The 95,590-nt window shown below is 66.2% G+C and carries 79 protein-coding genes and 1 pseudogene; 38 read left to right on the top strand and 42 right to left on the bottom strand.

The features are described 5' to 3' along the window. The first annotated feature begins 175 nt into the window (after window positions 1-175). Entirely contained in the window at window positions 176-826 is a 651-nt protein-coding gene (locus AB4061_RS26205; RefSeq protein WP_441638987.1) for an FMN-binding negative transcriptional regulator, read from the top strand. Window positions 827-1,404: 578 nt separating this feature from the next. Next, the gene (locus AB4061_RS26200; RefSeq protein WP_441638985.1) at window positions 1,405-2,130 is read left to right on the top strand and encodes a response regulator transcription factor; all 726 of its coding nucleotides are present in this window, start codon (window positions 1,405-1,407) and stop codon (window positions 2,128-2,130) included. Here AB4061_RS26200 and AB4061_RS26195 read toward each other — a convergent pair. Then, window positions 2,117-2,866 (bottom strand): EAL domain-containing protein, encoded by a 750-nt coding sequence (locus AB4061_RS26195; protein ID WP_441638983.1) that lies wholly within the window; start codon window positions 2,864-2,866, stop codon window positions 2,117-2,119. The genes AB4061_RS26200 and AB4061_RS26195 overlap by 14 nt on opposite strands. A 288-nt stretch (window positions 2,867-3,154) precedes the next feature. Between AB4061_RS26195 and AB4061_RS26190 the strand changes: the two genes are divergently transcribed. The 4 genes from AB4061_RS26190 to AB4061_RS26175 all read left to right on the top strand — a co-directional run bounded on the left by AB4061_RS26190 (window position 3,155) and on the right by AB4061_RS26175 (window position 7,999). Beyond that, window positions 3,155-4,759, top strand: coding sequence for a methyl-accepting chemotaxis protein (locus AB4061_RS26190; RefSeq protein WP_441638980.1), 1,605 nt, complete (start codon window positions 3,155-3,157; stop codon window positions 4,757-4,759). Between the two features lie 133 nt (window positions 4,760-4,892). After that, window positions 4,893-6,458, top strand: a complete 1,566-nt coding sequence (locus AB4061_RS26185; protein ID WP_441638978.1) for a class I adenylate-forming enzyme family protein — start codon at window positions 4,893-4,895, stop codon at window positions 6,456-6,458. Window positions 6,459-6,505: 47 nt separating this feature from the next. Continuing rightward, window positions 6,506-7,342, top strand: coding sequence for an IclR family transcriptional regulator (locus AB4061_RS26180; protein ID WP_441638976.1), 837 nt, complete (start codon window positions 6,506-6,508; stop codon window positions 7,340-7,342). A 129-nt stretch (window positions 7,343-7,471) separates the two neighbouring features. After that, on the top strand, window positions 7,472-7,999 hold the full coding sequence (locus AB4061_RS26175; RefSeq protein WP_441638974.1) for a nucleoside deaminase: 528 nt from the start codon (window positions 7,472-7,474) through the stop codon (window positions 7,997-7,999). Window positions 8,000-8,024: 25 nt separating this feature from the next. Here AB4061_RS26175 and AB4061_RS26170 read toward each other — a convergent pair whose 3' ends face one another. Genes AB4061_RS26170 through AB4061_RS26155 form a run of 4 tightly spaced genes read right to left on the bottom strand, consistent with a single transcriptional unit; the run spans window position 8,025 to window position 13,365 of the window. Continuing rightward, the gene (locus tag AB4061_RS26170; RefSeq protein ID WP_441638972.1) at window positions 8,025-9,098 is read right to left on the bottom strand and encodes an Ldh family oxidoreductase; all 1,074 of its coding nucleotides are present in this window, start codon (window positions 9,096-9,098) and stop codon (window positions 8,025-8,027) included. Between the two features lie 42 nt (window positions 9,099-9,140). After that, a complete protein-coding gene (locus tag AB4061_RS26165; RefSeq protein ID WP_441638970.1) occupies window positions 9,141-10,133 on the bottom strand; it encodes a Bug family tripartite tricarboxylate transporter substrate binding protein in 993 nt (330 codons plus the stop codon). Window positions 10,134-10,181: 48 nt separating this feature from the next. Next, the gene (locus tag AB4061_RS26160; RefSeq protein ID WP_441638968.1) at window positions 10,182-11,606 is read right to left on the bottom strand and encodes an FAD-binding oxidoreductase; all 1,425 of its coding nucleotides are present in this window, start codon (window positions 11,604-11,606) and stop codon (window positions 10,182-10,184) included. 55 nt (window positions 11,607-11,661) lie between these two features. After that, entirely contained in the window at window positions 11,662-13,365 is a 1,704-nt protein-coding gene (locus AB4061_RS26155; RefSeq protein WP_441638966.1) for a thiamine pyrophosphate-binding protein, read from the bottom strand. A 280-nt stretch (window positions 13,366-13,645) separates the two neighbouring features. Between AB4061_RS26155 and AB4061_RS26150 the strand changes: the two genes are divergently transcribed. The 6 genes from AB4061_RS26150 to AB4061_RS26125 all read left to right on the top strand — a co-directional run bounded on the left by AB4061_RS26150 (window position 13,646) and on the right by AB4061_RS26125 (window position 18,888). Then, a complete protein-coding gene (locus tag AB4061_RS26150) occupies window positions 13,646-14,746 on the top strand; it encodes a Bug family tripartite tricarboxylate transporter substrate binding protein (protein ID WP_441638964.1) in 1,101 nt (366 codons plus the stop codon). A 123-nt stretch (window positions 14,747-14,869) separates the two neighbouring features. After that, entirely contained in the window at window positions 14,870-15,964 is a 1,095-nt protein-coding gene (locus tag AB4061_RS26145; protein WP_441638962.1) for a malate/lactate/ureidoglycolate dehydrogenase, read from the top strand. A 45-nt stretch (window positions 15,965-16,009) separates the two neighbouring features. Then, window positions 16,010-16,384 carry a 5-carboxymethyl-2-hydroxymuconate Delta-isomerase gene (locus tag AB4061_RS26140; RefSeq protein ID WP_441638960.1) on the top strand — a complete coding sequence of 125 codons (375 nt, stop codon included), beginning with the start codon at window positions 16,010-16,012 and terminating at the stop codon, window positions 16,382-16,384. 143 nt (window positions 16,385-16,527) lie between these two features. Continuing rightward, complete coding sequence (garL, locus tag AB4061_RS26135) at window positions 16,528-17,319, top strand: 2-dehydro-3-deoxyglucarate aldolase (protein ID WP_441638958.1); 792 nt, start codon at window positions 16,528-16,530, stop codon at window positions 17,317-17,319. 8 nt (window positions 17,320-17,327) lie between these two features. Next, entirely contained in the window at window positions 17,328-18,254 is a 927-nt protein-coding gene (locus AB4061_RS26130) for a LysR family transcriptional regulator (protein WP_174427160.1), read from the top strand. A gap of 112 nt (window positions 18,255-18,366) precedes the next feature. Next, a complete protein-coding gene (locus AB4061_RS26125) occupies window positions 18,367-18,888 on the top strand; it encodes an OsmC family protein (protein ID WP_441638955.1) in 522 nt (173 codons plus the stop codon). 15 nt (window positions 18,889-18,903) lie between these two features. On the opposite strand, the gene AB4061_RS26120 is transcribed toward AB4061_RS26125, so the two are convergent. From AB4061_RS26120 to AB4061_RS26110, 3 genes are all read right to left on the bottom strand, one after another. Further along, the gene (locus AB4061_RS26120; protein WP_441638953.1) at window positions 18,904-20,286 is read right to left on the bottom strand and encodes an FAD-binding oxidoreductase; all 1,383 of its coding nucleotides are present in this window, start codon (window positions 20,284-20,286) and stop codon (window positions 18,904-18,906) included. Between the two features lie 290 nt (window positions 20,287-20,576). After that, window positions 20,577-22,172, bottom strand: a complete 1,596-nt coding sequence (gene garD, locus AB4061_RS26115) for a galactarate dehydratase (protein WP_441638951.1) — start codon at window positions 22,170-22,172, stop codon at window positions 20,577-20,579. An 81-nt stretch (window positions 22,173-22,253) separates the two neighbouring features. Further along, window positions 22,254-23,609 (bottom strand): MFS transporter, encoded by a 1,356-nt coding sequence (locus AB4061_RS26110; RefSeq protein WP_441638949.1) that lies wholly within the window; start codon window positions 23,607-23,609, stop codon window positions 22,254-22,256. Window positions 23,610-24,130: 521 nt separating this feature from the next. Between AB4061_RS26110 and kdgD the strand changes: the two genes are divergently transcribed. Then, on the top strand, window positions 24,131-25,045 hold the full coding sequence (kdgD, locus tag AB4061_RS26105; protein ID WP_183034353.1) for a 5-dehydro-4-deoxyglucarate dehydratase: 915 nt from the start codon (window positions 24,131-24,133) through the stop codon (window positions 25,043-25,045). A 58-nt stretch (window positions 25,046-25,103) separates the two neighbouring features. Here kdgD and AB4061_RS26100 read toward each other — a convergent pair. Next, a pseudogene (locus AB4061_RS26100) lies at window positions 25,104-25,370 on the bottom strand (carbohydrate porin); the annotation flags it as partial. Between the two features lie 668 nt (window positions 25,371-26,038). Further along, window positions 26,039-26,968 carry a LysR family transcriptional regulator gene (locus AB4061_RS26095; RefSeq protein WP_441638946.1) on the bottom strand — a complete coding sequence of 310 codons (930 nt, stop codon included), beginning with the start codon at window positions 26,966-26,968 and terminating at the stop codon, window positions 26,039-26,041. A gap of 99 nt (window positions 26,969-27,067) precedes the next feature. On the opposite strand from AB4061_RS26095, the gene AB4061_RS26090 reads away from it, so the two are divergent. The 4 genes from AB4061_RS26090 to AB4061_RS26075 all read left to right on the top strand — a co-directional run bounded on the left by AB4061_RS26090 (window position 27,068) and on the right by AB4061_RS26075 (window position 31,442). Next, complete coding sequence (locus tag AB4061_RS26090; RefSeq protein WP_441638944.1) at window positions 27,068-28,348, top strand: CaiB/BaiF CoA transferase family protein; 1,281 nt, start codon at window positions 27,068-27,070, stop codon at window positions 28,346-28,348. Then, window positions 28,348-29,382: an NADPH:quinone oxidoreductase family protein gene (locus AB4061_RS26085; RefSeq protein ID WP_441638993.1), complete on the top strand. Its 1,035-nt coding sequence runs from the start codon at window positions 28,348-28,350 to the stop codon at window positions 29,380-29,382. The genes AB4061_RS26090 and AB4061_RS26085 overlap by 1 nt, the downstream gene beginning before the upstream one ends. Then, the gene (locus tag AB4061_RS26080; RefSeq protein WP_441638942.1) at window positions 29,358-30,404 is read left to right on the top strand and encodes a tripartite tricarboxylate transporter substrate binding protein; all 1,047 of its coding nucleotides are present in this window, start codon (window positions 29,358-29,360) and stop codon (window positions 30,402-30,404) included. The genes AB4061_RS26085 and AB4061_RS26080 overlap by 25 nt, the downstream gene beginning before the upstream one ends. Window positions 30,405-30,527: 123 nt before the next feature. Then, complete coding sequence (locus AB4061_RS26075) at window positions 30,528-31,442, top strand: helix-turn-helix domain-containing protein (protein ID WP_441638940.1); 915 nt, start codon at window positions 30,528-30,530, stop codon at window positions 31,440-31,442. 9 nt (window positions 31,443-31,451) lie between these two features. Here AB4061_RS26075 and AB4061_RS26070 read toward each other — a convergent pair whose 3' ends face one another. The 6 genes from AB4061_RS26070 to AB4061_RS26045 all read right to left on the bottom strand — a co-directional run bounded on the left by AB4061_RS26070 (window position 31,452) and on the right by AB4061_RS26045 (window position 38,285). Beyond that, a complete protein-coding gene (locus tag AB4061_RS26070) occupies window positions 31,452-33,041 on the bottom strand; it encodes an FMN-binding glutamate synthase family protein (RefSeq protein ID WP_441638938.1) in 1,590 nt (529 codons plus the stop codon). 65 nt (window positions 33,042-33,106) lie between these two features. Next, entirely contained in the window at window positions 33,107-34,069 is a 963-nt protein-coding gene (locus AB4061_RS26065) for an alpha/beta hydrolase (protein ID WP_441638936.1), read from the bottom strand. 196 nt (window positions 34,070-34,265) lie between these two features. Then, entirely contained in the window at window positions 34,266-34,730 is a 465-nt protein-coding gene (locus tag AB4061_RS26060) for an HU family DNA-binding protein (RefSeq protein WP_150984488.1), read from the bottom strand. Window positions 34,731-35,076: 346 nt separating this feature from the next. Beyond that, a complete protein-coding gene (locus AB4061_RS26055) occupies window positions 35,077-36,759 on the bottom strand; it encodes a class I adenylate-forming enzyme family protein (protein ID WP_441638934.1) in 1,683 nt (560 codons plus the stop codon). Between the two features lie 133 nt (window positions 36,760-36,892). Next, entirely contained in the window at window positions 36,893-37,855 is a 963-nt protein-coding gene (locus tag AB4061_RS26050) for a cyclase family protein (RefSeq protein WP_441638932.1), read from the bottom strand. Window positions 37,856-38,042: 187 nt separating this feature from the next. Further along, entirely contained in the window at window positions 38,043-38,285 is a 243-nt protein-coding gene (locus tag AB4061_RS26045; protein WP_441638930.1) for a hypothetical protein, read from the bottom strand. Window positions 38,286-38,426: 141 nt separating this feature from the next. Here AB4061_RS26045 and AB4061_RS26040 point away from each other — a divergent pair, with 141 nt between their 5' ends. From AB4061_RS26040 to AB4061_RS26030, 3 genes are read left to right on the top strand one after another with little or no spacing between them, the layout of a single operon-like run. After that, on the top strand, window positions 38,427-38,837 hold the full coding sequence (locus AB4061_RS26040) for a PepSY domain-containing protein (protein ID WP_441638928.1): 411 nt from the start codon (window positions 38,427-38,429) through the stop codon (window positions 38,835-38,837). Window positions 38,838-38,843: 6 nt separating this feature from the next. Continuing rightward, window positions 38,844-39,545, top strand: a complete 702-nt coding sequence (locus AB4061_RS26035; protein ID WP_441638926.1) for a response regulator — start codon at window positions 38,844-38,846, stop codon at window positions 39,543-39,545. A gap of 3 nt (window positions 39,546-39,548) precedes the next feature. After that, entirely contained in the window at window positions 39,549-40,877 is a 1,329-nt protein-coding gene (locus tag AB4061_RS26030) for a sensor histidine kinase (RefSeq protein WP_441638924.1), read from the top strand. A 53-nt stretch (window positions 40,878-40,930) separates the two neighbouring features. On the opposite strand, the gene AB4061_RS26025 is transcribed toward AB4061_RS26030, so the two are convergent. After that, complete coding sequence (locus AB4061_RS26025) at window positions 40,931-41,950, bottom strand: DUF1338 domain-containing protein (RefSeq protein WP_441638922.1); 1,020 nt, start codon at window positions 41,948-41,950, stop codon at window positions 40,931-40,933. Window positions 41,951-42,084: 134 nt separating this feature from the next. On the opposite strand from AB4061_RS26025, the gene AB4061_RS26020 reads away from it, so the two are divergent. After that, a complete protein-coding gene (locus AB4061_RS26020) occupies window positions 42,085-42,984 on the top strand; it encodes a LysR substrate-binding domain-containing protein (RefSeq protein WP_441638920.1) in 900 nt (299 codons plus the stop codon). A gap of 19 nt (window positions 42,985-43,003) precedes the next feature. Here AB4061_RS26020 and AB4061_RS26015 read toward each other — a convergent pair whose 3' ends face one another. Then, window positions 43,004-43,501: an Mpo1 family 2-hydroxy fatty acid dioxygenase gene (locus AB4061_RS26015; RefSeq protein WP_174427143.1), complete on the bottom strand. Its 498-nt coding sequence runs from the start codon at window positions 43,499-43,501 to the stop codon at window positions 43,004-43,006. A gap of 186 nt (window positions 43,502-43,687) precedes the next feature. Between AB4061_RS26015 and AB4061_RS26010 the strand changes: the two genes are divergently transcribed. Together AB4061_RS26010 and AB4061_RS26005 are read left to right on the top strand one after the other, a co-directional pair. Next, the gene (locus AB4061_RS26010; RefSeq protein ID WP_441638917.1) at window positions 43,688-44,398 is read left to right on the top strand and encodes a Crp/Fnr family transcriptional regulator; all 711 of its coding nucleotides are present in this window, start codon (window positions 43,688-43,690) and stop codon (window positions 44,396-44,398) included. A 62-nt stretch (window positions 44,399-44,460) separates the two neighbouring features. Then, complete coding sequence (locus AB4061_RS26005; protein WP_441638915.1) at window positions 44,461-45,318, top strand: arylamine N-acetyltransferase family protein; 858 nt, start codon at window positions 44,461-44,463, stop codon at window positions 45,316-45,318. A 9-nt stretch (window positions 45,319-45,327) separates the two neighbouring features. On the opposite strand, the gene AB4061_RS26000 is transcribed toward AB4061_RS26005, so the two are convergent. Beyond that, entirely contained in the window at window positions 45,328-46,101 is a 774-nt protein-coding gene (locus AB4061_RS26000) for a TraB/GumN family protein (RefSeq protein WP_441638913.1), read from the bottom strand. Between the two features lie 344 nt (window positions 46,102-46,445). On the opposite strand from AB4061_RS26000, the gene AB4061_RS25995 reads away from it, so the two are divergent. The 3 genes from AB4061_RS25995 (at window position 46,446) to AB4061_RS25985 (ending at window position 50,133) form a co-directional block, all read left to right on the top strand. After that, window positions 46,446-47,210 carry an SDR family oxidoreductase gene (locus AB4061_RS25995; protein WP_006160016.1) on the top strand — a complete coding sequence of 255 codons (765 nt, stop codon included), beginning with the start codon at window positions 46,446-46,448 and terminating at the stop codon, window positions 47,208-47,210. A gap of 199 nt (window positions 47,211-47,409) precedes the next feature. Then, entirely contained in the window at window positions 47,410-49,152 is a 1,743-nt protein-coding gene (locus AB4061_RS25990) for a class I adenylate-forming enzyme family protein (RefSeq protein WP_441638911.1), read from the top strand. Window positions 49,153-49,275: 123 nt separating this feature from the next. Then, window positions 49,276-50,133, top strand: a complete 858-nt coding sequence (locus AB4061_RS25985; protein WP_441638909.1) for an acid phosphatase — start codon at window positions 49,276-49,278, stop codon at window positions 50,131-50,133. A gap of 48 nt (window positions 50,134-50,181) precedes the next feature. Here AB4061_RS25985 and AB4061_RS25980 read toward each other — a convergent pair whose 3' ends face one another. The 4 genes from AB4061_RS25980 to AB4061_RS25965 all read right to left on the bottom strand — a co-directional run bounded on the left by AB4061_RS25980 (window position 50,182) and on the right by AB4061_RS25965 (window position 52,524). Continuing rightward, window positions 50,182-50,940, bottom strand: coding sequence for an SDR family oxidoreductase (locus AB4061_RS25980; protein ID WP_441638907.1), 759 nt, complete (start codon window positions 50,938-50,940; stop codon window positions 50,182-50,184). Between the two features lie 101 nt (window positions 50,941-51,041). Beyond that, window positions 51,042-51,548 carry a CreA family protein gene (locus tag AB4061_RS25975; protein ID WP_441638905.1) on the bottom strand — a complete coding sequence of 169 codons (507 nt, stop codon included), beginning with the start codon at window positions 51,546-51,548 and terminating at the stop codon, window positions 51,042-51,044. A 16-nt stretch (window positions 51,549-51,564) separates the two neighbouring features. Continuing rightward, the gene (locus tag AB4061_RS25970; RefSeq protein ID WP_174427135.1) at window positions 51,565-52,050 is read right to left on the bottom strand and encodes an acyl-CoA thioesterase; all 486 of its coding nucleotides are present in this window, start codon (window positions 52,048-52,050) and stop codon (window positions 51,565-51,567) included. A 192-nt stretch (window positions 52,051-52,242) separates the two neighbouring features. Continuing rightward, window positions 52,243-52,524: an HU family DNA-binding protein gene (locus AB4061_RS25965; protein WP_017226623.1), complete on the bottom strand. Its 282-nt coding sequence runs from the start codon at window positions 52,522-52,524 to the stop codon at window positions 52,243-52,245. 611 nt (window positions 52,525-53,135) lie between these two features. Between AB4061_RS25965 and AB4061_RS25960 the strand changes: the two genes are divergently transcribed. Both AB4061_RS25960 and AB4061_RS25955 read left to right on the top strand, forming a co-directional pair. Further along, window positions 53,136-54,338: an ammonium transporter gene (locus tag AB4061_RS25960; RefSeq protein WP_441638902.1), complete on the top strand. Its 1,203-nt coding sequence runs from the start codon at window positions 53,136-53,138 to the stop codon at window positions 54,336-54,338. A 246-nt stretch (window positions 54,339-54,584) separates the two neighbouring features. Further along, window positions 54,585-55,415 carry a mechanosensitive ion channel family protein gene (locus AB4061_RS25955; protein WP_441638900.1) on the top strand — a complete coding sequence of 277 codons (831 nt, stop codon included), beginning with the start codon at window positions 54,585-54,587 and terminating at the stop codon, window positions 55,413-55,415. A 73-nt stretch (window positions 55,416-55,488) separates the two neighbouring features. Here AB4061_RS25955 and AB4061_RS25950 read toward each other — a convergent pair whose 3' ends face one another. Further along, complete coding sequence (locus AB4061_RS25950; RefSeq protein ID WP_441638898.1) at window positions 55,489-56,709, bottom strand: Bcr/CflA family multidrug efflux MFS transporter; 1,221 nt, start codon at window positions 56,707-56,709, stop codon at window positions 55,489-55,491. 387 nt (window positions 56,710-57,096) lie between these two features. Between AB4061_RS25950 and AB4061_RS25945 the strand changes: the two genes are divergently transcribed. After that, window positions 57,097-57,678: a hypothetical protein gene (locus tag AB4061_RS25945; RefSeq protein ID WP_441638896.1), complete on the top strand. Its 582-nt coding sequence runs from the start codon at window positions 57,097-57,099 to the stop codon at window positions 57,676-57,678. Between the two features lie 82 nt (window positions 57,679-57,760). Here AB4061_RS25945 and mdoH read toward each other — a convergent pair whose 3' ends face one another. The 9 genes from mdoH to AB4061_RS25900 form a co-directional block, all read right to left on the bottom strand. Then, window positions 57,761-60,313 carry a glucans biosynthesis glucosyltransferase MdoH gene (mdoH, locus tag AB4061_RS25940; protein WP_441638894.1) on the bottom strand — a complete coding sequence of 851 codons (2,553 nt, stop codon included), beginning with the start codon at window positions 60,311-60,313 and terminating at the stop codon, window positions 57,761-57,763. Then, on the bottom strand, window positions 60,286-61,869 hold the full coding sequence (locus AB4061_RS25935) for a glucan biosynthesis protein G (RefSeq protein ID WP_441638892.1): 1,584 nt from the start codon (window positions 61,867-61,869) through the stop codon (window positions 60,286-60,288). Before AB4061_RS25935 ends, mdoH begins: the two co-directional genes overlap by 28 nt. A gap of 854 nt (window positions 61,870-62,723) precedes the next feature. Beyond that, window positions 62,724-62,921: a hypothetical protein gene (locus tag AB4061_RS25930; protein WP_441638890.1), complete on the bottom strand. Its 198-nt coding sequence runs from the start codon at window positions 62,919-62,921 to the stop codon at window positions 62,724-62,726. A 172-nt stretch (window positions 62,922-63,093) separates the two neighbouring features. After that, window positions 63,094-63,645: a surface-adhesin E family protein gene (locus AB4061_RS25925; protein WP_441638888.1), complete on the bottom strand. Its 552-nt coding sequence runs from the start codon at window positions 63,643-63,645 to the stop codon at window positions 63,094-63,096. A gap of 180 nt (window positions 63,646-63,825) precedes the next feature. Further along, complete coding sequence (locus AB4061_RS25920) at window positions 63,826-64,680, bottom strand: helix-turn-helix domain-containing protein (RefSeq protein WP_441638886.1); 855 nt, start codon at window positions 64,678-64,680, stop codon at window positions 63,826-63,828. A gap of 128 nt (window positions 64,681-64,808) precedes the next feature. After that, window positions 64,809-66,830, bottom strand: a complete 2,022-nt coding sequence (locus AB4061_RS25915) for a sigma-54-dependent Fis family transcriptional regulator (protein ID WP_441638884.1) — start codon at window positions 66,828-66,830, stop codon at window positions 64,809-64,811. Between the two features lie 371 nt (window positions 66,831-67,201). Then, window positions 67,202-67,708 carry an acetone carboxylase subunit gamma gene (locus tag AB4061_RS25910; RefSeq protein WP_441638882.1) on the bottom strand — a complete coding sequence of 169 codons (507 nt, stop codon included), beginning with the start codon at window positions 67,706-67,708 and terminating at the stop codon, window positions 67,202-67,204. Window positions 67,709-67,765: 57 nt separating this feature from the next. Next, a complete protein-coding gene (locus AB4061_RS25905; RefSeq protein WP_441638880.1) occupies window positions 67,766-70,090 on the bottom strand; it encodes a hydantoinase B/oxoprolinase family protein in 2,325 nt (774 codons plus the stop codon). 11 nt (window positions 70,091-70,101) lie between these two features. After that, the gene (locus AB4061_RS25900) at window positions 70,102-72,246 is read right to left on the bottom strand and encodes a hydantoinase/oxoprolinase family protein (RefSeq protein ID WP_441638878.1); all 2,145 of its coding nucleotides are present in this window, start codon (window positions 72,244-72,246) and stop codon (window positions 70,102-70,104) included. A 388-nt stretch (window positions 72,247-72,634) separates the two neighbouring features. Between AB4061_RS25900 and AB4061_RS25895 the strand changes: the two genes are divergently transcribed. From AB4061_RS25895 to AB4061_RS25885, 3 genes are all read left to right on the top strand, one after another. Next, a complete protein-coding gene (locus AB4061_RS25895) occupies window positions 72,635-73,948 on the top strand; it encodes a hemolysin family protein (protein ID WP_441638876.1) in 1,314 nt (437 codons plus the stop codon). 256 nt (window positions 73,949-74,204) lie between these two features. Further along, window positions 74,205-75,551 (top strand): GGDEF domain-containing phosphodiesterase, encoded by a 1,347-nt coding sequence (locus tag AB4061_RS25890; RefSeq protein ID WP_441638874.1) that lies wholly within the window; start codon window positions 74,205-74,207, stop codon window positions 75,549-75,551. 130 nt (window positions 75,552-75,681) lie between these two features. Beyond that, window positions 75,682-75,813, top strand: coding sequence for an entericidin A/B family lipoprotein (locus AB4061_RS25885; RefSeq protein WP_006163387.1), 132 nt, complete (start codon window positions 75,682-75,684; stop codon window positions 75,811-75,813). 45 nt (window positions 75,814-75,858) lie between these two features. On the opposite strand, the gene AB4061_RS25880 is transcribed toward AB4061_RS25885, so the two are convergent. From AB4061_RS25880 to AB4061_RS25865, 4 genes are all read right to left on the bottom strand, one after another. Continuing rightward, on the bottom strand, window positions 75,859-77,523 hold the full coding sequence (locus tag AB4061_RS25880; RefSeq protein ID WP_441638872.1) for a phospholipase D family protein: 1,665 nt from the start codon (window positions 77,521-77,523) through the stop codon (window positions 75,859-75,861). An 85-nt stretch (window positions 77,524-77,608) separates the two neighbouring features. Further along, window positions 77,609-78,253: a bifunctional 4-hydroxy-2-oxoglutarate aldolase/2-dehydro-3-deoxy-phosphogluconate aldolase gene (eda, locus tag AB4061_RS25875; RefSeq protein WP_441638870.1), complete on the bottom strand. Its 645-nt coding sequence runs from the start codon at window positions 78,251-78,253 to the stop codon at window positions 77,609-77,611. Between the two features lie 71 nt (window positions 78,254-78,324). Then, window positions 78,325-79,260 (bottom strand): sugar kinase, encoded by a 936-nt coding sequence (locus AB4061_RS25870; protein ID WP_441638868.1) that lies wholly within the window; start codon window positions 79,258-79,260, stop codon window positions 78,325-78,327. 85 nt (window positions 79,261-79,345) lie between these two features. Next, the gene (locus tag AB4061_RS25865; RefSeq protein ID WP_441638866.1) at window positions 79,346-80,614 is read right to left on the bottom strand and encodes an amino acid deaminase; all 1,269 of its coding nucleotides are present in this window, start codon (window positions 80,612-80,614) and stop codon (window positions 79,346-79,348) included. Between the two features lie 148 nt (window positions 80,615-80,762). On the opposite strand from AB4061_RS25865, the gene AB4061_RS25860 reads away from it, so the two are divergent. The 5 genes from AB4061_RS25860 to AB4061_RS25840 all read left to right on the top strand — a co-directional run bounded on the left by AB4061_RS25860 (window position 80,763) and on the right by AB4061_RS25840 (window position 85,673). After that, window positions 80,763-81,656 (top strand): MurR/RpiR family transcriptional regulator, encoded by an 894-nt coding sequence (locus AB4061_RS25860; RefSeq protein WP_441638864.1) that lies wholly within the window; start codon window positions 80,763-80,765, stop codon window positions 81,654-81,656. 2 nt (window positions 81,657-81,658) lie between these two features. Further along, entirely contained in the window at window positions 81,659-83,152 is a 1,494-nt protein-coding gene (locus AB4061_RS25855; protein WP_441638862.1) for an N-acyl-D-amino-acid deacylase family protein, read from the top strand. Window positions 83,153-83,199: 47 nt separating this feature from the next. Beyond that, window positions 83,200-83,592 (top strand): RidA family protein, encoded by a 393-nt coding sequence (locus AB4061_RS25850; protein WP_441638860.1) that lies wholly within the window; start codon window positions 83,200-83,202, stop codon window positions 83,590-83,592. A 116-nt stretch (window positions 83,593-83,708) separates the two neighbouring features. After that, window positions 83,709-85,070, top strand: coding sequence for a GntP family permease (locus AB4061_RS25845; RefSeq protein WP_441638858.1), 1,362 nt, complete (start codon window positions 83,709-83,711; stop codon window positions 85,068-85,070). Window positions 85,071-85,340: 270 nt separating this feature from the next. Next, window positions 85,341-85,673: a hypothetical protein gene (locus AB4061_RS25840; protein WP_441638856.1), complete on the top strand. Its 333-nt coding sequence runs from the start codon at window positions 85,341-85,343 to the stop codon at window positions 85,671-85,673. 7 nt (window positions 85,674-85,680) lie between these two features. Here AB4061_RS25840 and AB4061_RS25835 read toward each other — a convergent pair whose 3' ends face one another. The 4 genes from AB4061_RS25835 to AB4061_RS25820 all read right to left on the bottom strand — a co-directional run bounded on the left by AB4061_RS25835 (window position 85,681) and on the right by AB4061_RS25820 (window position 91,892). Continuing rightward, on the bottom strand, window positions 85,681-87,993 hold the full coding sequence (locus AB4061_RS25835) for a TonB-dependent siderophore receptor (RefSeq protein WP_441638854.1): 2,313 nt from the start codon (window positions 87,991-87,993) through the stop codon (window positions 85,681-85,683). Between the two features lie 3 nt (window positions 87,994-87,996). Next, on the bottom strand, window positions 87,997-90,213 hold the full coding sequence (locus AB4061_RS25830; RefSeq protein WP_441638852.1) for a TonB-dependent receptor: 2,217 nt from the start codon (window positions 90,211-90,213) through the stop codon (window positions 87,997-87,999). A gap of 111 nt (window positions 90,214-90,324) precedes the next feature. Continuing rightward, window positions 90,325-91,383 (bottom strand): FecR domain-containing protein, encoded by a 1,059-nt coding sequence (locus tag AB4061_RS25825; protein WP_441638850.1) that lies wholly within the window; start codon window positions 91,381-91,383, stop codon window positions 90,325-90,327. Continuing rightward, complete coding sequence (locus AB4061_RS25820; RefSeq protein WP_441638848.1) at window positions 91,383-91,892, bottom strand: sigma-70 family RNA polymerase sigma factor; 510 nt, start codon at window positions 91,890-91,892, stop codon at window positions 91,383-91,385. Before AB4061_RS25820 ends, AB4061_RS25825 begins: the two co-directional genes overlap by 1 nt. A 255-nt stretch (window positions 91,893-92,147) precedes the next feature. Here AB4061_RS25820 and AB4061_RS25815 point away from each other — a divergent pair, with 255 nt between their 5' ends. Then, window positions 92,148-93,149: a Bug family tripartite tricarboxylate transporter substrate binding protein gene (locus AB4061_RS25815; protein ID WP_441638846.1), complete on the top strand. Its 1,002-nt coding sequence runs from the start codon at window positions 92,148-92,150 to the stop codon at window positions 93,147-93,149. 137 nt (window positions 93,150-93,286) lie between these two features. Here AB4061_RS25815 and AB4061_RS25810 read toward each other — a convergent pair whose 3' ends face one another. Next, window positions 93,287-95,524, bottom strand: a complete 2,238-nt coding sequence (locus AB4061_RS25810) for an NADP-dependent isocitrate dehydrogenase (protein ID WP_441638844.1) — start codon at window positions 95,522-95,524, stop codon at window positions 93,287-93,289. Window positions 95,525-95,590: the final 66 nt, after the last annotated feature.

The following is a 95,590-nucleotide window of genomic DNA, read 5'->3' as shown; positions in this document are numbered from 1 at the left end:
GGCCTGCCAACATTTTTCGCGACTTGCAGTTCGGTACCAGGCCTCACGAAAATCCTCGACAAATATAGGCGCCAAGACGGTCCCCTCCACGATTGGCCACCCATGCAGCGGGCAGCGTAGAAGAACTTGGCACTGTCCAGTTAGAATAAGGAACCATTTTACAAAAGGGTGTCCCATGTACATACCTGCTCATTTCGAAGAAACGCGCCCCGAGTTGTTGCACGATCTGATCAGCACCCATCCCCTGGGTCTGCTGGTCACTCAGGATCCGGCTGGCGAGATGGTCGCAAATACCATTCCGTTTTTGCTCGAAGCAGACCCGGAGGGCGGCCCGGGCATCCTCCGCGCGCATGTGGCGCGCTCAAATCCATTGTGGAGGGAATCGCGCACCGATGTGGACTCGCTCATTGTGTTCCAAGGCCCGCAAACTTATATCTCGCCATCGATGTACCCGAGCAAGGCAGCCACCGRCAAAGTCGTACCGACCTGGAACTACATCATGGTGCAGGGGCGCGGCAGGCTACGCGCCGTTGAGGATGCGGACTGGTTGCGCGCATTCGTCACCCGCCTGAGCGAGCGCCATGAGGCTGCGCGCCCGGTACCGTGGGCGGTGAGCGATGCGCCTGAAGATTTCATTAATGCGACCCTGCGCGCGATCGTCGGCATCGAGATCAAGCTGAGTTCACTGCGCGGAAAGTGGAAGGTGAGTCAAAATCGCACGCAGGCCGATCGAGACGGTGTTGTGTACGGACTGCGGAGTCTGGGCGGCACTGAGGCTGAAGCAATGGCCAAGGCGATCGCTGAGCGCAATGAGCCGGTGCGCTGAAGGCCTCCTTCCATGGCTTAGTGAGGCTACTTGGGGTCGTTCAGGAGTACACGCTATCCATCCTGGAAGGCGTCATGCCACGACACCCCTACATCAGCGGATGTTGCGAATCCCGGCCGCCCCTCTTGCTGCCTCGCACCCTGCCGCACTGAATTTGTCTGCGTCCATCTTCGCCGGCAAGGCATCACCCGCCTTCCTGTTCAAAATTTAGGCAGTCCGATACATAACCGCCACCATTGGCCAAGCGCGGCACGTCAAGCACGGTTATCCACACAAGCTGTGGATAACACGATCCGGCAATTGTGGACAAATTGTGTACGTGCGCCGCAACAATCGACTGTGGCCTGGTGCGATACCAGTCGCCTTGTGGATTGACTCCCCGCCTGCTTTGGGAATCTTCTGCCCGTCCTTGCAGATTGTTCCGAGTGATATCCCTCGCTCCGCGGACTATCCTGCGTGGATCGCCTCGCGCGCAGGCCGGTGGCCGCCCGGCCCAGGCACATTGACAGCCTGAGTGGCCCGGCAGCCGATGCGCGCGCCGGCCCGCGAACCGCACTAATGCCAGTTGGACAACTCCTATGAAGATCGCACTGCTAGCGGATCTGTCGCTTCAGGCCAAAGCCATTGCAGACGCCCTCGCTCGCGCCGGCGTGCATTGCCACACCTACCCCGCAAGCGGGGCGCTCTTCCGTGGCATTGACCAAGCCGGCTACGACGTCCTGCTGATCGACCACGAGCTTGCCGACATGCCTGCCGTGGAAGCCGTGCGCGCGGTGCGCGGCGCCTGGCGCAGCGAGGTACCGGTGCTGGTGGTTTCCCACCAGCGCGACGAAGACTCGGTCGTCAATACCCTGCAGGCGGGCGCCGACGACTACATGATCCGCCCGCTGCGCGCGCGCGAGCTGGTGGCCCGGCTGCACGCGCTGCAGCGCCGCGCCGCCTCGCGCCGGCAAATGCCGAGCCCGGACCTGACGGTCGGGTGCTATTCGCTGGATTGCCTGGCGCACGAGGCCGTGTTCCAGGGGCGCCGGCTCGCGCTGCCCCCCAAGGAGTTCGAGCTCGCCGCGTTGCTGTTTGGCAGCGTCGGCCGCGTCTTGTCCCATGCCCAAATCGAGCGCGCGATCTGGGGTTATTCGCTGCCACCGTTGTCCCGCGCCCTGGCGAGCCTGGTATCGCGCCTGCGCAGGGCGCTGGAGCTCCACCCCCGCAATGGGCTGGTCATCACGGTGGTGTATGGCAAGGGATATCGCCTGGATGAGACCGGCGCGCGGCCGCCTCGGCCAGGCCCGCTCAGCGCGGGCTGAGCACTGGATGCGGCGCTGGCCTGCCGAGGTAGTAGCCCTGCCCGTAGGGCACGCCGAGATCGCGCAGCACCGCCAGCCCATCGGCGTCCTCGATGCCTTCGGCGATCACCTCGCCGTCCAGCGCCTTGACCAGGGCCAGCACCGTGCGCACGACTTCAAGCCGGCGCGAGCACGTGCCGATGCCACGCACCAGCGACTTGTCCAGCTTGGTGTAGTGCGGCGCGAGGTGGACCAGCCGGTCGAGATTGGCGTGGCCGGTGCCGAAATCGTCCAGCGCATACTGCATGCCCAGTTCGTGGAGCACGGCCATCGCCTGCCCAAAGCGCTCCGCGTCCTCGATGGGGCTCTGCTCGGTTACCTCGATCACGATCCGATCCGGCGCGATGCTGTTCGCCACCAAGGCCCGCATGGCACTCCCGCCGTCGGCCAGCAGGTAGCGCAGCGCCATCGCGCTGAAATTGAGGAACAGCTTGCCGCGCAAGCCATTCGCCAGGCAAGTGGACAGCCCGGTGCGCGCCGCCTGCAGCTCCAGCGAGATGGTCTCGGCCTCGTCACGCGCCAGCCGGAACAAGGCATCCGGCATGGCCAGCGATGACCTGGCAGGTCCCCGGACCAGCGCCTCGTAGCCCAGCACCTGGCCGGTCCCGAACACCACAATAGGCTGGAAGACGGCGTGCAGCGGCGGCAAGCGCAGCCGCGGCACGGGCGCGCCGGCCAGGGGGGAGGCAATCTGCATGGGCGGAGTGAACGTGACGTGGGGAGGCGCGGCGCCAGGCGCAAGGAGCTGGTGAGCCAATGTGACTCGCCCTCTATTTCATGTCAGCCATGTGTCACCCGGATGACAAAGCCGATTACCCCTGCGCAATGGCGGGATGTCATTCATGCGTCACAGGTTTCGGGGAGCATGCAAGCCATAACAAAGTCATGCCGTCACCCGCGGCAAGCTGGCGCCGCAAGCCGGCGCGCGAGATGGCGGCACCCCAGGGTCAGCATATGGGCCGCGTGGTCCATCGGAGTCTCAACCGTGTTGCAAGCCATCAACCTTCGCCTTCCACGCCGCGCCGGCCGGCGCATGCCCGCCTGGCTGGGCCGGCTTCCCCTCAGCGCGCGCATGTGCGTGGCATTTGCGCTGGTCTATGTGTTCGGCGCCGTAGTGGGGTTGACGGGCATTTTCAGCCTCGTCTCGGTCAAGCAGATGACAGATACGCTCTATCAACGCGATATGCAGGGCGCCATCGCCGCGGAGCGCGCGCAATCGGCGCTGGCCCGGCTGGGCCGCGCCCAGCTTTCCCTGACCATGGCGACCAGCAGCACCGAGCGCGACGGCGCAACCACCGACATCGATAGCGCCCTCGCCCGCCTCGACCAGGCACTTGGCACCGTGCGCACCGCCGCACCCGCGCAGGCCACCGCGCTGCAAGCGGAACGCGATAGCGCCGCAGCCATGCTGCGTGACTATGTCACGTTGCTGCACAAGCAGCCGCTCGACGCCCTGCAGTTTGACAGCGCCGTTTCGGTCGACGGCCATTTTCTTGGCGAGCAGTTACAGAAGCTGGCCGATCTGGTAGAGGTCACGCGCAAGCAGCAGGAGCGGCAGGCCGCCGATACGGTCGCCACCGTGACCGCGAGCCAGTTGCGCGCCCAGGCCGTGATGGTCGGCATGCTGGTGGCGAGCCTTGCAGCGGCGGCCGCGCTGGCCTGGTTTGCCTCGCGCCTGCTGCACTCGGAGCTGGGCGGCGAGCCGGCGGACGCGGCCAAGGTAGCCAGCCGCATCGCCTCGGGCGACCTGCAGCAACCCGTGCGCGTGCGCCCTGGCGACGACCACAGCCTGATGAGCCTGCTGGCGCGCATGCGCGACCAGCTCGCCGGCGTGCTGGAAGGGATCCAGCTCTCCGCCGCCGAGATCGCCGCGGCCAGCGAAGGCATCGCCAGCGGCAACCACGATTTGTCGCGCCGCACCGCGCTGCAAGCGGCAGCACTGGCCGCCGCCGCCGACAGCGTCGCCCGCCTCACCGCGCTGGTCGGCCAAGCCCACGCCCAGGCGACCGAATCCAGCGCCATGGCACGCCAGGCACGCGAAGCCACCGACGCCGGCATGGCGGTGGTGAACGAGATGAGCGGCGCCATGGACACGGTGAACCAGCACTCGCGCAATATCGCGGAAATGGTCGAAGTGATCGAGAGCATTGCCTTCCAGACCAACATCCTTGCGCTCAACGCCGCCGTGGAGGCGGCCCGCGCGGGCGAGGCCGGGCGCGGCTTCGCCGTGGTGGCACAGGAGGTGCGCGGGCTGGCGCAGCGCAGCGCCAACTCCGCGCGCGAGATTCGCACCACCATTGGGCAGGCCAGCGCGGAGATCGCCCGTGGGGCACGGCTTAGCGGGCAAGTGGTCAGCGCCATGAGCGGCATCGAGCAGGCGGTAGGCCAGAGCCACCAGTTGGCCGAGCGGCTGTGCGGGGTGGCCGACGAACAGGCGCGCGGCATCCGCTCGGTGGGCGAGGCGGTGGCCCAGCTCGACCAGACCAGCCGGCAGAACGCCGAGCTGGTCGAAGCCGTAACGGCGCAGGCGGCCAGCCTGGATGAGCAAGCGGCAGGCCTGTCGGCTGGGGTCGCGCGCTTCCGGTTCTGAGGCTGGATAATCCATGTTCTGCAATGCAGAACATGGATTCCACGGTGCAGTTGACGTGTAAGGCGATCGGTGGGAGTATTCCGCCATCGAAAAATCCGGCGGCCCACGCCGGACGCCTTATCTGGAGACTGTGATGAGTAGCACCCCCACGCCCGCCGCGCACGCGCCGGCTGCCGCCCCGTCCGCTTCGCCTGCCGCTGCATTTTCCCGCCTGCACCAGACCATCGGCCCCTGGGTCCAGAGCCACCCCGAGCGCGTGGCCCTGATGGACGCCGAGCGGTCCTTGCGCTTCGGCGAGCTGGACAGCGCCATTGCCGAAACCGCCCGCGCACTGGCAGGCGTCGGCGTGCGCGGCGGCGATCGCGTGGTGCTGGTGACCGAGAACAGCGTGGGCTGTGCGGTGCTGATCCTGGCGCTTAGCGCGCTGGACGCATGGGCCGTGCCGGTCAATGCCCGCCTGTCCGCCCGCGAGATCGATAACATCATCGAACACTCGAGCGCGCGCATCGCGCTCTACCTCGACAACGCCCATCCCGAAGCGCGCGAGCACGGCCTGGCGCGCGGCGCGCAACCGGCCGAATGGCCGCATGCGGGCAAGCTGCTGCTGGGCGCGCTCAATGCAGCCGCCGTGGCTGAGCCGGTGGACGCAGCGGCGCGCGACCAGGTTGCCGCGCTGATCTACACCACTGGCACCACCGGCGCCGCCAAGGCCGTGATGCTGACGCACGCCAACCTGATGTTCATCGGCCGCTCCAACCGCATGCAGGCGCGCGTGCAGCCGGGCGACCGGGTCTACGGCGTGCTGCCGATCTCGCATGTCTACGGCCTGTCCGTGCTGCTGGTGGGCCCGCTCTCGAACGGCGCCACGGTATTCTACGAACCGCGTTTCCGCCCCGAGAAGCTGGCGCACGCGCTGGTCGCGCAGCGGCTCACCGTGCTGCATGGCGTGCCCGCCATGTACGCCAAGCTGATCGAATGGAGCCGCGCCCAGGCAACGCCGCTGCAAGCGAGCGCGCTGCGCATGGCGCAATCGGGCGGCGCGCCGCTCACCGCCACGCTCAAGGCGGCGTTTGAAGCGAGCTTCGGCATCATCCTGCACAACGGCTATGGCATGACCGAGACCTCGCCCACGGTCTGCCAGACCCGGGTGGAATCGCCGCGCACGGATTGCTCGGTGGGCCCGGTGGTGCCTGACGTGGAGATCCGCCTGGGCGAGCCCCTGCCCGATGGCAGCGGCGAGCTGCTGGTGCGCGGCCCCAACGTGATGAAGGGCTACTACCGCCGAGCCGACCTGACCGCGCAGGTGATCGACGCCGATGGCTGGCTGCACACCGGCGACCTGGCGCGCATCGATGCCGACGGCGCCGTCTCCATCGTGGGGCGCTCCAAGGAAATCATCATCCACTCCGGCTTCAACGTGTACCCGGAGGAAGTCGAGCAATCGATCAACGCCTACCCGGCCGTGCTGCAGTCGGCGGTGGTGGGACGCGCGGTAGAAGGCAACGAGGAAGTGATCGCCTTTGTGGAAGTGCGCGAGGGCATGACGCTGGACCAGGCCGCGCTGCGCGCCTTCCTGCGTGAGCAGCTGTCGCCCTACAAGATGCCGGCAGAAGTCAGGATCGTGGCCCACCTGCCGGCCGCACCGTCGGGCAAGATCCTCAAGGCCAAATTGCGTGAGCTGCTGGCCAGCGCAGGCTGAGGCCTCAGGTAAGCCCCCCAAGCCCCCCAAGCCAGCCGAGGCCACCCATGTCCGACCCGAATACCGACGATCCGCCGCACGAAACGCAAGCGCAGCAGCACGTGCAGCAGCACAAGGAAGACCGGCATTTCGTGACCGCGCTGGCGCGGGGCCTCGATGTGCTGGCGAGTTTCCGCAGCTTTGAGACGCGGCTGGGCAACGCCGAGCTGGCGCAGCGCTGCGGCTTGCCCAAATCCACCGTATCGCGCCTCACGCATACGCTGACGGAGCTGGGCTACCTGCGCCTGGACCCGGAGCTGGCCAAGTACCAGCTCGGCAGCTCGGCGCTGGCCCTCGCGCCCGCGGCGCAGCATGGCGTGGATGTGCTGGCGGTGGTGCGCCCGTTCATGCAGGAGCTGGCCGACCTGTCCCAGGGCGTGACATCGCTGATCGTGCGCGATCGGGCGCAGATGCTGATCTTTGAGAATTGCCAGTCGGAGTCGTACCTGACGTTGCGGGTGGCGGTCGGCACGCGCATTTCCGGGCTGACCTCGGCCGCGGGGCGTGCCTACCTGCAAGCGTTGCCCGCCGTGGAGCAACGGCAAGCATTGGCTGCCTTCCGGCAACAGGAAGGGATGGACGCCCCCAGTGCGCAGGCCATTGTGGAACGCAGCCGCGCGGAGGTGGCACGCCAGGGCTGCACCACGTCGTTTGGCGAATGGCTGCCGGACATCAACTCGATCGCCGCCGCGTTCCGGCCCGGCCCGGCGCTGCCGCCGATGACATTGTCGTGCAGCGGCCCCACCGCCATCGTGCCGGCCGCGCTATTGCTTGAGACGGTGCGCCCGCGCCTGGTCGAGAGCATTCGCGGCATCGAAGCGGCGCTGCGCGCGCAGGATCGCTAGGCACCAGCGCCTTGGCGCCCAGACGGCGGCGGCCGCGGCCAGGCCCTGCGGCTCGCATGTCATGATTCGCACCAGACCACCGCGCCGCCGCGTCGCTGCACCCTTCACGAAACCCACCGGGACCAGACCATGACCACGTTGATTGCCGCCGATGCCACCGCTGCGTCTGCCACGGCGCTGAGCCAACAGGACCTGCGCCTGCTACGCGAGGCCATCCGCCTGTCGGAGGCGTCCCGCGCCCGCGGGCGGCACCCCTTTGCGGCGCTGGTGGCGGACGCCGACGGCAATATCGTCGCCAGCGCCGGCAACAACTCGATGCCGCCCGAGGGCGACCCCACCCAGCATGCCGAACTGGCCGCCGCAGCCGAAGCCGCCCGCAAGCTGTCGCCGCAGGCGCTCGCCAGCGCCACGCTCTACACCAGCGCGGAGCCCTGCTGCATGTGCGCCGGCGCGATCTACTGGTGCAACATCGGGCGGGTGGTGTACGCGCTGTCCGAGCACCGGCTGCTGACGCTGACCGGCGCGCACCCCGAGAACCCTACCTTCTCGCTGCCCTGCCGCGAGGTGTTCGCGCGCGGGCAGCACAGCGTTGCCGTGCTGGGCCCCGCGCTGGAGGACGAGGCGGCGCAGGCGCACGCGGGCTTCTGGCAGGACTGATCGCGCCTCGGTGCCGGGCTGCGCCTCAGGGCAGCGGCGCAGGCGCCGCCATGCCGAACTTGTCCAGCCAGGGCTTGATCTGCGGCAGGATGGCGGGGTTCAGCGCCACGCCATCGCGCAGCTGGCGCGCCTTGCGTTCCAGCGCGCCCTGCCCCGGCAGGCGCACGCGATCCACGCCCGGGCGCGGCGGATTGTCCGTGCAGGCCCGCGCGATCCAGCCCATTTGCCCGGCAAAGGCTTCTTCGCCGGCAAAGGCAGACGGGTCCAGTATCTGCAGGAACACGGTATTGCCCCAGCGCTTGCCCGGATCGTCGCGGCCATGGCCGGACAGGCCGGCGGTCAGCGCTTCCACCATCAGCGATAGCGCATAGCCCTTATGGCCGGCCTCGAGCCCGCCCAGCGGCAGGATCGAGCCTGCATGCGGGGGGAACATAACGGCGGGGTCGTCGCTGGCGTTGCCGTTCTCGTCGATCAGCCACTGGTGCGGCAGGCGCTTGCCTTCCTTGTACAGCCGCGTGGTCAGGCCGACCGTGGTGACCGAGGTGGAAACATCGATCAGCACCGGGCCGTCCGGCGTGGGAAAACCCGCCGCCACAGGGCTGGGCGAAAACACGGGGCGGGTGCCGCCGAACGGCGCCACGGTCATGGCGGCCGGCGCCGAGGAGTACAGCAGCATGACGAAGCCTTCCCGCGTGGCACGCTCCAGGTAGGCGGCCAGGCACGCAATATGGTGCGCGCGGCGGATGGTGACCGTGCCGGTGCCGTAGTCGCGCGCCCGCGCCATCGCGCTTTGCATGGCGCGCAGCGTCAGCCAGGGCCCCGGCAGGCGCTTGCCGTCCCAGGTGGCCACGGCGGCGCGGTTGGCCAGCACCTCGTAGTCCCCCTTGACGGCCATGCTGCCGCTTTCGATCTCGGCCAGGTAGGTGGGCAGCAATTGCAGGCCGTGCGTATCGTGGCCCATCAGGTCGCCTTCGACCAGGATGTCCGCCACGTCGGCGGCCCGGTCGGCGGGCATGCCCGCGCGCTCGAACATGGCCTGCGCCATGCTGCGCAATGCGGCGGCATCGTGGCGCACGGTGGCTGGGGGTTGGCTTTGCATAGGGGCTCCGTCAGGTCGGGCGCGGCCGGCGCGCCCGGGGTTTTACTCGTTGACCGATACGCCGGCCGCCTTGACCACTTTCTCCCAGCGCGCCTTCTCGGCCAGCGCGAAGGCCTGGAATTCTGCGGCGGGCTTAGGGTCCGGCTCGGCGCCGGCATGGACCAGCTGCTCGCGGAACTCGGGCCTGCGCATGGCCGCCATCACCGTATCGCTCACCTTCGACACGATCTCGCGCGGCGTGCCGGCGGGGGCAAACAGGCCGAACCACGAGCCGGTCACAAAGCCCGGCAGGCCGGCTTCTTCCATCGTCGGCACATCAGGCAGCGCGCTCATGCGCTGGGTGCCGGTCACGGCAAGCGCCTTGAGCTTGCCGGGCTTGACGAAGGGCAGCGAGGTCGGCGCGTTGTCGAACATGATCTGCACCTGCCCGCCCATCAGGTCGGTCACCGCCAGCGCGCTGCCCTTGTACGGCACATGCACCATCTGGGTTCCGGTCATGACCTTGTACAGCTCGCCCGACAGGTGGATCGAGCTACCCGCGCCCGACGAGGCAAAGGTGGCCTTGCCGCTTTCGCTCTTCACGAACTGCGTGAGCTCCTTGACGTTCTTTGCCGGCACGGCGGGATTGACCACCAGGATATTCGGCACCGAGGCGACCATGGCCACGGCGGTGAAATCCTTGGTCGTATCGTAGGGCATCTTGCGGTAGAAGCTGGCATTGATCGCATTGGTGCCAACCGTACCCATCAGGAAGGTGTAGCCGTCCGGCGCCGACTTGGCAACGATATCCGCGCCGATATTGCCCGAGGCGCCGGGGCGGTTTTCTACCACCACCGGCTGGCCCAGCGCCTTTTGCAGGTCGCGCCCGATCAGCCGGGCCACGATATCCGTATTGCCGCCGGCGGCAAACGGCACCACCACGCGGATCGGCCTGGACGGATAGGTATCCGCCTGCACGGGCAACGCCACGCACGCGGCGGTGGCGGCCAGGACGGCCAGCAGCGTGCGGCGCGACGGCTTGTCGCTTTGATGCATGGGTGTCTCCTCTGTGGTTCTTGTTGTGGCGCGTGGTGTGCGGCGCGCTCAGTGCGATGCGCCCGGCAGCAGCCGGCTCGGGTTCATCAGTCCGTGCGGGTCCAGCGCGTGCTTGATCTTTTGCATCAGCGCCATTTCTACGGCGGATTTGTAGTGCGCGTTCTTGTCGACCTTCAACTGGCCAATGCCGTGCTCGGCCGAGATCGAGCCGCGCACGCGGTGCACGGCCTCGTACACCAGCGCGCTGATGGCCGCACCGCTGGCCGCCACGAACGCCGGCTGCGGCACGCCGTACGGCGCGCTGACGTTGTAATGCAGGTTGCCGTCACCCAGATGGCCAAAGGCCAGTACGCGAGCGCCGGGATTGGCGGCCAGGATGGCGGCGCTGGTGTGCGCAATGAATTCGCCAATCGCAGAGATCGGCACCGAGATGTCGTGCTTGAGGTTGTCGCCCTCCAGCGACTGGGCCTCCGGCAGGTGATGGCGGATCCGCCACAGCCCATCGGACTGCGCTAGCGAGGCCGCAATGGCAGCGTCAGCCACGATGCCAGCCTCGAAGGCCTCCTCCAGCAGCTCCCCGAAGGCCTGCGTGGCGTGCGCCTCGCTATGCGGGTCGCTGCTCTCCAGCAATACATACCAGGGATGCGCCTGCTCGAAGGGCGCGCGGCAGTCCGGGAAATGCCGCGCCACCAGTGCCACGCACACGCCGCTCATCAACTCGAACGCCGTCAGCGTGGCGGCTAGCCGGCGCTGGGCCAGTTCCAGCAGGCGCAGTGCCGCATGCGGGTCGCTCACCGCAGCCAGCGCCGTCATGCGCGCCGCCGGACGCGGAAACAACTTGAGGGTGGCGGCGGTGATCACGCCCAACGTGCCCTCCGCGCCGATAAAGAGCTGCTTGAGGTCGTAGCCGGTGTTGTCCTTGCGCAGGCCGCGCAGGCCGTCCCAGATCTCGCCGTCGGGCGTCACCACTTCCAGCCCCAGGCACAGCTCGCGTGTATTGCCGTAGCGCAGCACCTGCACCCCGCCCGCGTTGCTGGCGAGATTGCCGCCGATGGTGCAACTGCCCTCCGCGCCGAGCGACAGCGGGTATAAGCGCCCTGCTTCCTGCGCCGCCTGCTGCACGGCGGCCAGGATGCAGCCCGCCTCTGCGGTGAGCGTGTTGTTGATCGGATCGATCTCGCGGATGCGGTTCAGCCGCGCGGTGGACAGCACCAGTGCACGGCCGCCGTCGTCCGGGATGGCGCCACCCACCATGCCCGTATTGCCACCCTGCGGCACCAGCGGCACCTGGCGCGCCGCGCACCAGCGCACGATGGCCGCCACATCGGCAGTGCTATCGGGCTGCGCCACCGCCAGGGCGCGGCCGGTCCAGCTGCGGCGCCAGTCGGTGAGAAACGGCGCAGTGTCATCGGCGGCGGTTAGCAAGCGGCCGGCAAACTGGCTGCGCAAATCGGCCAGCGTGGCATCGGTCATGGGATGTCTCCTGTCTTGTATCTTGTTTTTGTTTTTTGTTTTTTGTTTTTTTCTTTCAGTCCGCGATCCGCATCGCCGGGGTGATCTGGCGCGGGTCCGTGACCAGTTCCAGCACGGCGGGCTTGCCCGCGGCCTGCGCGCGCGCAAAGGCCGCGGCGAAATCTTCAGTCTGCGTCACGCGCTCCGCCCAGGCACCGCACGACTGCGCCATCGCCACAAAATCCGGGCTCGGGATGTCCGTGCCGCTGACGCGCCCGGGATAGCGCTTTTCCTGGTGCATGCGGATGGTGCCGTACATGCCGTTGTTGACCACCACCACGATCAGGTTGGCGCCGTACTGCGCGGCCGTGGCYACTTCCTGCGGGTACATCAGGAAGCAGCCGTCGCCGGCGAAGCACACCACGGTGCGCTGCGGGTCGCGCAGCTTGGCGGCGACCGCCGCGGGCAGGCCGTAGCCCATGGCGCCGCAGGTGGGGGCCAGCTCGGTGCGCGGCTGGCGATAGGCGTAATAGCGATGCAGCCAGACCGTGTAGTTGCCGGCGCCGTTGGTCAGCACGGCATCGTCGGGCAGGACGCGGTCCAGGTGCGCGATCACCGCGCCCATGTCCACGCCGGTGAGCTGCGGGTGCGGCTTGGCCGGGGCCACGAAGGCGCCATGCGCGGCGCGCGCGGCGCTGGTCCAATCGCACCAGCGCACCGCCGCCGGCGGGGTGAGCGCGGCCAGCATGGCGGCGCCGGGCTCGATGCCCGCATGGATGGCCAGTTCGGGCTGGTAGACGCGGCCCAGTTCGGCACTGTCGGCGTGCAGGTGGAACAGGCGCTGGCGTGGCCGCGGGGCCTCCAGCAAGGTGTAGCCGTCGGTCGCGATATCGCCCAGCCGCGTGCCGAAGGCCAGGATCACATCGGCCGTGCGCACGCGCTCGGCCAGCGCCGGGCTCACGCCCAGGCTGAGGTGCCCGATGTAGTGCGGATCGCGGTTGTCGAATACGTCCTGGCGGCGGAAGACACAGGCCACCGGCAGGTTCCAGCGCTGCACGAAGGCCGCAAAATCGGCCGCCGCCCGCGCGCTCCAGTTGGCGCCGCCGGCAATCACCAGCGGGCGCTCGGCCCCGGCCAGCGCGGCGGCGAGCGCATCGGCATCGGCCGCGCGCGGTGCCGCCGCCACCGGGCGATAGCGGCCGGTATCGGCCACCTCGCACAGGCCGTCCAGCACGTCTTCAGGCAGGGAAATCACCACCGGGCCCGGCCGGCCCGACGTCGCGCACTGGAACGCGCGCGCCACCAACTCAGGGATACGAGCCGGATCCTCGATCTCGACCACCCACTTGGCGATGGCGCTGAACATGGCGCCGTAGTCGACCTCCTGGAAGGCCTCCCGGCCCTTGTGGCCGCGGGCGATCTGCCCAACGAAGAGCAGCATCGGCGTGGAATCCTGCGCGGCGATATGCACGCCGATGCTGGCGTGCGTGGCGCCCGGGCCGCGCGTGACAAAGCAGATGCCCGGCCGGCCTGTGAGCTTGCCGTCGGCCTCGGCCATGTTGGCCGCGGCGCCTTCATGCTTGCAGACGATCAGGTCGATGGCGGGCTGGTCGTGCAGTGCGTCGAGGACATCCAGGAAGCTCTCACCCGGCACGCAGAAGATACGCTCGGCGCCGTGGATGCGCAGCGCGTCCACCAGGACCCGGCCGCCGGAGCGCGCCGTCGGATTGGTGGAGGAGGAAGTGGAAGGCACGGTAGCTGCAACGGGTTGGCTGGTCATGGCAGAAAGGAAATGGTGCAGTGCAATCGGGCCGGAGCCGGAATGGGAGCGATCCGGAACCTCCGGGAATGTAGCGATTGTTACGTCGCGAACGCTTTGTGCGCCTGGCTTCAGGCGCATTTCTGTTATGCGTAAAACGCAAGGCTACTACCACGGCACGCGTGTAGCCTGTTGCCAGGCGATCCCACCCTGCCACACGCACCGCTTGCCAGAGCATAGCGGCCGCGTCACGCAGCGCAAAGGACGATGGCCCAGACAAAAATACAATGGAGACCAAGACATGCTTCTGCACCTTCTGCAGCTTCTGCACCTTCGGCCCTTGCGGGCCAGCCAGCCGGCCCTCCAGTCCCGTCCCACTTCCCTGCCCGCTTTCCAGCCCGCCATCCGCGCCGTTCGCCAACCTCGCCTCGCCTTTGGGCTGCTCGCCTGCGCCCTGGCCGCCGTTGGCGCGCTGCCGGCCCAGGCGCAAGACGCCTGGCCAACCAAGCCGGTCAACTACGTGGTGCCCTTTGCCGCGGGCGGCACCACGGACGTGCTCGGCCGCCTGATTGGCCAGCGCCTGTCGCAGATGATCGGCCAGCCGGTGGTGGTGGAGAACCGCGCCGGCGCGGGCGGCAATATCGGCTCCGACTATGTGGCCAAGGCCGCGCCGGACGGTTACACCCTGGTCGGCGGCACCATCAGCTCGCACGCGATCAATGTGAGCCTGTACCCGAAGATGCCTTACGACCCGATCAAGAACTTCCAGCCCGTGGCCCTGATCGGCACCCTGCCCAACCTGCTGGTGGTCAACGCCAACAGCCCGTGGAAGACCGTGCAGGACGTGATCGCCGCCGCCAAGGCCAAGCCCGGCGCGGTCTCCTTTGGCTCGGCCGGCAACGGCACCTCGCAGCACCTGGCCGGCGAGCTGTTCTCCAGCATGGCGGGCGTCAAGCTGCTCCACGTGCCGTTCAAGGGCAGCAGCCCGGCTGTGCAAGCCTTGCTGGGCAACCAGGTTGATGTCTTGTTCGAGAACAGTGTGGCCGCCATGCCGATGATCCAGTCCGGCAAGTTCCGCGCGCTGGCCACCACGGCCGCCAAGCGCGCCCGCGAACTGCCGGAGGTGCCGACCGTGGCCGAGGCCGGCGGCCCGAAACTGCAAGGCTACGAGATCGTTTCCTGGCAAGCCGTGTTTGCCCCTGCCGGCACGCCTGCACCCATCGTCAACCGCCTTGCCGCGGACATCGGCAAGATCATCCAGGAGCCCGACATGCGTGCCCGGCTGGCCTCGCTGGGGATCGAGCCGTCCGGCGCCGGCCCGGCCGAACTGGGCGCGTTCCAGAAGAGCGAGGTGGCCAAGTGGGCGCAACTGATCAAGAGCGCCAACATCCGGCCGGAATGACGCCAGTGCATGGCTCGCATGGCTTGCCGGGTACCCAAGCCGGGCCCGGCGGCTTATCATGGGGGCCGCCATGTTCGACCGATTTCACCTCCGATCTCCCCTCATCTTTCGAACCCCAAGCTCATGAGTGAACACCGCATCCCGACTCCCGCCCTCCATCAATGGGTGGGCGATCTCTGGCTCGCCGCCGGCTCCGATGCCCGCGAGGCCCGCCTGACCGCCGACCACCTGGTCGGCGCCAACCTGTCAGGCCACGACTCCCACGGGGTCGGCATGATCCCGAAGTACGTGATGTCCTGGCAAGGCGAGCAGCTTCAACTGAACCAGCGCGTGAGCTTGGTGCACGAAGCTGGCGGCATCCTCAGCCTGGACGGCAATCGCGGCATGGGCCAGGCGGTGACCGAGGAAGCCATGGGCCTGGCCATCGCGCGCGCGCGCGAGCACGGCGTATGCGTGCTGGGGCTACGCAGCTCGCACCATCTTGGCCGGGTAGGCCACTGGGCCGAGCAAGCCACCGCTGCCGGCATGATCTCCATCCACTTCGTCAATGTGCTATCCAAGCCGATCGTGGCCCCGCATGGCGGCTACGAGGCGCGCTATGGCACCAACCCGTTTACCATCGGTGTGCCGGTGGCCGGCGGCGAGCCGCTGGTGATGGACTTCGCCACCAGCGCGATCGCGCTGGGCAAGGTGCGCGTGGCCAACAACAAGGGCGTGGCGGTGCCCCCGGGCTGCCTGCTCGACACCGAAGGCCATCCCACCGACGACCCGGCGGTGATGTTCCCGCCCGCCGGCGAAGCACAGGGCGCGCTGCGCCCCTTTGGCGAGCACAAGGGCTACGTGCTGGCGGTGATGTGCGAGCTGCTAGGCGCGGCAGTCACCGGTGGCCACACCATCCGCCCGGAGACCCTGACCCACGAGCACGCGGTCTGGAACAATATGCTGGCCATCGTGTTCGACCCCGAGCGCCTGGGCAGCAGCACCACCTTTGGCCATGAAGTGCAGGCCTTCGTCGACTGGCTGCGCTCGTCGCACCTGCAGCCCGGCACGGAGGCCATCCAGCTGCCCGGCGAGCCGGAACGCGCCTGGCGCCGCGCCCGCGCCGAATTCATGCCGGTGGACAGCGGCACGCTGGCCCAGCTTGACGACGCCGCGGCGCGCGTGCAGGCAGCGCGCCGCAAGTCGCCGGGCCCGCTGTCGCGGCTGGCGGTGGACTGATCCCCCGCCCCCGGCAACCCACCGAAACCTCCAGGCCTAGCCACCATGCCCCACCTCATCATTGAAATTACCGAGAACACCCGCCTCACCTGCTCGCAGGAAGAACTGCTGGACGAGGCCAATGCCGCGCTGCTGGCTTCCGGCGAGTTCGCCGAGCCGGACATCAAGTCGCGCTGCATCACGCTGACCTCCTTCCGCCAGGGCACCGAAGCGCGCGAGCGCGCCTTCGTCCATGCGCGCCTGCACATCCTGGACGGCCGCGACCTGACCGTACGCCAGGCACTGAGTCAAGCGATCTGCGAAGTCATTGCCGACGCTGTGCGCCCGGCCAACGCGGAAGACAGCGTGCAGGTCAGCGTGGAAGTAGTGGAGATGGAACGCGCCAGCTTCACCAAGCAGATCGTCAGCGGCTCGCACTGACCCGCCAGACAAGCAAGCCATCTGGCATCGGCGATGGCCCCGCAGCCAGTCAGAGGCTGAATGCGGGGCCACACCGCCCCGGCAGATCGGGGGCGCCGGCTGAGCCATTCGCCTCCCAGACTGAAAACAGGAACACCGTCGTCATGTCCTCCCTCCCGAATTCAACCTTGCCCTCGCCCCTGCCCAACCGCTTTCGTGCCGACGTGCTGGCGCACAAGCGCGTGATCGGGTGCTGGTGCTCGCTGGGCAACGCCACCACCACCGAGATCCTCGGCCTGGCCGGCTTCGACTGGCTGCTGCTCGATGGCGAGCATTCGCCCAACGACGTGCTGACCTTCATCCCGCAGCTGATGGCGCTGCAGGGCAGCGTGAGCGCGCCGGTAGTGCGCCCGCCCGCCAACGATCCGGTGCTGATAAAGCGCCTGCTGGACATCGGCTTCTATAATTTCCTGATTCCCTTCGTGGAGAGCGCGGAGCAGGCCGGGCGCGCGGTGAGCGCCACCCGTTACCCGCCAGCGGGCATGCGCGGCGTGTCGTCGGTCCAGCGCAGCAACCGCTACGGCACGGTGCCGGAGTACTTCAGCCAGATCAATGACAATATCTGCGTGCTGGTGCAGATCGAAAGCCAGAAAGGCGTGGACGCGGCCGACGAGATCTGCGCGGTCGACGGGGTCGACGGCATCTTTATCGGCCCGAACGACCTCGCGGCCGCCTACGGCCACCTCGGCAACCCCAACCATCCCGAAGTGCAGGCGCAGGTGGCGCGCATCTTCGAGGCCGCCAGGCGCGCCGGCAAGGCCGTGGGCACGCTGACACCGGTGGAAGCCGACGCGCGCCGCTACCTGGACATGGGTGCGAGCTTCGTGGCGGTGGGCCTGGACCAGAATCTCTTTCGTACCGCGACGCAGGCGCTGCGCGATCGCTTCGCCAGCTAAGCGTTGCGATGAACTCCGAGGATCTGGCCTGCTTCGTCTGCGTCGCCAACACGCAGAGCATCTCGCGCGCCGCGCTCGAAATGGGCGCGGACCAGTCCACCGTAAGCCGGCAGATCGCCCGGCTGGAAGCCGCGCTGGACACCCGCCTGTTCCACCGCAGCGGGCGCGGCGTGGTGCTGACCGAAGCCGGCCAGACGTTGATCGTCTATGCGCGGCAGGTAGCGGCCACGCTGGCCGAAGCCCGCGAAGCCATCCGGGCTTCGTCGGCGCAAGGCCCGGCGCAACTGGTGATCGCGGCGCAGCCCACCATCGCCAACACCGCATTCGCCAGCATCGGCACCGCGCTCAAGCAACGCTTTCCGGCGACCAAGGTGCGCTTTGTCGAAGGACTGGCCAGCCCCGTGCTTGCCTGGCTGGCGGCTGGCGAGATCGACGTAGCCCTGCTTTACCTGCCCGAGCAGCAAGGGGCGCTGAAGGTCGACATCCTGCTGGAAGAAGACCTGACCCTGGTCACGCCGACATCCTGGAGCCACCTCGGCCCGACCTTTCCCGTGCGCCGCCTTGGCGAAGTGCCGCTGATCCTGCCCAGCACGGGACACGGCCTGCGCGTGCTGGCCGAATCGCTCGCCGCTCGCGCGGGCACCAGTCTGCAGCTGGCGCTGGAATGCGACGCGTCCAATACCGTCTCGATGCGCCTGGTGGAAGACGGCTGCGGCGCCACCCTGCTGCCGTTTGCCGCAGTCGCGGATCGGGTCGCGCAAGGCCGGCTGCATTCAGCCCGGCTGGTGGATCCGGTCGTGACGCGGCAGGTGGCGCTTGCCACCGCGCGTAACCGCACGCCGGTGCCGGAATTGTGGGACATCATGCAAACGGTGCGGCAGTCTGTGCGCAATATTGTGATGTCGGGGGCGTGGCCGGGGGCGCGGTTGATTTGACACCTCGGATTCCGTCAGATGCCGTCAGATTCCGACTGCCTGTTGCCGCCTTGAAGGTTTTGCAACCGCCGTCTAGGCTCGATGCCTGAAGCCAACGCTTGGGAGAACGCCTATGCACGCCGACCAACTCCGCAGCCTCCAGGCCCCGCTCAAGGAAAAGTACCGAGAACACCCCGAGGCTGCCCTGATCACCTTGCGTGCATCGAGCCGCCTGGGCGAGGGGGTTACGTGCAACGTCGAAACCGGCAAGGCGATGGTCGAAGCCGGCCTGCATCCTGCCACCGGCGGCACCGGCCTGAGCGCCTGCTCCGGCGACATGCTGCTGGAAGCCTTGGCCGCCTGCGCTGGCGTCACGCTGAATGCGGTGGCTACCGCGCTGGGCATCGCGCTGCGCGATGCGCGCGTGCTGGTGGAAGGCGACCTCGATTTTCGCGGCACGCTTGGCGTGAGCAAGGACGCCGCCGTGGGCTTCCAGGCGATCCGGATGCGGTTTGAACTGGATACCGACGCGCGGGCCGACCAGCTCGAATCGCTGCTGCGGCTGACCGAGCGCTATTGCGTGGTGTACCAGACGCTCCGCGGCGGTACGAAGATCGACGTTACCCATGCCGCCGGCACGCAGCCGGCGGCATAGCCTGCCGGGAAGCGCTCAGGGCTTGATGTTCTGGTTGTAGCGGAACAGGTTGTTGGGGTCGTACCGCCGCTTGACCTCGACCAGCCGGGCATGGTTCGGCCCATACGCGGCGCCGATGCGATCGCCCTCCTCCTGTGTCAGGAAATTGACGTATACCGAGCCAAGCGCGTACGGCGCCGCGGCCTGGAACACCTCGCGCGACCAGGCGATGCAGGCGGCGTCGTCAGCCGGCTCGGTCCAGCGTCCGTGTACGTTCATCACGTAGTTGGCATCGCGATTGGGGTAAGCCATGGCGTCTGCCGCGACCCGATTGGTCTGGCCGCCCATGGCACCGATGAAGATCTCGGTGTGCGGTGATGGCAGCTTGTTGACGTAATCCATCAACAACGTGAGCAGGCCATCGTCCAGCTTGGCGAAGTTGTGCGATTTCCAGTAGTTGCGTGCCCCCGGCGTGAGCAGAGGATCGAACGCCTGCTGCCAGGCAGCAAATGGCATGGGTCCGACATGCTCGCCGTAGGGCGTGCCGAGATGGCGCAATGGCTCGACCAGTTGCGGCCCGTTGGCTGCCGGCCCGATGTAGCAGATGGCCAGCGCCACGATGGGCTTGCCATGTGTCTGCGGCGGCAGGAACGGCAGCGGCGGCGCGAGCCGCATCACGGCCCACACGGTCAGCTCATCGGGCATGCCGTCGAAGCGCTCGCGCAGGGCTTGCAACACGGTCACGCCCTGCTCCAGCGGATAGACGATCAGGCCACCATAGATTTCCGGGCCAACTGGCCGCAGGGCGAACTCGAACATGGTGACCACGCCGAAGTTGCCGCCGCCGCCGCGAATGGCCCAGAACAGGTCGGGATGCTCGGTGGCGCTAGCGTGCACCAGCTTGCCATCGGCTGTCACCACCTGGGCGCTGACCAGGTTATCCACGGTGGTGCCGTATTTGCGGCTGATCCAGCCAAAGCCGCCGCCCAGGGTGAGTCCGGCCACGCCGGTGGTGGAGTTGATGCCAAGTGGCGTGGCAAGGCCGAAGGCCTGCGCCTCGTGGTCGAAATCGCCCAGCGTAGCCCCGGGCTCCACATAGGCGCGCAGCGCGGTGGGATCGATCCGCACCGATTTCATGCCCGACAGGTCCAGCGTGATGCCGCCATCGCAAAGGGCCAGGCCGCCGATGTTGTGGCCGCCGGCGCGTACAGACAACGGCACGCCATTGTCCCGCGCGAACGCGACAGTATCGATGACATCGGCCGCGCCGGCGCTTTTGACGATCAGCGCGGGACGGCGGTCGATCATGGCGTTCCAGATTTGCCGCGCCTGCTCATAACCCGGCTCGCCAGGTTGCAGCACCTGGCCTCTCAGTTTCGACTTCAACCCATTGACCAGCTCACTCGACAAATCGGCCATGATGCACCTCGCGACGGAATCCCTGATAGGGGTTCGGCCGCGGCACTGGCCACGCGTCACGAAGCTAGGCTTGATCCGTGCTTGACCCGTCTCCGGCGTCATGTCGGGGAGAGGATGGCATGGCGAACTGAAGGGGGGGGAAGGCAGCCGGCGTGGTAGCCAGGAGAAGGGCCGAATCCTTCCTCATTTAAGGTTGGCCCCCGGCGAATGTAAAGCGGCAGGGACACGGGTCCCTGCCGCTTATCGCCCCATCGTTGTTTTTTTTCGGCCGCGTTGGCCGCGCTATTGGGTCACGTCACCGGCGCCGGGTTGAACAGCACCAGCGAATTATGCAGCTTATGGTGCTCGGCCCAGGTCTTCTTGCGCCCGCTCGCCACATCCAGCATCAACCGGAACAACTCCCAGCCCACATCCTCGATGGTGGCCTCGCCGGTGGCGATGCGGCCCGCATTCACGTCCATCAGGTCGTGCCAGCGGCGAGCCAGATCGCTGCGCGTTGCCACCTTGATCACCGGCACTTCGGCCAGGCCGTACGGCGTGCCGCGGCCGGTGGTGAACACGTGCAGGTTCATGCCGGCAGCCAGCTGCAGGGTGCCGCAGATAAAGTCGCTGGCAGGCGTGGCCGCGTAGATCAGGCCCTTTTGCTTGAGCTTCTCGCCGGGGGAGAGCACGCCGGTGATGGCCGTGCTGCCCGACTTGACGATCGAGCCCATGGCCTTCTCGACGATATTGGACAAGCCGCCCTTCTTGTTGCCGGGCGTGGTGTTGGCGCTGCGGTCAACGCGGCCCTTTTCCAGGTAGCGGTCGTACCAGTCCATCTCGCGGATCATGGCCTGCGCCACTTCCGGCGTGGCGGCGCGCGCGGTGAGCTGGTCGATGCCATCGCGCACTTCAGTGACTTCCGAGAACATCACGGTGGCGCCCGCGCGCACCAGCAGGTCGGTGGCAAACCCCACGGCGGGATTGGCGGTCACACCCGAAAATGCATCGCTGCCGCCGCATTGCACGCCCACCACCAGCTCCGAAGCCGGGCAGGTTTCGCGGCGGCGCTGGTCCAGCTTGGCCAGGTGGGTACGCGCCATTGCCATGATGGAATCGATCATGCTCTCGAAGCCGACGTGCTCGTCGTCCTGCAGGCACACCACGCCAACATCCAGGCCGCCGGGCAGGCTGCCGGCCGGCAGCAGGCGCTCCGGCTGCAGCTTCTCGCAACCCAGGCTCACCATCATGGCGGTGCCGCCGAAATTCGGGTTCAGCGCGATATTGCGCAGCGTGCGGATCGGCACGATGGCGTCCGGCGCATCGATGGCCACGCCGCAGCCGTAGGTGTGCTCCAGCCCCACCACGTCGTCCACATTGGGATACTGCGGCAACAGCTCGGCCTTGATGCGCCGCACCGCGTGCGCAACAACGCCCGACACGCACTGCACGGTGGTGGTGATGGCGAGGATGTTGCGGGTGCCGACCGAGCCGTCCGGATTACGAAAGCCCTCGAAGCTATAGCCTTCCAGCGGCGGCAGCGGTTCCGCCACGCGCGTGCCGACCGGCAGGTTGTCCAGCCCGGGCGCGACCGGCATCTCGATCACGCGCTCGTTGATCCAGCTGCCCTTGGGCAAGTCGCGCATCGCGTAGCCGATCACCACGTTGTAGCGCACCACAGCATCGCCAGCCGCCAGGTCCACCAGCGCCACCTTGTGGCCCTGGGGCACCCGCTCGCGCAGCGTCAGGCCGCAGGGAAATACCGTGCCCTCGGGCAGGCCGTCATCGTTGGCGACGATCGCCACGTTATCCAGCTCGTGGATGCGGATGTACAGCGCAGTGCCCTGCACCTGCGCGGCCGCCTGCGAACCGCCTGGCTGCTCTACTTTGATATCGATCACCGACATGTCTTTTTTTTTCCTTGCGAAACACTTGGCCGCTGCGCCGGGGCGGCACCTGCGCCGCAGGCGCCACGGAATTCAGGGATTTCAGGGATGCTTGAGCTCGACGCGCTTGATTTCCTTGACGATCACCAGGTAGCTGATCACCGTCACCAGCGCGTTGGCGCCGACAAAGACCAGCGCGCCATTGAAGGAACCGGTGGTGCCAAGGATATATCCGATCACGATCGGCGTGACGATGCCCGCGATATTTCCGAACATGTTAAAGATGCTGCCGGCCAGGCCAATCACTTCCTTCGGTGCGGTATCCGCCACCACGGCCCAGCCCAGCGCGCCGATGCCCTTGCCGAAGAAGGCCAGTGCCATGAAGCCCACCACCAGCCATTCGCTATCCACGTAGTTGCACGCAATCATGCTGACCGACAGCAGCATGCCAGCGACGATCGGCACCTTGCGGGCCACCGTCAGCGAATAGCCGCGGCGCAGGAACCCATCGGAAATCACGCCGCCCAGCACACCGCCCAGGAACCCGCAGATCGCCGGCAGCGATGCGACAAATCCCGCCTTCAGGATCGACATGCCACGAGCCTGTACCAGGTACACCGGAAACCACGTCAGGAAGAAGTATGTCAGCACGTTGATGCAATACTGGCCCAGGTACACGCCCAGCAGCATCCGGTTGGAGAGCAGCTGGCGCACATAGAACCAGCGCGTGCCGGGGGCTTCCTTGTCCTTCTTGCCAGCGTCCCCGCTCATCTCGATCAGGCCGCCGCCCTGCTTGATGTAGTCAAGCTCGGCGCGATTCACGCCCGGATGGGTCGTCGGGCTACGCACCACCTTGAGCCAGAGGCCGGCCAGCACCATGCCCAGCGCGCCCATCCACAGATAGACGTGGTGCCAGCCCAGCGCGTGGGTCAGCCAGGCCATCAGGGGCGTAAATAGCACCGCGGCAAAATACTGCGCGGAATTGAAAATGGCCGAGGCCGTGCCGCGCTCGGCCGTGGGAAACCAGCTGGCCACGACCTTGGCATTGGCCGGGAACGCCGGTGACTCGGCCAGGCCCACGACAAAACGCAGCACGAACAGCGTGGTCACGGCCGCGCCGACCGTGGCGAATACGCCGATAAAGCCCTGCAGCAGGGTAAAGAGCGACCACAGGAAAATGCTGCAGGCATAGATGCGGCGCGCGCCAAAGCGGTCCAGCAGCCAGCCGCCCGGGATCTGCGCCATCACATAGGCCCAGCTGAAGGCCGAGAAGATAAAGCCCATCTGCACGGCATCGAAGCCGAACTCCGAGCGCATCGCCGGGCCGGTGATGGAAAGCGTGGCGCGGTCGGCATAGTTCACCGTTGTCACCACGAAGATCATCAGCAGGATCCAGTAACGGACATGGCTGCGACGGGTGGCCTCGCCGGCCACGCTGATGGTATTGCTGAGATTCATGCTGTCTCCTGCACGAGCCGGATTGGAGATGGAAGGCCGCCTTACGTCGTACGGCTCGCAGCCATCTCGCATGCTTGGCCGGCTACGTGATATGTCATCGTATAACATGGATTATAAGCATCCGGTTTCGTCGACAACATTGCGTGTTTACCCTAGCTCCAGCGCGACGGCTTTGGCGAGGTGCATTAGCCGTTGCAGCGGCGCTGTTGGTCCAGGCGCTCCGACTGGAAGAAGCCGCGCCCGAAGCTTTCGGGCAGCTTTCAAGGCGGATTCACGAGATTCTGCCATACGCGTTCCATTCGGTGGCCGAACAGCTTCAACGCTTTAACCCTCCTGCCCTGTCTCTTCATATTGACGAATGCTGGCAAAGCCAAAGGTCGAAGCCCTTTCCCGAAACAAAAGTACTTGCGCGTTCAAACCTCTACTTGTACGATGACGTATCTCAAAAAATGCGCAGACGAAAGTCATGCACAAGAGCCACTGAACCAACACCGCCCTTGCGGGTATCAGGACCAGCCATCATGACCACACCACAAGAACTCAAGCAGATCGTCTCGGAAGGCCTGCTTTCCTTCCCCGTGACCGACTTCGACGCGCAAGGCAACTTCCGCCCCGAGACCTATGTAGAACGCCTGGAATGGCTGGCCCCCTACGGCGCTACCGCCCTGTTCGCCGCCGGTGGCACCGGTGAGTTCTTCTCGCTGACGCCGGACGACTACTCCAACGTGATCCGCACCGCCGTGGAAACCTGCGCGGGCAAGGTGCCGATCCTGGCCGGCGCCGGCGGCCCGACCCGCATGGCCATCGCCTACGCCAAGGAAGCCCAGCGCCTGGGCGCCAAGGGCATCCTGCTGCTGCCGCACTACCTGACCGAAGCCTGCCAGGACGGCATTGCCAACCATATCGAAGAAGTCTGCAAGTCGGTGCACATCGGCGTGATCGTGTACAACCGCGGCAATTCCCGCATCAACGCGGACATGCTCGAGCGCCTGGCCGACCGCTGCCCCAACCTGATCGGCTTCAAGGACGGCGTGGGCGAGATCGAGGGCATGGTCCGCATCCGCCGCAAGCTGGGCGACCGCCTGTCCTACCTGGGTGGCCTGCCCACCGCGGAAGTCTATGCCGCCGCCTACAAGGCGCTGGGCGTGCCGGTGTACTCGTCGGCCGTGTTCAACTTCATCCCCAAGACGGCGATGGACTTCTACCGCGCGATTGCCGCTGACGACCACGCCACCACCAACCGCCTGATCGACGAGTTCTTCCTGCCGTACCTGGACATCCGCAACCGCCGCGCAGGCTACGCGGTGAGCATCGTCAAGGCCGGCGCCAAGCTGGTCGGGCATGACGCCGGTCCGGTCCGCGCGCCGCTGACGGATCTGGACGAGCAGGAACTGGCGATGCTGGATGCGCTGATCAAGAAGCTGGGGCCGCAGTAAGGGGAACGGATAGTCGATCGTCGCGCCGGCGCGCACAAGCGCGGGCGCGGGCGCGGGGCGAGCGTGCACGCTCGCCCCGCGCATTCGGGCCGGATACTTTGGCCAGTTCTCCGTTGGTGAGCCCGCCGAGCCCGTGCAGCCCGGAAAACGCGACACCTTGCACAACTTCGGGGTTGAAATGGAATTCGGCACCTTTCCACAGCCGCACGCCGAGATCCAGCGTTGCCGTCCACGAGTAGCTCTTGTCCCGCCCGGCGCCGAGGCTGTTGTCGCCCGACTAGGGCGCGTTGAATGCCGGCTTCGTGCCAGACGTCTTCGGCGGCAACCGGCGCGCGGTGGAATCGCTCCAGGTACAAACGGACGCCCAGCCGTTCCAGCTCGAGGCAGCCTATATCACGCTTGCATCCAACGTGGTCGCCGCCGCGATCCAGGAGGCGTCAGTGCGGGACCAGATCGCCGCCGTCAAACGCATCATCAGCGCCAATACCCGCTCCCTCGAGATCATGCGGGGCAGTTCAAGTACGGTTCTGCCGCAGGTCTCGAGGTGGCAGCAAGACTTCGGTCGAGCTCACACGCAAACAGCAGGAACTGGGTTACGTCAACTATCTGGCCCTGCTGACCGCGGAACAGGCATATCAGCAGACGGCGATTGCCCTGGTACAAGCGCAGGCCACGCGTTTTGGCGATACGGCTGGTTTGTTCCAGGCGCTGGGAGGCGGATGGTGGAACAGGCCGGCCGACGTAGCCGAAGCCGAAGCCGAAACGAAGTCCTCCAACTAACGGCGTGCACTGAACACCGCGGAGACACAACGCCAGGACGCTCCGCCGGAAACCCCGGCACCGAGCAAGCGGCAGCGATGGCGTGCGAGTAGCAGCCATGCTGCAAAGCCAATGCAAGCTGCATACGGCAAGCCATCGCCCGCCACGCTGCCCTCGCTGCCATGCGCGAGGTGCGACGTATGACGGTCTGGATCACAGCGGGCTGCCACAGTTTCATCCGCCCCAGTTCCCCGCCTGGCTCTCCAGCCGCGCCCGGATGAAGTCCATCAGCGTGCGGGTGGCCAGCGTGGGAAACCGGTTCGGCGCGGTCAGCATGTAAATGCTGTCGCCCACGCCTTCGGGCTCGTACTCGGGCAGCACCTCCACCACTTCGCCGCGCCCGATCTGTTGCCACACGGCATAGCGCGGCAGCAAGGCCACGCCGAGCCCCACCATCATCGACTCGAACAGGAAGGGATAGTCGCCGGACTGGATGCGCGGAGCGACCCGCAGGATCAGCGGCGTGCCGCCCAGCATCAGCCTGAGATCGAAGCGCCGGCCCAGCGACGCCGGCGCGATCAGGTCGCAGTGGGCAAGATCCTCCGCGCGGCTGACCGGCCCGTGCGCCGCCAGGAACGCGGGCGATGCGCACAGGCACCAGCCTACCGCGCAAATCTTGCGCGCCACGTGATCCTCCGGCGGCAGTGAGGTGATTTTCAATGCCACATCCACCTCGGCGGAGATCAGGTCGCCGATATAGTCATTGATCAGCACGCGCAGGGAGATGGCCGGATATTGCCGGGCGAACTCCAGCAATACCTGCGCCAGGTAGAGATGCCCGAGCCCTGTGGGCAGGCGGATCCGCACATCGCCGCGCACGGTCTGGCCCAGGCTGTCGATGGAGGTGCCCGCCGCCTGCAGCTCATCCAGCATGCGCACGCCGTGCGCATACAGCAGCCGCCCGGCCTCGGTCAGTTCCACATGGCGGGTGGTGCGCCGCATCAGTTGCGCGCCCATATGCAGCTCCAGCGCCTTGAGCCGGCGAGACACATTGGAGCGGGTCATGCCGCCGCGCGCGGCCGCCGCCGTTAGCGTCTTGGATTCCACCAGCAAGACAAAGAGGCGGATCAGGTTCAGGTCGAAGCCAGGGCTATTGTCAATCATCAGTCAACACGGATGGCACAGATCAGCGGATTGTCACGGCCAGGAGTACGCCCTAGCATAAGCCATTCGACGCCACCTTACGACTCTCCGATCCTGCCGATGGCTCTGCCTGCCCCCCCATCCACGCTCGCTCCGTATCCCACCCACGCCCCCACCCCCGCATCCGTACCGGACGCAGGCCTGCCCTTCGCCGGCCTGCGCATCCTGGATATCAGCCAGGGCATTGCGGGCCCGTACTGCGCGCATATCCTCTGGCAGCAAGGCGCCGACGTCATCAAGGTCGATCCGCCCGCCGGCGACTGGGGCCGGCATGTTGGCGTGGTGCGTGGCGAGCACAGTGCCCTGTCGATCGCATACAACGCCGGCAAGCGCGGCGTCTGCATCGATGCCGCCACCGACGCCGGCAAGGCATTGTTGTTCGACCTCGCGCTGCGGGCGGATATCGTGGTGCAGAACTTCCGGCCGCAGGTTGCCGAGCGTCTTGGCGTTGGCTATGCCGCGCTGTCCACGCGCAACCCGGCGCTGGTCTATGTGTCCATCAGCGGCTACGGCGCGGACGGCCCCTATGCCGACTACCCAGCCTCGGACTCCGTGATGCAGGCTGACAGCGGCCTCATGCACACCAACCGCATGGCGGACGGCTCGCCGCGGCGCATCGGCATGCTGCTGGCGGACGCGGCCACCGGCCTGTACGCGGCGCAGGCCGCCGCCGCCGCCTTGTGCAGGCGCTTTCGCAGCGGCGCCGGCGCGCATGTCGAACTCAGCCTGTTTGACGCCTGCGTGGCGCTGCAGGCCAACAACATCCTTGAGTACGCCATCCAGGGCGCTGTGGCCGCTGGACCGGTGAGCGCGCCAAACGGAGTCTTTGCCACCAGCGATGGCAGCCTCACCTTGCTGGCGCTCAACAACGCGCAATTCGGCAGGCTCTGCCGCGCGCTGGATCGCCCTGGCTGGGCGCAAGATGCGCGCTTTACGGACAACGCCAGCCGCATGGCGAACGCGGCCTGGCTGCAGGACGCCGTGGCGGCGGTGCTTGCCAGCAAATGCACGGCACACTGGCTCAGCATCCTGCAAGCGCACGACATCCTTCATGCGCCGGTGCGCAACTACCAGCAAGTGCTCGACCACCCGCTAGCGGCGCCGCAGGAAACCTTCCAGACGGTCGAGCAGCCTGGGCTGGGTGCCCTGCCATTCGCCGGCATTCCCGCCAAGGGCATGCGGCGGGCAGCCACCGCCGCGCCGCGTGTCGGAGAACACACTGAAGCCGTGCTGCGTGAGTACGGTGTCACCCCGGACAAGCTCGCGCAGTTGCTGGAGACCGGCGTGGTCAGACAGGCCAGCCCCCTGGCGGGCAACACCACCACGGGAGCCACGGCATGATGCGGGCCATGCTCTGCGAGCATTTCGGCAAGGCGCAAGACGTCCGCCTTGCAAGCATCCCGCGCCCGGCACTGCCGGATCCGCATGCCGTCACGCTGGCGGTGGAGTACGCAAGCGTAAGCCACGCTACAGGCCTGATGGTGGCGGGCCGCTATCAGACCAAGCCGCCGTTGCCGTTCGTGCCCGGCACCGAGGCGGTCGGCCGGGTGGTGGCTTGCGGCGCAGCCGTAACCCGCTTGCGCACTGGCGACCGCGTGGCTGCCATAGCCGACTGGGGCTGCTTTGCCGAAGAAGTCACGCTGCCGGAATACACCGTCTACCCCATTCCCGATACGCTCGACGCGCTGCAGGCCCTGCCGATCCCGCTCTCCTACGGCACCGCTTACTGCGGCCTGGTGTGGCGCTGCGCCGTGCAGCCCGGCGACACCGTGCTGGTGCTTGGCGCCGGCGCCGGCGTGGGCCTGGCCGCCGTGGAAATCGCCCACCAGTTGGGCGCGCAGGTGATTGCCTGCGCCAGTACCGAATCGAAACGCGCACAGGCCCTGCAGCGCGGTGCCCGACATGCGCTCGCGCCGGAAGACCTGGCCGCCGCCGTCAAGCGCGTGAGCGGGGGGCGTGGTGCCGATGTGGTGGTGGACCCGGTAGGCGGCGACCTGTTCGACCAGGCGCTGCGCGCGGCGGCCGCCAACGCGCGGATTCTCAGCGTCGGCTTTGCCAGCGGCCGTATCCCGCAAGCGCCGCTGAACCTGCTGCTGGTCAAGAACCTGACGCTGCATGGATTCTTCGTAGGCCGCTACATCGGCTGGACGCCCGCCAACGAGCGGGCACAGCATGCCCACGCATTGCAGGCCGTCATGAAGACATTGTGCGGTTGGGCCAGCGAAGGAAAGATCCGACCGACCGTGTCGAAGGTGTATCCGATGACCGGGCTGGCCGAGGCGCTGGACGCGCTGGAAGCCAGGCAGGTCATCGGCAAAGTCGCGATAAAAATCAAGGAGACAAACTCACCATGCCAAGCCGATTCAGGGTCCTGAACACGCAACACCGTACACAGCACACCAAGCATTGCCGATCCGCATTGCGCCTTGCCCTGCTGGCAACGCTGGCAACCGCCGCCCTTGCCGCCCTAGGCACGCCGCCCGCCCGTGCCGCCGATGAATTTCCGCAGCGCCCGATCCGCATGGTGCTGCCCTACCCGCCGGGCGGCCCCACGGACCTGCTGGCGCGCGTGGTGGCCGTCAAGATGGGCGACACGCTTAGCCAGACGGTGGTGATCGACAACAAGCCTGGCGCCAGCGGCATGATCGGCGCGGAAATGGTCGCCAAGGCCGCGCCCGATGGCTACACCATCCTGGCCAATGCCTCGCTGCATGTGATCAACCCGAGCATCTATCCCAAGATGCGCTACGACGCCTTCCGCGATTTTGTGCCCGTCACGCAACTTGCCGATGTGCCGCTGGTGCTGGTGGTCAACAACGATTCGCCGGTCAAGACCGTGCAGGACCTGATCGCGTACGCCAAGGCCAAGGGCGGCAGCATCAACTTTGGCTCGGCCGGCAATGCGTCGGCCCAGCAACTGGCGGGCGAATCGTTCAAGTTCGCCGCCAATGTCTCGATGCAGCACGTGCCATACAAGGGCAGTTCGCCCGCGCTGACCGACCTGATGGGCGGCCAGATCCAGTTGATGTTCGATTCCATGCCATCGGCCATGCCATTCATCAAGGCTGGCAAGCTGCGCGCCGTGGCCGTCACCACGCTCAGGCGCGCGCGTGCCCTGCCGGACGTGCCCACGGTGGCGGAGTCCGGCTTGCCAGGTTTCAATATCAGCACCTGGTACGGCTTATGGGCGCCGCGCGGCACGCCGGCCCCGATCGTGGAGAAACTGGCGGCCCACGCCGCGCAAGCACTGCGCCAGCCCGATGTACAACGCCAGTACGCCGACATGGGCGCCGAACCGGTGGGTTCTTCCCCCGCGGAGTTCGCGCGCTACACTGCGGCAGAGGGCAAAAAATGGGCCGAGGTCGTGCGCAAGTCGGGCGCCAAGGCGGATCAATAGCCGTCTATAGCCGTCAATAGCCATCGGTGGCCATCGGTGCGCTGCCGTGGCAAGCGGCAGCACCGATGGACAGATCCGCCCCCCTGGCGGGACAATTGCCACCCAGGTGTCCGCCCCCGCCCCATGAAAACCGTCCCGACCTACTCCCTCTATGGGGTCAACTCCAACGAGCCCCTGCTGGAACAGCTGCATTTCGAGTCGATCCCGGAGCGCAGCGGCATCAACGACTGGGAAATCAAGCCGCATCGCCACGAGCGCTTTTTCCAGATCCTCTACGTGCACCAGGGCGGCGGCCGCGCGCTGCTCGACGACCGCGAATACCCCTTGGGCTCGCGCACCGTGGTGACGGTGCCGCCGCGTTGCGTGCACGGCTTTCGGTTTACGCCGGACGTGGATGGCATCGTCATTACCATGACCGACCACTACCTGCGCACGTTGCTGGCTGGCGTGCCAGATGCGCTACCGCTGTTCGAGCGGCCCTACCATGACCCGTTTGGCGGCCCGGCCGGCGGCGAGCGCGATGACGCCACCGTGCTTGCCGGGGCGCTGGAACTGTTCCGTGCGGAGATGAACGCGGTATCGCTGTGGCGCGGTGCCGCCTTGTCGGCGCTGCTGTCCTTGTTGCTGGTGGGCATTGCGCGGCGCGCTTGCGGCGCGGGTGCAACCGGGGCGCAGCCGGCGGGCAGGACCGCGCGCCACTTCCAGCAGTTCCAGCAACTGGTGGAGGCGCGTTTTCGGAATCACCAGGATCTGGCCGGCTACGCCGACACGCTCGGTATCTCACCCACCCAGCTCAACCGGATCTGCCAGCAGCTTGCCGGCAGGAGCGCGCTGCAGCTGATCCATTCGCGCCTGATCGTGGAAGCGCAGCGCGACCTGCTTTATAGCGATCTCGACATCAAGCAGATTGCCTCGACGCTGGGCTTTGCGGATGCCGCGTATTTCGCGCGCTTCTTTGCGAAGCATGTCGGGCAGACGCCCAGCGCATTCCGGCAGCACGGGCGTGCCCGCCTGCCGGCGCCGCACGCCGCGCGCTAGCGCAGCGCTTTACAACGAGAAACTGTCGGAACGCGCCAGCGGCCAGTATTTCTCGTACAACTGGTAGCGGAAATTCCCGTTGATCAGGTCGCCCGGCGTGAGGAACTTGAGCAGCTCGGACATCAGCCGCACTTCGTTGGGCGAGATGCGCCGCACGATATGGTGCGGTTTGAGATCGCCAGGATGATTCAGGCCAGCTGCCTGCAGGATTTCCAGCAGCGCGTGCAGCGTCTGGCGGTGGAAGCTGGCTACGCGCTCCGCCTTGTCAGGCACCACGATGGCGCGCTGGCGCACCGGATCCTGCGTGGCCACGCCCACGGGGCAGCGGTCGGTATGACACTTCTGTGCCTGCACGCACCCGAGCGCAAACATGAAGCCGCGCGCCGAGTTGCACCAGTCGGCGCCGGTGGCCAGCGTGCGCGCCACGTCAAAGGCGGTGATGATCTTGCCACTCGCACCAACGCGGATCTTGTCGCGCAGGTTCACGCCCACCAGCGTGTTGTGCACCAGCAGCAGCCCTTCCTGCAGCGGCACGCCGATATGGTCGACGAACTCCAGCGGCGCTGCGCCGGTGCCGCCTTCGGCGCCATCCACCACGATGAAGTCCGGCAGGATGCCGGATTCCAGCATGGCCTTGACGATGCCGAAGAATTCCCAGGGGTGCCCGATGCATAGCTTGAAGCCGGTGGGCTTGCCGCCCGACAGCGTGCGCAGCCGGTCGACAAACTGCAGCAGGCCCAGCGGCGTGGAGAACTCGCTGTGCGTGGCCGGCGAGATGCAATCCTCGCCCATGCCGATGCCACGCGTGGCGGCAATCTCCGGCGTCACCTTGGCCGCCGGCAGCACGCCGCCGTGGCCCGGCTTGGCGCCTTGCGAGAGCTTGACCTCGATCATCTTGACCTGCGGCGAGCGCGCCTGCTCGGCGAACTTGTCGGGATCGAAGCCGCCGTCAGGGCGGCGGCAGCCGAAGTAGCCTGAGGCTACCTCCCAGATCAGGTCGCCGCCTTCCGCACGGTGATACGGCGAGATGGAGCCTTCGCCAGTATCGTGGATAAAGCCGCCGAGCTTGGCACCGCGGTTGAGCGAGCGGATCGCATTGCCGGACAACGCGCCAAAGCTCATGGCCGAGACGTTGAAGATCGACAGCGAGTAAGGCTGGGCACGGCCCTCGCCGACGGTAATGCGAAAGTCAGCGGAGGGGATGCGCGTTGGCGCAAGCGAATGGCTGATCCACTCGTGGCCCGCCAGGCGCACATCGATCTCGGTGCCGAAGGGCCGGCTGTCGACCTCGTTCTTGGCACGCTGGTAGACCAGGCTGCGCTGCTGGCGCGAGAACGGCATCTCATTGGTGTCGTCCTCGATGAAATACTGGCGGATCTCCGGGCGGATGAACTCGAAGAAGAAGCGCAGGTGGCCCCAGATCGGATAGTTGCGCAGGATGGAGTGGCGCGACTGGCCGATGTCATGCAAGCCAACCAGTAGCAGCGCAACGGGCACAGCCAGCCATGCCGGGGAAAGCCGGTGACCGGCGGCAAGTGCCGCAAGGACCAGCAAGGCGAGCGCGGTCAGCCAGACCGCGCCGTAACGACGAGAAAGCATGGGGACTCCCTAACTACTTTAGGCCGGCACCTGGCCGGCAACCCCGCGATTATCGCCGTTCCTTGTTACATCGGCTGATACCCGGTTGCAGCGCCCTGCCCAGCACGCACCTCCGGCGGCCGCTGCGGGGCTTCATCGGCCTGCACCGCGGCGACGATCTGCGCGAAGGCCGCATTGGATTCCGGCATTGGCAACAGCATCCACACGTGGAACATGCCCTCGTACTCGTAATAGCGCAGCGGCAAGCCCTGCTCCTGCGCAAGCGCGTGATAAGCGCGGCAGTCCGGCAGCAGGACGTCGTGGGTGCCGATGAAGAGTGTCACAGGAGGCAAGCCGCGCAGGCTGCCGTAGATGGGGCTGACCTGCGCAAGCGTGACGGGATCGCCGCCGGCATAGACCCGCCCGCACTCGATGCCGCCGAGCTTCGACAACATCGGGTCAAGTGGTTCGAGCGCATCGATGCCCGGGTTGCTGCCGGTGGCATCCAGGAACGGCGACAGCAAGACCAGGCGTCCAGGCAGCGCGCGTCCGGTATCCCGGGCCATTTGCGCCAGCGCAAGCGCCATGCCGCCGCCGGCGGAGTCGCCCATGACGGTCAGGCTGGCGGGCGGATTGCCACGGACCAACTGGTCGTAGAGCGGCAGCAGTCCTGCAAAGACTTCACGATGGGTATGCTCGGGCGCCAGCGGATAGATCGGCACGGTCACCGTCGCGCCAAGCGCGTCCACCAGCTTGCCAATGAAATCCCAGTGCTGGCTGACGATATCGAAGACGTAGCCGCCGCCATGGAGATAGAGTATTTGCCTGCCGCTGTCGTTGCCCCGCGGGCGCACGGTGTAGACCTCGACGCCGGCCACAGGTTCCATGCTCACCGCATGACGCGCCAGCAAGCGCGCCGTGGGATTCGCGCGGCCGATCTTGCGGCGGCGGCGAATTTCCTCATGCAGCGCCTGCGCGCTGGAAAAACGCTGTTTGCGCCGGACCAGGCGCAAGGCAAGCCGCCACAGGCGGCACTGGATGCTAGGCATGACGATCTCCCGGAATGGTGCGCCCTTCATTGGCGGCCGGCTGAGGAACTGCGGAAACTACCAAAACAGCGGGAATGCGGGAAAGCTGGAACGACGGCGGGAACTACGCGCGAACTACGTGCACGGCCGCACGTTCGCCGGATACAAAAAAGGAGCCGGCTAGCGGCTCCTTTTCAAGCTGGAAACAGGGCCCCTATCAGGCGGCAGCTGCGTCCTTCAGCTTCTTCAGCGGGCGTACCTTGACCTTGACGCTAGCCGGCTTGGCCGGGAACCAACGCTCTTCACCGGAGAACGGGTCCTTGCCGAAGCGCTTCTTCTTGGCCGGTACTTGCTGAGCCGTGACCTTCATCAGGCCGGGCAGCGTGAATTCGCCGGCGCCCTTCTTGTGCAGCGCGCTGACGATGGTGTTTTCCAGATGGGCCAGCACCGTCTTCACGGCCTTGGCGTCCAGCTGGGTCTGTGCTACCAGGTGAGCGACCAGGCTCGACTTGTTGAAGGTGTCCTTCAGCGGGCGCGGGGTCACCGCGGCAGCCGGAGCAGCCTTCTTGGCCGGCGCGGCCTTCTTGGCAGCAGCCTTTACGGGAGCGGCTTTGGTTGCCGGTGCCTTCTTGGCAGCGGTCTTGGTTGCAGTCTTCGCGGTCGGATTCGCTTTGGTCGCCATATCGATAAATATGAGTTGAACAGAATGATGTCGCACGGGATGTGGCATCCGATGTCGCTCGACGCCTCGTCGATCGACTATCGGCGTGCGGCATCGACTGAATCATAGCGGAAACAACGGGACGTCAAGGGGTTTTCGTGTGTGCGAGTGTAAAAACCGGGGTTTTCCCCGGGGTTTTTTGAGGTTTTGTCTCGCGCGGGCTGCCGTTGTGTCGCGCGGACGCAGCAGTGGATGCGTCCGCGGACTCTATATACAAGGGGTAAACGCGTGATTCCGTCTTTTTTTCCACGCCGGATGCCGCGCGCGCGCCGAGGATTCCAGCCGCCTTCCTGCGCGCGCGGCACCCTCAGCCACGCAGCTCGCGCCGCAAGATCTTGCCCGTGACCGTCTTCGGCAACTCGTCGATGATCTCCACCACGCGCGGGTATTTATAAGCTGCCATGCGCTCCTTGCACCAGGCCAGCAGCGCTTCCGGCGTGACGCTGGCCTGCGGTTTCAGGCTGACCACGGCCTTCACCGTCTCGCCGCGATAAGCGTCGGGAATGCCCACCACGGCCGCCTCGCGCACCGCGGGATGCGTATACAAGACGTCTTCCACCTCGCGGGGCCAGACCTTGTAGCCAGCGGCGACGATCATGTCCTTCTTGCGGTCGACGAGGTAGAACCAGCCTTGCGCGTCCATGAAACCAACATCGCCGGTGTGGAAATAGCCGCCCGCCATGGCTTTTGCCGTCTCTTCCGGCTTGTTCCAGTAGCCCGGCACGATCATCGGTCCGCGCGAAATGATCTCGCCGACCTCGCCCACCGGCACCGGCGCGCCCGCATCGTCGCCGATGAAAGAGTCGACATTGAAGGCGGGAACGCCGATCGCCAGCGTGCCGGAGGCCGGATCCACCGGCGCCTCCCGGCCCAGCGGCACCACGTGGGTGGGCGAGTTGGTCTCGGTCAGGCCGTAGCCGTTGTGGATATAGTGCCCAAACTTGGCACGGAACTGCTCCACCACGCTCGGCGGGATCGGTGCGCCGCCCGAGTAGATCTTGCCCAGCGTGGCGAAATGCGCGCGGGTCGCCTCGGGATGGTTCATCAGCGCGATGAAGACCGTGATCGAGCCGATGGTGAACTCGACCCGACGGTCGCGGATGGCCTCCAGGACCACGCCCGGCTCGAAACGGCAGGCCAGCACCAGCGGCGCTGCGCAGATGAACGCCGCAGCCACGTGGCCCACCAGTCCGGTGATATGGAACAGCGGCGCCACGCCCAGGATCGGGCCGCCCTCCGCCAAGCCGATCCAGTCGCGGTACACCTGCGCATTGAAAGCAACATTGCCGTGGGTGTTCATCGCGCCCTTGGGCACGCCGGTGGTGCCGGAGGTGTACACCAGCATCGCAATATCGTCTGCCGCGAGCTTGACCGGCGCTGGCCTCTGGCCCAGGTACTCTTGCACCAGCGTCAGCAGATCAGGCACACCCTCGGCGGGCTGGCGCCTGGTCGCGGCAAACAGGCGCGGATCGGCACGCGTCTGGAAATCCAGCTCGGACGTGGTGATCACCGCAGGCAGCGCCAGGGGCGCGGCGGCGGCGTCCTGGCCACGCCGCTCGTCATCGAACAGCCCGCTCACCACATCGGCATAGAGCGATTCGTGGCAGATCAGTACCTTCGCGCCGGAGTCGGCCAGCACCAGGCGCAGTTCGCGTGCGCGGTTCATCGGGTTGACCGGCACCGCGATGGCGCCGAGCTTCCACGCGGCAACCAGCCCGATGACGAACTGCGGCACGTTCTGCAGGTACAGCGCAATCCGCTCGCCGCGCGCGCAGCCGCGCGATGATAGCGCTACCGCCAGCGCATCGGAGAGCGCATCCACCTCGGCATAGCTGAGCGTGGCGTCGAAGTAGTGGATTGCCGGACTGGCCGGCGCGCGGTCCGCGGCGGCCCGGAAGATGGACAGTGCGTCGGTAAATTGCGGGGTGATGGTGTGCGGCTGGCCGGCGTTGTAGCTGGAAAGCCAGGGCTTCTCTTCATAGGGCGTCATGAGGCACCTCGATAGGCACGGCGGGTAGTGTCAAGCATAGCGCTTGGTCGAAACGAAGCTGGCGCCGCACAGCGCAAGAAGCCATTGCGGCTTCTCCACCGGACGGCGCCGAGGGCAGGCTTTTTTGCCTGGCTTACTTGATGACCACCGGGTTGACCGGCGCGCCGCTGCCGTTCACTACCTTGAGCGGCGCCGCCGTATAGAGGAAGGTCCACTGCTGATCGTCAGCGCAGTCCGCGGCGAGCGGGTCCAGCTGGGCGATCTCGGTCAGGGTGATGCCCAGGTTGCGCATCAGCGCATTGTGCAGCGGCAAGGCCACGCCCGAGACCGGGTCCACCGTCACCTCGTTGGCAATCGTGTCGGTGACGAGGTTGGGGATCTCCATGCGATGGAACCACTCGACCAGTTCTGCGCTATAGGTCAGGCCCGGCTCGACGAACTCACGATAAAACTCAGCCTGGTCGCGCTTGTAGAAGGAGCCGATCCAGCCGGTGCGGATCACCAGGATGTCGTGCTTCTCGATGCGCACGCCCTGCATCTCGGCGGCGGCGAGCAAGTCGAGATGGGTGAAGGTCTCGCCCGGGGCGAGCACGTCCTTGCCGCGGTGGCGCGCCATGTCGATCAGCACGCCGCGCCCGACCACGCCACGTTCCGCGATCGGCAGGATGCTGGCTTTTTCCAGGCCGCCGATGGTGGATTTGGCATCGTAGCCATTCCATAGCTGATCGCCGTACCAGACATGGCCCAGGGCGTCGTACTGGGTCGAGCCCTGCAGATACATGATCATCATGTCGTCGGCGTACTCGGCCTCGCCGGGGAACTTCGGGCCCTTGCCGCAAAGGTAGTGGCCTTTGTCCATCACGTTGAGGCGGCGCGCCTGCGAACGCCCGGGCCAGACCGGGTCGCCGGCGGGGTTACCCATCTGGATCTGCAGGGTGAAGGTCTTGCCGGAGCGCACGGAAGCCACGCCGCGCAGCGCCTCCGCCCGGGTGAGATAGTTCAGCGAACCGACCTCGTCATCCGGCCCCCATTTGCCCCAGTTCTTCGGTGCATCGCGCAACAACTCGGCTACCAGCGGGACGTTCTTCGATTCCATGCCATGTCTCCTTCTTGGATTGACCCTGAGGGATCGCACTGTGCCGGTCATGTCCGTGGCGCATGGTCGGCCATGCGCAGAGAGCATAAATAAGAACGGTCGTGCGTTTATTTTGAGTCGAGTGTAGGACCAGGCGCAGGAGCATGTCCAGACATGGAAAACCCGCCGAGGGTTGCAGGCGCCTGCTTCAGTCGTCCAGCCCGAAGGCCAGCAGCGGCCCGAGCATCAGTGCCCCGAGCACGATCATGGACAGGCCGCTGTCCATGTGCTTCCATTCGTGCAGCACGGCCCGCGCGTCGACCTGCGCCCAGAACAGGGACACAACACCCAGCAGGACGACGATCACCGCCGCGGCCAGCGCGAACCCGTCGCGCGTGGCGCGGCGGTGGATTTCGGAAGGGCTATCATTCGGGATGCGCACGCCTTGCATGGCCAGACTCCTGGAAAACTGTGACGATGACGATCAATGCAATGGCGCCCATTGTTGTGATCCCTGCCTGAACCCATGCTGAGCGCGCCATTCAGCTTGCGTTCAGGCAAGGCACGGCAGACTGCTTCGTTCCATCAAGGCTTGCTCTCAACCGTATTGCCCCGCTCGCTCACGCCATTGCCTTCGTTGCGCACCGCCACCTCGTCCCTGTCCCGCGCCCTGTCCCGCGCCCTGCTGCCGCTGCTGGCCGCCCTGCCGCTGCTGCTGGCAGCCCCGGCGCCCGCCCATGCCGACAAGGACGCCGACCGCGCCCGCGCCGCCGTCCAGTCGGGCGAGATCCTGCCGCTCACGCGCATCCTGGAGGCAGTGTCGGCCCAGTACACGGGTGATGTGATCGGCGTCAAGCTCGACCGCGACGATGGCGTCTGGCAGTACGAAGTCAAGCTGCTGCTGGCAAGCGGCTCGGTGGCCAAGCTCGAATACGACGCCAAGACCGCCACCCTGCTCAAAGCCAAGGGGCGCGATCTTGAGCAGGCCCGCAAGAAACCCTGATCCCCCATGCGCATCCTCCTGGTAGAAGACGAGGCCGTGCTGGCCGCCCAGATCCGCGCCAGCCTGGTCAGCGCCGGGTATGCGGTCGATACTGCCGCGCACGGCATCGATGCCTGGCACCTGGGCGCCGAAGAGCCCTACGATGCCGTGGTGCTCGACCTTGGCCTGCCCGGGCTCGACGGGCTCTCCGTGCTGCGCCGCTGGCGCGCGGCGCAGGTGAACCTGCCGGTGCTGATCCTGACCGCGCGCGACAGCTGGACCGACAAAGTGGAAGGCATCGATGCCGGGGCCGACGACTACCTCGCCAAGCCCTTTCGCATGGAGGAGTTGCTGGCCCGCATCCGCGCGCTGATCCGCCGCGCCCATGGCATGTCCGCGCCCGAGCTGGCCTGCGGCCCGGTGCGCCTGAACGCGCGCACGGGCGTGGCGACCGTCGACGGCGCCGCGGTGGTGCTGACCGCCCATGAGTTCAAGGTGCTGGATTACCTGATGCACCACCCGGGCGCGATCATCAGCAAGGCCGTGCTGACCGAGCACATCTATGCGCAGGATTTCGACCGCGACAGCAACACCATCGAAGTCTTCATCGGACGGCTGCGGCGCAAGCTCGGCGTGGACGTCATCGAGACCGTGCGCGGACAGGGCTACCGCCTGCGCCCGCCGGCGTCTCCCGAAGCCCATGCAACCTCCACAAACGCCGCCAACTGACCCATGCGCCAGTCATTAGCCATCCGCCTGCTCGCGTTCGCGGCCATCTGGCTGGCCGCCGCGCTCGGCGGCACCGGCTGGCTGCTCTCCACGCTGTTCGCGCGCCACGTCAACGATACCTATGTGCGCCAGCTCGACAATCAGCTCACCAGCCTCGCCGCCGCCCTGGACTGGAGCCCTGACGGCAAGCTCGCCCTGACCCGAAGCCCGGCCGACCCGCGCTTTGAACTACCCTACTCCGGCGCCTACTGGCAGGCGCAGGCACCGGGCGCCACGCTGCGCTCACGCTCGCTCTGGGACGCCGAAATGCCGGCCACCGTGGGCAACAAGGTAGCGGGCAGCCATGCCGAGATCCGGCCCGGGCCCAATGGGCAATCGCTGCTGGTGGTGTCGCGCCCCATCGTGCTGGCGTCGGCCGATACGCCGGTGATGCTGTCGGTGGCGCTGGATCGCACCGAGCTGCGCGCGGCGCGCCAGGCCTTCAACCGGCTGCTGGGCTGGTCGCTCACGGCGCTGGGCGCGGGCCTGCTGCTGGCGGTGGCGGCCCAGGTGAAGTTTGGCCTCGCGCCGCTGGCGCGGCTGCGCCAGGCACTCGCTACCCTGCAGGCACGCCGCGAGAGCCGCCTGGGCGGCACGTGGCCGTCCGAGGTGGTGCCGCTGGTCACCGAGATCAATTCCTTGCTGGCGCGTAACGCCGATGCGCTGGAGCGCTCGCGGCGCCAGGCCGCCGACCTCGCGCACGCAGTCAAGACGCCCCTGGCCATCCTCGCCAACGAAGCCGGGCGCCTGCCCGGCGAGGCGGCCCGCGCCGCCGCCAGCCAGGTCGAGGCCATGCGCCGGCAGGTGGACCGCCACCTGGCGCGCGCACGGGCGGCAGGGGCGGCGGGCACGCGCGGGGCGCGCATCGATGCCGGCCCCGCGGCAGGCGAGCTGGCCCGCGCGCTGACCCGCCTGCACAGCGGGCGCGAGATCGATATCCAGGTGGAAGGCAACGGGCACTTCGCCGGCGACCGCCAGGACCTGATCGAGATCCTCGGCAACCTGCTCGACAACGCCTGCCAATGGGCGCGCTCGCGCGTTCGTGTCAAGCTCGCGGAGCGCGGCGGCATGCTTGAGGTCACCGTCGAAGACGACGGGCCGGGCATGCAGGCTGAGGCCCGCGAGCTGGCCACGGCACGCTATGGGCGGCTGGATGAGTCCGCTGCCGGCAGCGGACTGGGCCTGGCCATCGTCAGCGAGATGGCGGCCCTTTATGAGGGTGGCCTGGAGCTGGGCCACAGCGAACTGGGCGGATTGCAGGCCTGCCTGCGCCTGCCGGCCGGCCAGCCGTAAACCAAAAAAAGGCCGGACGAGCCGACCCTTCTCCTGCTACCGCATTGCCCGCGTTAGCAGGCCGCCGTCATCTTGAAGATGCCCTGTGCATTGCCGGCATCGAACGACAGATCCAACGTGCCGCCAGCCGCCTCCGTCGCGGGCACGAAATCGCGGGTGATGAACTCGTAGAACGAGCCTGGCACGCTGCGCTTGACCACCACGCCGTCGGCGCCGACAAACCCGCGCTCCACCGGATCGGCCTTGAATGCCGTCTGCAGGACCCGCCCGGAGCGCGACACTTCCACCGAATCCTTGATCGGGCGGCCCAGGGTGCGCTGCGCGTCCGCCACGGCGCGCACATCCGCCACGCGGTCGGTGGCGTGGTTGAAGGCGTTGCCCTCGGTGGAAATCCAGGCCATCTCGGCCGATTCCTTCAGCAGCAATTCATAGTCGGCCAGCGCCGGCTCGGCATGTTGGCGGGCGAAGCAGGCTGCCAGTTGCGGCACCAGGCGCGCCGCCTCGGCCATCGGCAGGCTCGCGTCGCGCTCCAGCAGGGCCAGTTGCGCGACGGCTTCGTCGCCGAGCGGATCGACGGACTTCGACACCACGCGCGACACGGCGGACTGGAAATCGGTACTGAAACGCTCGGGATGCAACTCGCTCAGGAAATACTGGGCGATGTCGTCAGGCAGGTCGGCATGCGCGTAGGAGCGGCCGGTCATGCCGATGCGCTCGAGCGGGTAGGTGCCGTTGAGGCGGTAGCCCAACGGGCCCAGGATACGGGTGAAAGCGATCTCGCCCGAGGGCAGGCTGCCGCAATCCCACTTCACCGTGCGCAGCGCGCCGTGGTCGAACACCACTTGCCCACCCGCCTGGATCACGTCGCGGGTATAGGCCATGCCGGTCGGCACGCGCTCGAGAATGCCGGCAAACAGCACCATATTGAGCGCCTGCGCCACTTCGGCGCGGCTCGCCTGTTCGCTGGTAGAAGACAGCAATTGCGGGGAAACATTCATCAATTGCAGCAACTCGGCTGCTTGGGTTTCGCCGCAAACGGTCTCGAGGAGGCGTTGCAGATTCGGCTTCGTCATGGTCAATGCGCTGAAATGTGTTTGTTTTCGGGGGATGGCGGGGGCCGACGGCCTCCGGGTGGGGCTTATTGTGCGGCTGCGGCAGAGTTCGTACAATTGATAACTTCGCACCAACTTCCTTCCAAAAACGCACTATGCGCAAGGGCATACCGAGCCTCACGGCACTCCAGATGTTCGAGGCCGCGGCGCGCCTGGGCAGCTTTACCCGCGCCGCCGACGAGCTGGCGGTGACGGAGAGCGCGGTTTGCAGGCAGATCGCAGGGCTGGAAGCGCGGCTTGGCGTGCCGCTGTTCCACCGCATCCGCAAGCGCATCGTGCTGACGCCGGCTGGCGGGACCTATGCCGAAGAAGTGCGGGAACGGCTCGACCAGATCGAGCAGGTGACGCTGGATGTGATGGCCCAGCGCCCGCGCGGGCGCGCCATCGAGTTGGCCATCGGCCCCACCTTTGCCAGCCAGTGGCTGATCCCGCGCCTGCCGCTGCTGGCGCGCGCCCTGCCCGATCTCACGCTGCATCTCTCGGCGCGCACCGAGGCATTCGAGCTCAGTGATACCGCGTTCGACGCGGCCATCTATTACGGTGAAGGGCTGTGGCCGGGCACGCAGGGCGAGCGGATCCTGCAAGAAGGCCCATCGGTGCCGGTGTGCAGCCCCGCCCTGTTGGGGCGCCGCAAGCGCCTGGACCTGGATCAGTTGCTGGAATTGCCGCTGTTGCACCTAAACACGCGCTTGCGCGCCTGGAGCGACTGGCTCGCCGCCGCGGGCGCGGCGCTGCCGGCGCAGGCCTTGCGCGGCCCGCGCTACGACCTCTACACCATGCTGGCGCAGGCGGCAGCCGCCGGCATCGGCGTGGCGCTGATTCCACGCATCCTGATCACCGAAGAACTGGCGCAAGGCCGGCTGGTGGTGCCGCTAGCCACGCTGCCGGCGCAGATCGACAATCGCAAGGCCTATTACTTCGTCCACCGGCGCGGCCTGCCTCCCGACGACAAGGTCTTGCAACTGCGCGACTGGCTGCTGGAACACGGCGCCTAGATGCCGGGCGCGCCGAAGGTCAATGCGCGTGGGCGCTGACGGCCTCGCGGGTGTCCCGCGCCAGGCCCATTGCGAAAGCCACTTCGGCCACCAGGAAGAGCGGCCCGACCAGAAGCCCAGCCAGGTCATCCACAAACGCAGGCTTGCGGCCTTCGTAGTAGTGCCCGACGAACTGGATCAGCCAGCCCGCCACGAACAGGCCAATGCCCCAAGCCAGCCATGCGCCGGTGGACAGCGCAGCGATGGCGCCGCCGGCGTAGACAAAGCCAGCCAGGATCACCGTCATCGCCAGCCCGAACCCCGCCGACAGGCGCAGGTAGAACAGGCAAGACAGGCCATAAACGACCATTGCTGGCGTCAGGTACGCCGGACCGGCGTCAAGCGGCATGGCCGGGCGGGCCAGCAGTGTGGTCACAGCTAGCACAATCATGGGAATGCCGATGAAATGGCTGAACACATTGCGCGCGTCGCGGTGATAGGCTGCGTAGTTAGCCAGGTGATCGATCAGTGTCTTCACGGGGTCTCCTGCCGGGGCGTCGTTGTCGTCGCGTATTTCTGTCCGCGTATTTGTGGCCGCGTACTGTGGCCGCGTACTGTGGCCGCGTACTGTGGCTACACGTTGTGGCCGTATATTAATAGGCAGCAAAAAACCCGTCTGTCCGGTTTTTGACAGTCGGCAAGAGCATCGATCAAGGAGACCATCATGCGCCTGGCAACCCGTGGCCAGCAGGAGCCGGCCCTGGATCCGCTGCACGCCTTGCGCGGCGGGAGCTGGTTTGGCGCCTTGCCGGCGGCCATGCAAGACACCCTGCTGCGGGACGCGGCCACGCGCAAGCTGGCCGCCGGCCAGATGCTGTTTGCCCGCGGCAACGCCTTTGACGGCATCTACGGCGTGACTGCCGGCTCGGTGCAGATCGACACCCACAGCGAGTCTGGCAAGGCCGCCTTGATCGGCCTGCTGGGACCGGGCAGCTGGTTTGGCGAGATTTGCCTGTTCGACGGCCTGGCGCGCACGCACGACGCCCACGCCACCAGCGCGGCCACCGTGCTGCACCTGCAGCGCGACAAGCTCTACGCGATGCTGTCGGCGCACCCCGAATGGTGGCGCGAGTTCGGCAAGCTGCTCGCCGCCAAGACGCGCGAGGCCTTTCATTACGTGGAAGAGGCGCAATTGCTGCCGCCGCTGGCGCGCACCGGGCGCCGGCTGGTGGCCATTGCCCAGGCCTACGGCGACCTGCCCGGGCTGGAGCGCCGCTCCGTGCATATCCCGCAGGAACAACTCGGGCAGATGCTCGGGCTGTCGCGCCAGACCGTCAACCAGGCCCTGCGCGAACTCGAGGCGCGCGGGCTGTTGCGGCTGCACTATGCCGACATCGAGTTGCTCGACCTGCCGGCATTGCTGGCGCTGGCCTGACAGCGCCGCCCTTCCCGATCCCCTCAGCCTGCGCTGGCAGCGCAAACCAGACAGCCATCGCCATGACCTATCTAGACGACACCCGCCTGCAAGCCTATCTCAGCCGCATCGGCCACCCGCTGCCGAGCCAGCCGGACCTCGCCACGCTCGACAGCCTGATCGCGGCGCAACTGGCGCGGATTCCCTTTGAAAACGTCGACGTGTTGCTGCAGCGCCCGATCAAGATCGGCCTGGACGCGGTGTTCGACAAGCTGGTCGCCAACGCGCGCGGCGGCTACTGCTTCGAGCAAAACACCTTGCTTGCCGGCGCGCTGCGTGCGCTCGGCTACGTGGTCACGCCGCTGGCTGCACGGGTGCGCTGGAACGTGCCGGAAGACGTGCCCACCATGCAATCGCACATGCTGCTGCGCGTGGAGGCCGCGCATCACAGCTATATCGTGGACGTGGGCTTTGGCGGCCCTACGCCGTATCGGGCCATGCCGCTGCCACAGGCGGAGCAAGCCGATCCGTCGTTCCCGTACCGCCTGTCCTGCGTGGAGACGACAGGTGCGGCCTTTCACGTGTACGACCTGGAGGTCAAGACCGCAAGTGCGTGGTTCAAGCTCTACCAGTTCGATCTTTCGCCGCAGCAGGCCATCGATTTCGAGCCGCGCAACTGGTACACCTCCACCCATCCCGACAGCCTGTTCCGCAACGCCCTGACCCTGGCGCGCTCGCAAGGCGACACCCGGCTGACGCTGATCAACGGCGACTTTGCCGTGCGCGCGGCCGATGGCAGCGTGCAGCGCCAGCAACTGGAAACGCCGGCTGCCATTGTCCAGGCGCTGCGAGATCGATTCGGGCTGGCGCTGGATCCTGCCAGCGAGGCGCAACTGGCCCAGCTTTTGCCCGCGCTGATTGAGGCGCGCAGCAACAGATAAGCGTTCGCTTCACCAGGGTTCGGGCAGCAGTTCGAGCCCGGCGGCCGCAAGCAGCGCCGGCAACCCCGCATCGCCCACCATGTGCAGGGCACCGGCCACGATCAGGGTTGGTACGCGATCCGCGACCAGCGCCTGGATTTTCGGCATCCACTGCCGGTTGCGTGCATCGACCAGGACCGCCAGCGTGTCCGGCCATTGTGCGCGGCGCTGCGCTAGCAGCGCGCCGAACGGCCCGGCCTGCCCTTGCCGCCACCAGCGCACCATATCCGCCGGCTCCGCCGCGGCCAGTTCCGGCTGCTCGGCAAAAAATGCCAGCATCGATACCTGCTCGGCCAGCGGCACGCACTGCAACATCTGCAGCGCTTCGGTGCCATCCTCCAGCGCATCCGTTGCCCGCCCATCGACGGCGGCGCGCGCCCACAAGAACCGATCGACACCATGCTGCGCCAGGATGCCGTGCCTGGCGGCCACCGCGAACTGCAGATGCATCGCGGCGAACACGGGGCGCAGGCGCTCCAGTTCCGGGCCGGGCAGGCCGAAATCCAGCCAAAGCGCCCGCACCTGCGCAAGCGTGGCCGGCTGCAGATGGCGGCTAAGACCATCGCCTTGCGGGAAGTACGCCGGCGCGAAGTCCGGCGCCTGGTCCAGCGCCACCTCGAAGACCACCCGCGCCGAAGCGCGGTAGGCGCGCTCCGCGGCCGGCACCAGTGCCGGCAACGGCGCATCCAGCACGTGGATGGCCCCCAGCAGGTAGACCTCGGTATCCTTGATTTGCCAAAGCATGAAACGCTTACCTCGTCCTTTGTGGCCTGTTGCAGCCTGTTATGGCCTGTTCGCCGTCTGTGGGTACGGACATCATGCCGCTTGTCTTGCTGACGTCATGCACCGAATGCATTGCCAACAGAAAATTCTCTGATAAGCCGGGCCGGCTGCCGATTTGCTTGTGGACTGAGCCATGCCTCCCAACCATAATGTACCGGCCGGTAGCACTACGATGCTCGCAAGCTTCTGCGTGAACCGCTGTGCAGAACACGCACCGGGCCGTGCTGCCAAGATGCAGATTCACCAGCGCCTTTTAAAGATCATCTGGTCCCGCCCCGCGAGGACCAGGACACCAGGAGACACGCATGTCATTGTTCGACCTGACCGGCAAGGTTGCCGTCGTCACCGGCTCTTCACGCGGCATCGGCCGCGCCATCGCTGAGCAGATGGCGGTGCAGGGAGCCAAAGTGGTGATTTCCTCGCGCAAGGCCGAGGCCTGCCAGGAAGTCGTCGATGCCATCAATGCCAAGCATGGCGCCGGCACCGCGATTGCCGTGCCCGCAAATATCTCCTCCAAGGAAGACCTGCAGCGTCTGGTCGACCAGACCAACAGCACGTTCGGCAAGATCGACGTACTGGTTTGCAACGCGGCGTCCAACCCCTACTACGGCCCGATGAGCGGCGTGACCGACGAACAGTTCCGCAAGGTGCTGGACAACAACGTCATCTCCAATCACTGGCTGATCCAGATGGTGGCCCCGCAGATGCTTGAGCGCAAGGACGGTTCGATCATCATCGTGTCGTCCATCGGCGGCCTGCGCGGCTCGCCCACCATCGGCGTGTACAACGTGTCGAAGGCAGCCGACTTCCAGCTGGCGCGCAACCTTGCGGTGGAGTTCGGCCCGAGCAACGTGCGTGTGAACTGCATCGCCCCTGGCCTGATCCGCACCGATTTCGCCAAGGCGCTCTGGGAGGATCCGGAGCGCTACAAGCTGTCGACGCAAGGCGCACCGCTGCGCCGCATCGGCGAGCCGGTGGAGATTGCCGGCGCCGCGGTGTTCCTGGCCTCCTCGGCCAGTACCTTCATGACCGGTCAGGCCATGGTGGTGGACGGCGGCGTCACGATCTGAGCCGCTAAGCACCTGCTGTTCCCGTTCCGGGCTCGCTCCAGGGCCAGGGCGCAAAGCCCGATGCCCGAGGCCTGAGCCGGGCACTTCGTGCCCGCGTGCATTGCCGAGCGCATTTCCGGGCTGGCGCGGCACGCGGGCAAGCTTGCGCGCCGGCATGCCAGAGCGTTGCCCATCCTGCCATGCAGTCAGGGAGGCACCGATGTCGAACCACCCGCAATCCGCTACGACCTGGCCGGCAATCAGCCTGGCCGAGGCCCACGCCCGCCTTACCGCGCCCGGCGCCCCTTTCGAAACCGAAACGCGCGTGATCCGGGGCATTACCACCGTCGTCTGGAAGAACGCGCCACCCACGCTGCGCGAGCTGTTCCTGCAAGCCCGCACGTTGGGCGACAAAACCTTCGTCGTCTACGAAGACGAACGTGTCTCGTACGATGCGTTCGCCCGCGCCGCGCTCACCATCGCGCATGCGCTGATCCAAGATGGCGTGAAGAAGGGAGACCGCGTGGCGCTGGCCATGCGCAACCTGCCGGAATGGCCGGCCGTTTTCTACGGCGCCTTGCTGACAGGCGCCATCGTCACGCCGCTCAACGCCTGGTGGACCGGGGCGGAACTGGAGTACGGCCTGGCCGACTCCGGCAGCAAGATCGCCATCGTTGACGATGAACGCCTGGGCCGCATCATCGAGCACCTGCCAGGCTGCCCCGCGCTGGAAAAGATCTACGTCAGCCGCGCCGATGCGCCGGCTAGCGACGCGCGCGTCAGCCAGCTGGAGAGCCTGATCGGCACGCCGGATCAATGGGCATCGCTGCCCGAACTGCCGGTGCCCACTGTGGCCATCGACGCCGACGACGATGCCACCATCTTCTATACGTCTGGCACCACCGGCAAGCCCAAGGGCGCGCTCGGCACCCACCGCAACGCCACCAATGTGGCCGTGGCCGCCGCATTCAGCCCGATGCGCAATTGCCTGCGCCGCGGCGAGGCGATCCCCGCGCCCGATCCGGCCGCGCCGCAAAAGGGCATGCTGCTGTCGGTGCCGTTCTTTCACGTTACCGGTTGCATGGCGGTGCTCAACGGCGCGCTGGCCAGCGGCACCAAGATCGTGTTGATGCGCCGCTGGGATGCCGTGCGTGCCATGGGCCTGATCGAGCGCGAACGTTGCACGGCTGCCGGCGGCGTGCCCACCATCGCCTGGCAGATCATCGAGCACCCGGAGCGCGAGCGCTTCGACCTGTCGTCGCTGGAAAACGTCAACTACGGTGGCGCCCCCGCTTCGGCCGAGTTGGTACGCCGCATCAAGGAAGTGTTTCCGCATTCGGCCCCCGGCATTGGCTGGGGCATGACCGAGACGTCGGCCACCTTCACCAGCCACAGTGCAGAGGAGTATATCGAGCGCCCCGAGAGCGGCGGCCCGGCCTTGCCCATCGGTGAGATGAAGGTGGTGGACGGGCGCGGACACAGCTTGCCCACCGGCGAGACCGGCGAGCTCATGGTGCGCGGCGCCAACGTGGTGCGCGGCTACTGGAACAAGCCGGAAGCCACCGCGCAAACGTTCATCGACGGCTGGCTCAAGACCGGCGACATCGCGCGGCTGGATGAAGAAGGTTTTGTCTATATTGTCGACCGCATGAAAGACATGTTGATCCGCGGCGGCGAGAACATCTACAGCATCGAGGTGGAAAGCGCGCTGTACGATCACCCCGCGATCATGGACGCCGCACTGGTCGGCATCCCCCACCGCACGCTGGGCGAAGAGCCTGCGGCCGTGGTCAGCCTGAAGCCAGGCGCGCAAGCCACCGAGGCGGAACTGCAGGCGTTCGTGGGCGAGCGGCTGGCAGCCTTCAAGGTGCCGGTGCGGATCGTGTTCTGCCCCGACATGCTGCCGCGCAATGCCAACGGCAAGATCCTGAAGTCGACGCTGCGCAAGATGTTCGAAGCCTGAGCCCGCGCGCTGGACAAGGACAGGATCACCCAGGCGGCCGTGGACGGGAGCACGGCCGCTTGCCTACCGGTACCACGCCGGTCCGACGGCGGCTACGGAAACAACCAACAGATGCAAACGCAGATGCAAGCACACTCATTCGCCAGACATTTCCTGCCCGCCAGCAACCGGCTCGCGGGCTTGTCCGTGCTGGGCACTGCCTTGCTCCTCGCAGGCTGTGCCAGCCAGGGCCAGGGCAGCACCGCGGCGCCGGTGCCGGAGATACGGCCCGGCATTCTCGCCGGCTACCTGCCGGCGGACGCATGGCCCGATAGCCTCGCCCTGGTGCCACCGCCGCCCGCGCCCGGCTCCGCGGCGCAAGCCCTGGACGACGAGATCGCGCGCGGCAACCAGGCCCTGCGAAGCACGGCACGCTACCGCCAGGCGGCAGTCGACGCCAACCTGAAATTCCCGCAGGCCGCGGGGGTTTTTTCGTGCGCGCTGGATGTGCCGATATCGCAGGAGCAAACGCCGCGGCTCTACCTGCTGCTGCGCCGGACCCTGGCCGATGCGGGATTATCGACGTACGGCGTGAAAGACAAATACACGCGCGCCCGGCCGTTCATGGTCAACCAGCAGCCGAGTTGCACGCCCGCCGAGGAAGCCATGCTTTCCAAGGACGGCTCCTACCCTTCGGGGCATAACGCCATCGGCTGGGCGTGGGCGTTGATCCTGGCGGAAATCGCGCCGCAACAGTCCAATATGATCCTGGCGCGCGGGCTGGCCTATGGGCAAAGCCGGCTGGTCTGCAACGTGCACTGGCAAAGCGATGCAACGCAGGGCCGCATCATGGGCGCAGCTACCGTGGCGCGGCTGCATGCAGACCCCACCTTCCTCGCAGATCTTGCGGCAGCCAAAGCGGAGGTGGCAGAAACCCGTGCCAAGGGACTGCGGCCGACTGGCGACTGCCGCGCCGAAAGCGAGGCACTGGCGATCAAATAGCGGGAGACGCCTGGCCGGCGCGATGCCGGCCAGGCGCTTGCGCCGTGCTCAGCCCCGCCCGACGAAGGGCATCTTGGTGGCCATCACGGTCATGAACTGCACATTGGCATCCAGCGGCAGGTTGGCCATGTGCACCACCGAGCTGGCTACATGCGCCACGTCCATCAGCGGCTCCGGCGCGATCTCGCCGTTGGCTTGCGGCACGCCGCGCGCCATGCGCGAGGCCATGTCGGTGGCGGCGTTGCCGATATCGATCTGCCCGCAGGCGATGTCAAAGGCGCGGCCATCCAGCGAGAGGCTCTTGGTCAGCCCGGTAATGGCGTGCTTGGTGGCCGTGTACGGCACCGTGTTGGGACGCGGCGCGTGCGCCGAGATCGAGCCGTTGTTGATGATGCGGCCGCCACGCGGGCTCTGCGACTTCATCAGCGCGAAGGCCGCGCGCGAGCACAGGAACACGCCCGTCAGGTTGGTGTCCAGCACGGCCTTCCATTGCGCAACAGAGAGTTCATCGATCGACACCGCTGGCGCATTGATGCCGGCGTTATTGAACAGCACATCGAGCCGGCCGAAATGGTCGCGAACCTGGGCAAAGAGCCGCTCCACCGAATCCGGATCGCTGACGTCGCATTGCACCGCCAGCGCCGTATAACCCTCGGCCGTGGCTTGCACGGCCAGCGCCTCTAGCGGTGCGGCGGTACGCCCGGCAAACACCACCCGATAGCCTGCCACGAGCAGCGCCTGCGCCACCGCCTTGCCGATGCCGCGGGCCGCACCCGTTACCAGCGCAACCTTGCCTTGCTCACTCATGCTGTCTTCTCCGGACTGGATTGTTGAATGGATCGTGAATCGTGAATCGGGAAACGAATGCCTGGATGCCTGGATGCCTGGATGCCCGGATGCCTGAATGCCTACTTGACCGGAATCGGCGTGGCAGCAGCCACCGGCACGGCGGTCACGCTATTCTGCGGGCTGCCGGACACGATGCGGTCCGAGTAGGTCAGGTAGACCAGGGTATTGCGCTTGCGGTCGACCGTGCGCACCACGTGCAGGGTCTTGAACAGGATCGACATGCGCTCGGAAAACACATTGTCCTGCTGGCGCAGCGGCCCCTTGAACGTGATCGGGCCTACCTGGCGGCAGGCAATGGAGCTTTCCGGCGGGTCTTCGGCCATGCCCAGCGAACCCTTGATGCCTCCGGTGCGGGCACGCGACACGTAGCAGGTCACGCCTTCGACCTGCGGATCGTCATAGGCTTCGATCACGACCTTGTCGGAGCCGGTCATGCGGAAATTGGTGCTCACGCTGCCGATTTCCTCGGCATGCACGGCCGGCGCCAGCAGCGCCAACGCCGCCAGAAGACCGCTCAGGGGCCAAAACGGCCCACGGGAAACGCGATGGGAACGCCCGGATTGCATGGCCGTGCCCCCCACCTCAGGACACCGTGCCGGTGATTTCATCGTGCCGTTTTTCCATTTCCTGGCGCAGCTGGCGGCGCAGCTGGGCTGCGGCAAAGCGCTGTCGCTCGACTTCGTCGCGGGGCACCAGCGGCGGCACTTCGGCAGGTGCGCCGCTGTCGTCCACCGCGACCATGGTGAAGTAGCAGCTGTTGGTATGGCGAACCAGCTTGCTGCGGATATTCTCCGTGATCACCTTGATGCCGATTTCCATGGAGCTGCGGCCGGTGAAGTTGACTGCCGCCAGGAACGTCACCAGCTCACCCACGTGGATGGGCTGGCGAAACACCACCTGGTCGACCGACAGCGTGACCACATAGCGCCCGGCATAGCGGCTGGCACAGGCGTAGGCCACCATGTCGAGGTACTTGAGGATGGTGCCGCCGTGCACATTGCCGGAGAAATTGGCCATGTCCGGCGTCATCAGCACGGTCATGGAAAGCTGGTGGGACAGGTCATTCATGATGAAAATCCGGAATCTGGAAGCGGCCGGGCCGACCCGCGGCGCAGGTCGAAAGGCTGGCGCCGACGATCGGCAGTTTAACCCGGAACGATCGTCCTGCCTTACCCCCGAGAACGTCAAAAAGCACCCGGGCACCAATAAAAAAGCGGCCCAACGGGCCGCCTTCTCATTAGCGCCTGGGGCGCGGACTACTTATTTCTTCTTGTTCACAGCGTCCTTGAACCCTTGGCCGGCAGAGAACTTGACCGTCTTGGCGGCCGGAATCTTGATGGTCTCGCCAGTACGCGGATTGCGTCCGGTACGTGCGGCGCGCTTGCCGGAGCTGAAGCTGCCGAAGCCCACCAGCGTTACCGAATCACCCTTGGCAACCGCCTTCTTAATGTTGTCCAGAGCGGCATTCAGCGCGCGCTCTGCTGCAGCATTGCTCAGTTCCGCGTCAGCGGCGATGGCAGATACCAGTTCACCTTTATTCATGGCTGATTTCCCTTGTTGGTCGTCTTGATCGGAGTGTCTGCCACGCGGCAAATTACCGATCGGCGCAGTCTAATCCGCGCTTTACGCATTGGGCAATCCCCAGTGGCACCAATGCAACGAAAAAAGCCGCAAATCCTTGAGTCAAGCGCCTTTGCGGGGAATTTACCCCTCCTTTTCCGTGCTTTCAAATGCGGCCGGCGAGAGYAGTGGTCATTCGAACGCTGGTACGTGATGACAGGCATCGCTTGACAAGCTCAGGCCATCGCTGTGCGCGCCTTGTTGCCGCCGAACCCACCCAGGCGGCTTGGTCGGCAGCATCCCAATGGCTTTGGATGGACGCGCCAGAAAGAACCCATCATGGTGCATATAACCGGTGGGTGCGCGCCCCAAATCGGGGCATTGCCTCATTTTGGCGCAGACGCCGCGTGCCATGCATCCCCGGCGCATGACATTCGGTTTCCGGTGATGGCTTCGCAATCCGTGCGGCACCCACGTCGAGCGCGACAAATCGGTGCAAATTCCACCAACACGGTGCAGATCCCTGTCTCCGATGCCCCAGACTGGTACGCTTTTTGCGTACGTGTGCTCCCATTTTGCGCATTGAGGATTGTATGGACAAATGGAAGAGCGGCACCGATGCCCTGTTCATCTTGCTGGGGGCGATCATGGTGCTCGCCATGCACGCGGGCTTTGCGTTCCTGGAGCTGGGCACGGTGCGCAAGAAGAACCAGGTCAACGCACTGGTCAAGATATTGGTGGATTTTGCGGTTTCCACGATCGCCTATTTCTTTATTGGCTACACCGTGGCCTATGGGGTCGAGTTCTTCACCAGCGCCCATGCACTGGCGGAAAGAAGCGGCTACGAGCTGGTGAAGTTCTTCTTCCTGGCAACGTTTGCCGCCGCCATACCGGCGATTATTTCTGGCGGCATTGCCGAGCGCTCGCGCTTCAATCCGCAACTGGTGGCCACCTTCGTGCTGGTGGGCCTGGTCTATCCCTTCTTCGAGGGCATCGTCTGGAACAACCGCTTTGGCGTGCAGGACTGGATCGCCTCGGTCGCGGGCGCGCCGTTCCACGACTTCGCCGGCTCCGTCGTGGTCCATGCCATGGGCGGCTGGATCGCGCTTCCCGCCATATTGCTGCTGGGCGCGCGCCGCGGCCGCTACCAGAAAGACGGCCGCATCAGCGCGCACCCGCCCTCGAACATCCCGTTCCTGGCGCTGGGCGCATGGGTGCTGGCGGTAGGCTGGTTCGGTTTCAATGTCATGAGCGCGCAAACCGTCGACAAGATCAGCGGGCTGGTGGCCATCAACTCCCTGATGGCCATGGCCGGCGGCACGCTGGCCGCCTGGGCGGCCGGCCGCAACGACCCCGGCTTTGCCTACAACGGCCCGCTGGCCGGGCTGGTGGCGGTCTGCGCCGGATCCGACCTGATGCACCCGTTGGGCGCGCTGGTCACGGGCGCCATCGCCGGTGCGCTGTTCGTCTACCTGTTCACGCTGGCCCAGAACAAGTGGCATATCGATGATGTGCTGGGCGTCTGGCCGCTGCACGGGCTGTGCGGCGCGTGGGGCGGCATTGCCGCCGGCATCTTTGGCAGCCAGGCACTCGGTGGCATTGGCGGCGTTTCGCTCGGCGCGCAGTGCCTCGGCACCCTCCTTGGCATCGTGATCGCCCTGGTGGGTGGCACCGTGGTTTACGGCACGCTCAAGAAAGTCGTGGGCATCCGGCTTGACGCTGAATCGGAATACAACGGCGCGGACCTGTCGCTGCATCGCATCTCCGCCACGCCGGAGCGCGAAACCAACTGGTAAGGCACGGCGCAAAGGGAATTGCGCCCCTGCGCCCCTGCGCCCTTGCGCCCCACCGCCCCTTCTCCTGCGACCCATGGCCGCGAGTGGCGCCCTGCGCCCTTTGCGGCCATTTTGTGCTTGAACTTCCGCTCGCCGCGTAGCAATAATGCGTTGCCCACTTTCGCGCCCCGCCGCCGATGCGCCCGGGCATCCGCTGCATGATGTTCGTTGCCTGTGTACCTGCCGAGCCAGCAAGGGAGAAACGCGATGGATGCCACAACGCTGCAGAAGTATCAGGATGTGGTTGTCGCCTATGCGACGGAAGTCGGGTTCAAGGTTCTCGCCGCCCTCGTCTTCTGGGTGATTGGCCGGTGGCTGATCCATGTCGTGGTACGCATGGTGCAGGGGTCCCTGACCAAGCAAAAGGTCGACCCGACCCTGCTGCGCTATGTCGGCTCCATCGTCACGGTGACCCTGAATGTCGTGCTGATCATCGGGATCCTGGGTTACTTCGGCATCCAGACCACCAGCTTTGCCGCGCTGATCGCGGCGGCCGGCATCGCCATCGGCATGGCGTGGTCGGGGCTGATGTCCAATTTCGCGGCAGGCGCCTTCCTGGTGGTGCTGCGGCCCTTCAAGGTCGGGGATTTCGTCACGGCAGGCGGGACCACCGGCACCGTCAGGGAGATCGGCCTGTTTGCCACCACGCTGGACACGCCCGACAATGTCCTCACCGTGGTCGGCAACAGCAAAATCTTTGCGGACACCATCCAGAACTTCAGCGCCAACCCGTACCGCCGGGTCGAGCTCAAGGCCCAGTTGGCCGGCAGCACGGACGTGGCGGCGGCCGCCACCCTGCTCAAGGCGCGGCTGGCCGCGCTGCCCAACGTTCTGGCCGAGCCGCCGCCGGACGTGGAGATTCTCGAGTTCACCCTGGTGGGTCCGGTGCTTGCGGTACGTCCGCACTGCCATACCGACCATTACTGGCAGGTGTATTTCGATAGCAACCGCGTGATCCGCGAGAGCTTTGGCGAGGCCGGCTTCGCCGCGCCAATGCCAGCCCAACTGGTGGTGCTGCAAAACGCCGCGGCCGCTTAACCGTGTATCGATGGGATGGCGCGGCCAAACTGAGCCAGGCCGCCCCGCTACCGCTGCAGCATCGGCGCCCGGATCATCCGGCGCCGCGCACCGTCGCGCCTGAACGGCCGAAGGCCCGCATCAGCACAGCGCCGCTACCGCAAACGCCCATGACCACCGCCAGCGGCAGCGCGCTGCCGTCCCGCCAGAAGCTGACGGCGGCGCCGGCCAGGGTGCCCAGGGAGAATTGCAGCGTTCCCATCAATGCGGAGGCCGTGCCGGCACGATGGCCCTGCCGGTCCATGGCCAGTGCCGAGGCGTTCGGCAGGATACAGCCAAGGCTGGCGATAAACACAAAGAAGCCCGTCAGCAGCACCGGCAGCGGCGCCAGGCCGGCGAGTACAGCCGCGGCCAAGACTAGGCCGGCCAGGCACGGCGCAAGCAGCGCGCCGCGCAGGACATGGTCCAGCGTGCGGTTGCGCACCAGGCGCGCATTGAGCTGGGACATGCCGATCAGGCCCAATGCGTTGGCGCCGAACACGAAGCCGTAATGGGAGGGATCGATGCCATGCAACTCGATCAGCACGAACGGCGAGCCCGCAATATAGGCAAACATGCCCGCCTGCGCGCAGCCGGCCGACAGCGAATAGCCGACGAAACCCCGATCTCGCAGCAACTCGCCGTAATTCGAGAGCACGCGGCCCAGCCGCAGCGGCATGGCGCTGGCGTGGTCGAGCGATTCCTCCATGTAGCGGTGGACCACCCACAGGATCAGCAGGCTCGCACCGCACAACAGCCAGAAGATGGCACGCCAGCCGAATGCTGCCAGCACGGCGCCCCCGATGATGGGCGCCAGGATCGGCGCCAGGCCCATCACCAGCATCAGCGAGGAGAAGGCGCGCGCGGATTCATGGGCCTCCAGCCGGTCGCGAATGACGGCGCGCGCCATCACCATGCCCGCGCAGCCGCCCAGCGCCTGCAGGAAACGCCACAGCATCAGCGCATCGACGTCACGCGCGAGCGCGCACCCGGCTGCGGCCAGCGCATAGGCCAGCAGGCCGACATACAGCGGCGGCTTGCGGCCAAAGCGGTCGCTGATCGGGCCATAGAATGCCTGCCCCACCGCCAACCCGACCAGGAACGTCCCCAACGTGAGCTGCACGCGGCCGATATCGACCCCGAGATCCCCGGCCAGCGCCGGAAAACTCGGCAGGTACATGTCAATGGAAAGCGGCGCCAGTGCGGTAAGCGAAGCGCATACCAGGAGCCAAAGCGGAAAGCGCCCGGATTGCGGGGCGCGGGTGGAGCGGGTCATCGAAACATCCTGTGGAACAACCAGGCCGCCGGTACGGCCAGCTGCGCCCGATGCGTCAACGGGCTAACGGCGTAGCGGCACGGGAGCGGCTAAAGACGTAATTGTTGCATAGCGTAACAAGCCGCGCACTCGGCACGCCGCGCGGCGATGATGCAGGCGCACGTCCGACCGGACGCGTGCAACTGTGATGACGGGCCTGACGATACCGCGGCATTGCGGCGATTTCGGGCCTCGCTTCGCCGCGGAGTGGAGGAGTGCGTGGCTTTCAACGGCAGCGACGCCAAGGGTACAATGCCAGCCTGTCGGCCGCCTGGGGCGGACGATCACGCAGCCCGACGCACCGCGGGAACCCACCCGATGGTGCGGTTCCCGGCAACGTTTTCCTGCATGAGAACAAGATACAAACTGCTTTCTGTCTTTTTTGCCCTGGCCGCCGGCGCGGCTAGTTTGCCGTGGGCGCAGCGCGCGCATGCGGCACCGGCTCCAGCCAGGGCCGCGGCCTCCGCGCCTGCCCCCGTGGTGGTGGACGAGGCCGATGCGCTGGCGCAAATGCTCAAGGGCGCTGCCACGGGCCAGAATACCGGCGCGGCGGGCGTGCCTGAATTGCTGCGCAATACCGCCCGTCCCGACAACATATTGTCGCGCGCTTGCCGCCAGCTCAATGACGCCCTGCCTATCGAGATCGATGGCGAGACGCGCTTGCGCCGCTGCCAGTCGGTCCCTGGCAAACATATCCTGTTCCAGCTGGAGCTGACCAAGTACCGAGGCCCCATGCTGGACCTCGCCAGCTTCGAGCTCAGCTACGCCGCGCCGCTGCAGCGCAATATCTGCGCGAACCGGGACGTTGAAATCCTGACCAAGCTGGGCATCAGCATGATGTTCCGCTACATGACGCGCAACGAGCGCGGCGAGCGTCGCGTTGGCGACGTCTACATCAACGCGCCCATCTGCTCCTCGGCACTGCGCTAGACCCTGCCAACCCCATCTGGCATGCCTGCCGGGATGCCGGGCCTTGCCTCCGGGAGCTGGTGCGCCAGCTCCCGGGCATAGCTCAGGCGAGCCTTGGACGCAAGGGCACCACGTTGGCAGCGCGCCGGGGCAGCACACGGGTTTCTTTCCATCGCGCATGCGCCAGCGGTGAGCCCCATACCAGTCCATGCAACTGGGCGAGCGCAAAGGGATCGCCCAGCAACAGGTGTTTCTCGGCAGCCGACAGCGCGTCCGGGCCGGCGGTGAGCGCCTTTTGCACCAGCGCGGCGTGCTCCGCTCGCGTAGCCTGTGGCTGCACCATGCGCGACGAGCCGGTCGCGCACATCAGCGCATTGGTCACCGGGTCGACCACGGCATCGATAAATGCCGGCGGCTCTCCCGCTGCCTCCACGTGCTTCTGCATGGCCACCATCTCGCGCGGGGGCGTGGCCTCCTCCGGCGTCACGAACAACCTGGCTCCGCGCAGCGCGCGGCCCAGCGAGACCCGCGACAGCCAGACCGACAGCGGAATCGAGCATACCAGCGAGCCCACGATCGGCAGCAGCCACCAGACGAAATTCGGGTCCAGCCACAGCACCAGCCCGCCCCAGGCCAGGCCCAGCAAGGTGTGCATGCCGTGGCGGCGGAACGCTTCGCCCCAGGTGGTCTGCGCATCTTCACGCGGCGGCGACTTCCACGTAATGCCCCAGCCGCTATAGGCCGCCACCACGAACTTGGTGTGAAACAGCATGCGGACCGGGGCCAGCAAGGCCGACATCACGACTTCGATCAACATCGACAGCACCAGGCGCACTGGCCCGCCATAGTTGCGCGAGTCCTTCATCAGCAGCACCACGCTGGCGATCTTGGGCAGGAACAACAGCGTGGCGGTCGCCGAGAACAGCGCCAGCGCCTTCTCGGGATGCCATTCCGGCCAGGTCGGGAACAGCTGGTAGGGCTGCGTGAAGTACTCCGGCGGCACCAGCGCGTGCTTGGCCAGCATGAGGGTGGACAACACCAGGAACAGGAACCACAGCGGCGCCGACAGATAAGCCATCACACCGGTGAGGAACACCGCACGGTGCACAGCGTGAAAGCCCTGCTTCATCCACAGGCGGAAGTTCATCAGGTTGCCCTGGCACCAGCGGCGATCGCGCTTGACCTCATCGAGCAGGTTCGGCGGGAGCTCCTCATAGGAGCCCTCCAGGTCATAGGCAATCCACACGCCCCACCCGGCCCTGCGCATCAAGGCGGCCTCGACGAAATCGTGCGAGAGGATTTCTCCTGCCAGCGGGCCCTTGCCGGGCAACGGCGCCAGCGCGCAATGCTCCATGAACGGCTGGATGCGGATGATGGCGTTGTGGCCCCAGTAGTGCGATTCGCCGAGCTGCCAATAATGCAGGCCAGCGGTAAACAGCGGCCCGTACACGCGCGTGGAAAACTGCTGCACGCGCGCATACATGGTCTCGCGGCCCACGGCCAGCGGCGCGGTCTGGATGATGCCGGCCCCCGGATTGCCTTCCATCAGCTTGACCAGCGTGGTCAGGCATTCGCCGCTCATCACGCTATCTGCGTCCAGCACCACCATGTAGCGGTAGGCGCTGCCCCAGCGGCGGCAGAAGTCCGCCACGTTACCGGTCTTGCGCTTCACGCGGTGTCGGCGCCAGCGGTAGAAGATTCGGCCAAAGCCGTTGACCGCGCGGCAGGTTTCCATCCACGCATCGGTCTCGGCGGTACGCAGGTCCGGGTTGCCGCTGTCGGACAGCACGAAGAAATCGAAGCGTGCCAGCTCGCCGGTGCGCTCCATCGACTCGTAGGTCGCGCGCAGCCCGGCAAATACCCGGGTCACGTCCTCGTTGCAGATCGGCATGATGACCGCCGTGCGCGCCTCCTCCGCAATCGGCCCATCCACTGCGGCCGAGCGCGAGATCAGATGACGGTCGCCGCCTTTGGCCAGCACCAGGAAACCCATCATGGCGGTCCAGAACCCGGCCGACACCCACGAAAACAGGATGGCGAAGAGCGCCAGCACGGCGATCTCGAGCGGATCGGTGCCGTGATAAGGCAGCACCTTGGTCATGAAGTACGTAGCCAGCGCAGTTTGCCCGGCTACCAGGCCAAGCAGCACCCATCGGCGGTGCTTGCCCGCCGGGTGCCATTTGCCCTCGGCATCGGGACCGTCATGCAGCGTGTCCCAGGTTTCCGGCACCGGCGGGCGGCCCAGCATGCGCCTGCCCAGGTTGCGCAGGAACCCGCTGACGATGTGCGGAGGCCATGCCCGCGGCACCATGGAAGCGCGTTTGGGTTCGGGGCCGGTGTCGATATGCACCGTGCCGTCCGCACGACGCTGCACCAGCGGCTCGCCCGACGCCAGCGGTGCGCCATAGGCAAGATTGAGGCGGCGCCCCACCGAGCCGTAGGACGGACCCGCTGGCGATGGCTCGCCGTCTTTGGCCGCGAGTGCGCGCTGCAGAAGATGGATGGCCGACTCAGTGTCGGCGGCGTCGCTGCCAGCGGCGTTGTTAAGCAGATCGCGACGCTGGTCGGGCGAGACAGGAACGCGATCGAGATAGCGCTCGCATGCCGCCGCCGGAGCGGCGCGCGGCTTCAGCCTGGGGGTAAGATGTAGCTCCACGTCTCGGATAGGGTTGTATTGCCGTTGCGAAGATAGCCGCGCAATTCGACCGGTTTGTTCTCGTCCTTGCGGCGCACGACCATGGTCATGCGCCAGCCGCCGGTGGCCGCATTGCGTTGCGTCGAAGTGTTCAGCAGCTCCCCGTTGCTGTCGGCCGAGATCACCGGATCGATCCGGGTATCGGCGGCCAGTTTCTTGAAGGCCGGGCCTTCAAAATCCACCACCAGCGAAAAACTGGTGTCGTCCTGCTTGCGGCTGAGGCCCTGGCCACGCCGCGTTTGTGTCACCCACGACAGCGGCGGCAGTTTGTCGCCGTCCTTCTGCCACAGCAGCCGATACTCGAAATCGAAAGGTTGCTTGGGCTTGGGCGGAGTGTCAGGCACCCAGTACGCCACGATGTTGTCGTTGGTCTCGTCCGGGGTCGGAATCTGCACCAGCTCGACCCGGCCCGAGCCCCAGTTTCCCTTGGGCTCCACCCAGGCGCTCGGCCGACGCTCATACCACGCGCCAATTTCCTGGTAGCTGCTGAAATTACGATCCCGCTGCATCAGGCCAAATCCTTGCGGATTGGTCGCGGCAAACGAGGTCACCAGCAGGCGCTTGGGATTGCTCAGCGGCCGCCACAGCCACTCACCCGTGCCGAGCTGCACCGAGAGGCCATCGGAGTCATGCACCTCGGGCCGATAGTCCGGCACCGAAGAAGGTTGGTTCTCGCCAAAGAGATACATGCTGGTCAGCGGTGCCAGGCCAAGCTTGGTGACGTTCTCCCGCATGAACAGGCGCGACTTCACCTCCATGACCGTCTCCGTGCCCGGCCGGATCACGATCCGGTACGCCCCGCTCACGCGGCGCGAGTCCATCAGCGCATAGATGGTCAGTTGCTTGTCCGCCGGCGATGGCCGCTCGATCCAGTACTCCACGAAGCGCGGGAATTCTTCGCCGGAATTGAGTCCGGTATCCACGGCCAGGCCCCGCGCCGACAATCCATACCACTGGTCCTTGCCCAACGCGCGGAAATAGCTGGCGCCCAGGAAAGAAACGACTTCGTCCTTGCCCTTGGTGCTGTTGAGCGGATAGAGCACGCGGAAGCCGGCGAAGCCAAGCGTCTTGAGCTTGCTGGTATCGACCTTGTGCGGCCCATAGTTGAACGCGGACGGGTCGAAGCGGATCTCGCGGGCGCTCCCGCTCACCACTTCATTGATACGCACCGGCTGGTCAAACACCATGCCTTCGTGAAAGAAGGAGAGCTCGAACGGCAGCTTGGCATTGCGCCACTGATATCGCTCAGGCTTGTATTCGATCTCGCGGTAGCGCTCGTACGGCAGCTCGCGCAGCTCACGTGGCAGATTCTGCGCGGGTGCTTTGTAAGGACTTGCGGCAAGCTGGCGCGCACGCGCCGCCACAGTGTCGAAGTCGAACGCGTGCGCCGCCACGGCGCACAGTGCCAGCATGCCGCCGCACAACCACCTGCCCAGGCGCAGTGTGCGTGTGTTCACAGGTGCCACTGCACGGCGCTGGATGAATTCGACGGTCGGCACGGTAACGGTTTCGGACATGAATGCCAGTGACGGGCGTAGTTGGACGGTTGGGATCGATCTAGCACCGCTGCAAAAGGCGGGCCACCATGCGAGCGGGATGACTGAGGCAACGGCGGGAAGCCGGCCAGCGCGTACCCGGGGGAAACTGTAGGGGGATCTCGCTGCGCATCGCTTTTGACTGGGTGCTGAACTTGTGCCTGGATGTATCAGGGCATATCCGACTTGCTGCGATGCGCAATAAGACCTTAACAACTCGAGACTCAGAAGTCACGTTTCGATCACGCAACGTTTGCAACAATTTGAAACCCCAGCCATCCGAACGCCGCTTTGCGCGCGCCGCTCAAGCCCAGGCATCACATTGGGCAACCCGTCGAATCATCGCTTGGTGCCTCGCAGGGCACGTCCGCAGCCTAGTCATTGCTTCAATGACTTGCGCTGCGGCGGCGCCACGCAGCGGGGCGCAACGCGAACATCGCCCCCCGCCCTCAGAGCGCTGCGCCGTGTGTCCCACATAGGGGCAGCCCCCTGAATCTGCAACGCTAGATTACGGATCGCATGCCGTCAACGTGCGTGGCGAGCACGTGCGCAGCACTAGAACGGCGCATACCGCACCCGCAAAAATCGTGCACTGCACTGGAATCATGCGAACAGGTTTGCCGCGACCAAAAAAAAGAGAGGCCGTAGCCTCTCGATCGGGTTCCGCCTCGATGCCAGCCCCCCGGATGGCGCATGGCGCCGCTGGGCATCGGTACCTGGGAGCGCGGCAGCGCGCGCTTCACGCGCAACGCGGCACTCACAGGCGGCGTGGCGAACTAGCTCGGCAGCCAGCGCGCACCGGCGCGCCGCTGCCCGTCGCCTTTCACTAGCGGCGCTCAGGCGCCTTTATTCATCATCTTCTCGGCATCGGGCGGTGCGTGGTTTTTCTTTTTCTTGGCCGGCTTCTTCGTCATCTTGCCGGAGCTTGACGCCGCAGGCTTGTCGCCGGCCGCGGGCGCGGCAGGCGCCGACGCCTGGGCATAAGCGCCGGCTCCAAACATGGCCAGCGTCAACATCACGATCCACTTCTTCATTTCAGCCTCCTGGTCGCCGTAAAGAGAAGCCTGCCTGCGGCCCTTGGTGGCGCTAGGCACCTGCGCTTCGTGACTACCAAAACGAAGTCGGGAACGAATGGGTTGACGTGTCGGCCCGCCTATCGACACTGCAGCGCAGCATCCAGCCTGGCCGCACGTGCCGGCGCTGGCATCAAGGACACAAGCGGCTGAGCAGCTCGCCGGGAACAGTGCCTGCGCTGGCAGGCTGCGGCATGCCCGCGTGAGGGGCGCTGATGGTGTAAAGGGACTCGCCGCGCGCATAACGCTTGGCGTAGAGCGTCTGCTCCACCACCGCATACATGGACGTAGCGCAATTGAACACCATGCGCTTGAGCGAGGAGCGGATCGGCTCGCCGCTGGTGGTGCGGATCACCCCGGCCGGCGCGTTGCGCATGACTGCGACACCCACCTCGGGACCACGGCGGCGTACCGAAGTCTTGTCGAAGTAAGAGATCACCCCGTTGGCGCCCGTCAGGGGCAGCCAGCGCTGCGGGTCTGGCGCCGAAGAATCGGACGCGGCCGGCACGGCGCAGCCTTCACGCGGCGTGGAACGGAAGCCAGCCCCCCCGCTGGGAGCCTGGCAATCTAATAAACCCGCCGTGGCAGCGGGGCGAACCGTAGCAGCAGGCTCGGCATACGCGGCAAGACAGACACTGCTGCCAACCAGCACGGCGGCAGCGAGGAAAAAGGCGCGCAAGGACATGGACGGACCCTCGTGTAGACCAAAAAAACAACGCGCATTGTCGCACACCATGCTGCGCCATCTGTTCAGCGCGCGCGCCGGGCTGCCCGTCGATGTTGAAAAGTGGAAGGCTGATCGCGGCGTTCGGGCCAGATGAATCCGGACCCGCGGTCAAACCCGCGTCCGGGTCAAGGCCGTCGGCTACCGCGACAGCGCCTCGAGTGCATGGCGCGAAGCCTCATCGGCCGGGAAAAAACACTCGATGCGCATCTCCTGCAGGGTAACGTCCTGCGGAATGCCCAGCGTGGTCAGCGTCGAGAACAGCGTGGCGCGAAAACCATTGGCGGCCAGCGCCACAGGCAGCATTGGAGGCGGCGTACGCTCGACCGCGTCGTCGTCGAACAGCGGGACGCCGGCCGGCCCGACCATATCGGGATGCCAGTGCGCAATGCGGTGGAAGATCTCCCGCGCGGTCTGGTCCTGCGCCTGCGTCTGCAACTCCTGCCACACGCGCCGCAGCAGGTAGCGCCCAACCTGGCGCGCGTTGTCGATAACCGGCCACAGGCCGTCCGGATTGAAGACGGTCAGCATCAGGTTGATACGCCCGCCGCCCTCCTCCAGCGTGGACGGTGCGCGCCCACCCAGCAGCACGCCAATCATGTTGCGGTATGCCTGGTTGGCGTCGAGCATATTCCAGAATCGGTCCAGCACCACCGCGGGATAAGGCTCTTGCTTGGACAGGATGAGCGCCACGGCCTGCTGCACCATCTGCAGCGCGGGCGCGGCCAGGCCGTGCTCGGTGTAGGCCGGCGCGAAGCCACCAGCCAGGAGCAGGCGGTTGCGCTGGCGCAGCGGCACGCCAAGGCGGTCCGCCAGCGACAGCACCATTTCGCGGCTGGGCCGGGCGCGGCCGGACTCAAGGAAACTGATATGCCGCTGCGATACCCCGGCGGCCAGCGACAGCGCAAGCTGGCTATAGCCGCGCCTGCCGCGCCAGTAACGCAGCAGGCCGGGGAAATCGAGCGCGGTTTCGGAGCTGGGGGTCAGGGTATCCATGACGGCATTACAGCACGGCGAAGGCCGTCTGGCGATTACCCCGGAGGTAATCGCCTGGCCCGCACCCATGCGGCAATGCGACACCAAGCTTGGCTGAAATGCGGTCGTGGACGCCGCGCACGCTGCCCCTATGCCACCCGCCCGCGTGTTTCGCTCAGCGCGGCACCCAACCCGTATTTCCGGATCTTCTGGTACAGGGTGCTCTTCGCAATGCCGAGCCGCGAAGCGGTCCTGGTCAGGTTGCCGCCGCTGTACGCCAGGGCCTTGCGGATGGATTCCGATTCGGCCATCTCCAGTGAGCAAACCGTCTCGGGCAAATTGCCGGCAATGTCCTTTGGCCGGCTGGCGCCGCGCGGGGTCCCCACCGAGCTGATTTCGAGCGGCAGCTTGTCCATGGTGATCACGCCGCCCTCGGCCATCAGCAAGGCGCCCTCGAGCGCGTTGCGCAGCTCGCGGACATTGCCCGGCCACTCATAGGCAAGCAGGCATCGGTAAGCATCGTCGTCGAACGAGGCTACCGGCAGCCCATAGCGCTCGCATAGCCGGCCCAGCCAGTGTGTGACCAGGGCCGGGATGTCGTCCTTGCGCTCGCGCAAGGCGGGTATCGCGATATTGGTCACGGCGATGCGGTAGAACAGGTCCATGCGGAATTTCCCCGCGGCCACGTCGTCACGCAGGTTCCGGTGGGTGGCGGCGACCAGGCGAAAGCTGACCTTGCGCGGCGTGTTCTCGCCCAGCCGGTAGATCTCTCCCTCTTCCAGCACACGCAGCAGGTGCGGCTGTATGTCGAGCGGCATTTCGCCAATCTCGTCGAGAAACAGCGTGCCCCGGTTGGCGGCCTCGATCTTGCCGGCCGCGCCCGATCGGCGCGCGCCGGTGAACGCCCCCTCGGCATAGCCAAAGAGCTCGCTCGCAAGCAGGTCCCGTGACAGCCCCCCGCAATTGAGCGCCACGAACGGGCCGTCTGCGTAGGCGCTGGCCTGGTGAATCCCCTGCGCGAACAATTCCTTGCCAACGCCGGTTTCGCCCAGCAGCAGCACCGGCACCCTGGACGGCGCCAGATGCTGCGCCTTCTCCACCGCCGAGCGCAAGGCGGCGCCGTTGCCCACGATGCTGGAAAACGCCGGCGCCGCACCCAGCCGCGCGGCGGGCGCGCCGGCGGTACCCGATGCAGGGTGATGCGGCGCGGCAGGGATCACCACCACGAAACCCAGCATGTCGCCGCGATCGCGGATCGCTTCGAAGCGGGTCAGGCGAAGCCATTCGGGGAGCGGCCCGGATCCGGCGCGCGCCCCGCGGGCGTCCAGGCCGGGAATGGAAAACGCGCTGTTCAAAATGGTGCTCACGCCCAGCCGCGCCAGCGCTGAAGGCGCCTGCGGATTGGCCTTGACCAGGCGCCCACCTTCGTCAAGGACGAGCACCCCGTCGCTGCCCACCGACGCAAAATGGCTCATGCAGCGGTCCAGCAGCCGCAGGCGGCGCTCCATCGCCAGCTTGGCCAGCCGGCTCTCGATCCGGCCTGCCAGCGACACGGTCAGCGCCAGGCTATGCCTGCTATAGGTCTGTGCCAGGCCTGACACGTCGATCACGCCAAGCACGCCGCCGTCCAGCGGATCACGGATGACGGTGGCCGAGCAGGTCCAGCGCTTGATGCCGGCACAAAAATGCTCGGCACCATGGATTTGCACAGGTTGCTGCAAGGCCAGCGCGGTACCGATGGCATTGGTACCGCAGTTGAGCTCCGTCCAGTCGCAGCCCGGAATCAGGCCCACTTCCCCGGCGGGCTCGACAATATGCATATCGCCCTCCTGCTGGAGGATCATCCCGTCAGGATCGGCCAGCAGCATGATGGTGCCCGTCTGCGAGAGAAACTCGCGGGTCTGCTGCATCAGTGGCAGGCTGGCGCTGACCAGGCGATCATTCTTCTCCCGCCGGACTCGCAGGCCGGCTTCGTCCAGCGGCGGCGGCGCGGCCCCGGCGCCAGGATCAACCTGGCCCACCAGGCACCGGCGCCAGGAATCGTCGACCACGCAGCGCAGTTCGCCAGCGCTCGCCTCACCGCCATCGATCAGGTGCTCCCAGGCGGACATGATGCTTGCGTCATGATCGGGATGGGAAAACCAGTCCATCGGCGTACCGGCTTCTTGCATTCCGTGTCTCCTTGCGGGGGCCCGCCCGATGCGGGCTCAGATGGCCGGTTATCCGGCTCGATCTCTTGGGCTTGATCTCTTGTCTTGCGGCGTGCTTCGCGGGACTGGCGCCCGCTCTTTGCATCCTACTCCCGACGGTACCGCCAAAGCCAGCCGGGACTTGCCTACCCGCAAGTTCCAGGCCACGCGCCATGTGCCCGCCACGCGGGCCGCCCGGCCGCACGGGCGCCTGAGCAGCCCTCTCACCGACCGGCCGAAAATGAAACGGCCGTCCGAAAATCGAACGGCCGAAAGGCCCCTGCCAAGAGGAATGCACGATCCATCCCTGGCCCGCAAGTGCAGAAGCAATTACCTCGATGCCGAGATCGGCATCAGTCCGCGCGCTCCGGCAGAGGCAGCTTCACCCAGTCCGTATAGAACGCCTCGATATCTGGCTCGAAGTCGTGGATCACCGGATACCACGGCGTGGGGGCTTCCACGTCGTGCATGGTTCCGCACTTGGGGCAGTAGTATTCGCGGTACACCTGCCATTGCGTGTCCGGTGCCATCAGGTGCGGATAGACCTCGGCCATGGCTTCATCCGTGTCGCGCACGTAGACGTTGGCATGGAGCTTCCAGTTCTCCCGGTAGTCGCAGAAGACATGGCCGCAATCGCATTGCGTGACCCACTTTTTGCTCTTGGCTTGCTGCACGATAAACATGTGCGGGCTCAGCGGCAGCACGATGCGATCATCCCAATCGAGCTTTTTCTGCAGCGCCTGCACGTATAGCTGAAAGCGCGCGGCATCCTTGGGCATCGATAGCATGCGCAGGGTGGTGTCCCAGTCGAGCTTGCCGTCGACCAGGTTCTTGACCTGTTCACTGGTGTAGGTGGACATCTTGAATCCTCTCTGACGAATTGACTAATGTGTGCGTTCGTTGGCGCCGGCCGGGCCTCACTCTTCGACCAGCACCACCGTGTTGACGTCGGGCATCTTGGACAGGTCCATGCGGTACTTCGAGCCATAGGTCGGCACGTCCAGCTCGTCCTCGGTCAAGGTCCACGAGTCCGGCAGGCCCCAGAACGTGCGAAACTGCTGCTCGAACTTGTTCGACAGGCCAAAGCTGGTGGCAAACATGTGCCGCACCTGGATCGAGGCATGCTTGACCAGAATCCGCTCGCGCTCGCCCTTCATCCATTCCTGGACAGGCTGCGAGCGAGCCAGGCGCTGGTTGCGGATCTCGATGCGCAGCAACGCGGTCGCCTTGGCATCCACCTTCCATACCCCATTGCCGTCCTTGGTTGCGACTGCGCCATATACCTTCTGCGCATATTCCGGCAGCAGCAAGGCGTTGTTCAGGTCCCGCTCGATGGCCTCGGCCTCGCGGTCGAGCGGGTCGCCAAAGCCGGGGCCGCCACGCAGGTAGTTCAGGTACAGATCGTAGTTGTCGTAGCAGTCCTCGGTCGTCATGCACTGCTGGTCGCGCTTGACGACCGCGCCGGCGTTGAGGTGGTTCTCGTAGTCCGGCAGGTCCGGATTGGCATCGCCACCCAGCGGCAGGCTATCGCCGCCGGCGATGCGCTCCTTCAGGCCGGTCTTGTGGGCTTCGAAGCGGTAGCCGGTGGCGGCGGGATAGCCGCCCATCAGGCCCCAGTCGCTGTTCATGTAGCCGTTGCCCATGAAGAACATGGTCCAGTCTTGCGCTTTCCACACCATGCGCAGCGTCTCGAAGCCGCAGCCGCCCCGGTATTTTCCATAGCCGCCGGAATTGGCCTTGGCGTTGCGCCCCAGGTAAAGCAGGGGCTCGGCCATTTCCCATATCTCGATATCGCCCATATCGCCTTCCGGGTTCCAGATCGCCGCGGCATGGTTGAGACCGTCCTTGATGGCGCTGGCGCCGGTGCCGCACGACGAAGCCTCGAAGCTGTTGACCGCGTGGATCTCGCCGTCCTGGTTGATGCCGCCGCCCTGGAGCCAGTTGGAGGTGTTGGCGTTGCCGGCATTGACCTCTTCCAGGTAGCCGCGGCTGAAGTAGGCCTGCGACAATCCGCGCCACATCGCGCTCCAGCCCGAGACAAGGAAGTGCCAGGCGTAGGCATGGCCGGTGCGGCGATCGTCCGGATTCATCCAGGTGCCCTTGGGCAGATGGAATTCCGTGCCGAAGTAGGCACCATCGTTAATGCGCTGCGTGGGCACCAGCGTCTGCGTCATCATCACCCAGATGCCGCTGGTAAAGGCCACGTGGTGCGCATTGTAGGAATGCCAGCCCCAGCGGCTCGCACCTTCGAAATCCAGGCGCCACGAACCATCCTTGCGGATTTCCATTTCCACCGGCGAATGCATGATCGAATCGAGCTTGGCGAAGGCCGACGAGGTCTGCACATCCGGGTGGTTGTACGGCACGTCGACAAACGCCACCTTGCGGTACTTGCCCGGCAGCGTCATCGCCTTGATGCGCGTCTGCAGGCCGCGGCGCCCTTCCTCGATCACCTCGTAGGAGAATTCTTCGTAGGCTTCCAGCCCTTCGTCCTCGATCACTTCCTCGATGAGGTCGCGGATCATGTGGCAGCCGGCGATGCGGGTTCGTTCGTCGAGAATCCAGTACTTCGGCGTGCGTACCGAACGCTGGCTTTCATGCAGCCAGTCGCGCAGCGGGGTGTCGTTCACCCCGGTCTTGCGGCAGGTGATCATGTAGCCGTCGCCGAAGCGCTGCACCTGCCCGGTGGACATCGATCCGGGCGTCACCGCGCCGGTGTCGATCACGTGTGTCACGCCGCCCACCCAGCCCACCAGCTTGCCATGCGCGAAAATCGGCACGATGGTGGCGATATCGCAGGGATGGACATTACCGATCGCGCAATCATTGTTGGTGAACATGTCCCCGGGATGGATGCCGGGATTGGTCTCCCAGTCGTTCTCGATCATGTACTTGATCGCGGCCCCCATCGTGCCGACGTGGATGATGATCCCGGTCGAGGTCAGCACGCAATCACCGGCGGCGTTGTAGAGCGTGAAGCACAGTTCGCCCTCCTGCTCGACGATCGGGCTGGCGGCGATCTTCTTGGCGGTTTCGCGCGCATGGACCAGGCCGCCGCGCAGCTTGGAGAAGAGCTTTTCGTAGCGGATCGGGTCACGCTCGCGAAATGCGAGGCGCGTGAGCCCGTTGTAATGGCCGGTCTCGGCAGTGCGTTCGAGGATGGCGTCGCGGAACTGCTTGAGCGTCTCGCCAGTCTTGAGCAGGTCGGCGAGCCCGACTTCCTTGCTGGACATCATGTTCATGGCGTGTCTCCTTACTTCACTTCTTTAAGGTGGAAGAGGTGATGCTTGTCGAGCGTGGTGGCAAAGCCCTCGGGAACGACGAAGGTGGTGGCGTCCGACTCGATGATGGCCGGCCCGGTGATGGTGTTGCCGGGCAGCAGCGCTTCCATCTTCCACAGCACTGCGTCGTGCCACTGCTTCTGGCGATACAGCGGACGCGTTCCCAGCCGTGCTTGCGCGGGCGGCTTCGGCCCGCCTTCCGGGTCTTCCGGCAGCACCGGCTTCTGGGTAATCACCATGCCGCGCACGATGGCGCCAGTAACGGAGAAACCCAGCTCGGGCGAGCGCGCCGAACTGGCGTACACGCGGCCGTAGGTTTCCTCGAAGGCATCGACGATCTGGTCCCAATCGCCCGCTGTGGCGGCATTGACGATCGGGGAGCTGATTTCCAGGTCGTTAAGCTGGCCCATGTATTGCATGCGGTAGCCGGGCCGCAGGATGACGTCTTCTGCCTTGAAGCCGTTGATCTTGAACTCCTCGATCACCTTGGCGGCCAAGTCCGACCACGCCTTCTGGATGGTTTGGGCCGCCCGGGCCTTGTCCTCCTGCGCAGCATCCTGTGGCAGCGCCAGGTCAACGCTCTTGTCATAGCGGTACTCGAAGTCCGCGCAAGCACAGCCGAACGCCGAGAAGCCCGCCGCCCAAGCCGGCACGATCACATCCTTGAAGCCCAGCCCTTCGGTGTAGCCATAGGTATGGACAGGCCCGGCCCCACCGTAGGAGAAGCAGACGAACTCGGTCGGGTTATAGCCCTTGGCGCTTACGTTAGAACGCAGGTACTCGCGCAATTGCAGGTCGAGCAGCTCGATCACGCCGGCCGCGGCGTCTTCTACCGACAAACCCAGCGGCTCGGCGATCTGCGCCTTGATATGCTGGCGCGCCCGATCGACATCCAGCTTGATGGCGCCGCCAAGGAAATTGTCGGGATTGAGGTAGCCCAGCACCACATGGCAATCCGAGACCGACACCGTGTCCAGCCCGCTTTCCGGCCAGCAGGTGCCAACCCGATAACCCGCGCTGTCCGGGCCGAGCTTGATGGCGCCGCTATAGGGGTCGAGCCGCACGAAGCTGCCGGCGCCTGCGCCCACCGAGTCCATCGTCACCAGCGGCAAGGACAGCACCAGCCGCGCCATGTCGGGATCGGCGGCGATGGCGAAGTTGCCCTTGGTGATGAGCGCCATGTCGAACGAGGTGCCGCCGATGTCGGAACAGGCGATATTGTCGTAGCCCAGGGTTTCGCCCAGCAACTTGGAGCCGATCACGCCGCCGATCGGTCCGGAGACGATGGTGCGCGCCAGTTCCTTGGCCTTCCAACTGATGGTGCCACCGTGGGTGGCCATCACCCGCAGGTCGAACTTGGCACCGTGCTTCCTGAAACGGTCGCTGACCTTTTTCAGCGTCTGCCGCGAGGGCTCGGCCGCGTATGCCTCCAGCACCGTGGTGTTCATCCGGTGGCTTTCCTTGCGCTGCGGGTAATAGTCCACCGAGGCGAACACCGGGATATCGGCGCCGAGCTTTTTGAGCTCGTCACGCGTGATATCTCGCGCCTGCTGCTCGCTGTTGCCGTTCTTGTGCGATTGCAGGAAGCAGATCACGACGGCCTTGGACCCCGCCGCCACCAATTCACGTGTCGCCTGACGCACTTCATTTTCGCGCAGCGGGATCACGATCTCTCCCTGCACGTCGGTGCGTTCGGTCACRCCGCGGGTACGCGACAGGGGCACCAGCGGTTCGTCGTAGCGATGCGTGTTGAGATGGATACGCTCCTCCAGCGCGTAGCCCAGGTAGCTCTGGATTGCCCGCCCCATCGAATGGACGTGCTCGAAGCCTTTGTTAACCATCAGGCCCACGTCCAGCCCCTTGCGCTGCACGACGCGGTTGAGCATCGCCGTGCCCGAGTACACGCAGGTCAGCAGTTCGGGGTACACGTCGTCGACCCCGCGCTGCCAGTGCGCAAGCGCGTCCTCCGAGGAGTTGAAGATGGCCAGGGATTCGTCTTCCGGGTTGCTTTGCGCCTTGCCGACGACGAACCGCCCGTCGCCGCGCACAAAGAAGGTGTCGGTCATCGTGCCGCCGGCGTCGATGCCCATCACCTGGACTTGTGATTGCACTTCCATACTTGTCTCCTTGCTTTGTCAGCGTTCACGGCGGCTGCCAGGCAGCGCCGTTGCCAAACTCACCGCATGGCACGGTGGTTCGGTGGCAGTAATGCAACGGCTGTGCCAACTGCTGGAGAAAAGTACTTTTTGTTTTATATCAATGGGATAGCGAATATTTCAGGTGAATGGCCGGAGCGGGAAGCGACTTGCACCGTCTCGAACGTCGTGTTTTCGAACGGGGGCGCCGTTCGGTTTTCATGCTGCGCCCAGGTGACGGCTCGGTCGGTGCAAAGTGCAGCAAGGGGGATGGGCACGGCAATCCCGGGAAGCCCGCAGCGGCCCTGACACACAGCAATGTTATGCTTTGGCCCTCGATAACTCCTGCGCGCACAGGGCGCGCACCCTGATGGAAATTGCCATATTACTGGCGCTGATCCTGATCAACGGCCTGTTCGCGATGTCCGAAATCGCCTTGATGACAGCCCGCAAGGCCCGCTTGCAGCGGCGCATCGAAGAAGGCGACCGCGGCGCGATCGAAGCGATCAAGCTGGGCGAGGATCCCACCCGATTTCTGTCTACCGTCCAGATCGGCATCACCTCCATTGGCGTGCTAAACGGCGTCGTTGGCGAATCCACCCTGGCGCAGCCGCTCGGCGCCTGGCTCCAGGGCTTTGGCATTCAGGCCTCGACCGCCGGCTGGGTGGCAACCACCATTGTGGTGGCCGGCCTGACCTATTTCTCCATCGTGCTGGGCGAACTGGTGCCCAAGCGCCTTGGCCAGATGGCCCCCGAAACCATCGCGCGCCTGGTCTCGCGCCCGATTTCCTTCCTCGCGCTGGCCTCCACCCCGTTCGTCAAGCTGCTATCCAGCTCAACCCGGCTGGTGCTGCGCATGCTTGGCGTGAAAAGCGGCCGCGGCCCGGCGGTGACCGAAGAAGAGATCCATGCCCTCCTGGTGGAAGGCTCGGAAGCCGGTGTCATCGAGCAGCACGAGCACACCATGGTGCGTAATGTGTTTCGCCTGGATGACCGCCAGCTCACCTCGCTGATGGTGCCGCGCGGCGATGTGGTCTGCCTGGACGTGGAAGTCCCGCTGGAAGAAAACCTGCGCCGCATCGAGGAGTCCGATCACTCACGCTTCCCGGTGGTGCGCGGCGGCATGCACGACATGCTGGGCGTGGTCAGCGCCCGCCAGTTGCTGGCGCGCCGCCTGCGCGGCGAGCCTACCGACCTCGCCGCCGTGGCCCAGGCTCCGGTGTTCGTGCCGGAAAGCGTGACCGGCATGGAACTGCTGGAGAATTTCCGCGTTTCCGGCGGCCAGATTGCCTTTGTCATCGACGAATACGGCGAGGTGCTAGGCCTGGTGACGCTGCAGGACCTGATCGAGGCCATTACCGGCGAATTCAAGCAGGATGGCGTCGGCGAGGAATGGGCCGTACAGCGCGAGGACGGTTCCTGGCTGCTCGATGGCCTCATTCCCATCCCCGAACTGAAAGACCGCATTGGCCTGCGCCAGGTGCCGGAAGAGGACAAGGAGCGTTACCACACGCTGTCCGGCATGCTGCTGTTGCTGTTGGGCCGCCTTCCGCAGACCACCGACACCGTGCGCTGGGGCGACTGGAAGTTCGAGATCGTGGACATGGACGGCAAGCGCATCGACAAGGTACTGGCGTCGCGCGTGCTGCCCGACGACGGCGCCGACGCCGAGACCACCGGCTGACCGCCATACCCGCCTGCCGCCGGAACCTGATCTCCGTCAAGCCCCGGCGAATCCGCACTATCCCTGTGTCCACCACGCTTCGGGCGGCGCCTGCTCTACCGTATGATCGTCACTGTGCCGCGCCATCCCTGACGCCGGCTTGAGGGCCAGGTCCCCGAGCCAGTGCGCCGATGGCGCGGCGGTTGCCGCAGCCAAGGCATGGCGGCCCGCGCTCATGCCACCGTGCGGCGAAATCATGCTGCCCACAGGGACCCCAATGCATCCAGACGCAGACGATGCCGTCCGCTCGCCGGAGGTGGACCCTCATGAAAAATGCGACTTCGTGGCTGCCTTGATGGCGCGGCGGCAGATGCCGCTGGCCACGCAGCGGCGCTTCGCGGTGCTGGTGATCCACCTCGATCGCTTTACCTACGCTAGCGAAACGCTTGGCGCGGCGCTATCGGCGCAGCTACGCGCGCAGGTGGCGGCGCGCATAGCCGCGCTGGCGCTGCAGGCCGAAGTGACCTGGCTAGGCCAGGCGGACATCGGTGCGCTTGTGGCGCTGGCCCCGCAGCGACAGCTGGCGGCCGACCTCATGGAAGCAGCGACGCGCCTGGCGCGCGCCGTGGCCGCTGGCCTGGCGCGGCCATTCGTGCAAAACGGGTTCGAGCTGTTCCTGTCCAGCAGCATTGGCGTGGCGCTGGACGAACCCGACAAGCCGGCGGAGCGCAGCCTCCATGAGGCCTATGACGCGATGCTGCGCGTACGCAAACGCGGCGGCGACGGCGTTGCCGGTGGCGCCATTACCACCCCTGCATCACTTTCCACACCGCTCCTGGCCGCCCTGCCTTTTGCCTTGGCGCGCGGGCAGATCGCGCTGAACCTGCAGGCAAGGGCATCGCTGGCCACCGGTTGCGTGACTGGCTATACGGCCCGCCTGCGCTGGCAGAGTCCTGAGTTGGGGCGTGTCGCGCCGCAAGACTTCCTGCCCGCGCTGGAATCTCTTGGCATGATGGGCGAGGTGGCACGCTGGCTGATGGAAAACGCCCTGCCCCTGCTGGATTGCCCGGGCGTCGCCGACCCGGTGGAGCTATCGTTGCTGGTTTCCAGCGCCCAGTTGCACGGCACCCCGCTGATCGACACCTTGCTGCGCATGCTGGCAGCACGCAAGCTCGACCCGGCAAGGATCTGCCTCGAGATTCCCGGCGAGGCATTGTTGGCCGRCGACCACGTTGCCGCGGCCAAGCTCGCCACGTTGCGCGGCGCGGGCCTGCGGTTTGCCCTGAGCGACTTTGCCGACGCGCCCGGCGGCACGTCAACACTGGAGCGCCTGCAACCCGATTTACTGACGTTCAACGCGCGCTGCATCGGCAGCAGCGAGCAGCCAGAGCAGCCGGGCCAGGCCGGCGCCGCCGCGCGGCTGCAAGCCGCTTGCGAACAGGCATGGCGCCTTGGCCTGCCAGTCTGTGCCAAGGGCGTCGAAACTCGGCACCAACTGGCCGAAGTGCAACGTTGGGGCTGCTGTGCCATACAGGGATACTTGCTGGCGCAGCCCTTCCCGGCTCACTGGCTGGCGCAGACACATGCTGCAATCTGCGCACGCGCGCGTGAATTGCTGACCTAGGTCGCAGCGCTTGCCCGCGCCGCGCCACAGTCTTGGCACGATCGGTTACAAAATGGCACGCATCGTGCTTCAATAGAGCACCGCGACAACGTAAAATCGCGGCAAATTCAATGACCGAAAGGAGTCTGGCGTGAAAAAAGGATGGATCTTCTGCGTTCTGTTTGCCACCCTGCTGGCTGGCTGCAACACCATGGCCGGCCTGGGCCAGGATATACAGAAGGGTGGCCAAAAGCTGGAAGGCGCAGCCGATCGCAGCAAGTAAGATGCGCTGACGGCACCGGAGCGCCAGGCATGGCGCTCCGCGGCGTCACAACAACTGCTCAGGCGTGAATGGCGCAAGTACGTCGATCCACAAGCGCTTCTGCCAGCTTGTATCCGGCTCGGTATCGGACACCACTGCCTTATCCCCCTTGCCATCCACCCACTGCACCGCGCCCTGATCGGACAAGCGCAGCAGGTAGCTGTTGTCGTCGATCGCCCCCGCGAACAACTGCGCGACTTGCTGCGCCAGCTTGGCACTATGGATGATCAGGCCCGTCTCCGTGTTCTGGCTGGCCGAGCGCGGATCAAAGTTCATCGATCCCACAAACAGGTTGGTCCGGTCGGCGACGGCCGCCTTCACATGCAGGCTAGCCTGCGAAGACGTGTAATCCCCGATGATTTGCCGCGGCCGGCCGGGGCGCGACTTGAGCTCATGCAGTTCCACCCCCGCGCGCAGCAGGTCGGGCCGATAGCGCCGGTAGCCCACATGGACGATGGGCGCATCGGTGGCGGCCAGTGAGTTGGTCAATACCCGCACCTTGACGCCCCGCTTGACCAGATCCGCCATCCACGCGACGCCGCGGTCGCCCGGGATGAAATAGGGGGAAATCAGGATGATCTCCTGGCTCGCCCCGCTCAGCATGCGGCCCAGCTCCTGGCTCATGGTCTCGCCGCCGGCTGGCGCCTGGTCCGGCGCGGCTTTGCTCGGCGCGTCGACCATCACGCTTGCCGATGCCCATTCGAGAGCCAGCTTGCCGCCAGCCGTGAACTGGCGGCCCAGGAAGCTCTCCCGCGCATCGATCTTGCCGGGAGGCGTCATGCCCAGTGCTTCGATGCGCTTGCTATCCGTCTGCGTGCCGACGAGGGCCTGCTCGGGCCGCGCCGCGCTAGTGCCGGAGGCGGAGGCCGCGTCCGCCGCCTCCGCCGGGGTTGCCAGGACTTCCACCGGCACGGCCAGCGGGTTGTTCCAGTATCGGTCGAATGCGGCGGACAGCCGACGTACCGCGGGGCCGGCAGCGATCACATCAAGGTCGACGAAATTTGTGTCGGGAGCGCGCAGGAAATAGGCGTTGCCGATATTGCGCCCCCCCGTCATGGCCAGCGCGTTGTCGGCGATAAAGGCCTTGTTGTGCATGCGGCGGTTGAGCCGGCGGACATCGGTGGCGGACGAGAGCATCCGCGTCAACTTGGAAAATCGCCCCGCAGGAAACGGGTTGAACATGCGTACTTCGATATTGCGATGGCCCGCGAAGCGCAGGAAGGCGCGATCCTCGCCGTCGCTATGCAGGTCGTCCACCAGCACGCGCACGCGCACGCCCCGCTCGGCCGCTGCCCGCACGTGCCGCAGGATCTCGCGGGATGATTCGTCGGCCTCGATGATGTAGTACTGCAGATCCAGGGTGCGCGTGGCATGGTCAGCGAGCGAAATCAGCGTACCGTAGGCTTCTTCTCCAGAGGCGATCACATGAAAGCCGGACAGCGCCTGATCGGGCGAGCTCTGCGCAACCAGCCGCCCGAGGGCGGTGGTCGCCGGATCTGCCAGCGCTGCGCTCTGCTCGCGCGGCGCTTCCTTGGGCAGGCTGGCGCACCCCTGGGCAAACAGGATGCTCGCGCAAATCAACACGCGGCCAAGCCGCTGGGCCAGTATTGCGCCGCGGCGGCGGGAAACTGCCATGCCACGCGGGGCCGGACCGGCCAGTTGCACAGCCATGCTGCCTCCAGCAGTCGGGATATGCCAAGCTTATAACCTGGCGCGGCGGCCCGCTATCCGCCTTTGTCCGACGCCTTTGGGGGCTTCAGGCGGACTTGCGCAGTGCAGCAGCCTCCTGCGCCAGTGTGCGCACCCGCGCCCAGTCGCCCTTGGCCACCGCATCCTTGGGCACCACCCAGGATCCGCCAACGCAGACCACATTGGGCAGCGCGAGATAGGTTGGCGCGCGGGCAAGGTCGATGCCGCCCGTCGGGCAGAAGCGCAGCTGCGCGAACGGCCCGTAAAGCGACTTGAGCATCGGCACGCCGCCCGACGCTTCCGCCGGAAAGAACTTCAGGAACTTGAAACCGGCTTCCATCGCGGCCATCGCCTCGCTGGCGGTGGCTACGCCGGGCAGCAGCGCCACGCCCGCACCCTGCGCGGCCACGGCCAGCGCCGGCGTGAGCCCGGGTGAAACCGCGAACTGCGCGCCGGCCTCGCTCACGGCCTTCAGGTCGGCCGCCGTCAACACCGTGCCCGCGCCTACGCAGGCTTGCGGGAAAGCTGCCGCCACCGCCTTGATGGCGTCCAGCGCCACCGGCGTGCGCAGCGTGATCTCCAGCACCGGCAGGCCGCCGCCGATCAAGGCTTCGGACACATGCAGGGCTTCGTCCACGGAGGAAAACTCGAGCACCGGGATCACCGGCACGTTAACGAGGCGTTCGATCAGCGAGGTAGATTGGGTTTGCATGGCAGTGGATCTTCGGTCAGGTCGGACGATTGAACTTAGAGCTAGGGCTTGATGGCTTGACGGCTTGGGAATCAGGCAATCACGGAAACCGACTGCGCCATTCGCGCCAGCACGGTTTCTGTGGAGGGGATTGGCGCCACGGCACCATAGCCGGTGGTGGACAGCGCGGCCGCCACGTTGGCGTAGCGCGCGGCATCGAACGGATCGTCGCCGGCGGCAAGGCGCGCGACGAAGCTGCCGCCAAAGCAATCGCCGGCCCCGGTAGCATCCACCGGGCGCACCACGTACGGCGGCACCAGCGTGCGCGCCTCAGGCGTGGCCACGTACGCGCCCTCCTCGCCCAGCTTCAGCGCGACCAGCCCGATGCCGCAGCCCAGCAGATAGTCGACGATGGCGTCGCGGTCATCGAGGCCCGTGAGCACGGTGATGTCGTCCCAGCTCGGCAGGCACACATCGGTCAGTGCGAAGGCCTCGCGCATGATGCCGCGCGCGCGCGCCAGGGTCCACAGGCGCAGGCGCAGGTTGGTGTCCAGCGTGACCTGGCAACCGGCCTTGCGCGCATGCTCCATTGCCGCCAGTCCTGCATCGCAGGCACTGGTGCTGATGGCCAGGCTGATGCCTGACACATGCAGGTAGCGCGCTTCGGCGATGGCATGGTGCGGGAGGTTCTCGTGGCTGTAGTGGCTGGCCGCCGAGCCACTGCGCAGGTAGTCGAAACGGTGCCCGTGCGCGTCGTGGGTGACGAAGTACACGCCTGTGGGCGCGCCCGCGTCGATGCGCACGTGGCGGGTATCTACCCGCTCCTGCGTCCACAGCGCCAGCAGCCGCTCGCCGAAGGTGTCCTCGCCCACCGCGCTGATATAGCCGGCGTGGGCGCCCTGGCGCGCCGCGGCGATGCAGAAATTGGAAGTGTCGCCGCCAAAGCCCTGCAGGTAGCGTGCGGGATCGTCGGGCTGCTGGTTGAACTCAACCAGCGCTTCGCCGAAGGCGAGAATGTCGATGCTCATGGTGCAAGCGTCCCCTGTTGTCGCTGTCGTTGCTGTTGTTGCTGTCGTTGCCGTTATGGCTGTCTTTGCTGCTGCGTGCGGCCGTTCAGAAAAACGTCTGCACGAGATCGATCACGCGCAGGTCGCCGTCGAGCACCGGAATGTGGCGCCACTTGTCGAAGGTAAGACAGGGATGGGAAATATCAAAAGCCACCATGTCTCCGACCTGGATATCGTCGCCGGGGTGGATCGCCAGATAAGCGTGCTGGTCCATCATGCCCGTCACCTCCCAGTGCGCGGGCACCGCCACCGGCGCGCTCGCACCGGGCCGGTAGACCTGCGCCGGGATCGGCATGCCCGCATCGAAGGCGGCGTCGCGCTTGCCCATGCCGATGATGGCGCGCTCCGGCTCGGGAATCGACTGCACATAGGCCCACAACTGCAAGGCCGGCAACAGGCCCTCGCGCATCTTCTGTGCGACCGGGTTGCTGGCCAGAATCCGTCTTTGCGCGGCGCGGTAGATGCCCACGTCGTGCGTGAGGTAGCAGCCCGGGCGCAGCACGATGTCGATCGGCGCGCCGATATCGGTGCGGGCGAACTCCTCCGCCACCACGTCGTACCAGGCCGAGCCCGCGCCGGACATCACCACCGGGCTGCGGCCGAAGCGGCCGGCCGCGAACAGCTCGCGCGTCACCGCCACGGTGCGCCGCAGGAAGTCGCGGATATCGGCCTCTTCCTGGAGCACGCCCTCGTAGATTTCCACGCCGGCCAGCGACAGCACGCCGGGCCAGCGCGCCAGCGCCGCCAGCACCGCTTCTTGCTGCTGCGCACCGCGCACGCCGGTGCGCCCGCCTGGCACGCCCAGTTCCAGCAGGACCTGCAGCTTCTGGCCGCGTGCGCTGAAGTACGTGCCCAGCTGGTCCACCAGCGCAGCCGAATCCACCAGCGTAAAGAACTCGAAGTCTGGATCACGCAGCAGGTCGGCCACGATTTCCATATTGCGCCGGCCCACCAGCTGGTTGGCCATCAGCACGCGCCGCACGCCGTGCGCGTACGCGGCGGCAGTCTGGTGTGCGGTGGCCAGCGTGATGCCCCATGCGCCGGCGGCCAGCTGGCGCGCGAACAGCTTGGGCGCCATGGTGGTCTTGCCATGCGGCGCCAGCTGCACTCCGTACTCGCCCATGAAGCGGCGCATCCAATCCAGGTTATGCGCCAGGCGTTCTTCATACAGTACGGCGGCCGGCAGGCTGAGGTCTTCTGCCAGCAATTGCCAGCCCACCTGGCCGGCTGCGTCGGGTGCCAGCGGGGCGTCGAGCTTGCCCAGCGCCTTGTTGAGCGGATCGATCGTGCCGGTTTGGTACTTTATTTCACGCATGCTGTCATCATCCTGCAAAATTCCGATTGACGTAATGATAGCCTTGAAATTACGATATTTCACCCTTGTTATAAAGTAACATTCAAAGCTGGCTCCAGAGCGACATTGCGCCCCGGGACGGCTCGCCCCCACCATTGACCCGCCAACCATGTCCGCGCCCTTCGACATCCTGACCCGCATCGCCGAGCGTGGCCCGACGCTACGCCTGGCCGAGCAGAAGGTCGCCCAGGTGATCCTGCAGGACCTGGCGGGCGCCGCCGCCACCAGCATCAACGAGCTGGCGCGGCAGGCCGGGGTAAGCGAAGCCAGCGTGACCCGCTTTGCCAAGGCCATCGGCTGCCGCGACGTGCGCGACCTCAAGCTGCGCCTGGCGCAAGCCACGGCCGTGGGCCAGCGCTTCCTGCAAGCGGAGGTCGCCCGCGCGGCGGAGCCGTCCCCCGCCACGCTGGCCGACAGCATTCATGCGGATATCCTGGACTCTCTTGAGGTCAATCGCAAGCTGATCGATCCCGACCATATGGAGCGTGCGGCGCGCCTGTTGCTGGAGGCGCGCATGGTCTACGCTTTTGGCATGGGTGGCGGCTCGTCCTTCATGGCCGACGAAGCGCGTTACAGGCTGGCTCGGCTGGGCCGTCCCGTCGCCAGCTACCAGGACGCGCTGCTGCAGAAGATGGTGGCAGYCACCTTGCACAAGGACGATGTCGTGCTTGCGTTCTCCGCCACGGGCAACGTGCCCGAGATGCTGGCCAGTTGCGATATTGCCCGCGAATACGGCGCGAAACTGGTGGCCGTGACCGCGCTGGGCTCGCCGCTGGCGGCACGCGCGGACGTGCTGCTGCCGGTGCGCACGCTGGAAACGGATTTTATTTTCAAGCCCTCGGCCTCGCGCTACGCGATGCTGCTGGTCATGGACGTGCTGGCGACCCAGCTCGCCCTGCTGCAGCAAGACCAGAGCCAGGACAACCTGCGCCGGCTCAAGTACGTGCTCGACGCGCACCGCGGCACTGGCGCCACCGATAGCCGCCAGCCGCTCGGAGACTGACCATGCCTGAACTGTTCGATACCCTCATCCGCGGCGTAACCCTGCTCGACGGCTCCGGCGCCGAGGCGCGCCTGGCCGACGTGGCGCTGCGCGCAGGGCGCATCGCGCGCATTGCCATGCTGGAAGACGGCGGCGATGCCATCGACCCCGGCAGCGCCGCGCATGTGGTGCAAGGCGCGGGCCTGGTGCTGGCGCCGGGCTTTATCGACGTGCACACGCACGACGACACCAACGTGGTTCGCCAGCCCGAGATGACCCCCAAGCTATCGCAAGGCGTCACCACGGTGATCGTCGGCAACTGCGGCATCAGCGCGGCGCCCGTCACGCTGCGCGGCGAGCCGCCCGACCCGATGAACCTGCTCGGCACCGCCGCCGCCTTTTGCTACCCTGACTTCGCCGCCTATGCTGCGGCCGTGCAGGCTGCCCGGCCCGCAGTGAACGTGGCCGCGCTGGTCGGCCATACGGCGCTGCGCAGCAACCACATGGACCGGCTGGACCGTACCGCCACCCCGGCCGAGATCGCGGCAATGCGCGCACAGCTGCAAGAAGCGCTCGACCATGGTGCCATCGGCCTGTCCACCGGCCTGGCTTATGCCAACGCCTTTGCCGCCACCACGGACGAAGTGCTGGCGCTGGCCGAGCCGCTGGCGCACGCGGGCGCGCTCTATGCCACCCACCTGCGCAGCGAGTTCGCGGACATCCTGGAGGCGATGGATGAAGCCTTCCGCATCGGGCGCCATGCGCGCGTGCCGGTGGTGATCTCGCATATGAAGTGCGCTGGCCTGGACAACTGGGGGCGCAGCGGGGAAGTGCTGGATGCGCTGGAGCGCGCGCAACGCTGGCAACCGGTGGGCTGCGATTGCTATCCCTACACCGCCAGCTCCTCCACGCTCGACCTGAAGCAGGTCACCAGCGATTTCGACATCATGGTGACCTGGTCCGAGCCGCACCCCGAGATGGGCGGGCGCCTGCTGGCCGATATTGCGGCCGAGTGGGAGCTAGGGCTCGAAGACGCCGCGCGCCGCCTGCAACCCGCCGGCGCGGTCTATCACTGCATGGAAGACGCGGACGTGGACCGCATCCTGAGCCATCCCGCCACGGTGGTGGGATCCGATGGCCTGCCCAACGATCCGCTGCCGCATCCGCGCCTGTGGGGCGCCTTTCCGCGCGTGCTGGGCCACTACGCCCGTGACCGCGAGCTGTTCCCGCTGACGGTCGCGATCAACAAGATGACGGGCCTGTCGGCCGAGCGCTTCGGCCTGGCCGAGCGCGGCCTGGTGCGCGAAGGCTACTGGGCCGACCTGGTCCTGTTCGACGCCGCCACCATCCGCGACGCGGCCAGCTTCACCGATCCCATGCAGCCCGCCGAGGGCATCGCTTGCGTGTGGGTCAACGGCGAGCTGTCGTGGCAGCGGCGCAAGCCCACCGGCGCGCGGGCCGGCCGCTTCCTCGCGCGCACAAAGCCTGCCGGGGCCAGCGCGGCACCGGCACAGTAACCATCCCATTCCCAATTCCCAATTTGCAATCTGCTTCAGGAGTCCCCATGGATATCAAACGATTTGGCGTCGAGGGCGGCGCCGGCACCGGCGGCCAGCACATGCCGTTTTCCCGTGCCGTGCAAGCCGACGGCTGGCTCTACGTGTCCGGCCAGGTGCCGATGGTGGCCGGCGAGGTGATCGACGGCGGCATCGTTGCGCAGACCCACCAGGCCATCAAGAACGTGCTGACCATCCTGGCCGAAGCCGGCTACGGCACCGAGCACATCGTGCGCTGTGGCGTGTGGCTGGACGATGCGCGCGACTTCGCGTCGTTCAACAAGATCTTCAAGGAATACTTCGGCGCCAACCCGCCCGCGCGCGCCTGCGTGCAGTCAAGCATGGTAGTGGACTGCAAGGTCGAAGTGGATTGCATCGCCTACAAGAAGCCGGCTGCCTGATCCCGGGCCAGCCAGCCACGAAGACCTGAACCGGCCGCCGCCAGCGCGGCCCTTTTCATAGCGGAAGCGAGGGAGCCCCGCCGGAGTCCCGGCGGACCTCGCACAAAGGAGACAACATGGGCGCCGTAACCGGAACCACCCTTTTGCTTTACGCGTTGATCGCGGTGATCGCACTGGTCGTGCTGATCGCGAAATTCAAGCTCAATCCCTTTATCACCCTGGTGGTCGTCTCGGTACTGCTCGGCTTTGCCGTGGGCATGCCGATGGGCGACATCGTCAAATCGTTCGAGGCCGGCGTTGGCGGCACGCTCGGCCACATCGCACTGGTGGTGGGCCTGGGCACCATGCTCGGCAAGATGATGGCGGAGTCCGGCGGCGCCGAGCGCATCGCGCGCACGCTGATTGACGCCTTCGGCGAGAAGAACGTGCACTGGGCCATGGTGACCATCGCCTTTATCGTCGGCCTGCCCGTGTTCTTCGAAGTGGGCTTCGTGCTGCTGGTGCCGATCGCCTTCAACGTGGCCAAGCGTACCGGCACCTCCATGGTGCTGGTGGGCATCCCGATGGTGGCCGGCCTTTCGGTGGTGCACGGCCTGATCCCCCCGCACCCCGCCGCGCTGCTGGCGGTGACCGCCTACAAGGCGGATATCGGCAAGACCATCCTGTACGCGCTGATCGTGGGCATTCCCACGGCGGCTATCGCTGGCCCGCTGTTCGCCAAGCTGATGACGCGCTACGTGACGCTGCCGGATGTGAATCCGCTGGCCGCGCAATTCACCGAGGAGGACGAACGCGTCCAAGCCTCGCATGAGCTGCCGGGCTTCGGCATCACGTTGTTCACCATCCTGCTGCCSGTGCTSCTGATGCTGATCGGCAGCTGGGCCGACCTCATCACCACGCCCAAGAGCTTTGCCAACGACTTCCTCAAGCTGATCGGCAACTCGGTGATCGCGCTGCTGATCGCCGCGCTGGTGAGCTTCTACACCTTCGGCAAGCGCCGCGGCTTCACCCGGGAGAACATCCTCAAGTTCACCAACGAGTGCGTGGCGCCTACCGCCATCATCACGCTGGTGGTCGGCGCGGGCGGCGGCTTTGGCCGCGTGCTGCGCGATTCGGGCATCTCCAACGCCATCGTCGACGTGGCCACCGGTGCGCATGTGTCGGTGCTGCTGCTGGGCTGGCTGGTCGCCGTGCTGATCCGGATCGCCACCGGCTCCGCTACCGTGGCCATGACCACGGCCGCCGGCATCGTCGCGCCGATCGCCGCCAGCGTGCCTGGCACCCGGCCCGAGCTGCTGGTGCTGACCACCGGTGCCGGCTCGCTGATCCTGTCGCACGTAAACGACGGCGGCTTCTGGCTGGTCAAGGAGTACTTCAACATGACCGTGGCCCAGACCTTCAAGACCTGGTCAGTGTGCGAAACGCTCATCTCGGTGATCGCCCTGCTTCTGACCCTGGCACTAGCCACGGTAGTCTGACCATCCGGGCAGGCTCAGGCCGGGTGTCCGCAAGGCGCCCGCCAAAAGGGAGGAGACACATGCGGTGTCCCTCCCTTTTTTACGCCGCCCGCAATGTGCTATTGTGTGCGCCGCAGCAAATCATCAGCGCCCCGCGTTTTTCCCCTGCCGCTGCCATAGCCCGGTCATCACCCGTCGCGCCGACAAGGTGTCACAAATCTTTCATACTGCGAAGCAGGCCCGGGTTTCCCCCTAGCGCTAGAATCGAGCCCCAACCGGAGGAAAAGAACCATGCCCAAGAAACTCAGGAAAACCGAGGACGCTGTCCCGGCCACCACGACCGCGCCGGGCCTGATCGCTCTGCTCGACCACATTGCCAATGCCACCGCGCAAGGCCAGCTCGATCCCGAGTTCGCCCGCAAGCTGGGCAAGCGTGTGCGCAAGGAAGCCGACGCGCTGATTGAAGACCAGGCGTACTCGAACGCCCACGGCACGCAGATCAGGGCCGCTCTTGCCACGCTGGAAGAAGCGGTATCGGATAGCGAAGGCGGGCTGCTGGGCAAAGCCGTCAAGCGCCTGCGCGATGCCGACAAGCGCGCCGCGGAATCCACCACCGCCAAGTAGAACTGCCTCAGAAGCGCATCGTTGCCGAAAGCAGCAGCGTGCGCGGCTCGGCTTGCGCCAGCCCGCCGTAGGCATCGACCGCCGCCCAGTCATGCTTGTCAAAGACATTGCGGACATTGAGGCGAAAGGTGGTCTGCCTGCGCGCCACGGTAGTCTGGTAGCGCGCACCGATGTCGACGCGGGTCCAGTGCGGGATGCTTTGCGTATTGGCCTGGTCGACATATTGCCGTCCCGTGTAGGCCAGCCCACCGGCCAGCGTCAGGCCCGGCGCGAAGCCGGTATCCCATTCGGCGCCCAGGTTGGCTTGCAGCGTCGGCGCGCCGACAGCCGCCTTGCCCGCCGACCCGGGGCTGCTGCTGCGAACAATCCTGGCATCGAGCACGGTAGCGCTGGCCAGCAGCCGCACCCCGGCCGCCATCTCCCCGTACAGCCCGAACTCCAGCCCGCGATTGCGCTGCTCGCCGTTTGCGGCGAACAGCGTCCCGGCCATCTGGCCGCTCGCCTTGGCGATCTGGAATGCGCTGACGGTCGCCATCATCCCGCCCTGCTCCACCTTCACGCCGAACTCAAGCTGCCTTGACTTGTAGGGCGCGAATACCTCGCCGGCATTGCTGGCGCCGCCGGGGGCGGTATCGCCCTTGCTCAACCCTTCCGCGCGGTTGGCATACAGCGTGACGTGTCGCGAGGGCTTCACCACCAGGCCCAGCATCGGCGTCCAGGCGCCCTGGTCGTAGTGCGAAGCGATGGCGCCGCCGGCGCTGAAATTGTCGGACGTGACCTGCTGACGGCGCAGCCCCAGCGTCAGCTGCACGCGTTTGTCCAGCATTGACAGCGTATCGGCCAGGGCCACGCCGGACAGCCGCGTCTGGGAAACCTTCGGCACGCTGGCGGGCGCCGCGATGTACTGCACGGGCAGCGACACGGGCTGATAGAGGTTGGTCAGCGACGCGGTCGCGGCATTGTTGAAGCTGCGCTCCAGCTGGTCCCGATAGTCGCTCACGAGCAAGCTCAGGTGATGGCTCACCGCCCCAGTGTCGAAGCGGGCGCGCAGGCCCGTGTCCACGGTGGTGCGGGCTACGTTGAACTGGTAGTTCGAGTCCAGCACGGCAATATCGCCGGCCCCGTTGATGATGGTGGGCGTGATGGCAAAGAGCCTGGCCACCCGGGTACGGCCGCCGCCGCCGGCGATGAACCAGGTGAGCTTGTCGCCGATATCGTACTCCGCCTGCACCAGCAGGGACTGGTCGCGGATGCTGGAGTGTTCCCAGGGTTGCGAGATGTTGCGCCGTCCGTTGGGCGCATCGGGTACGTTGATGCCGGACACGATATGCAAGAGGCGCGATGGCGCGGCGATCCTCTCCCGCTGGCCGATGAAATCCAGCGTCGCGCGCAGGCGCTCGCCCTGGTAATCCAGTGCCAGCGCGCCAGCACCGGCGTGGCGCGACTGGTTGTCCAGGTTGGTGTCACCCGCCCGATAGTTGCCATTGAAGCGAATGCCGAACTGCCGCTGCGCGCCAAACCGCCGGCTTAAGTCAAGGTTGCCGCCCAGCTGCGATGACGCGGCATAGTCGGCCGTGACCTGGGTCAGGTCGGGACCGGTCGCCCGCTTGGGCACGATATTGATGCCACCGCCGACACTGCCGCTGGGCGCCATGCCGATCAGCATGGCGGTCGGGCCCTTGATCAGCTCGATGCGTTCGATGTAGCCGGTCGATACCCGGTAGTTAGAGGCCACGCCGTACATGCCGTCGAAGGCAATCTCGCCGAAGTTGCCATTGCCAACGGGAAAGCCGCGGATTGTGAAGGCGTCCAGGATGCCGCCAGGCTGGCTGACATAGCGCACGGACGAATCGACCCCCCGCGCAGCCGCTGCCGCCCCGAAGATCGTGACCGTGGGCAGCAACGGCGCGGCCTGGATGCCGGAGACCGCCTGCGCCTTGCGCAATGCATACCCGCCTCCCGGCACTTCCACCGCTTCCAGGCCGCTGCCTGCCAATAGCGCCCGCAGCCCGTCCGGCACGGTATAGAGGCCATTCAGTCCCGGGCTTTGGGCGCTGCCGAGCAGTGCGGCATCATAGGAAAGATCGATGCCCCCGACACTGGCAAAGCGATTGAGGACCGCGTAAAGCGGCCCAGGCGCGATGGCGAACATCCGCGCCTGGCCCGGGCTCGCCATCGGGCTTAACACCTGGCTTACCGCCGGGCTTACCACCGGGCTTACCACCGGGCTCGCCTGCGCGAGCACCGCATCCGGCGCCACGCCCAAGCCCAGGGCAAGACAAGCGAAGGCGCTGCAAAGCGCGAGGCGTTGTGCGGCCAATGCTTAGAAGTCCACGCTCATGGAAGCCATGAAGGTCCGCGGCGCGCCGAGCGAGATCGTGCCGTACGATGCCACCCCGGACCAGTACTTCCGGTTGAACGCATTGAACAGCCCTGCCCGGAACGTCGTGGACTTGCCGTACATCGACGTCTTGTAGCGCGCGCCGAGATCGACGGTTGTCCACGACGACACCCGCTGCGTGTTCGCCTGGTTGACGTACTCGCTGCCCGTGTAGTTGACCGCGCTGGTCAGCGTCAGGCCCGGAACCCACGGCAGGTCCCACTCGCCGCCAAGGTTGGCCATGACGGTAGGCACGCCCACGGGGCGCTTGCCAAGGGTGGCTGCGCTGTTGGTCTTGGTCAGCTCGCCGTCAAGCAGGGTCAGCCCGCCGAGCAGGCGCACGCCCTTGTAGGCCTGCCCCGACACGGTCAGCTCCAGCCCCTGGTTGCGTTGCTCGCTGTCGATGGCATAGACCGTCCCGTACAGCTGGCCGCTGGGCTTGGTCATGCGGAACGCGGCCAGGGTCGCCATCACCTTGCCCGCGTCGAGCTTGACACCCACTTCCTGCTGCTTGGTCTTGTATGGCGCAAAGACCTGCCCCGCATTCGACGCGGTCGCCGGCGCGATGTCTCCCTTGCTCAGCCCTTCGACATAGTTGGCATAGAGCGAGACGTTGTGCCAGGGCTTGAAGACGATGCCGGCCAACGGCGTGACGGCGCTTTCGTCGTACGAAGCGGTCTTCGCCCCGGTGGCCGCGTAGTTGCTCGACTTGACCTGCTGGTAGCGCAGGCCAAGGGTGAACTGCAAGCGGTCATCCAGCACGCTCAAGGTATCGGCCAGTGACAGGCCAGACAGCGTGGAGTCGGACACTTTCGGCACGCTTTGCGGCGCGGCAATGTTCTGCGCCGGGCGGTCGGCCGGGGCGTAGATATTGGATGTGACCGGCGTGCCGGACACGTTGGCGCTGGCGAATCGGTCCATATACAGGTTCGCCTGCAGCGCCAGCGCGTGCTTGACCGGGCCGGTCTCGAACTTGCTCCTGACGCCGGTATCGAAGCTCGATCGGTTGACCTGGAACTTCCAGTTCTGCACGGCCGACGAGGTCGCCCCGGCCGAATTCAGGATGGTTGGCGTCTGGTCGGACAAGCGCGCCACGTCGGAGCGGGTACCGCCGGCATCGGCAAACACCGTCACGTTGTCGGTGAGGTCGTATTCCGCGTGCAGCAGCGTCGACACATCGTTGGACTTCCACCAACCCCAGCGCTGACTGACATTGCGCCTGCCGCCCGGCGCCGACGGGACCTGCACGCCGGCTGTGATCAGGAAGGGACGCGTGGGAGCATCGACCCACTGGTACTGCTCGATCAGGTCGAGCGAGGCCCGCAGGCGCTCGCCGCGATAGTCGAGCGACAGCGCGGCCACCTCGGCGCGCGACTTCTGGTTGTCGAGCGCCGTCGGCCCCTGCCGGTGCAGGCCGTTGAAGCGAATGCCCCACTCGCGGTCTTCGCCGAAACGGCGGCTCAGGTCCACCGCGCCGCCAACCTGCGCGTCGGACGCATAGTCGAGCGTGAAACGCGTCAGGTCCGTCGCCAGCGCGCGCTTGGGCACGACATTGACCACGCCGCCGACACCGCTGTTCGGCGACATGCCATACAGCAAGGCGGCCGGCCCCTTCAGCACTTCGACCCGCTCCAGGTACTCGGTGAACAGATGGTAATTCGGCGACACGCCGTACACGCCGTCGAACGCGATCTCGGACAGGTTGCCCTCGTTGATCGGGAAGCCGCGGATATAGAACGAGTCGGTCACGCCGCCAACCTGGCCCGTGAAGCGCGTGGACGGATCGCTGTTCAGCACTTCGGCCAGCGTGGTGGCCTGCTGATCCTCCAGGCGCTGCGCGGTGTAGTTGCTGACGGCGAACGGCGTGTCCATGACGCCCTTGTCGCCCAGCAGCCCCAAGCGGCCGCCGCGCGCTACCTGGCCGCCCGCGTAGGGTTGCGGCAGTTCGCCCGGCGTCTCTGCGCCGGCGGTGACGGTCACCGCCGGCAGGGTCGGCGCGGCGTTGGCAGGGGCCGCCTGCGATTGTGCGCTCACGGCAAGCGGCGCCACGGTTGCGCCCATGGCAAGGCAGACCACGGCGTGGTGCACGGCGAGCGCAAACGGCTTGGGTCGGGGTGGGCGTCCAGCGGCGATGACAGTGGCATAACGAGTTGCAGACATGATTCCTTTCTCCGGCAGCGTTTAATTTGAGTTCCTACGCTGTAGGCCGGTCGAGAATCGAAATCCCCTCAATCTTCCTGACATATTTTTTCGGACACGCCTGGCATGGGATCAACGCCCTCCCGCCGGGCCAACCGAAACCCAGAAGCGCGTGCGATAGACCACGGTGATCGGCTGCGCCTGCATCAGGAAGCGCAGCACCCGATCGGTGTCGCGCACGTGATAGGCGCCCGAGATACGCAGATCCGCCACGCGCGGATCGCAGGCAATGTGGCCGGTGCGGTAGCGCGATAGTTCGGCCAGTACGTCCGCCAGCCGCATGTCCTTGCCTGCGATGACGCCATCGGCCCAACCGTCCGCCTCGAACGGCTGCGGCGGCGCCGGCATGCTGCCGGCCTTGGCGAGCCACCAGGTGGTCCCCGCCCGCGCTACGTCGATCGCCCCGCCCGCAGCCGGGTGCAGCTCCACGGCGCCCTCCTGCACGGTAACGCGGGCGCGTCCGTCCTCGATCCGCACCACAAAGCGCGTGCCCAACGCACGCAGGCCGCCGAACGGCGTCTGTACCCAGAACGGCCGCACCGCTGCGCTGCGGGCCGCGAAGCCATCGTCATGTCCCGTCGTCACCAGGATCTCCCCGCGCCGCAGCGTGACCAAACGGCGCTCAGCGTCCAGCGCGGTACGGATGACGGTATCGGTGTTGAGCACGATGGTGCTGCCATCGGCCAGGCGCATGGTGCGCTGCTCGCCGGTGGCCGTGCTCGCGTCGGCGAACAGGCGCTGCCATGGCGCCAGTTCGCGCACGGTTGCCGCCGTGACCACCGAGATGCCGGCCAGTGCCAACACCTTGAGCACCTGCCTGCGTTTTAGCCCGCCCACGCTACGCCGGGCGTCGGCCGCTTGCAGGGTACGCAGCGCCAGTGCTGGCGGCATGCCGGAGAAATCGGTGCGCAGTGCCTGCACGCGTTGCCAGGCAACCGCGTGCAGCGGATTGGCGTCGCGCCATTGGGCAAATGCCTTGCGCGTGCTGGCGCTGGCCTCGCTGAAGTCGAGCTTGACCATCCAGTGGATGGCCTGGTCGACGATGCGCGCGGGGATCGGAGTCGCGATCGGGGTTTCCGGCCCGGGGGTAGCCGTTGGCTCGCCTGGCCTGGCGGAATCACTCACGGGCATCAACCACCGAAACGCAAGCTGTAGCAATGGCGCAGCGCCGCCGCGACATAGCGTTCGGCGGTAGCCAGCGACACGCCGAGGCGCTCCGCGATCTGCCGGCAGGTCAGCCCTTCGAGCTGGGCCCACAGGAACGCCTTGCGCACCTGCGGCTTGAGTGCATGGAGGATGCGGTCGATGGCGATCAGGGTTTCCAGGAAAAGCAGCCGGCTCTCGGGCGACGGCGCCTGCGGCGCGGGCAGTTGCGCCAGCGTCTCCAGCCAGGCCAGCTCCAGCTCCCGGCGGCGCCAGTGCTCGATGACGAGGCCGCGCGCGATGGTGCTCAGGTAGGTGCGCGGTTCCCTGATATCGCACGGCTCGCGATGGAGCAAGCGGAGAAACACATCCTGCGCCAGGTCGGCGGCGTCAAACGCATTGCCAAGCTGGCGCCGCAGCCATCCCTGCAGCCAGCGATGGTGATCGCTGTAGAGGGCATGCACATGCTGCTGTAACGCGGATTCGGCGGCGGCCATCGCTTCCCTTGCAATCGTGAAGTGTCTGGCACGGCCAAACTTAAATGAGAATGGTTCGCATTATATGGCACGGAAAATGATTAGTGCAACCAACAGCACGGCCAGGCGCACATATTGCAACGCAGCATCTGACGTAGAATCGGCGCGATGGCCCGGCCAAGCCATCTAGTCGCTACATTTTTTTTATGCTTACCGTGTTTCTGTCTCCCCGCGCCAGCCTGCAGGTGCTGCTACCCGACGCCACTTGACCTGCCCATGGACCTGCTTTCTTCCTTAGACCCGTTGCGCCGGCTGATCACCACTTCGCTGCTGGTGGCCGCCTCGGTGTCCGCCCCGCAGACACAGGCCGCCCCCGCAGCCTTCCCRCACCGGACCGTGCACCTGGTAGTCCCTTTCACGGCGGGCGGTACCACCGACATCATTGCCCGTGTCATTGCCGATAAGCTGCGTACCCGACTGGGCCAGCCCGTGGTCGTCGACAACCGGCCGGGTGCCGCCACGATGATCGCCGCGGAGCAGGTCGCCAAGGCACCCGCCGACGGATACACGCTGCTGCTCGCCAGCTCCACCACGTTCAGCATGCTGCCCGCGCTGCGCACCGGCCTGCCCATCCCGGCGGAAGGCGCCTGGGCGCCGATCGGCATCGTCGCGCAGGCGCCTGTGATACTCACCACCCGTGCGGACTCCGGCATCAAGTCATTCGCGGACATGCTGGCGCGTGCAAGCACCCAACCGGGCACCATCACCTACGGCACCACCGGCCCGGGCACCGCGCAAAACATTGTGGGCACCATGATCGAGGCCGACCTGCATGCGGACATCACCCCCGTGCCATATCGCGGCAGCACGCAGATCCTCGCCGACGTCATTGGCGGGCAGATCGACCTGAGCCTCGACCCCATCGCCGTTGCCAAGCCTTACCTCGCGTCCGGCAAGTTGCGCCCGCTGGCGATCAGTACCGGGGCGCGCTCGCCGGAGTATCCGGGCGTGCCAACCTTTGCCGAACTCGGCATCGCCATGCCCGGCAATGCATTCTGGTTCGGCATTGCCGCGCCGCGCGCCACGCCGCAAGCGGTGGTGGAGCGGCTGGAAAAGGAATTGCAGGGGGTGCTTCTGGACCCTTCCGTGGAGGCGGTCTTCCAGCGGCAGGCGATCTGGGTCATGCGCGGCAACGCGGAGGATTTCCGCCGGCGCGTGCAAGGCGAGATAACGCAATATCGCCGGCTCGCAAAGGACGGCAAGGTGAAGCTGGAATAGCAGGAATAGCGGGAATAGCAGGAACCCCGGGTACCTGTTGCCAGGTACCCGGGGTTCCCATGGCGGCTCGCCTTTCCCAAGGCGTGGCTGCCGCCGGCGGCCGCCCTGCGCGACAGGGCGGCCAGGCTTGCACCCGCTTAAGCCTTGATGGCTGCCAGCGCGGCGTTCAGCGTCTTGCTGGGGCGCATCACGATGTCCAGCTTGGCGAAGTCGGGCTTGTAGTAGCCGCCGATATCGGCTTCCTTGCCTTGCACGGCCGACAGCTCGCCAACGATGACCTGCTCATTGTCGGTCAGTTGCTTGGCCAGCGGCGCGAACTGCGCTGCCAGGGCGGCATCGTCGGTCTGTGCCGCCAGTTCCTGGGCCCAGTACATGGCCAGGTAGAACTGGCTGCCGCGGTTGTCCAGCTGGCCGGTCTTGGGCGACGGGTTCTTGTTGTTGTCCAGCAGCTTGCCAGTAGCGGCGTCCAGCGTCTTGGCCAGGATCTTGGCCTTCTCGTTGCTGGTCTTGATGCCGAGCTCTTCCAGCGACACCGCCAGGGCCAGGAATTCACCCAGAGAATCCCAGCGCAGGTGGTTTTCCTCCACCAGCTGCTTGACGTGCTTCGGCGCCGAGCCGCCCGCGCCGGTTTCGTACATGCCGCCGCCGGCCATCAGCGGGACGATGGAAAGCATCTTGGCGCTGGTGCCCAGTTCCATGATCGGGAACAGGTCGGTCAGGTAGTCGCGCAGGATGTTGCCGGTCACCGAGATGGTGTCCAGGCCGCGGATGACGCGTTCCAGCGTGTAGCGCATGGCGCGCACTTGCGACATGATCTGGATGTCCAGGCCGGTGGTGTCGTGATCCTTCAGGTAGGTCTCGACCTTCTTGATCATCTCGGCTTCGTGCGGGCGGTACGGGTCCAGCCAGAAAATGGCGGGCATGCCGGAGTTGCGCGCGCGCGTGACGGCCAGCTTGACCCAGTCGCGGATCGGCGCGTCCTTGACCTGGCACATGCGCCAGATATCGCCCTCTTCCACGTTCTGCACCAGCAGCACTTCACCGGTGGCGATGTCAACGATGCGGGCTTCGCCGGCTTCGGGCACTTCAAAGGTCTTGTCGTGCGAGCCGTATTCCTCGGCTTGCTGCGCCATCAGGCCGACGTTGGGCACGGTGCCCATGGTGACCGGGTCGAAGTTGCCGTTGGTCTTGCAGAAGTTGATGATTTCCTGGTAGATGCGGGCAAACGTGCTCTCCGGGATCACGGCCTTGGTGTCCTTCGGACGGCCGTCGGCACCCCACATCTTGCCGCCGATGCGGATCATGGCCGGCATCGAGGCGTCAACGATCACGTCGTTGGGCGCGTGCAGGTTGGAGATGCCCTTGGCCGAATCCACCATCGCCAGCTCGGGACGGTGTTCGTGGCAAGCGTGCATGTCGCGGATGATTTCTTCGCGCTTGGAGCTCGGCAGGCTTTCCAGCTTGTCGTACAGGTTGACCAGGCCCTTGTTGACGTTCACGCCCAGTTCGTCGAACAGCTTGCTGTGCTTCTCGAAGGCTTCCTTGTAGAAAATCTTCACGGCGTGGCCGAACACGATGGGGTGCGAGACCTTCATCATGGTGGCCTTCACGTGCAGCGACAGCATCACGCCGGTCTTGCGCGCGTCTTCCATCTGCTCTTCGTAGAAGTCGCACAGCGCCTTCTTGCTCATGAACATGCTGTCGATGATCTCGCCGTCCAGCAGCGACACCTTCGGCTTGAGCACGATGGTCTTGCCGCTCTTGGTGACCAGTTCCATCTTGACGTCGCGGGCGCGGTCCAGGGTCATGGACTTTTCGCCGTGATAGAAGTCGCCGTGCTTCATGTGCGCCACGTGCGTGCGCGAAGCCATGCTCCACTCACCCATGCTGTGCGGGTTCTTGCGTGCGTAGTTCTTGACGGCAGCCGGCGCGCGGCGGTCCGAGTTGCCTTCGCGCAGGACCGGGTTCACGGCRCTTCCCAGGCACTTCGAATAGCGTTGGCGGATGGCCTTCTCGGCATCGGTCTTCGGATCTTCCGGGAAATCCGGGACCTTGTAGCCCTTGGCCTGCAGTTCCTTGATCGCGCTGACCAGCTGGTGCACGGAGGCGCTGATATTGGGCAGCTTGATGATGTTGGTGTCCGGCAGCAGGGTCAGCCGGCCCAGCTCGGCCAGGTTGTCGGGCACGCGTTGTGCCTCGGTCAGGAATTCGGGGAATTCGCCCAGGATACGGCCCGCCACCGAGATGTCGCTGGTCGTCACGTTGATGCCGGCCGGGGCGGTGAAGGTGCGGATGATGGGCAAAAAGGCACTGGTCGCCAGCAGCGGGGCTTCGTCGGTCAGCGTGTAGATGATGGTGGGTTGCTGGGTACTCATTGCTTATCTCAGGATCAAGAAATAGGTTGGAGAACGCCACCGGCTGGGTCACAGCCCGGCAGGAAT

This window comes from Cupriavidus sp. YAF13, assembly GCF_052113425.1.
GTDB lineage: Bacteria > Pseudomonadota > Gammaproteobacteria > Burkholderiales > Burkholderiaceae > Cupriavidus.
The sequence above is the reverse complement of the archived record's forward strand: the minus strand, read 5'-3'. Positions and strand labels throughout refer to the sequence as shown.

Bases quoted from the DNA above. Each gene is read 5' to 3' on its own strand.
- AB4061_RS26200 (WP_441638985.1), top strand. From the start codon at position 1,405: ATGAAGATCGCACTGCTAGCGGATCTGTCGCTTCAGGCCAAAGCCATT.
- AB4061_RS26195 (WP_441638983.1), bottom strand. From the start codon at position 2,866: ATGCAGATTGCCTCCCCCCTGGCCGGCGCGCCCGTGCCGCGGCTGCGC.
- AB4061_RS26185 (WP_441638978.1), top strand. From the start codon at position 4,893: ATGAGTAGCACCCCCACGCCCGCCGCGCACGCGCCGGCTGCCGCCCCG.
- AB4061_RS26180 (WP_441638976.1), top strand. From the start codon at position 6,506: ATGTCCGACCCGAATACCGACGATCCGCCGCACGAAACGCAAGCGCAG.
- AB4061_RS26175 (WP_441638974.1), top strand. From the start codon at position 7,472: ATGACCACGTTGATTGCCGCCGATGCCACCGCTGCGTCTGCCACGGCG.
- AB4061_RS26170 (WP_441638972.1), bottom strand. From the start codon at position 9,098: ATGCAAAGCCAACCCCCAGCCACCGTGCGCCACGATGCCGCCGCATTG.
- AB4061_RS26165 (WP_441638970.1), bottom strand. From the start codon at position 10,133: ATGCATCAAAGCGACAAGCCGTCGCGCCGCACGCTGCTGGCCGTCCTG.
- AB4061_RS26160 (WP_441638968.1), bottom strand. From the start codon at position 11,606: ATGACCGATGCCACGCTGGCCGATTTGCGCAGCCAGTTTGCCGGCCGC.
- AB4061_RS26150 (WP_441638964.1), top strand. From the start codon at position 13,646: ATGCTTCTGCACCTTCTGCAGCTTCTGCACCTTCGGCCCTTGCGGGCC.
- AB4061_RS26145 (WP_441638962.1), top strand. From the start codon at position 14,870: ATGAGTGAACACCGCATCCCGACTCCCGCCCTCCATCAATGGGTGGGC.
- AB4061_RS26140 (WP_441638960.1), top strand. From the start codon at position 16,010: ATGCCCCACCTCATCATTGAAATTACCGAGAACACCCGCCTCACCTGC.
- garL (WP_441638958.1), top strand. From the start codon at position 16,528: ATGTCCTCCCTCCCGAATTCAACCTTGCCCTCGCCCCTGCCCAACCGC.
- AB4061_RS26130 (WP_174427160.1), top strand. From the start codon at position 17,328: ATGAACTCCGAGGATCTGGCCTGCTTCGTCTGCGTCGCCAACACGCAG.
- AB4061_RS26125 (WP_441638955.1), top strand. From the start codon at position 18,367: ATGCACGCCGACCAACTCCGCAGCCTCCAGGCCCCGCTCAAGGAAAAG.
- AB4061_RS26120 (WP_441638953.1), bottom strand. From the start codon at position 20,286: ATGGCCGATTTGTCGAGTGAGCTGGTCAATGGGTTGAAGTCGAAACTG.
- garD (WP_441638951.1), bottom strand. From the start codon at position 22,172: ATGTCGGTGATCGATATCAAAGTAGAGCAGCCAGGCGGTTCGCAGGCG.
- AB4061_RS26110 (WP_441638949.1), bottom strand. From the start codon at position 23,609: ATGAATCTCAGCAATACCATCAGCGTGGCCGGCGAGGCCACCCGTCGC.
- kdgD (WP_183034353.1), top strand. From the start codon at position 24,131: ATGACCACACCACAAGAACTCAAGCAGATCGTCTCGGAAGGCCTGCTT.
- AB4061_RS26095 (WP_441638946.1), bottom strand. From the start codon at position 26,968: ATGATTGACAATAGCCCTGGCTTCGACCTGAACCTGATCCGCCTCTTT.
- AB4061_RS26090 (WP_441638944.1), top strand. From the start codon at position 27,068: ATGGCTCTGCCTGCCCCCCCATCCACGCTCGCTCCGTATCCCACCCAC.
- AB4061_RS26085 (WP_441638993.1), top strand. From the start codon at position 28,348: ATGCGGGCCATGCTCTGCGAGCATTTCGGCAAGGCGCAAGACGTCCGC.
- AB4061_RS26080 (WP_441638942.1), top strand. From the start codon at position 29,358: ATGCCAAGCCGATTCAGGGTCCTGAACACGCAACACCGTACACAGCAC.
- AB4061_RS26075 (WP_441638940.1), top strand. From the start codon at position 30,528: ATGAAAACCGTCCCGACCTACTCCCTCTATGGGGTCAACTCCAACGAG.
- AB4061_RS26070 (WP_441638938.1), bottom strand. From the start codon at position 33,041: ATGCTTTCTCGTCGTTACGGCGCGGTCTGGCTGACCGCGCTCGCCTTG.
- AB4061_RS26065 (WP_441638936.1), bottom strand. From the start codon at position 34,069: ATGCCTAGCATCCAGTGCCGCCTGTGGCGGCTTGCCTTGCGCCTGGTC.
- AB4061_RS26060 (WP_150984488.1), bottom strand. From the start codon at position 34,730: ATGGCGACCAAAGCGAATCCGACCGCGAAGACTGCAACCAAGACCGCT.
- AB4061_RS26055 (WP_441638934.1), bottom strand. From the start codon at position 36,759: ATGACGCCCTATGAAGAGAAGCCCTGGCTTTCCAGCTACAACGCCGGC.
- AB4061_RS26050 (WP_441638932.1), bottom strand. From the start codon at position 37,855: ATGGAATCGAAGAACGTCCCGCTGGTAGCCGAGTTGTTGCGCGATGCA.
- AB4061_RS26045 (WP_441638930.1), bottom strand. From the start codon at position 38,285: ATGCAAGGCGTGCGCATCCCGAATGATAGCCCTTCCGAAATCCACCGC.
- AB4061_RS26035 (WP_441638926.1), top strand. From the start codon at position 38,844: ATGCGCATCCTCCTGGTAGAAGACGAGGCCGTGCTGGCCGCCCAGATC.
- AB4061_RS26030 (WP_441638924.1), top strand. From the start codon at position 39,549: ATGCGCCAGTCATTAGCCATCCGCCTGCTCGCGTTCGCGGCCATCTGG.
- AB4061_RS26025 (WP_441638922.1), bottom strand. From the start codon at position 41,950: ATGACGAAGCCGAATCTGCAACGCCTCCTCGAGACCGTTTGCGGCGAA.
- AB4061_RS26020 (WP_441638920.1), top strand. From the start codon at position 42,085: ATGCGCAAGGGCATACCGAGCCTCACGGCACTCCAGATGTTCGAGGCC.
- AB4061_RS26010 (WP_441638917.1), top strand. From the start codon at position 43,688: ATGCGCCTGGCAACCCGTGGCCAGCAGGAGCCGGCCCTGGATCCGCTG.
- AB4061_RS26005 (WP_441638915.1), top strand. From the start codon at position 44,461: ATGACCTATCTAGACGACACCCGCCTGCAAGCCTATCTCAGCCGCATC.
- AB4061_RS26000 (WP_441638913.1), bottom strand. From the start codon at position 46,101: ATGCTTTGGCAAATCAAGGATACCGAGGTCTACCTGCTGGGGGCCATC.
- AB4061_RS25995 (WP_006160016.1), top strand. From the start codon at position 46,446: ATGTCATTGTTCGACCTGACCGGCAAGGTTGCCGTCGTCACCGGCTCT.
- AB4061_RS25990 (WP_441638911.1), top strand. From the start codon at position 47,410: ATGTCGAACCACCCGCAATCCGCTACGACCTGGCCGGCAATCAGCCTG.
- AB4061_RS25985 (WP_441638909.1), top strand. From the start codon at position 49,276: ATGCAAGCACACTCATTCGCCAGACATTTCCTGCCCGCCAGCAACCGG.
- AB4061_RS25980 (WP_441638907.1), bottom strand. From the start codon at position 50,940: ATGAGTGAGCAAGGCAAGGTTGCGCTGGTAACGGGTGCGGCCCGCGGC.
- AB4061_RS25975 (WP_441638905.1), bottom strand. From the start codon at position 51,548: ATGCAATCCGGGCGTTCCCATCGCGTTTCCCGTGGGCCGTTTTGGCCC.
- AB4061_RS25970 (WP_174427135.1), bottom strand. From the start codon at position 52,050: ATGAATGACCTGTCCCACCAGCTTTCCATGACCGTGCTGATGACGCCG.
- AB4061_RS25965 (WP_017226623.1), bottom strand. From the start codon at position 52,524: ATGAATAAAGGTGAACTGGTATCTGCCATCGCCGCTGACGCGGAACTG.
- AB4061_RS25960 (WP_441638902.1), top strand. From the start codon at position 53,136: ATGGACAAATGGAAGAGCGGCACCGATGCCCTGTTCATCTTGCTGGGG.
- AB4061_RS25955 (WP_441638900.1), top strand. From the start codon at position 54,585: ATGGATGCCACAACGCTGCAGAAGTATCAGGATGTGGTTGTCGCCTAT.
- AB4061_RS25950 (WP_441638898.1), bottom strand. From the start codon at position 56,709: ATGACCCGCTCCACCCGCGCCCCGCAATCCGGGCGCTTTCCGCTTTGG.
- AB4061_RS25945 (WP_441638896.1), top strand. From the start codon at position 57,097: ATGAGAACAAGATACAAACTGCTTTCTGTCTTTTTTGCCCTGGCCGCC.
- AB4061_RS25935 (WP_441638892.1), bottom strand. From the start codon at position 61,869: ATGTCCGAAACCGTTACCGTGCCGACCGTCGAATTCATCCAGCGCCGT.
- AB4061_RS25930 (WP_441638890.1), bottom strand. From the start codon at position 62,921: ATGAAGAAGTGGATCGTGATGTTGACGCTGGCCATGTTTGGAGCCGGC.
- AB4061_RS25925 (WP_441638888.1), bottom strand. From the start codon at position 63,645: ATGTCCTTGCGCGCCTTTTTCCTCGCTGCCGCCGTGCTGGTTGGCAGC.
- AB4061_RS25920 (WP_441638886.1), bottom strand. From the start codon at position 64,680: ATGGATACCCTGACCCCCAGCTCCGAAACCGCGCTCGATTTCCCCGGC.
- AB4061_RS25915 (WP_441638884.1), bottom strand. From the start codon at position 66,830: ATGCAAGAAGCCGGTACGCCGATGGACTGGTTTTCCCATCCCGATCAT.
- AB4061_RS25910 (WP_441638882.1), bottom strand. From the start codon at position 67,708: ATGTCCACCTACACCAGTGAACAGGTCAAGAACCTGGTCGACGGCAAG.
- AB4061_RS25905 (WP_441638880.1), bottom strand. From the start codon at position 70,090: ATGAACATGATGTCCAGCAAGGAAGTCGGGCTCGCCGACCTGCTCAAG.
- AB4061_RS25895 (WP_441638876.1), top strand. From the start codon at position 72,635: ATGGAAATTGCCATATTACTGGCGCTGATCCTGATCAACGGCCTGTTC.
- AB4061_RS25880 (WP_441638872.1), bottom strand. From the start codon at position 77,523: ATGGCTGTGCAACTGGCCGGTCCGGCCCCGCGTGGCATGGCAGTTTCC.
- eda (WP_441638870.1), bottom strand. From the start codon at position 78,253: ATGCAAACCCAATCTACCTCGCTGATCGAACGCCTCGTTAACGTGCCG.
- AB4061_RS25870 (WP_441638868.1), bottom strand. From the start codon at position 79,260: ATGAGCATCGACATTCTCGCCTTCGGCGAAGCGCTGGTTGAGTTCAAC.
- AB4061_RS25865 (WP_441638866.1), bottom strand. From the start codon at position 80,614: ATGCGTGAAATAAAGTACCAAACCGGCACGATCGATCCGCTCAACAAG.
- AB4061_RS25855 (WP_441638862.1), top strand. From the start codon at position 81,659: ATGCCTGAACTGTTCGATACCCTCATCCGCGGCGTAACCCTGCTCGAC.
- AB4061_RS25850 (WP_441638860.1), top strand. From the start codon at position 83,200: ATGGATATCAAACGATTTGGCGTCGAGGGCGGCGCCGGCACCGGCGGC.
- AB4061_RS25840 (WP_441638856.1), top strand. From the start codon at position 85,341: ATGCCCAAGAAACTCAGGAAAACCGAGGACGCTGTCCCGGCCACCACG.
- AB4061_RS25830 (WP_441638852.1), bottom strand. From the start codon at position 90,213: ATGTCTGCAACTCGTTATGCCACTGTCATCGCCGCTGGACGCCCACCC.
- AB4061_RS25825 (WP_441638850.1), bottom strand. From the start codon at position 91,383: ATGCCCGTGAGTGATTCCGCCAGGCCAGGCGAGCCAACGGCTACCCCC.
- AB4061_RS25820 (WP_441638848.1), bottom strand. From the start codon at position 91,892: ATGGCCGCCGCCGAATCCGCGTTACAGCAGCATGTGCATGCCCTCTAC.